Source organism: Kocuria sp. LHG3120, from assembly GCF_049897445.1.
Taxonomy (GTDB): domain Bacteria; phylum Actinomycetota; class Actinomycetes; order Actinomycetales; family Micrococcaceae; genus Kocuria; species Kocuria rosea.
In genome coordinates this window covers 110,691-194,939 of record NZ_JAFCWG010000008.1, presented here as the reverse complement: position 1 = coordinate 194,939, position 84,249 = coordinate 110,691, and the positions used below count along the sequence as shown (strand labels likewise).

The window sequence follows — 84,249 nt, the reverse complement described above, 5'->3', positions numbered from 1 at the left end:
ACCCCGGCTGAAAATGTCGCCACCACCCCACGGAGGCAGGACGGCAACAACCAATCAACCGAATAAAACATCCGGTATCAACAAACATGGCACACTATTGAGTTCTCAAACAACAGACCGATCAGCCGTGTCTCGCTTGACACCTTGCTGCCGGAGTGCTCTGCAACCTTAGCCCTTCCGGTCGACCCCGGTCAATCTCAGGTGAACTCTTGGTTACCCGATCGTGACGGCGCCGCCTTCCGGCGAAGCTCACAATCTCCCACCCTAACACTCTTCCGTTCCCGTGCAACTCGCTGGCTGCTCGGTCGGGACCGTTCGGCGGGGGATGCCGCCCCGTGGATCTCCCGGAGGAGTTCCTCGCCGCGACGACTTGGACGAAGTTACTCGGTTTCCGCGGCCCGTGCAAACCGGCCTCCCGGACCCCCGCCGTCGCCCGCCGGCGGTTTCTCCTAGCGCCCCGCGTTCCGATCCCGGGACGGCGGAAGGGCCCGGATCCGAGGATCCGGGCCCTTCCCGTGACTCCGGCCGGCTCCCGCGGGAACGGCCGGGGCCGGCTCAGTGCTCGGCCGGCTTGAGGTACAGGACGGCGAGCGGCGGAACGGTCAGCTCGACCGAGGCGGGGTTGCCGTTGTGGGCGCCCTCGGTGGCGGTGACCTTGCCGAGGTTGCCCACGCCCGAACCGCCGAAGAGCTCGGAGTCCGTGTTGAGCGCCTCGACCCACTCCCCCGCCCACGGGAGGCCCAGCCGGAAGTTCTCGTGCGGGTTGCCGGCGAAGTTCGCCACGCACACGAGCGGATTGCCCTGCTCGTCCCAGCGCGTGAAGGAGAGCGTGTTGCGCCCGGCGTCGGCCGCGTCGATCCACTCGAAGCCGGCAGGGTTGTTGTCCCGCTCGTACAGCGCGGGGGTCTCCCGGTAGATCCCGTTGAGGGTGCGGACCAGCTCCTGGACGCCCTTGTGCGGCGGGGTCTCCGAGAGCCACCAGTCGAGGCCGTGCTCCTGGGACCACTCGGACTCCTGGGCGTACTCCGTGCCCATGAAGATCAGCTGCTTGCCGGGGTGGGCCCACATGAACGCCAGGTACGCGCGGACGTTGGCGAGCTGCTGCCACCGGTCGCCCGGCATCTTGCGCAGGAGCGAGCCCTTGCCGTAGACGACCTCGTCGTGGGAGATCGGGAGCAGGAAGTTCTCCGAGAACGCGTAGACCAGCGAGAACGTGAGCTTGTTGTGGTGGTAGTACCGGTTGACCGGGTCCTCCGCCATGTACTCGAGGGTGTCGTTCATCCACCCCATGTTCCACTTGAGCCCGAAGCCCAGCCCGTCGGCGTCGGTCGGCCGGGTCACGCCCGGGTAGGACGTCGACTCCTCGGCGATCATGACGATCCCCGGGGTGCGCTTGTACGCGGTGGCGTTGGCCTCCTTGAGGAACGCGATCGCCTCGAGGTTCTCGCGGCCGCCGAAGACGTTGGGCTCCCACTCCCCCTCGTTGCGCGAGTAGTCCAGGTAGAGCATGGACGCGACCGCGTCTACGCGCAGGCCGTCCACGTGGAACTCCTCGAGCCAGTAGGAGGCGTTGGCCACCAGGAAGTTCCGGACCTCGTTGCGGCCGTAGTCGGGGATCAGCGTCCCCCAGTCCTTGTGCTCGCCGCGGCGGGGGTCGGCGTGCTCGTACAGGGGCTCGCCGTCGAAGCGGGCCAGCGCCCACTCGTCCTTCGGGAAGTGGCCCGGGACCCAGTCCACGATCACGCCGATGCCGGCCTGGTGCAGCTTGTCCACGAGGTAGCGGAACTCGTCCGGGCTGCCGAAGCGGGAGGACGGGGCGTAGTAGGACGTCACCTGGTAGCCCCAGGACCCGCCGAACGGGTGCTCGGCCACGGGCATGAACTCCACGTGGGTGAAGCCCTGCCAGGTGAGGTACTCGACGAGCTCCTTCGCGAGGTCCTTGTAGCCGAGCCCCTTGCGCCACGAGCCGATGTGCAGCTCGTAGACGCTCATGGGCGCGTTGTGCGGATCGGTCGCCGCCCGGCGCGCCATCCAGGCGTCGTCCTGGAACTCGTAGTCGGACTCGAAGACGCGGGACGCGGTGGACGGCGGCACCTCGGTGCCGAAGGCCATGGGGTCCGCCTTCTCGCGCCAGCCGCCGTCCCGGCCGAGGATGCGGAACTTGTAGGTGGCGCCGGAACCCAGGCCCGGGACGAAGATCTCCCACACTCCCGAGGAGCCGAGGGAGCGCATGGCGTGCTCGCTGCCGTCCCAGCCGTTGAAGTCGCCGATGACCCGCACCGCCTGGGCGTTGGGCGCCCACACGGCGAAGGCCACGCCGGTGATGTCGCCCATCGCGGAGGGGTAGCGGCGCACGTGCGCGCCGAGGACGGTCCACAGCGTCTCGTGGCGGCCCTCGCCGATGAGGTGGAGGTCCAGCTCGCCGAGGGTCGGCCCGAAGCGGTACGGGTCGTCCAGCCGCTGTGGCTCCAGGTCCCGGTAGGTCACGTCCACGCGGTAGTCGGGGATCCGGCCCGGCTCGTGCGCGGGGACCACGCCCGTGAAGATGCCGCCCCACTCGTGCTCGAGCTCGAAGGTGCCGTCCTGCGTCACGACCGCGACCGCGGACGCGAACCGGCGCAGCGTGCGCACGGTGACGCTGCCGTCCGGGTTCAGGTGGGCGCCCAGGACGCCGTGCGGGTCGTGGTGGCGGCCCTCGGACACGGCGGCCAGCACGTGCTCGGCCACGTGCACCGGTCCCGCAGGGGCCACGTCGTGGCCGGCCGGGACGGCGCGGGACTTCTGGACGGGGTCGGATCGGTCCTGCGGAGTGCTGGCGCTCACTGCGTCCTCGATTTCCGTTCCCGCTGCCGCAGGGATGAGCCGCGCGGAGCGGGAGCTGTCGTCGTCGTGGTCGGTGCCGGGGGCGGGGTCCGCACCGGCGGTATCAGGGTTCACGCTACGCGACCGGAGGCTCTCCAGTGAACGGCGAACCGCCGCTGCCGGGACGTCCACCCAGTCGGGGCGGTTGCGCTGCTCGTAGACGACCTCGTACAGGGCCTTGTCCAGCCACAGCGCCTGGAACAGCGGGGAACCGCGGTCCACCGGGTGCCCGGCGCCCTGCTCGTAGCCCGCCAGGAACGCGTCGCCGGCGCGCCGGCCCCACGCCTCGGCGTCCGCCGCGCCGGCACGGGCGCCGAAGGCGGCGGCGTAGTCGAAGGAGCGCATCATGCCGACCACATCGCGCAGGGCGACGTCCGGCCGGGTGCGCTCCTCGATGGCGCGCAGGGGCTCCCCCTCGAAGTCGAGCACCTTGAACTGCCCGTCCTCGGTCTGCAGGACCTGGCCCAGGTGGTAGTCGCCGTGGATGCGCTGCAGCGGGGGCAGCTCCGGCACGTCACCGAGGGAGGTGATCAGCTGGTCGAGGGCGGCCGAGTGCTCCGAGAACAGGGAGCCGGTCTCCGTGCGGGCCCAGCGCAGGCGTCCGCCGAGATCGTTCAGGAGGCGGGCGCGGGCGGCGTCGTCGGGGACGTCCGCGCCGAACGCGCGGCCCAGGTCGCGGTGCACGCGCGCGGTGGTGCGGCCCAGTTCGCGGGCCTCCTCGGTGAAGTCCGTGCCCTGCTCCGCGGCCTCGACGGCCCGGCCCCACGCGTCGGCGGAGCCGGCGAGGAACTCGGTGGCCACGGCCAGCTGGCCCTGCACGGTGCTCAGCCCGGTGCGCCAGCGGGCGTCGAGCCACCCGAAGGTGCTCGGCACCGCGGGGCAGCCGAGCGCGGTGAGCTCGCGACCCACCTCCACGTCCGGGTTGTCGCCCTCCCCCAGCACGCGGAAGAACTTCACGATCACGGCGTCGGCGTCCGCCCGGCCCGCGGGCGGGGTGAGGATCACCGAGGAGTTCGACTGCTCGCTCGAGATCACGCGGACCTGCGCGGGCGTCTCGACCGCGTAGGGGACGCGCAGCACGTCGGCGTGCGCGCCCGTCACGGTCAGCCCCAGCGGGCCCGAGCTGAGCTGCTCCGCGCGCTGCATGAGCCCCAGGACCGGCCCGACGAACGCCGGGTCGCCGACCCCGTCGTAGACCCAGGGGCCGGCCACGGCGTCCTCCGCACCGGGCAGCGGCAGCCCGGTGCGGTGGGCCACGGCACGGCCGGCGCGGGCGGCCCGGTCCCGGAGGAAGCGCGCGGCCCGGCGCGGGGTGGCGGTCTCCTCCGCCGGGACGCCCGTCCCGGCGTCCTCGGCCGCGGCGGGCGCCAGCTCGCCGACGAGGAAGCGCTCGGCGCCCTCCAGGGGCGCGGCGCGGAAGCTCAGCGGCACCTGGAGCAGCTCGGTGCGCGCCCCCTCGGAGGCCTCGACCAGCAGGAGCCGGGCGCCGGCGCCCTCCTGGTCCGGGAGGGCCAGCTGGGCGACGACCCGCAGCTCCGTGCCCGCACCGCCGTCCGCGAAGGGGAACCACCGCTGCCGCGGCAGCCACCGGCGCAGGAGGTCGAGGAGCTCGTGGGGGTGCTGGTCGGTCATGGGATCGGGTCCTTCCGGGACGGGCGAGGAGGTGGCCGGACGCACGGACGCGCTCAGGACTTAGTGGCGGTGATGATCGGCATGGCCGTGGTCTGGGGGGACGTGCCGTCGTCGCGGGGAGCGGCCCGGAGGCGCAGCCAGAAGAAGTCCTGGCTGCCGAGGGTGATGCGGTACTCCCCGGCCTCGTCCACCTCGCCGAACAGGTCGCCGCCGAAGAGCTCGCGCAGCCCGCGGCCCGCGAACTGGGGGAGCCGGATCCGGGCGCACGCCGGGGTGTGCGCGAGGTTGAACAGGCACAGGACGGTCTCGCCGCGCCCGTCGTCGGCCTCCTCGTCGGGGAGCACGCGCAGGAACGCGAGCACGGAGTCGTGGTCCGTCTCCACGCCGACGTACGAGCCGAGGCCGAACGCCGGGTGCGCCTTGCGCACCGCGAGCATCTGGCGCATCCAGTGCAGCAGGGACGACGACGACGCCAGCTGCGCCTCAACGTTGACCTGGTTGTAGTGGTAGACCAGCGACTGCACCACGGGCAGGTACAGCTTGCCCGGGTCCGCCTTGGAGAACCCGGCGTTGCGGTCCGGGGTCCACTGCATGGGGGTGCGGGACGCGTCGCGGTCGTCGAGCCAGATGTTGTCGCCCATCCCGATCTCGTCCCCGTAGTACAGGAACGGGCTGCCCGGCAGGGACAGGAGCAGGGCGTGGATCAGCTCGATCTCGGCCCGCGAGTTGTCCAGCAGGGGGGCCAGGCGGCGGCGGATGCCCACGTTGGCGCGCATGCGCGAGTCGGGGGCGTACCAGCCGAGCATCGCCTGGCGCTCCTCGGTGGTCACCATCTCGAGGGTCAGCTCGTCGTGGTTGCGCAGGAACGTGCCCCACTGGGTGCCGCGCGGGATGTCCGGCGTCTCCCGCATGGTCTCCACGATCGGGGCGGCCTTCTGGTCCCGCAGCGCGTAGAAGATCCGCGGCATGATCGGGAAGTGGAAGCACATGTGGCACTCGGGGTCCTGCTCGCTCCCGAAGTACTCCACCACCTCGTGCGGCATCTGGTTCGCCTCGGCGATCACCACGCGCCCCGGGTACTGGTCGTCGATCATGCGCCGCAGCTCGACCAGGAAGTCGTGGGTGCCGGGGAGGTTCTCGCAGTTGGTCCCCTCCTCCTCGATCAGGTACGGGATCGCGTCGGCCCGGAAGCCGTCGATGCCCATGTCGAGCCAGAACTTCACCACGTCGTGGACGGCCTCCACCACGGCGGGGTTCTCGAAGTTGAGGTCCGGCTGGTGGGAGAAGAAACGGTGCCAGAAGAACTGCCGGCGGATCGGGTCGAACGTCCAGTTCGACTCCTCGGTGTCCACGAAGATGATCCGGGCGTCCTGGTACAGCTCGTCCGTGTCCGACCAGACGTAGAAGTCGCCGTAGGGCCCCTCGGGGTCCTCGCGGGAGGCCTGGAACCACGGGTGCTGGTCGCTCGTGTGGTTGAGCGGGAGGTCGATGATCACCCGCAGGCCGCGGGCGTGCGCCTCGGCCACGAGGCGCTTGAAGTCGCTGATCGTGCCGAACTCGTCGAGCACCGAGTAGTAGTCCGAGATGTCGTAGCCGCCGTCGCGCAGCGGGGACTCGAAGAACGGCGGCAGCCAGAGGCAGTCGATGCCGAGCCACTGCAGGTAGTCGAGCTTGTCGATCAGGCCGGAGAAGTCGCCGGAGCCGTCACCGTTGGCGTCGGAGAACGCCCGGACGAGCACCTCGTAGAACACCGCTTTGCGGAACCAGTCGGGGTCGTGGGAGATGCCGGGGGCGTTGAGCGAGTACGGCGAGATGCTCATGCGGGGGTGCCGCCTTTCGGACAGGTGGGTCGGAGGCCATCGGAGCTTGCGGAGGGGGCCCTCCCGGGGACGTCGCCCGGGAGGGCCCCGACGGGGTGCGGTCGAGCCCCTACTTGACGTTGCGGCGGACGTGCAGGACGTGCGCGGGGTCGTAGTGCGGGTCCAGGCGCACGTAGTTGTGCGTGCCCCACTTCCAGGAGTTCCCGCTGAGCAGGTCGTCCACCCAGAAGCTGCCGTCCTCGTTGAAGTCCGCGTCGTCCAGGTCCAGGGTCTCCAGGTCCAGCCACACGGTGCCCTCCCGGGTCGCGTGCGGGTCCACGTTCACGACCACGATCACCGTGTCCTTGTAGCTCGAGCCCCCGTGCCGGACGGTCTTCGTCCTCGAGTAGGCGACCAGGGCGTCGTCGGACGTGGACTGCACCGTCAGGTTCTGCAGGTCGCCGAACGCGGCGTGCCGGCGTCGGATCTCGTTGAGCCGCGTGAGGTACGGGGCGAGGGACTCGCCGCGCTCCTCGGCGCCGGCGAAGTCACGGGGCCGGTACTCGTACTTCTCGTTGTCGACGTACTCCTCGGCGCCGGCCCGGGCCACGTGCTCGTAGAGCTCGTAGCCGGCGTAGACGCCCCAGAGGGGCGAGCCGGTGGCGGCCAGGACGGCACGGATCTTGAAGGCCGCGGGCCCGCCGAACTGCAGGTACTCGGTGAGGATGTCGGGGGTGTTGACGAAGAAGTTCGGCCGGTACACCGCCGAGGTCTCGTGGCTGATCTCCTCGAGGTACTCCTCGATCTCCTTCTTGGTGTTGCGCCAGGTGAAGTACGAGTAGGACTGCTGGAAGCCGACCCGGGCGAGGCCCTGCATCATGGCCGGGCGGGTGAACGCCTCGGCCAGGAACACGACGTCGGGGTGCTTGGCGTTGACGGTGCCGATCAGCCACTCCCAGAACCACAGGGGCTTGGTGTGCGGGTTGTCGACCCGGAAGATCTTCACCCCGTGGGAGATCCACAGCTCCACGATCCGCAGCACCTCGAGGGACAGGCCCTCGGGGTCGTTGTCGAAGTTGATCGGGTAGATGTCCTGGTACTTCTTCGGCGGGTTCTCCGCGTACGCGATGGAGCCGTCGGCGCGGGTCGTGAACCACTCCGGGTGCGCGGTGACCCACGGGTGGTCCGGGGAGGCCTGCAGAGCGAGGTCCAGGGCCACCTCGAGGCCCAGGTCCCCGGCGCGGGCCACGAAGCCGTCGAAGTCCTCGAACGAGCCGAGGTCCGGGTGGATCGCGTCGTGCCCGCCTTCGGGGGCGCCGATGGCCCACGGGGACCCCGGGTCCTGCGGACCGGCCACCAGGGTGTTGTTCGGGCCCTTGCGGTGCGCCGTGCCGATCGGGTGGATCGGGGGCAGGTAGATGACGTCGAAGCCCATGGCCGCGACACGGTCGAGGCTCTCGGCGGCGGTCCGGAAGGTGCCGGAGGCCCACGTGCCGGACTCGGCGTCGAAGACGGCGCCCTCGGAGCGGGGGAAGAACTCGTACCAGGACCCGCGGCCGGCGGCGGCGCGCTCGACCTTCAGCGGGTAGCGGCGGCTCTCGGTCACGAGGTCCCGCAGCGGCCGCTCGGCGACCACGGCCAGGACCTCGGCGGAGGTGCCGGCCTCGAGCCGGTGCTCGGCGGGCAGCTCCCCGTTGCCGAGCGTGCGGGAGACCGCGCGGAACAGCTCGGCGTCGGAGTCCGGGCGGCCCGGCTCCGCGGCGGCGCGGTCGAAGAGCACGACGCCCTCGGCCATCATGAGGTCGACGTCCTGGCCGACCCCCACCTTGATCTCCGCGGCGTGGCGCCACGTCTCGAACAGGTCGCCCCAGCCCTCCACGGCGAAGGTCCAGGCGCCCTCGGACGACGGCGTCAGCCACGCCTCGTAGCGATCGGTGCCGGGAGTGGTGAGGCGCATCGGCACGCGCTCGGCCTCCGCGCCCTGCGGGTCGTAGAGCACCGCGGTCACGCCCAGGGCGTCGTGGCCCTCACGGAACACGGTGGCGCCCACGCGGATCGACTCGCCCGGCACGGCCTTCGCCGGGAAGCGGCCGTCCTCGACCACGGGGCTCACGCCGACGACCGGGATCCGGCCGTAGACCAGGTCCTCGCGGGAGAACGCCGAGCCGGCGGCCTTCCGGCGCGTGGTCGTCGACTTCCGCGGCGTGGTGGCCTTCTTGGCGGTGGCCGTCCTCGTGCCGGCGGCCTTGGCCGCGGGCGTCCCTGCGGCCGACTTCGCCGCGGCCGTCCTGGCCGTGGACGTCCGCTTGGCACGCGGCTTGGGCTCCGCCGCGGGGACGACGGCGATGCCGGGCTCGTCGGCCACGGGCGCCGTGACCTCGGGCTCCGGGGCCTTCCGGGCGGTGGACGCTCTGCGCCGCGCCGGCGCCTTCTTCGCGGGCTGCTCGGCCGGCGCCGCGGCGGCACCGGTCCCGGCACCGGGAAGGGCGGGCGTCGTCGTCGTCGAGGGGTCGGGGGCGGGCGCGCCGGCCGGGCTCGAGGCCGGGTCGGACGGGGGCGGCGTGTTGGCTTGGCTCACCTGGACCACGTTAGCGACAAACCCGGCGATCGTTAAGCCCGCTGTCGAACCGTGGGACGGTGTCGCCGTCCCGGTGTCACGGCCCCGGCGCGGCGGTCCGGCGCGCCGGGGGACGGATGGGCGGCGGCACCGCCGTCCGGCGCCGCCGCACCGGTAGTCTGACGGCGTGAAGGCAATCCGTAGATTCACCGTGCGCACCGTGCTGCCGGAGTCCATCGCCCCTCTGAGCCGACTCGCGAGGAACCTCCGCTGGTCCTGGCACCGGCCCACCGAACAGCTGTTCGCCGAGCTGAACCCGCAGGCCTGGGACGCGGTCCACGGGGACCCCGTCAAGCTCCTCGGCTCCCTCACCCGGGAGGAGATCCAGCAGATCGCCCAGGACCCGGCCACGGTGCGCCGGATCGAGGAGCTGGACGCCGATCTCGAGCGCTACCTCACCGACGACCTGTGGTACCAGAAGACGCAGGCGGAGGACGCCCCGCGGTCCATCGCCTACTTCTCCGCCGAGTACGGCGTCACCTCCGTGCTCCCCCAGTACTCGGGCGGGCTGGGGATCCTCGCCGGCGACCACCTCAAGAGCGCCTCGGACCTCGGCGTGCCGGTGGTGGGCGTCGGCCTGTTCTACCAGCACGGCTACTTCAAGCAGTCCCTGTCCCGCGACGCGTGGCAGCAGGAGTCCTACCCCGTCCTCGACCCGGACGGCATGCCCCTGACGCTGCTGCGGGAGGAGGACGGGAGCCCGGTCCGGATCACCCTGCCCCTGCCCAACGGCCGCTCCCTGTCCGCCCACATCTGGCGGGCCGACGTCGGCCGCGTCCCCCTGCTGCTGCTCGACTCCGACATCCCGGACAACGACGACCACGCCCGCAACGTCACGGACCGCCTCTACGGCGGCGGCGGCGACCACCGGCTCCAGCAGGAGCTGCTCCTCGGGATGGGCGGGATCCGGGCGCTGCGGGCCTTCTCCCGGCTGACCGGGGCGCCCGCCCCGGAGGTCTTCCACTGCAACGAGGGCCACGCCGGGTTCCTGGGCGTCGAGCGGATCGCGGAGCTCATGGACCCGGCGGACGGGACCGAGCCGATGACGTGGGACGAGGCCCTGACCGCGGTGCGCTCGGCCACCGTGTTCACGACCCACACCCCGGTGCCCGCGGGCATCGACCGGTTCGAGCAGGCGCAGATCGAGCACTTCCTCAACGCGGGTCTCGCCCCCTCCGTGCCCACGGCCAAGGTCCTGTCCCTGGGCGCCGAGGACTACGACGGCGGCGACCCCGCCAAGTTCAACATGGCGGTCATGGGCCTGCGCCTGGCGCAGCGGGCCAACGGGGTGGCCAAGCTGCACGGCGTGGTCTCCCGGGGCATGTTCCAGGGGCTGTGGCCGGGCTTCGACGTCGACGAGGTGCCGATCGGCTCGATCACCAACGGCGTGCACGTCATGACCTGGATCGACCCCCGCATGGCGGAGCTGGCCCTCGACCCGATGGGCTCGGACCTGAACCGGGCCGCGCGGTGGCGCCGGATCTACGGCGCCGACGACGCCGAGCTGTGGGCCGTCCGCCGGGAGCTGCGCACCCGCCTGGTGGAGGACGTCCGGGCCCGGCTGCGGGCGTCGTGGAAGAAGCGCGGTCTCGCGGACGCCGAGCTGGGCTGGACCGACTCGGTCCTCGACCCGGGCGTGCTCACGATCGGCTTCGCCCGCCGGGTGCCCACCTACAAGCGGCTCACGCTCATGCTGCGGGACCCGCAGCGGCTCAAGCGGATCCTGCTGGACCCGGAGCACCCCGTCCAGCTCGTGGTCGCCGGGAAGTCCCACCCTGCCGACGAGCAGGGCAAGCGCCTGATCCAGGACCTCGTGCGCTTCACGGACGACCCGGAGGTGCGCCACCGGATCGTGTTCCTCCCCAACTACGACATCGCGATGGCCCGGACCCTCTTCCCGGGCTGCGACGTGTGGCTGAACAACCCGCTGCGCCCGCTCGAGGCGTGCGGCACGTCCGGGATGAAGGCCGCCCTCAACGGCGGGCTGAACCTCTCGGTGCTCGACGGCTGGTGGGACGAGATGTACGACGGCCAGAACGGCTGGGCCATCCCGACCGCCGACGAGGGCGCGCACCCGGACGAGCGCGACGACATCGAGGCCGCCGCCCTCTACGAGCTCATCGAGAACCACGTGGCCCCGCGGTTCTACGGCGAGACGGCGGAGGGCTCGGACCCGAACACCGACGGCGTGCCCCACCAGTGGCTGGCCATGGTCAAGCACACCCTGGCGACGCTGGGCCCGCAGGTCTCCGCCAAGCGCATGCTCGAGGACTACGTGCAGCACCTCTACGTGCCGGCCGCCGTCTCGGGCCGCCGGGCGGCGCTGGACGGCCACGCGGCCGCCCGGGCGAAGTCCCGGTGGGTCGGGCGCGTGCGCCAGGCGTGGGGCCAGGTGGCGGTCGAGCACGTGGACGCCGAGGGCGTGGCCCAGGAGCCGCAGATCGGGGACGAGCTCACGGTGTGCGCCTACGTGTCCCTCGGCTCGCTGAGCCCGGAGGACGTGTGCGCGGAGATCGGGTACGGCCGGGTCTCGGAGACGGACCACATCCACGAGCGCAAGTACGCGGGGCTGAGCCCCGTCGGCGACCTCGGCGGGGGGCGGCACAAGTTCTGCGGCACGATCACCGTGGACCGCTCGGGCCCGTTCGGCTACACCGTCCGGGTGCTGCCCGCCCACCCCGAGCTCGCCGACAAGGCCGAGCTGGGACTGGTGACCAACGCCTGAGCCGCCGGCGCCGCGCGGCGCACAGGAGGGGCCGCACCCGTGATCCACGGGTGCGGCCCCTCTTGCGCGCGGGCCGCCGCAGCTCGGCGCACCGGAAAGCTCGGCGCACCGGAAAGCTCAGCGCACCGGGCCCCTCAGCGCACCCGGGTGCTCAGAGCACCCGGAAGAGCGTCACCGAGCCGGCGGGCACGCCCTGCGCCTGGCCCGCCCGGTAGCGCGTCCCGTAGCGTCCGTGCAGCACGGAGGCCGTGCTGTGCACCAGCGAGTAGACGCCGTCGGCCTTCGCGAGGGGGTGCCCCTGCTCGTCCGGCCGCAGGAGCTCCGCGAGGTTCGGGAAGGTGATCGCCATGTCGGCGCTCGCGCCGTTGATCACCATGAGCCCCGCCACCCGGCCGCCGCGGGAGCCGATCAGCACCTGGATGGTCCGGGCCCCGGGGGTCTGCCAGCCGGCGGCGGTCATGGCCGACCCGTCGGGGCCGAACCAGTGCATCATCACCTCGTCGGGGCGCGTCGGGAAGTGCGACGGCTGTCCGGCCAGGAACTCCCCGCGCACGCCGATCAGGGATCGGGTGGCCGCGAGCATGGCGCGGTCCGCCGGCGTGAGCCGCCAGTCCACCCAGGACAGCTCGTTGTCCTGGCAGTAGGCGTTGTTGTTGCCGCGCTGGGTGCGGCCGAACTCGTCCCCGGCCGTGATCATGGGCACGCCCTGGGAGAAGAGCAGGGTGGCCATGACGTTGCGCATGGTCTGGGCCCGGTCGGCCCGGATCCGCACGTCGCGCGCCGGGCCCTCCACCCCGTGGTTCCACGAGTGGTTGTCGTTGGTCCCGTCCCGGTTCTTCTCCAGGTTGTCCTGGTTGTGCTTGTTGTCGTAGGAGACGAGGTCCGCCAGGGTGAAGCCGTCGTGGGCGGTCACGAAGTTCACGGACGCCAGGGCGCTGCGCCCGGACGCGGCGAACATGTCCGAGGAGCCGGCGAGCGCCCCGGCGAGCCGGGCGGCGTTGCCCCCGTCCCCGCCCAGGCTCATGCTGCGCGGGCCGGTGAGCCAGAAGTCGCGGACGGTGTCCCGGAAGCGGTCGTTCCAGTCGGCCCACCCCTCGGGGAAGTGACCGGTCTGCCAGCCGCCCATGCCCACGTCCCAGGGCTCGGCGATGAGCTTCGTCCCGAACAGGGCGGGGTCCGCGCCGACGGCCACGAGGAAGGGGTGGTTGCGGGTGAAGCGGTGGCGCTCGTCCCGGGCCAGCTCGGGGGCGAGGTCGAAGCGGAAGCCGTCCACGTGGCAGCGCTCCACCCAGTAGCGCAGGGAGTCCAGCGCCATCTGCACCACCCGCGGGTTGCCGAAGTTCACGGAGTTGCCGCACCCCGTGACGTCCACGTAGCGGCCGTCCTCGCCGTGGCGGTAGTAGGCCTCGTCGCCGAGTCCCCGCCAGCAGTAGGCGGGCTCCTCCTGGCCGGCCTCCGCCGTGTGGTTGTAGACGACGTCGAGGTAGACCTCGAGCCCCGCGCGGTGCAGCTCCCGGACCATCGCCTTGAACTCGTCCAGCACGCCCTGCGGTCCCCGGGCGCGGGCGGCCTCGGTCGCGTAGCCGGCGTGCGGGGCGAAGAAGCCCAGGGTGTTGTAGCCCCAGTAGTTGCTCAGCCCGAGGGACGTGAGGTGCGGCTCGTCCAGGTGGGCGTGCACCGGCAGGAGCTCGACGGCCGTGACGCCCAGGGACGTGAGGTACCCGGTCATCGCGGGGTGCGCGAGCCCGGCGTACGTGCCCCGCAGCTCCTCCGGGACGTCCGGGTGCAGGGCGGTCAGGCCCTTGACGTGCGCCTCGTAGACGACGGTGTCCCGCCACGGGGTGGCCGGGCGGCGGTCCTCGTCCCAGTCGAAATCCTGCTGGACGACCACGGAGACGTAGCGGCCCCCGTAGGCGTCGGGGCCGGGATCGACGACGCCGGGCGGCGGGGCGACGCGGCGCAGCCCCTTGCCGTAGGGGTCGAGCAGGATCTGCTGGGCGGCCGGGTCCGGGGAGCGGTGGTGGGAGGCGACCGGCGAGTCGGCGGGCACGAACCCGTACTCCGTGCCGGCGGGCAGGGCCGGGGCCTCGTCCCGGTGCCGCAGGTAGTCGAAGCCCGTCTCCGAGAGCCGCTGCTGCTCGGCCGGCGGGATCGTCCCGTGGTGCACGCCGCCGGTGCGGCCGGTGAGCCGCCGCCGCTGCCAGCGGCCGCCGGGCAGCCGGAAGACGATGTCCAGGTCGGGGATCCCCGGGGCGTAGACCGCCACGTTCGCGCTGCCGTCGCGCTCGGGAGAGGGGTGGACCCCGAGGGGGTAGGGGTGGGAGACGTACGGCCGACCGGTGTCCTGCCGCCGGGGCTCAGGAACCAGCACGGCGTCGCGACACCTCGTACAGGGTGATGCCCACGGCCATCGAGGCGTTGAGCGACTCCATCGTGGAGTCGATGGGGATGGAGACGACCTGGTCGCAGTTCTCGGTGACCAGCCGGGACAGGCCCTTGCCCTCCGAGCCGACCACGATGACGAGCGGCTCGGTGGCCAGCTCGAGGCCGGGCAGCTCGACGTCGCCGCCGCCGTCGAGGCCGACCACGAAGTAGCCCATGGCCTTGAGCTCCTCGAGGGTGCGGTTGAGGTTGGCCGCCTTGGTGACGGGCACGCGGGCCGCGGCGCCGGCGCTGGTCTTCCAGGCGGAGGCCGTGACGCCCACGGACCGGCGCTCGGGCACGATCACGGCGTTGCCGGAGAACGCGGAGACGCTGCGGATGATGGCGCCGAGGTTGCGGGGGTCGGTGATCCCGTCGAGGGCGACCATCAGCGGGGGGCGGCGGATGTGCCGCTTCTCCCACTGGGTCATGAACTTCCGGGCCGCCTCCACGGCGTCCTGGTACTCGTAGGCCGGCACCTGCAGGGCCACGCCCTGGTGCACGGCGTCGCTGGTGAGCCGGTCGAGCTCGCCCTTGGAGGCCTCGAGGATCGTGATCCCGCGTTCGGCGCAGAGCTGCAGGATCTCGCGCACGCGGTCGTCGACGTCGATCTTGCTCGCCGCGTACAGGGCCTTGGCGGGGATGTCCGCGCGCAGCGCCTCGACCACGGAGTTCCGCCCGGTGACGAGGTCCTCCTGGACCTTGCCGCGGGTGCGGGCCGGGGAGCGGCCGCCCTGGCCCTGCCGCCGGTCGGCGGCCTTCTTCATCTTGTGCGCCTTGTGGTACGGGCGGTCCTCGGCCTTGGGGGTGGGGCCCCGGCCCTCGAGGGCCTTGCGTCCGTGGCCGCCGGTGCCGACCAGCGGGCCCTTCTTGTTCTTGCGGATCGCGCCGGGACGTTGCTTGGGGGTTGGCATGGGTTCCTCTGTTCGGTCGGTGTGGTGCGGCCCGGTCAGGCCACGGACCAGGTGGATCCGCCGGCGGCGTCGCGCACCGCGACGCCGGCGGCGGCGAGCTCGTCCCGGAGGGCGTCGGCCCGGGCCCAGTCCTTGGCGGCGCGGGCCTGGTCGCGCTGGGCCAGCAGCGAGCGCACGAGGGCGTCGAGGGCCGCGTGCTCGGCGGCGTTCCCGGCGGCGTCCCCGAGGTCCATGAGCGCGGTCAGGCCGAGGACGTCGGTCATGGCGCGCACCGCCCGGGCGGGCGCGGCGGCGTCCAGGCCGTCGGCGAGCGCGGAGTTGCCGGCGCGGACGGTCTCGTGCAGGACGGCGAGGGCCTGTGGCACGTTGAGGTCGTCGTCCATGGCGTCGCCGAAGGCGGGCGGCACGTCCCCGGCCGCCCCGTCGAGGTCGGCGCCGGCGTCCCGGGCCGCGCGCAGGAAGGACTCGACCCGTTCGACCGCGGCCGTGGCCTCGGCGAGGGAGGTGGGCCGGTAGTCCAGCACGGAGCGGTAGTGGGCCTGGCCGAGGTAGTAGCGCACGGCCAGCGGCCGGGCCTCGGCGAGCATCTCCGCCGGGGAGACGGTGTTGCCGATCGACTTGGACATCTTCTCGCCCGCGTAGGTGACCAGCCCGTTGTGCAGCCAGAGCGTCGCGAACCGCTGCCCGGCCGCCGCCGACTGGGCCAGCTCGTTCTCGTGGTGGGGGAAGCGCAGGTCCAGTCCGCCGCCGTGGATGTCGAAGTGCTCGCCGAGGTACTTCGCGGCCATGGCCGAGCACTCGAGGTGCCAGCCGGGCCGGCCGGCGCCCCAGGGCGAGTCCCAGCGGGCGGTCTCGGGCTCGCCCGCCTTGTGCCCCTTCCACAGGGCGAAGTCGCGGGGGTCCCGCTTGCCGCGGGGGTCGGCGTCGGGGGCGTCCTGCATGTCGTCGACCGACTGGTGGGTGAGCTCGCCGTAGCGCTCCCAGGAGCGGACGTCGAAGTAGACGTCCCCGGAGCCGTCCGGCGCCGGGTAGGCGTGCCCGGCGTCGACGAGGGTGCGGATCAGGGCGTGCATCTCGGGGACGTGGCCCGTGGCGCGCGGCTCGTAGGTGGGCCGGCCGACGCCGATGGCGTCGTAGGCGGCGTTGAACGCCTGCTCGAACCGGTAGGCCAGCGCCCACCACGGCTCGCGGGGGTGGTCGCCGGCGTAGTCGGGGGCGAAGGACGCGGCCGAGTTCGCGAGGATCTTGTCGTCGATGTCGGTGACGTTGCGCACGGTGGTGACCCGGTAGCCGCGGTGGGCGAGCCACCGGGCGAGCTGGTCGAAGACCAGGGCCGAGCGGACGTGGCCGATGTGCGGCATGCCCTGGACGGTGGCGCCGCAGTAGTACAGACGGGCCTCGCCGGGGTGGGCGGGCGCGAAGTCCCGCACGGTCGCGGTGGCGGTGTCGTAGAAGCGCAGAGTCACACGGCCCATCATAAGGGCGGGCGGTGGCGCCCCGGTCAGGCCCGGCGCGCGTCCGCGGGCACGACCAGCGCGGTGGCCACGGCCGCGAGGCCCTCGCCGCGGCCCGTGAGCCCGAGCCGGTCGGAGGTCGTGGCGCTGACCGTGACGGGCGCGCCGGCTGCGGCGGTGAGCACGGCCTCGGCCTCGGCCCGTCGCGGCGCGAACCGCGGCCGGTTCCCGATCAGCTGCACGGCCACGTTGCCGATCTCGAAGCCGGCCTCCCGCACGATGCGGGCCGCCTCAGTGAGGATCCGCACCCCGGACGCGCCCTCCAGCTCGGGGCGGTCCACGCCGAAGTTGGCGCCCAGGTCGCCCGTGCCGGAGGCCGAGAACAGGGCGTCGGCGGCGGCGTGGGCCACGACGTCCCCGTCCGAGTGCCCGGCGAGACCGCGCTCCCCCGGCCACTCGAGGCCCGCGACCCACAGCGGGGTGCCCTCGGGCCCGAAGGCGTGGACGTCGACGGCGATGCCGGTGCGGGGCAGGATCACGGGTCAGGGCTCCTCGGGGTCGAGCAGATCGGGGTGAGGGCCGGGGGTAGGAGCGGCGGTGACGGGCACCGCGGCGTCCGTGCCCGGTGCGCGGCCGCGCAGGACGGCCTCGGCCAGCACCAGGTCGAGCGGGCGGGTGATCTTGAAGGCGTGCTCGTGGCCGGGCACCGTCAGCACGGTGGCCCCCGGGGCGTGCGCCTCCACGAGGGAGGCGTCGTCGGTGACGGACCCGGGGTCCGTCCCGGCCTCCGCGGCGGCGCGGTGCACCGACCGGAGCAGGGCGAGGTCGAAGCCCTGCGGGGTCTGGACCGCGCGCAGCACCGTGCGGTCCACGGTGCCGAGCGACCGTCCGGCGTCGTCCACCCGGCGCATCGTGTCCGCCACAGGCAGCACGGGGACCACGGCGCGCTCCCCGGCGCGCAGCCGGTCCACGACGGTGCGGAAGACCTCGGGCGGGGTGAGGCAGCGGGCGGCGTCGTGGACGAGCACCGCGGTGGAGGCGGGCTCGGACCGCGCGAGCTCGGTCAGCGCCTCGCGCACGGACTCCGCGCGGGAGGCGCCGCCGGTCACGGGTCGCGCGCCGTGCGCCCGGGCGGTCGCGGAGAGCTCGACGTCCCCGGCCGGGACGGTCACCAGCACGGGCCCGGTCAGCCCGGCGCACCGGATGCCCCGCAGCGCGTGCTCCAGGAGGGGGCGGCCGTCGAGGGCCACCAGGGCCTTGGGGATGCCGTGCCCGAGTCGTGTGCCGGAGCCCGCCGCCACGACGACGACGGCGAACCCGCCCTCCGGGGAGGGCGGGTTCGCCGTGGTGGACCGTGGTGCGTTCCCGCTCACGGGTCGGTCAGGACGCCAGGATGTCGTCGAGGCGCTTCTCGGCCTCTTCCTCGTCGATCTTCTTGGCGAGCGCCAGCTCGGAGGTGAGGATCTGGCGGGCCTTCGTCAGCATCCGCTTCTCCCCCGCCGAGAGCCCGCGGTCGCGGTCGCGGCGCCAGAGGTCGCGCACGACCTCGGCGACCTTGAGCACGTCGCCGGAGGCGAGCTTCTCGAGGTTGGCCTTGTAGCGCCGGGACCAGTTGCTGGCCTCCTCGGTGTCCTTCGCCTGCAGGACCGAGATGACCTTCTTGAGCCCGTCCTCGTCGACGACGTCGCGCACGCCCACCAGGTCGACGTTCTCCGCGGGTACCTCGATCACCAGATCCCCCTGGGTCACCTTGAGCTTGAGATACATCTTCTCTTCGCCCTTGACGGTGCGGGTCTTGATCTCCTCGATGGTCGCCGCGCCGTGGTGCGGGTAGACAACCGTCTCGCCAACCTCAAAAACCATATGGAAATACCCCTTTCAGAACTTCCATTCTAACACGGTGTAGGATTCGCCGATCCGGGGCGGGCGGGGACCGGGGGCCCGTCGATGCGGACGATCCGTCGGCAAACGGATAAGCTGGTCGGGACATCGTCCTGAGCTCCCGAGGAGTACGCGCCGTGAAGATCGCCGCCCGCCAGAAGCTGCGTCGCGCAGGCCTGAGTGCCGCCGCCGCGGCCGCCCTGCTGACCACCGCCGGATGCGCCTACATCAACCCGCCGGCCACGACCATGGTGTACTCGGCCGCGGACGGCATCGTGGAGCAGGTCGGGGACGTCAAGCTGGCCAACGTGCTGATCGTGGCCACCGGCGCCGACCAGGAGGGTCGCGTGCTGGGCACCCTGGTGAACGACGGCGACCAGGACGTCACGCTGTCGATGGACGTCGACGGCGCCACCGCCGAGGTGCAGATCCCCGCCGGCGGCACCGTGGACCTCGACCAGGACGACCCGGTCGTGACCGTGGACCGTGCCGGCGCCGAGCCGGGTCTCATGGTCGAGACCGAGTTCACCGCCGGCGGCGAGTCCCTCACCGAGCGGGTCCCGGTCCTGGACCACACCTTCTCCCGCTACGCCGAGTTCATCCCCGGCGGCGCGCCGAGCACCCCGGCGAACCCCTCCAACACGCCCGTGCCCGTCGAGGAGATGGTGGGCCAGGAGAGCGGCCACTGACGACTCCCACCGGCGCGCACGAGCGGAAGGGCCCGGAACCCCTCGGGGTTCCGGGCCCTTCCGTCTGCCGGGGCGCCGGCTCAGCCCTCGAACTTGTAGCCGAGGCCCCGCACCGTCACGAGGTGCCGCGGGGCGGAGGGATCGGGCTCGATCTTGGCGCGCAGGCGCTTGACGTGGACGTCGAGGGTCTTGGTGTCCCCCACGTAGTCCGAGCCCCAGACCCGGTCGATGAGCTGCCCGCGGGTCAGCACGCGCCCGGCGTTGCGCAGCAGCATCTCCAGCAGCTCGAACTCCTTGAGCGGCATGGCCACCCGCTCCCCGTGCACGCTGACCACGTGCCGTTCGATGTCCATCCGCACGGGGCCGGCCTGCACGGTCGCCGAGACGAGCTCCTCGGGCTCCCCCTGCCGGCGCAGGACCGCGCGGATCCGGGCCACGAGCTCCCGGGACGAGTAGGGCTTGGTGACGTAGTCGTCGGCGCCGAGCTCGAGCCCGACCACCTTGTCGATCTCGGCGTCCTTGGCCGTGAGCATGATGATCGGCACGGAGGAGCGCTGCCGCACCTGGCGGCACACCTCGGTGCCGGACAGCCCGGGGAGCATGAGGTCCAGCAGCATCAGGTCGGCGCCGGACCGGTCGAACTCGGCCACGGCGTCCACGCCGTTGTCGACGACCGCCACCTCGAACCCCTCCTTCCCCAGCAGGTAGGAGAGCGGGTCGCTGAGGGACTCCTCGTCCTCGACGATCAGGATGCGGGTCACTGTCGGTCCTCCGTGCTCCCGGCGCGCGCCGCGGGGGCGGCGGGCCGTGGGGTCGATGCGTCTGGGCGGGGTGGTGCCTGCTGCGGCACCGGGCGGGCGGTCGCGCCGGGGGCCGGCTGCGCGGTCCCCCCGGGGTCGTCGGCGCCCTCGATCTGGGGGATGCTGAGGGTGAACGTGGAGCCGCGGCCCGGCTGCGACCACAGGGTGGCCTCGCCGCCGTGCTGGGACATGACGTGCTTGACGATGCTCAGTCCGAGCCCGGTGCCGCCCGTCCGGCGGGAGCGGGCCGCGTCCACGCGGTAGAAGCGCTCGAAGATCCGGTCCTGCTCGTCCTCGGGGATGCCCGGGCCCTGGTCGGTCACCGAGATCTGGGCCATCCCGTCCCGCTCCCGGACGCCGACGCCCACGCGGGTGCCCTCCGGGGAGTAGTGCACCGCGTTGTCGATGAGGTTGCGCAGCGCGGTGACGAGCAGGTCGGGGTCGCCGAACACGGGCCGGGTGACGCGCCCGCCCACCGCGATCTCGATGCCCTTGTTCTCGGCCGGGAACCGGTTGCGGTCCACGGCGTCGGCGATCACCTGGTTGAGGTCCACGGGCCGGCCCTCGGTGACCACGTCCGCGCCCTGCAGGCGGGAGAGCTCGATGATGTCCTGGACGAGGGCGGTCAGCCGGGCGGACTCCTTGTGCAGGCGCTGGGCGAAGCGGCGCACGGCCTCCTCGTCCTCGGCCGCGTCCTCGATCGCCTCGGCGAGCAGCCCGATCGCCCCCACGGGGGTCTTCAGCTCGTGCGAGACGTTGGCGACGAAGTCGTTGCGGATCGACTGCGCCCGGACGATCTCCGTCTGGTCGTCGGCGAGCAGCAGGATGTACTCCTCCGCGATGGGTGCCACCCGGACGTCGAGCACCACCGCGCCCGTCTGGAACGGTCCGCGGGACAGCTCGACCCGCCGCTCCTCAATCACGCCGCTGCGCCGGGCCCGGCGGATCATCTCGAGCATCTGCTCGTGCACCACGGTGTGCCCGCGGACCAGTCCGAAGGCGTAGGCGGCCGGGGAGGCGCGCACCACGCCGTCGACCCCGTCCACCACCACGTAGGCGCGGCCGATCACCGCGAGCACGTCCGCGGTGCCGTCGGGCAGCGTGGGCTCCTGGACGTCGGCGCGGGCGCGGCGGCCCCGTCCGCTCACCCGGAGGGCGATCAGTCCGCTCACCCCGAGGGCGAAGCCGAGCAGACCCGCGGCGACGGCGATGGCAGTTGGACTCACGGAACCAGCTTAGGCACTCGGGGGCGCGGGGACCCCGTGCCGGGCGTCACGAGCTACAGGTTCAACCAACGTTCATCCTAAGATGAGCGAAAGTTCACTCCTGGCTGTGACGGTGGCGGCGGGTGTGCTCGCACCCGGCCCCCATGTCATCCGTCCCGCTCCGCGCCGCACCCCGGCCGCGGCTGCCGCGGACGCCGCCGAATCTCGAAAGGACGCATCCGTGCGCAAGGTTTTCCAGGCAGAACTCCACCAGGTCGGCGAGGAGCTCATCCAGATCGCGACCCTGGTGCGCGAGGCCCTCGCCCGCGCCAAGGACGCGCTCCTCGACGCGGACATCCAGCTCGCCGAGGAGGTCATCTCCAACGACGCCCGGATCGACTTCCTGCAGAACGACCTCGACGAGCGCTCGATCGACATCCTCGCGCTGCAGAGCCCCGTGGCCTCGGACCTGCGGATGATCGTGGGCGCGCTGCGGATGAGCGCCTCCCTGGAGCGTGCCGGCGACCTCGCCCGGCACCTGGCCCAGGCGGTGCGCATCCGCTATCCCGAGCCGGTCATCCCCGAGCCGCTCGTGGAGACGTTCACCCGGATGTTCGACCTCGACCTGCAGATCCTGGACCGGGTCATCCAGGTGCTCCAGACCCGGGACCTCTCCCTCGCCGACGACATCTACTCGCTCAAGGGCGAGGTCAACCAGCTGCACCAGTCCGTCTTCGACGCGCTCGCCGCGCCGAGCTGGGACTCGTCGGTGCCCACCGCCGTGGACGTCACCCTGTGCTCCCGGTACCTCGAGCGCATCGGGGACCACGGGGTCTCGGTGACCCGCAAGGTCTCCTACCTGGTGACCGGGGACTGGGTCCCGGCGAGCTCCGACCGCCCCACCGGCCACGGCCACGTGGGCCGCGACGGGGGCGAGTGAGCCCCCGCCCGGGCGCCGGCCGAGCCGCGCCCGGGCACAGGACAGGGGCCGGGTCCACCAGCACGGTGGACCCGGCCCCTGTCCGTGGGCGGGAGCCTTCCGGGACTACTTCTTGCCCTGGTTGGCGACCGCCTGGATCGAGCTCGCGGCGGCCTCGGGGTCGAGGTACTCGCCGCCGGCCACGAGCGGGCGGAGGTTCTCGTCGAGCTCGTAGTAGAGCGGGATGCCCGTGGGGATGTTCAGCGCCGCGATGTCCTCGTCCGAGATGCCGTCGAGGTGCTTCACCAGGGCGCGCAGGGAGTTGCCGTGGGCCGCGACGATGACGGTCCGGCCGGCCTGCAGATCGGGGACGATCTCCTGCTCCCAGTACGGCATGAAGCGGTCCAGGACGTCCTTGAGGCACTCGGTGCGGGGCGCGTCCGGCACGTCCGCGTAGCGGGGGTCGCCGGCCTGCGAGAACTCGGACGAGTCCTCCAGCTCGGGCGGCGGGACGTCGTAGGAGCGGCGCCAGGTCATGAACTGCTCGTCGCCGTACTCGTCGCGGACCTGGGTCTTGTCCTTGCCCTGCAGCGCACCGTAGTGGCGCTCGTTGAGCCGCCACGACCGCTTCACGGGGATCCAGTGCCGGTCCGCCCGGTCCAGCGCGAGGTGGGCGGTGGTGATGGCCCGGCGCAGGAGCGAGGTGTGCAGGACGTCCGGGGCGATCCCCTTCTCGACGAGCAGCTCACCGCCGCGGACGGCCTCCTCCCGCCCCTTCTCGGTCAGGTCCACGTCCACCCACCCGGTGAACAGGTTCTTCTCGTTCCAGTCGGACTGTCCGTGCCGGAGCAGGACGAGCTTGTGCGGTGCTGATTCGGTAGCCATGGGGCCATTCTTCCACCCGGGCGGCGGCGCGGGACAAGCCGGCGTCACGGGCGCCCCGTGTCGCGGGGCCGGGCGCCGCGCGCCCGGCGGTCACCAGTTGTTGGGGCCCTTGGACTCCAGGCCCACGGCCGGGCGGACGTCGGCCAGGTAGACCCCCACGGCCGTGCCCGCGATGAGCAGGACGAACAGGCTGGGCCGCAGCAGCATCAGCGTGAAGACCGTGAACGCGAGGGAGCCGCCCGTGAGCGCGAGCCAGAAGCCCTTCGTGCGCTTGAAGGCGCGCTGGAACTGCACCGGCGCCTTGGTCAGGCAGTCCACGAAGGCCCACACGGCCAGACCGGCGACGACCAGTGCCAGCGCGATGTCGATGAAGCGCACGAGTAAGAAGACCCAGGGAATGTCCACGCCGCCCAGCCTACCGGTCGATCCCGCACAGGACGCGGTCGAGGTCCTCCCAGAGGTCCTCGACGTTCTCGATGCCCACCGACAGGCGCAGCAGCGTCTCCGGGACGCTGGGCGGCTCCTCGTGGTGCCGCCGCCGCCGCTCGATCAGCGACTCCACCCCGCCGAGCGAGGTCGCGGGGGTCCACACGCGCAGGGCGTCCACGGCCGCCTCGACGGCGGCGACGTCCCCCGCGGGCACGATCGCCACGATCGAGCCGAAGCCGTCCATCTGCGCGGCGGCACGCTCGTGCCCGGGGTCTCCGGGCAGGCCCGGGTAGCGGACCTCGCGCACGGCCGGGTGCTGCTGGAGGCGGCGGGCGAGCTCCCCGGCGGTGGCCGCGGAGCGTTCGACCCGCACCGCCAGGGTGCGCATCCCCCGCAGCGCGAGCCACGCCTCGAACGGGCCCGGGACCGCGCCGTGCAGGGAGCGGTGCCCCTTCAGCCGGGTCCGCAGGGCAGGGTCGGAGGTGACGGCGGCCCCCAGGACGACGTCGGAGTGCCCCGCCAGGTACTTGGTCACGGAGTGCACCACGATGTCGGCGCCGTGCTCGAGCGGTCGCTGCAGCAGCGGGGTGGCGAAGGTGTTGTCCACGCACGTGAGCACGCCGCGCTCGCGGGCCGCCGCGAGCAGCGCGGGGAGGTCGGCGACCTCCAGCATGGGGTTGGTGGGGCTCTCGAGCCAGAGCAGGTCGGCGGCGTCGAGCGCGGCCACCACGTCCTCGGTGTCCGTGACGTCCACGGTCCGCACGGTGAGCAGCCCGCGGGACTCGAGGTCCGCGGCCAGGGCCAGGGAGCCCTGGTAGCTGTGCCGGGGCAGCACCAGGCGGCCGCCCGCCGGGACGAGCGAGAGCACCGACGCGACGGCGGCCAGTCCCGAGGCGTAGGCCAGTGCGGGGAGCTCCGCCCGCTCGAGCCGCGCCAGCACGTCCTCGAGGTCCTCCCACGTGGGGTTGCTGAACCGCCCGTAGGTGCGGTCCTCGGCGTCGAGCCCGGCGGAGCCCCGGTAGGTGGAGGTGAGGACGATGGACGGGCCGACCGGCGCGTCGTGCTCCGGTGCGGGCCGCCCGCCCGCGACCAGCACGGTGTCCGGGCGGAGGTCGGTGGAGCCGTGGGCGGGCGGGGTCTCGGGGCGCGCAGTCATGGTTCCAGGCTATCGGCCCGCGGCGTCCCCAGCCGCGCGCGCACCGGCGGCGCTGTCCGCGCGGGTGGATAGGCTGGGACCGTGACCTCCCGACCGGCCCCCGCCCCGCCGCCCGCCTCCGCCGCGGCGCCCTCCCCCGCGCCGTCCGGGCGCGGGCTCTTCGTGGTGTTCGAGGGCGGGGACGGCGCCGGGAAGTCCACCCAGGTCGGCCTGCTCGTGGACGCCCTGCGCGCCGAGGGGCACGACACCCTGCGCACCCGGGAGCCCGGGGGGACCCCGCTGGGCGAGAGGGTGCGCGAGCTCGTGCTGGACCCGGCGCACGGGCCCGTCGACGCCCGCGCCGAGGCCCTGCTCTTCGCCGCGGCCCGCGCCGCCCACGTCGCCCAGCTCATCCGCCCCGCGCTCGCTGCCGGCCGGACCGTGGTCTGCGACCGCTTCGCCGACTCCTCCGCCGCCTACCAGGGCGCCGGGCGCGGCCTCGGCCTGGACCGCGTCGCGGAGCTCAACGCGTGGGCCACGGCCGGGCTCGTCCCGGACCTCACCGTGCTGCTCGACGTCCCGGCCGGCACGGGACGGACCCGCCGGGAGGCCCGGGACGGCACCGCGGGCGACCGCCTGGAGACAGAGCCCGACGCCTTCCACGACGCGAACCGGGCGGCGTTCCTCGAGCTCGCCGGCCGGGCTCCGGAGCGCTACCTGGTGCTCGACGCCACCCGGCCGGCAGGGGAGCTCTCGGCCGCCGTGCGCGAGCGCCTCACCGGGCTCGCCCGCTCCGCCCGGGCCGCGGAGGTGAGCGCGTGAGCGTGTGGGACCAGCTGCTGGGCCAGGACGCCGTGGTGGCGCAGCTGCGGCGCGCCGCCCAGGAGGACCGGCCCACCCACGCCTGGCTGTTCACCGGTCCGCCCGGCTCGGGGCGCTCCAACGCGGCGCTCGCGTTCGCCGCGGCCCTGCTGTGCGAGCAGGAGGAGCCCGTCGAGCGCGGGTGCGGGCAGTGCCACGCGTGCCGCACGGTCCTGGCCAGCTCGCACGCGGACCTCACCCACTTCGTCACGGAGAACCCGCAGATCACCATCGAGGAGGCCCGCGAGCTCGTGGTCCGCGCCCAGGACCGGCCCTCGGTGGGCCGCTGGCGCGTCATGGTGGTCGAGGACGCCGACCGCATGGCGGAGCGCACCTCGAACGTGATGCTCAAGGCCATCGAGGAGCCCCCGCCCAACACCATCTGGCTGCTGTGCGCCCCGAGCCCGATGGACGTGCTCGTGACCATCCGCTCCCGCTGCCGCCCGGCCACGCTGAAGGTGCCCGCCGTGGCGGACGTGGCCGAGCTGCTGATCCGCCGGCACGGGGTGCCCCGGCAGCGCGCGGAGGAGAGCGCCCGGCTGGCGCAGTCCCACGTGGGGATCGCGAAGCGGCTCGCCCTCTACGACGACGCCCGCACCCGGCGGCAGGAGGTCGTGTCCATGCCGCTGAAGCTGTCCGGGGTGCCGGACGCCGTGCGCGCCGCGGACCGGCTGCACAAGATCGCCGTGGAGGAGTCCCAGGCGGACGCCGAGTCCCGCAACGAGGCGGAGCGCAAGCAGCTGCTCGTGGCCCTGGGCGCGCCGGAGTCCGGACGGGTGCCGCCGGCCATCCGCGGAGCCCTCAACCGGCTCGAGGCCGACCAGAAGCGCCGGTCCCGGCGGATCCAGACGGACACCCTCGACCGCTTCCTCATCGACCTCACCACCTTCTACCGCGACGTCCTGACCCTCCAGCTGCGCACGGGCTCCGCCCTGGTCAACGAGCACCTGGCCCAGCAGCTGCAGGACCACGCGTCCAACTCGACCCCCGAGCGGACGCTGCACCGCATCGACGTGATCAGCCGGACCCGGGACCGGATCCGCACCAACGTCAGCGCGCAGCTGGCCTTCGAAGCCATGGCCGTCTCCCTGCTCTGACCCCGCCCCCGACCCCCATCCCCCCACCCCCTCGAGGAGCCCCATGACCCGCCGTGCCGCCCCCTCGCGCCGCGCCCTCCTGCCCGTCACGGCCGCGCTGGCCGCGACCGGCCTGCTCCTGAGCGGCTGCTCGTCCCTGGGGGCCGGCGCCACGGGCGAGCCGACCTCCGGGGGCGCCACCGGCGCCGTCGTCGAGGGCACCCCCGAGGAGCTCCAGCGCTACTACACGCAGACCGTCGCCTGGGAGGACTGCACGTTCGAGGTAAAGACCAACGGCGCGCAGGACGACCTCCAGTGCGCCGACGTCGAGGTGCCCCTCGACTACGCCGACCCCGGCGGGGCGACCACCACCGTGGTGATGTCCCGCCTGCCCGCAGGCGGGGACGCCCGCGGCAGCCTGCTCCTCAACCCCGGCGGGCCCGGCGCCTCCGGGGTGGACGCGATGCTCTACGCGCAGTACACGGTCACCGGCGACGTGCGCGAGGCCTACGACGTGGTGGGCTTCGACCCGCGCGGGGTGAGCCGCTCCGAGGGCATCGAGTGCCTCGACGACGCGGAGCTGGACGCGTGGCGCGCCGAGCCGATGTTCGACCCCGAGGAGCAGCCGGTCGAGCAGATCCAGGAGGAGTACGAACAGCTCGGCGCCGCGTGCGTGCAGGACTCCGGCGAGCTCGTGGCGCAGATGGACACCGTGAGCGCCGCCCGGGACATGGACGTGCTCCGGGCCGTGCTCGGCGACGAGCGGACGACCTACCTGGGCTTCTCCTACGGCACCCACCTCGGCGCGGTGTACGCCGACCTGTTCCCCGACCGGGTCGGCCGGCTCGTGCTCGACGGCGGCGTGGACCCCACCCTGAGCGACATGGAGGCCACCGCCGACCAGGCCGAGGGCTTCGAGGACAACCTGCGCCACTGGGTGCAGCAGTGCCAGTTCGAGATCCGGGACTGCGTGGTGGCCGACGTCTCCACGGACGAGGCGATGACCCGGATCCAGGAGCTCATCGCCTCCGTCGAGGAGGAGACCGTGACCGCCGCCGACGGCCGGCGGGTCACCGCCACCAACGTGGTCGAGGGCATCCTGGGGCCCCTCTACGCGACCACCGGCTACGAGACGCTCAACGAGTCCCTGGGCGCCGCCTTCGACGGCGACTTCTCCGCGCTGCTCGCCCAGTCGGACGCCACGCACGGGCGCGACGCCGAGGGCCGGTACACGAGCAACACCACCATGGCGTTCACGGCCGTGAACTGCCTCGACCGGCCCGACGGGACGGTCACGGCGGAGCAGATGGCTCAGCACCAGGAGGAGCTCGAGCGGGTCGCCCCGACCTTCGGCCCGTACCTGGGCTACGGCGACGCAGCGTGCCAGGGATGGCCGGTCGACCCGGCGGGCCTGCCGGAGCCGCTCGACGCCGCCGGCGCCGATCCCGTCCTCGTGGTGGGCACCACCCACGACCCCGCGACCCCCTACCACTGGTCCGAGGCCCTCGTGGAGCAGCTCGACAGCGCCCGGCTGCTGACCTACGACAGCTACGGCCACACCGCCTACACGGCCGGCAACCGCTGCGTGCAGGACGCCGTGGACGCCTACCTGCTGGAGGGCGAGCTCCCCGCGGAGGGGACGACCTGCTCCTGATCCGCCGCGACCCGGGCGACCGGTGCCGGCACGGTGGGCGTCAGCGCGCGCCGGGCACCGGCGTGCGGACGAGTCCGGGGAGGTCCCGGACCGAGTCGACCACCACGTGGGCGCCGGCCGCGCGCAGGGACGCGGCGTCGTGGGCGCCCGTGCGGACGCCGACGACCGCGGCGGAGCCGGCCCGCAGGCCGGCCTGCACGTCCGCCGCGGTGTCCCCCACCACCATGACCCGGCGGACGTCGCCGAGGTCGAGCGCCAGCACGGCGGTGAGCACCATGTCCGGCCAGGGTCGTCCGCGCCCCGCGTCCGAGGGACACAGGCTGAGATCCGCGAGACCCGTCCAGCCGAGCTGCTCGAGGAGCGTGTTCAGGCTGTGCCGGTTGTAGCCGGTGGCCAGGCAGACCCGCAGGCCCGCCTCGCGCAGCGCCGTGACGGCCTGCTCCGCGCCCTCCACGGGAATGACCCCCTCGGTGGCCAGCAGCTCGTCGAGGTGGCGCTCGAAGTCCCGGACCGCCTGCCGTGCCCGGTGGGGGTCGCTCGCGAACAGCTGCTCGAGCACTCCCGCCTTCGACTGGCCCAGCGTGTCCCGGACGTGGTGGAGCATCTGCCGGAACCGCTCCGAGCCGGGGTCGACGCCGAGACCGGTCACGGTGCGCTCGAAGGCCCGCTCCATGATCCCGTTGTCGTGGAACACGGTCCCGGACATGTCCAGGAAGGCCAGTTCGAGATCCGGCGCGATGCCGCCGTCCGGTGTGCGCACTGGGCTGCTCCTGTTCCGGGCGGACCGCAGCGGCCGGCCCCGTCGTCGTGTCCGTCCATGCTGCGCCCCGGCCCTGCGGGCCGGTAAGGCCGGGGAGCCGAAGAGCCGGTGAACTCCCGGGGAACGCGCGCACCGCGCCCGGCCCCGCCGATTGGGGACGCCCCCGTGCTCTCTGCTACAGTTTCACCTGCACTGAGGCCGTCCCGGACGGCCGCGTGCACGCCTCCTTAGCTCAGTCGGTAGAGCGTTTCACTCGTAATGAAAAGGTCGTCGGTTCGATTCCGACAGGAGGCTCCCACCGGAAGAAGGCTCCGGACCCCCTGGGTCCGGAGCCTTCGTCGTCCCGCCCCGCGCCCGTCCACCGGGCCACCTGCCCCCGCCCCTCGAACCCCGCGACGGGCGGTGCGCACCGGCCGTCACAGTCGCGTCCCCCCTGGTCACAGTGGTGTTCGGCGGGTGGGGTCCGCCGTACGCTGAGGCAACCGGGCGCGATCGGCCGCCACGGACCACTTGGGCGGTGCACCATGCAACTCCGTTCGCGACAGCGCCTCGGCCTGCTCGTCCTCGCCGGAGCGGCCCTGGTGACGTCCGCTTGCGGCCCCTCCCCCGGTCCTCCGCCGGAGACGGCTCCTCCCCCGGACACGGCCTCCCCGGCCTCGCCCGCACCGGGTGAGCCCCGGGTGTCCCGCATCCTGACCTGGCTCCGCATGGGGCCCACCGGGGAGGGCACCCCGCTGTGGTACGACCCCCTGAAGGACGGGGACTGCGGCGACGAGCAGCTGCTCGCGTCCCGGGCCCAGCCCGTCCCGCGCGCCGGCGCCCTCCTGTGCGAGGCCGCCACGACCAACGACCCCGAGCTGTGGCGGCAGGGCGAGGACGCCCTGGCTGCCGTCCCGGCGCCCGCCGGCTGCTGGGAGGAGGAGACCGTGGCGGGCCTGCGGCGGCTGGTCGAGTTCCACCGCCGGGCCCCGGAGGCGGTCCCGGAGCTGCAGGTCCCCGACGGCACGGCCTGCCCCCTCGTGCTGGAGGGCCTCCTCTCGCCGCTGGCCCCCGGTGTCGAGGGCCTGGAGATCCCCGTGTCCACCTGCGGCGGCGCACCGGTCTTCCTGCAGGGCAACCTCGAGTGGGTGCCGCCGGAGGGCATCCGCGCGGTGTCGGTGGGCGCCGCGGTCGTGCCGGTGCAGCAGGGCAATGGAAGCCTGTTCTTCCGCGCCCCGCCGTCGGACGTCGCCGGCCCCGTCCCGGTGACCGTCTCGGACGCGGACTGGCCGGTCGGCGGGCAGGGCTACCTGGTGTACCAGGTGCCGGCCGCCGCCTGTCCCGACCCCCCGCCGGCGCCCGCGCCCACCGCTCCACCCACACTCTAGGAGCCACGGTGGCGGAGCAGGAGCCGGACGGGTCCCCGCTCTGGGGGCGGCTCTTCCAGGCGGTCTCGAAGCTGGGCGTGGGGGTGAGCCTGCTGACGGCCCTGCTGGTCTACTTCGGCTGGGTCCGCGCCGGCGCCCAGGCCCGGGAGATGGGCCTGGACGCGAACCTCTTCGGCTACACCACCCAGGACTACCTGCTCCTGAGCATCGGCTCGCTGTACGTCCAGCTCCTCTGGATCGCCGTGGCCGTGCTCGGCGGGATCTGGCTGGACCGCCGGCTGCGCGAGCGCGTGGAGGCCCGTGCCCGCCGGTCCGGGAGCGCCCCGGTGGCGCGGTGGGCGCGCCGGGGGACGTGGTTCTTCATCGGGCTGGCGGTCGCGGTGCGGCTCCTGGGCGGCGCCGTGCCGGAGGAGGAGGCCTGGGTGATCCCCTTCGCCATGGCGCTGTGCGTCCTCGCCGCCGCCTGGGCCGCCGGTCTGCGGCGGCGCGTCACCGCCCGTGATGAGCGGCCCACCGCGCCCGAGCGGCCGCTCCTGCGGAGCTTCGCGCTGCTGTCCGTGGTCGCGCTCCTGGTGTTCTGGGGCACGTCGTCGGTGGCCGAGGCCATGGGACGGGCCCTGGCCCACGACCTCGAGGAGGAGCTGGAGACGATGCCGCGGACGGTCGTCTACAGCGAGAAGCCCCTGCACATCGGCCTGCCCGGGGTCCGTGCGGAGGAGCTGGGCGGACCCGACGACCCGCTCCACCGCTACGACGAGCTACGGCTCCTGACGCTGCGGGGCGGCCGGTACTTCCTCCTGCCCGAGCAGTGGACGGTCGCCGGCAGCACGGTCCTGGTGCTGCCCGACGACAACTCGGTCCGCCTGGAGTACAGCCGCTGATCCGTCCTGCTCCGCCCGGCCGGGGTCCTCCGCCCCCGCCGGTCCGGCCATGGGGAGGGTCAGGGTGAAGACCGTCCCCTCCCCCGGGGCGCTCTCGCAGCGGATGGTGCCGCCGTGGCGCTCGACGATCTCGTGCACGACCGCCAGGCCCAGGCCCAGGCCCGGGATGGCGCTCATCCGGGCGTTGCTGCTGCGGAAGAACCGGCCGAACACGTGCTCGGCGTCCTCCGGGCGCATCCCCATGCCGCGGTCCGCCACCTGCACCTGCACGGTCGTCCCGGTCCGGACCACCCGGACCGTCACCGGCCCGCCGTCCGGGGAGTACTTGATGGCGTTCGAGAGCAGGTTGTCGAGCACCTGCCCCAGGCGCACGGGGTCGCAGGCCAGCACGAGGCGGGACGGGGCCTCCACCCGCAGGTCCACCCCCGCCTCGACGGCCCGGAGCCCGGCCGCCGCGACGGACTGCTGGACCACCTGGACGAGGTCGGCCTCCGCCGGCTGCAGCGCCAGGACGGGGCCCGCGGTGCGGAGGAGGTCCTCGACCAGCACGAGCAGCTGGTCGGCGTTGCGCTCGACGACCTCCAGCCCGGAGCGGACGTGCCCGGGGAGCCGCTCGTCCATGGCCAGGAGCTCGGTGTAGCCGCGGATGGACGTCAGGGGCGTGCGCAGCTCGTGGGAGACGCCGGCCACGAAGTCGTCCTTGGCCTGCAGCGCCGCCACCAGCTCGGTCACGTCGTTGAACGACAGGACGGAGCCCTCGGTCCCGCCGTCCTCGTCCCGGAGCACGCGGGCGGACACGGAGAGCACCCGCTGCAGGGGCGGCTCCCCCGCCCAGACCAGGGCGTCGGAGAAGGACTCGCCGCGGATCGCGCGGCGGGCGGGACGCCGGTCCACGGGCAGCGGCGTCCCGTCCCCGTCCGCGTAGACCCGCAGGTCCGCCTCGGCGCCGTCCCGCACCCCCTCGGGCAGCGAGAGCTCGTGGATCCGGTGCTGTCGGCGGTTCATGAGGATGTCGTGGCCGTGCTCGTCGATCGCCAGCACGCCCACGTCCACCGTGTCCAGGACGGTGTTCAGCAGCCGTTCCCGCCGCGCGGTCACGCCCAGCAGCCGGCGCAGCTCGGCGTCCTTGGCCTCGAGCTCGGCGTTCTGACGCTCCATGCTGTTCGACAGCACCTGGACGGTGAGGCCGATGCCCAGCAGCATGACCGGGATCAGCAGCGGGGCCGTCAGCAGCTGCGCGCTCACCGTCCGGGGCGGGACCAGGAGCGGGACCCACACCATCGCGAGGGTCAGGACGAACCCCAGCGGGGCGGACGCCCGGGGCAGCCGCCCGGAGCCGGTGAGCCAGATGACGGGGAACGCGGCCATGATGCCCACCCCGGTCACCGTGCTCAGCGTGCCCTCCCGCAGCAGCGTGATGGGGACGAAGTCCAGGACCGGGACGACCAGGAACGCCCCGTAGGGCAGCCGGTGCCACGGCACCAGCACGCACAGGGCCGTCAGCGCGACCGTGAGCGCCAGTGCCAGCTGCACCCGCAGGTCGTCCCGCAGCGGCTCGTGGACCACCCAGATCCCGGCGACGAGGACGACGGTCGTGACGAACAGCGGCATCTGGCTGAGGAGCACGCGCCGGCGCATCGACAGCTCGTGGAAGCTGATCCGGTCGAGGGAGAGGACGGTGAGCAAGCGGTCCACGGGAGAACTCTTCCGACTGGGTGCGTCACCCTCGGGGGGTCGGGATGACAATTGCAAAGAATAGCGGCTTAATGAGTCCATGACCCCCTCCCCCCAGGGTCGCCGTGCCGTCGTGATCGAAGACCACGACGACATCCGCAACCTCCTCGCCCAGACCATCGGCATGCGCGGCTTCACCGTGACGACCGCCGCGACCGGCCTCGAGGGCATCGAGGCCGTGCGCCGCGACGGCGCCGACCTCATCACCCTGGACCTCAGCCTCCCGGACCTCGACGGGCTGGAGGTCTGCCGGCGGGTCCGGCAGTTCTCCGACGCCTACCTGCTCATGGTCACGGCCCGCCCGGGCGAGATCGACCGGCTGGAGGGCCTCGAGCGCGGGGCGGACGACTACATCAGCAAGCCGTTCAGCCCCCGGGAGCTGCAGGCCAGGATCGAGGCGATGTTCCGCCGGCCGCGCGCCCGGGCGGAGCAGGCGGACGCCGAGGAGCTGCGCCGCGCGGCCGAGGTCCAGCGCAGCCTGCTGCCCGCCGCCGCCCCGTCCGTGCCCGGCTACGACGTGGCCGGGGCGTGCCGGCCGTCCCGCAGCGTGGGCGGGGACTTCTTCGACTGGTACACGACCGAGGGCGGGCTCCAGGTCTCCCTGGCCGACGCCATGGGCAAGGGCATGGGGGCCGCGCTCATCGCCGCCACCGTGCGCGCCGTGCTGCGCTCCGCGGCCGGGCAGCCGGACATGGAGCGGGCCTTCCGCGACACCTGCCGGCACCTCGAGCACGACCTCGCCCACTCCGACTCCTTCGTCACGCTCTTCCACGCCCGCCTGGACACGGCCGACGGGGTCGTGGAGTACGTCGACGCGGGCCACGGGCTGGGACTGCACGTGCGCGCGGGCGGGATCGACCGGCTGCGCCCGGGCGGTCCCCCGGTGGGGGCGGTGCCCGGGACACAGTGGGTGCCCGGCCGGATCGTGCTCGCGCCCGGCGACGCCCTCGTCGTCGTCAGCGACGGCCTCCTCGACGCGTACGAGGACGTCGACGACGCCGTGCGCGCGGTCGCGGACGTGGTCGCCCGCCACGAGGACGCCCCGTCCGCCTGCACCGCGGTCCTCGACCTCGCCGGCGAGGAGACCCGCACCGACGACGTCACCGCCGTGGTCGTCCGCCGCCGGTCCGCCCCGTGAACCGCTTCCTCGTCCGGCTCCTGGTCGTCCTGACCCTCCTGCTGGGCGTCAACTACATCGCCTGGCGCTGGCTCGAGTCGCTGAACTGGTCGGCGTGGTGGATCGCCGTTCCCCTGGTGCTCGCCGAGACGTACAGCCTGATCGACGTCTCGCTGTTCGGGCTCACCGTCTGGCGGCTCCGGCGGCGCGGGGAGGCCGGCGCCCCGCCCGCGGGCGCCACCGTGGACGTGTTCATCACGACCTACGACGAGCCCCTCGACCTCGTGATGGGCACCGCCCTGGCGGCGCAGGCCATCCGGCACCCGCACAGCACGTGGATCCTCGACGACGGGGCCCGCCCCGAGCTCGAGGCGCTCGCCGCCGAGCACGGGCTGGGCTACCTGACGCGAAGCGAGGACTGGACCGACCGGCCGCGCCACGCCAAGGCCGGCAACCTCAACAACGCCCTGATGCTCACCCAGGGCGAGTTCCTGCTGATCCTCGACGCCGACCAGGTCCCGGCCCCGGAGATCCTGGACCGGACCCTGGGCTGGTTCAACGACCGCAGGGTGGCGCTCGTGCAGACGCCGCAGTGGTTCGTCAACGTGCCGGACCACGATCCGCTCGGCAGCCAGGCCCCCCTGTTCTACGGCCCCATCCAGCAGGGCAAGGACGGCTGGAACGCCGCCTTCTTCTGCGGCTCCAACGCGATCCTGCGCCGCGAGGCGCTCATGCAGCTCGGCCTCTCCGGCTACGTCCAGGAGGTCGAGCAGGACGTGAAGGAGTCCCTCGCCCGCACCCGGGCCGCCCTGCGCAGGGCGCGACGGTCCCCGGAGGCCGCGAACCCCGTCGTCGCGGGCATGCTCGACGACGTCGAGGCCGCCACCGCGCGGGCCCGCGCCGAGCTGAAGGCCGGCGCCCCCCTGACCGAGCTGACCTACCGCCTGCAGCGCGAGGTGGACGCGGCGGCCCGGCGCACCGTCACGCAGGACTTCTCCCAGATCGAGGCGGACCTCGCCTCGATCGCCGCCCTGGACCTGCCCCCCGAGGACGGCATGGTGTGGCCGGACGAGCTCGCCTCCGCCGTGGACCGGATGTCCCGCCGCGACCTGTCCCCCCTGGCCGCCGTGGAACCGGTCCGGGAGGTGCTCGAGGCGGTCTCCGTGGACCGGCCCGGCGAGGCCCAGCCGGTGATGCCGCTGGCGACGATCTCCGTCACCGAGGACATGGCCACCGCGATGCGCCTGCACGGCCTGGGCTGGCGCAGCGTCTACCACCACGAGGTCCTCGCCCACGGCCTGGCCCCCGAGGACCTGAAGACCATGCTCACCCAGCGCCTGCGCTGGGCGCAGGGCACGGTGCAGGTGCTGCTCCGGGAGAACCCGCTGCTGCAGCGCCGGCTGGGGTGGGGCCAGCGGCTCATGTACTTCGCCACGATGTGGAGCTACCTGTCCGGCTTCGCGGCCGTCGTCTACTTCGCCGCGCCCATCGTGTACCTGGTGCTGGGCATCCTCCCCGTCACGAGCCTCAGCTGGGACTTCTTCGTCCGCTTCATCCCCTTCATGGTGGTGAACCAGCTGCTGTTCCTCGTGGTGGGCCGGGGCATCCCCACCTGGCGCGGCCAGCAGTACAGCCTGGCCCTGTTCCCCATCTGGATCAGGGCGTGCACCACGGCCGCCCGCAACGTCTGGTTCGGCCGCCCCCTCGGCTTCGCCGTCACGCCCAAGGTGCGGCAGGACGCCGGCCCGGCCTGGCACCTCATCCGCCCGCAGCTGGTGGTGATGGGGCTGCTGGCCGCGGCCCTCCTGGTGGGGACCGCCCGGCTGGCGGTGGGGCTGAACGAACCGGTGGGAACCCTGGTCAACGTGGCCTGGGTCGCCTTCGACCTGGTGGTGCTGAGCGTGCTCGTCACCGCCGCGAGATACACGGGCTTCGAGCCCGAGGAGAGGAGTGCCGATGCAGTTCACGATTGAGCAGAAGCCGAGGTTCGCCCACATCACGGGCACCGGACGGCTCAACATGGTGGGGGCGCCCAAGCTCCGGGAGGTCGTGGCGAAGGTCGTCGACGAGGGCAGCAACCACGTGGTGGTCGACCTCGGCGGCACCGAGTTCATGGACTCGTCCGGTCTGGGCGCCCTCATCGGGTGCCTCAAGCTGGCCCGCCAGGCCGGCGGCGACCTGCGGATCGCGAACGTCCGCCCCCAGGTCCGCATGGTCCTCGAGCTCACCAGCATGCACCGCGTCCTGACCCCCTACGACACCGCCGACGCGGCCTTCGCCGATGACTGAGCCCACGGCCCGCCGCTCGCGCCGGGGCCCGGCCACCGCCCTGACGGTGGACACCCTGCACGAGGACCTGGACGCGCTGTGGGGGGAGGCCGCGTTCGTGCCCGAGACCGACCGGATGGCCTTCACGCTCGCGGTCGTGGAGGCGGCCGGCAACGTGGTGGTGCACGCGGTGCCCGCGGCGGAGGACCCGATCGAGCTGTCCGTGGACCTGGTCGCGGACCCCCACCGGCTGGAGGCGAGGATCTACGAGATCGGCGCCGCACCGGCGCAGGTCGACCTCACGGGGGCCATGGCGCAGGAGCACCGCGAGTCCGGCCGCGGGCTCGCCCTGATCCAGGCCCTGGTCAGCCGGGTGGTGTTCGAGCGGCACGGGGACACGAACGTCTGGAAGCTGTGCCGGGAGTGCGGCCGGGACGAGGTGTAGCGCCCCCGGGGAGGCGCTGGACCCGCGTCCGGCCGGGGCGGACGTCCCCTGATTTGCGGATGTAAACTGTCCGCCGTGGTGCCTAGACTTTGGTCCAGGACAACACGTCAGGGGGCTCACGTTGTCACCGAGAACACTCGTTCAGGGGCCGGTCGGGCGCCCCGCCGCAGGGGGACGTCAGCGGCGGGACGCACGCCGGGCACGCCGAGAGAAGTCGTCATGATCGCCGCGATCATTCCCGCCCACGACGAGGCGGCCCGCGTCGAGCACGCGGTCGTCTCCCTCCACCGCCAGACCCGTCCGCCGGAGCGCATCCTCGTCATGTCGGACGACTCCACCGACGCCACCGTCGAGGTCGCCCTGCACGCCGGCGCCGAGGTCCTGCTCACCGTCGACAACCGGCACCACCGTGCCGGGGCGCTCAACCAGGCCCTGGACACCGTCCGGATGGAGCCGGACGACCTGGTGCTGGTCCTCGACCCCGGCGTCCGGTTGCCGCCGGGCTTCCTGGCCCGCGCCCTGGCCGCCCTCCGGGACCGCAACGTGGGCGCCGTCTCCGCCCGGTCCACCGCAGTCGGGGGCCCGGCCGCGCTGATCCGCTGGCAGGCGCTCGAGGACGTCCACCGGTCGTTCGGCCGCTACTGCGACGAGGGCGCCGTGACCGGCCAGACGCGTCTCGCCCTCGACCTGGAGGCCGTCGGCTGGCGCCTCTGCCCGCCGCTGGAGGCCGAGGAGGACGGGACCGTCCCGGTCGAGCACCTCGCGCCCGTCCCGGCGGAGCACGCCGCCCCCGTCCCGGTCGAGCACCTCGCGCCCGTCCCGGTCGAGGTCCTCCGCGCGGAGCCGGCGGCCGCGTGATCCGCCGCCCGGCCCACCGGGACGCTCAGTCGCGGGCGGCGCGGCCCACGAGGACGGCCGCCGCGCCCGCGAGGACCGTGGTGGTCAGGCACCCGATCGGCAGGGGCAGGCAGCAGCCGCCCACCGTGACGTTCGTGCCGCGGCGCGTCCGGGTGGAGTACCCGGGGAAGGGGAGCATCCGGAAGCCGGAGCGGCGCCCGTACCCCCCGCCCCGGCGGCCGGGCAGGTCGTAGCCCGGGCCGAAGCGGCCAGGGCCTCCGCGGTCGGGCCGGCCGAGGGGCGAGCGGGACCAGCGGGCGTCGAACTCGCCGTCGGCCGCGCGGTAGTCGAATCCGGAGGGGTTCATGCCGCCCATCAAACCATCAGCAGGCTGTCGGGTCCACCCCGTCACCGCCGGGAACGGGCTTCAGCCGCGCCGCAGCAGCTCCTCGGCGCGCTCCACGTGCTCCCGCACCGCCTCGGCCCGGCGGACGACCGCGTCCAGCCGGTGGGCCGAGGACTCCTCGTCGGCCCGCACGAACCGGGCCATGGTGAGGGCCTCCGCCGCCTGGGCCATCGCGTTGCCGGCCCGGGAGAGCTCGCGGTGGACGTCGTTGAGGTAGCCGCCCGGGGAGGCCGGGATGTCGTGGCTGCTGCTCGGCGCCGTGCGCTGCGCCGCCGCGCACACGGCCCGCACCTCCGGCAGCAGATCGGCGAGCGCGTTGGCGGTGGGCACCACGGACTGCGCGAGCGTCTTGTCCGGGAGGCTCTCGAGGATCTGGTGGAAGCGGTCCAGACCCCGGCGGAACCGGTCGTGGGCGCGGCGCCACACGCCCAGACCGAGCTCGGCCTCGTCACGGCGAGCGGCGCGGTAGTCGCGCAGGAATGCCACGGGCGGTCCTTTCGAGTGGAGACAGTCCATCCTACGGCGGCCCGGCCCGCCCTCCGTGCGCACGGAGGGCGGGCCGGGGCGGGCCGGCGGCGGGCCGGGACCGGGCCGTCCGCGGCCGCACCGAGGGGTGCGCTCAGGGGACGAGCAGGACCTTGCCGATGTGCGTGCCGGAGTCGAAGTACTCGTGGGCCCGCGCGACCTCGTCCAAGGGGAACGTGCGGTCCACGACCGGGCGGACGGCGCCGGACTCGACGTGGGGCCACACGTGCTCCCGCACGGCGGCCATGATGCGGGTCTTCTCCGCCACGGGCCGCGGGCGCAGCGTGGTGCCGATCACGGCGGCCCGCTTGGCCATGAGCTTCCCGAGGTCCAGCTCCCCCGTGCGCCCGCCCTGGGTGGCGATGACCGCGATCCGGCCGTTGGTGGCCAGCGCGTCCAGGTTGCGCCCCAGATAGGAGCCGCCCACGACGTCGAGCACGATGTCGGCGCCGTGCCCGTCCGTGAGCTCCCGCACGCGCGCCACGAAGTCCTCCTGCCGGTAGTCGATCGCCTCGGCGCCGAGCCGCCGTGCGGCGTCGGCCTTGTCCGGGCTGCCGACCGTGGTGAGCACGCGCAGGCCGAGGGCCCGGCACATCTGGAGGGCGTTGGTGCCGATCCCGCCGGTGCCGCCGTGCACCAGGACCGTCTCGCCCTCGCGGGCGGCGGCGGCCATGAAGACGTTGGAGAACACCGTGGCGCACACCTCCGGCAGGCCGGCGGCGGCGACGAGGTCCACCCCGGCGGGCGCGGGCAGGACCTGGCCGGCCGGGACGACGACCTCCTCGGCGTAGCCCCCGGAGTCCAGGAGGGCGACGACCTCGTCGCCGGGGGCGAACCCGGCGCCGGCGGGCACCTCGGGGCCGAGCTCCTGCACCGTGCCCGAGACCTCGAGGCCGAAGACGGTCGACGCCCCGGGCGGGACCGGGTACCTGCCCAGCCGCTGCATGACGTCCGCCCGGTTGATCCCGGCGGCCCGGACCCGGATCCGCACCCCGTCGGGCGTGAGCTCCGGGGCGGGGATCTCGGCGACGGCGAGGACCTCCGGTCCGCCGGGGGTGGTCTCGAGCACTGCGCGCATGGTGGGGCCTTCCGGTCGGGGGCGACGGTCGCTCCCATTGTGTCGCGGGGCGGGCACCCGGTCACCCGGCGTCGGCCCGTGGCGAACAGGGGGACGCCGGCGCCGCCCTCAGCGGATCGAGGCGTAGGCGTCGAGGGCGCGTCCGCGGCTGGCCGGCAGGTCCACGACCGGCTCGGGGTAGCCCACCGACGGGCCGAGCAGACCGGGCTCGTGCGGGTCCACGCCCTCGTCGCCGGCCAGCTCGGGGATCCAGCGGCGGATGTAGCGGGCCTCGGGGTCGAACTTCCGGCCCTGGGTGAGCGGGTTGAAGATCCGGAAGAACGGGCTCGCGTCCGCGCCGGAGCCCGCGACCCACTGCCAGTTCCCGGGCCCGCTCGCCGGCTCGGCGTCCACGAGCGTCTCCCAGAACCACTGCTCCCCCACCCGCCAGTCGACCAGCAGGTTCTTGGTGAGCAGGGACCCGGCGACCATCCGGACCCGGTTGTGCATCCACCCCGTGGCCCGCAGCTGCCGCATGCCCGCGTCCACGAGCGGGAAGCCGGTGCGCCCCTCCTGCCAGGCCCGGACGTCGCCGGCGGCCTCCGCCGGGTCCCGCCACGGGAACGCGTCGAAGGCCGGGCGGACGTGGCGCACGTGCAGGTCCGGCACCTGGTGGAGCAGGTGCCAGTTGAACTCCCGCCAGCCCAGCTCGGCCAGGAACTTCTCCAGCCCCGGGCTGCTCCCCTGCTCGGACCGGTGCCGGACGGCCGCGTCCCAGACCGCGAACGGGCTGATCTCGCCCCACCGCAGGTGCGGGGAGAGCCGGCTGGTGCCGTCCCGGTCCGGCCGGTCGTGGCCCTCGGCGTAGTCCTCGACGCGGTCCAGGAAGTCGTCCAGCCGCTCCCACGCGGCCGCCTCCCCGGGTGTCCACACCGCGGCCAGCCCGGCCGCGCGCTCCGGGGACGGCACCAGGTCCCAGTCGTCCTGGTCCTCGGTGCCGGCGGCCGCCGCCACCTCCGCGGCGGCCCCCCGGCCCGGCCCGGGCACGGGGAGCGGCTGCCGGATCTCCAGCGCCCGGAGCGCCTTCCAGAAGGGGGTGAACACCTTGTACGGGCCGCCGGCACCGGTGCGCAGGGTCCACGGCTCGTGCAGCAGCGCGGCCTGGAACGAGTGCGCCTCCACCCCGTGCTCGGCGCACCACTGCTTCACCCCGGCGTCCACGGCGAGCTCGGGCCCGCCGTAGCGGCGGTTCCACGTGATGCCGCCCGCCCCCGTGCGCTCGAGGACCTCGGGGAGCACGGCCCCGGCGGGACCGCGGCGCAGCACCAGGGGGATGCCCAGCTCCCGGAGCGACTCCCGCAGGGACCGCAGCGACCCGTCCAGCCACCACTTCGCGGCCGCGCCGAGGGGCCGGACCCCCTCGGACTCCTGGTCCAGGACGCAGAGGGCGACCACCGCGCCGCGCCGGCACGCGGCGTCGAGGGCGGGGTGGTCCGTGACGCGCAGATCGTCCCGGAACCACACGATCGTCGTCGTCCCGCGGTCGGGGCTCTCGGGTGCGTCCACGCGCTCACCCTACCGGTGCTTTGGCGGCGTTCCGGACGCCGTGGAAGAATGGGCTGCGCGCTCCGCCGCCCCCGCCGGGGACCGGACGGGCGCGGGGAAGGTTGTCCGAGCGGCCTAAGGAGCCGGTCTTGAAAACCGGTGTGCGGTGACCCCGTACCAAGGGTTCAAATCCCTTACCTTCCGCCTCCGCACGAGGCCCCCACCGCGAACCGGCCGGTGGGGGCCTCGGCCCGTCCCGGGGCCGGAGAAATGTCGCGGTGTCGTGGTCCGCCGTTCACCTCTGCGTGCTGAAATGGGGACAACGCACCGCCGCATCCCCCGGAGGACCCCCATGGCGCCCCAGAAGCACCGTCCTGCCCTGCTCGCCGCGCTCGCCGCCGGCGCCGTGGTCGCCTCGACCGGTCTGGTCCTCCCCGCGGCGTCCGCCCAGGGGACGGCGCCCCCGCCGGCACCGGGCGCGGGGGCGGCGGCGGCCGGGGAGACGGCCGTCGAGCTGCTCTACTTCAACGACTACCACGGCCGGCTCTCCTCCGACCCCCTCCTTTTCGCGGGCGCGATCGAGCAGCTGCGCGCGGAGAACGAGGACGGCACGCTGCTGCTGTCCGGCGGGGACAACGTGGGCGCCTCCGAGTACGTCTCGGCCGTGCAGCAGGACGACCCCACGCTCGACGTGCTCGACGCGCTCGAGCTCGACGCCTCCGCCGTGGGCAACCACGAGTTCGACCGGGGCGCGGACGACCTGACCGGCCGCATCACCGAGCGCGCCGGCTTCCCCTACCTGGCGGCCAACGTCACCGGCCCGGACGGCGAGCTCGTCACCGAGGCGTCCGCGACGTTCGACGTCGAGGGCGTGCGCGTGGGCGTGGTCGGCGCCGTCACCCAGCAGACCGCCACGCTCGTCTCGCCCGGCGCGATCGAGGGCATCACCTTCGGCGACCCCGTCGAGGCCGTCAACGCCGAGGCCGAGCGGCTCGAGGCGGACGGGGCCGACGTCGTGGTGGCCGTCTACCACGAGGGCGCCGCCGACGCGGCCGACGCCCTCGGCGACCGGCTGGTGACCGGCACCAGCGCGACCGTGGACGTGGTGCTCAACGGGCACACCCACCAGGTCTACGACGAGGGCGTCGACGTGGACGGCGACGGCGACCTCGACCGCGCGGTCCTGCAGGCCGGCTCGTACGGCGGCAGCCTCGGGCGGATCTCCCTGAGCTACGACGAGGCCGCCGACGACGTCGACCTCACCACCGGCGTGCTGGCCGTCGACGAGGTCGTCACCGCGACCGAGGAGGAGCTGGTCGCCCGGTATCCGCGCGTCGCGGAGGTCGCCGGGATCGTCGCGGACGCCGAGGCGGTGGCCCTGGAGCGGGGCAGCACCCCGGTCGGCGAGATCACCGGGGACATCACCACCGCCTACGGTCTGCGGGACGGCGTGCAGGCCCGCGACGACCGCGGCGCCGAGTCGAGCCTCGGCAACCTGGTCGCCGAATCCATCCGCGACAGCCTGGACGAGTCGGACGGCGTGCAGATCGGCCTCATCAACCCCGGCGGCCTGCGCGCCGACCTCCTCTGGGCGGACGACCCCGGCCAGGTCATCGACGGCGAGCGCGACGGCGTGGTGACGGAGTCCGAGGCCAACCAGGTGCTGCCCTTCGCCAACAACCTCACCACCGTGACCCTCACCGGCGAGCAGTTCGAGCGGGTCCTCGAACAGCAGTGGCAGCCCGAGGGATCGTCCCGGCCGTACCTGCAGCTGGGGCTGTCCGAGAACGTGTCCTACACCTTCGACGCCGCCCGCCCGGCCGGGGACCGGATCACCTCGATCACGGTCGACGGGCAGCCCGTCGACCCGGCCGCCGAGTACGTGATCGGCTCGGTGTCCTTCCTGGTGGAGGGCGGCGACAACTTCACCGCCCTGACCGAGGGCACCGACGTCACCGACACCGGCCGGATCGACCGCGACGCCTGGATGGAGTACCTCGCCGCCAACAGCCCGCTGTCCCCCGAGTTCGACCGCCGGTCCGTGGCGCTGACCGGGGCCGCCGCGGACGGCTGCACCGTGACCTTCGACGTCTCTTCCCTGGACATGACCTCCCTGGGCGCACCGGAGAACACCTCGCTGAGCGTGCGCGCGGGCGACCCGGACGGCACTGAACTCGGCACGGCACCGGTCACCGACGGCACGACCTCGGTCAGCCTCGACACGACCGGCCTGGCCGACGACGCCGCCGTGTGGCTGGTCGCCGAGCCGTCCGGCACGCAGGTCCGCGTGCCGGAGGCTGTCCTGGACCTGCTCACCGACTGCGCCACCGAGCCGGAGCCCACCGACAGGCCGACCGAGCCGCAGAAACCCGGCACGGGCCACTCCGGCGAGCACCCCGGCCAGGGCGAGCCCGGCCGCGGCGACTGGAAGCACGGCTCCGAGCGGGCCCACCAGGTCCTCAGCCGTCTCTTCGGCTGAGCCCCGATCGTTCTCTCCCCTTCTCCCCCTGCCCCCACTGAAGGAACTCCCCACCGTGAACATGCTGTTCTCCCTGCCCCTGAGCGGGGCTCTGGCCGCGGCCCTGCTCGCCGCGCCGCTGACCGTGCCCGTGCACGCCGCCCCGGACGGGGCGAACGTGGTCATCAACGAGGCCTACACCAACGGCGGCTCGGCCAACGCCGTCTACACCCACAAGTTCGTCGAGCTCTACAACCCCACGGTCCAGCCGGTGGACCTCACCGGCTGGACCCTGCAGTACCGCTCCGCGTCCGGCACCGGAACCGTCACCAGCACGGTGGCGCTGTCCGGGACCATCGCCCCGGGCGGCTACTTCCTGGTCCAGGGCGGGTCCAACGCGGGCAGCGGTGCCGCGTTGCCCGCCCCCGACCTCGCCACCTCGTTCAACCCGGCGGGCGTCTCCGGGACGATCGTGCTCTCCGACGGCGAGCAGCCCCTGGCCGCCCCCACTGGCTCGGTGACCGGTACCGACGGGCTCGTGGACCTGCTCGGCTACGGCACCTCCAACACCTACGAGACCGCGCCCGCCACGGGCCCGTCGGCGAATGCGGACCCGAAGTCCATGACCCGCGCCGACGGCGTGGACACCGACGACAACTCCGCCGACTTCACCGCCACGACCGCGGTGACCCCGCAGAACTCCGGTGGCAGCGGGGGCGAGCCCGCCCCCGAACCGGTCCCCGAGCCGAGCCCGGAGCCCGCCGCCCCGCCGGTGGAGCTGGCGATCCGGGACATCCAGGGCACCGACGACGTCTCCCCCCGGGCCGGACAGGCCGTGACCACCCGCGGCGTGGTCACCGCCGTCTACGCCACCGGCGGGCTCAACGGCTGGTACCTCCAGACCCCTGGCACCGGTGGCGACCTGGACACCGCCGCCCACGATGCCTCCGACGGCGTCTTCGTGTACTCACCCTCGGCCGTGGCGAACGTGGAGCTCGGCCAGTACGTCGAGGTCACCGGGACGGTCGCCGAGTACCACGGACAGACCCAGATCAGCGTGCACCCGGAGGGGGTCACGGTCCTCGACGAGGCCGCCGAGGCGGTCGAGCCCGCCGCCGTCGGCTGGCCCGCCGGCGAGGCCGAGCGCGAGGACCTTGAGGGCATGCTCCTGGACCCGGCCGGTGAGTTCGTGATCACCGACAACCACGACCTCAACCGCTACGGGGAGATCGGGCTGGCCGCGGACACCACGCCGCTCGTGCAGCCCACCGCCGTGGGCGCGCCCGGCTCGCCGGAGGCCGCCGCCCAGGCCGCGGACAACGAGGCCCGGGGCGTACTGCTCGACGACGGCGCCACGACCAACTACGGCAACTTCGCCAACGCCTCGGTCCCCCTCCCCTACCTCTCTCCCACGACCCCGATGCGGATCGGCGCGCCCGTGGACTTCGTGGCGCCGGTGGTGCTCGGCTACTCGTTCGAGGAGTGGCGCCTCCAGCCCACGACCCGGGTGACCGGGGACAACGCCCAGGGCGCCCCCGTGGTCGCCGAGAACACCCGCACCGCCGCCCCCGAGGACGTCGGCGGGGACGTGCAGCTGGCCACGTTCAACGTGCTGAACTACTTCACCACCACCGGCGACGAGCTGACCGGCTGCACCTACTACACGGACCGCGCCGGGGACCCGGTCTCGGTGCGCGGAGGCTGCGACGCCCGCGGGGCGGCCGAACAGGAGGACCTTCAGCGCCAGCAGGCCAAGATCGTCGCCGCGATCAACGCCCTGGACGCCGAGGTCGTCTCCCTGGAGGAGATCGAGAACTCCGCGAAGTTCGGCAAGGACCGGGACCAGGCCCTGTCCGACCTGGTCGAGGCCCTCAACACCGCCGCCGGTACCGAGCTCTGGGCGTACGTGCCGTCACCGGCCGAGCGTCCGGCCGTCGAGGACGAGGACGTCATCCGCACCGCGTTCATCTACCAGCCGGCCGCGCTCGGGACCGTGGGCGAGTCCGTGATCCTGGGCGACGAGGAGAACTTCGACAACGCCCGCGAGCCGCTGGCCCAGACGTTCCGCCCCGCCGGCGGGGACGCGGGCGAGGACTTCACGGTGGTCGTCAACCACTTCAAGTCCAAGGGCTCCGCCCCCTCCACCGGCCCCAACGCCGACGCCGGGGACGGCGCCGGGGCCTGGAACGCCGACCGCACCGCCCAGGCCCAGGCCCTGGTGGCCTTCGCCGAGGAGCTCAAGACCACCCAGGGCACCGACCGGGTGTTCCTCACCGGTGACTTCAACTCCTACGACCAGGAGGACCCGATGCGGGTCCTGCACGAGGCCGGCTACACGGACCTGGCCCCGGCGGGCGAGCACTCCTACGCCTACGGCGGGATGGTCGGCTCCCTCGACCACGTCCTGGCGTCCCCCGCCGCGGCCGGGACCGTGACGGGCTCGGATATCTGGGAGATCAACGCCCACGAGTCGGTGGGCCTGGAGTACAGCCGGCACAACCACAACGTGGTCGACCTCTACGCGGCCGACCCGTACCGCGCCTCGGACCACAACCCGGAGATCGTCGGCCTGGCCCCCGCCGGCGCCGGGCCCGCCGGCCCGCAGAAGCGTGGCAGGGGCAACTCCGGCGAGCACCCCGGCAAGGGCCTCCGGGAGCACGCCGACGACCGGGCCCGCGAGGTCCTGCACCGCCGCCTCGGCTGACCCGGCCGCGGCGCGCCGGCCGGCCCCGGTGCCCCCGGGGTCAGTCGCGTGCCGGGGCCGGGCCCAGCACCGCCGCGGCGATGCGGTCGGCGTCCGCCAGGGTCCGGGCACCCAGCTCCGCGGACGCCCCGGCCTCCGCGGCGATCGCCACGCCCCACTGGACGGCCGAGAGCTGCAGGCCGAGCACGAGGACGCCGGGCTCCACGCCGCCGTCGACGCGCACGGCCCGGTACGGGGCCCGGGTGACGTCCAGCCCGGTGCCGGGCACGGTCGCGACGCCGTCCCGGGTCTCCATGGCCCGGACCCGCACCAGGCCCTCCCGGTGCATCGCGGACAGCAGCGGGGAGATGTTGCGCCGGACGTCGTTGGGCGGGGACATGGCCTCCACGAGGTGCTCGGCGCGGAAGGGCTCGTCCTTGACCCAGGGGGAGCTCGCCATGAACCGGCCCTCCTCCTCGTCCACGAGGAACTGCGGGTCCGGGCCCAGGAAGCGCACCACGCCGGCGCGGGCCAGCGCCGCCAGCTGCTGGTTCCGCAGCACCGGCGGCCCGGAGGCGAGGCCCTCCACGAAGGGCTCGAACGTGCGCCGCAGCTCGTCGGTCCAGGAGGCGTCGCTGATCCCGAGGTCCGCCAGCACGGCCTTGAGCACGGTGCGCGCGGCGTTGAGCGAGGCGACGGCCATCTGCAGCGGGTCGTCCTCGCCGGCCAGCGCGCCGTGCACGTCCCGGTCCAGGTGGTGGACCAGGGCCGCCGCGTACTCGTCGTGGGAGCCGAAGCTGAGCCCCTCGAAGGGGCGGGCCAGCCGGAGGGCGTTGAGCTGCCGTCCCGGGACCACCGCGGACGCGATGAGCCGCTCGGCCCGGGAGGTCCAGGGCCCCTCGGGATGGTCGTCGCCGGTGCCGAGCACGGCGTCGAAGCGCGCCAGGAACTCCTGCGGATCGGTCTCGAAGGCGTCCGGGGCGGTCCGCGCCAGGACGGAGTAGTAGTTCCACTGGGCGTCCTTGCGGATCAGCGGATAGAGGTTCGTCTCGAAGGACAGCGGACCCTCCGCCCGCGCCGCGAGCGCCCGCACGGCGTCGAGGGTGAAGAACCGGGTGACGAGGGAGCCGGCGTAGTAGCCCTCGAGCACCGCCTTGGAGCGGTACGGGGCGCCGCGGCGGGAGCCGGCCACGATCACGGGCTCCCGCCCCGAGGGGTGGTAGACGTAGCGCTCCCCGTCCTGGGTGTAGATTCCGCCGCGGCCCTCGGTGACCTGGGCCAGGACGTCGCAGAAGTTCAGGCCCATGCCGCGCACCAGCACGGTGCGCCCGGCGGGCAGGTCGTCCCAGTGCACGTCGGCGGGCACGGCGGGCGGCCAGTAGGTCAGCCCGAGCTCGGCGGCGCCGTCCACGAGCTCCCGCTGGTCGGGGCGCAGGTCGGCGTCGAGGTGGCCCAGGGCGAGCACCACGGCGTCCGCCGGGAGGTTCTGCCCGCCGCTGATCTCCACGTCGTAGCGGTGCCGGGCGTGCTCCCGCACGTGCACGCCCACGGCCTCGGCCCGGTGCACGGCGAGCTGCACGGTGGCGGGGAGGGCGTCCTGCAGCGTGCGGAAGATCCAGGAGAGGTAGACCCCGTACATCCGCCGGGACGGATAGGACTGGGGCGTCATCCGGGTCAGGTGCGCGGCGTCGTCGGGGTCCACGGCGATGGTCCCCGCCACGGCGGCGAGCCGCCAGTGCTCGAAGCTCATGTTCCGCAGCGGCTCGAGCGGGTCCACCGGCAGCACGCCGTCGTCGGCGATCACCGTGGGGAACACCGAGGGCGTGTTCATGAGGTACAGCGGGGACTGGTTCGTCCGCCACACGTGCCCCGGACCGGGCGGGAAGGGGTCGACGACGTCGATGCGCACCCGGGCGCCCGAGGCCGCGGCGCGGGCCGCGAGCCGCTCCACGACCGACAGCCCGCGCGGGCCCGCCCCGATCACCGTGACCCGTCGTTCGGAACCTGGCCTGCCCGTTGCGCTCATGGCCCTCAGGATATCGACCCGCCCGCCGGGCCACGGGCACGGGGCTGCGCCTACGATGGCGGACATGACCGAGACCGCGCAGACCGCCGCCCGCCCGACCGCCGAGCAGCCGCACGACGAGAACCTGTGGCTGGAGGAGATCACGGGGGACGCGCCCCTGGAGTGGGTCGCCGGGCAGAACGCCCGCACCCTGGCGGCGCTCGAGAGCCCGCGGCTGCGCCGCCTCGAGGCCGAAGTGCTCGCGGTCATGGACTCGACCGAGCGGATCCCCATGGTCGCCAAGCACGGGCCGCACTACTACAACTTCTGGCGCGACGCCGAGCACCCCCGCGGCGTCTTCCGCCGCACCACGTGGGAGTCCTGGCTCGGCGGGGACACCGAGTGGGAGGTCCTGCTCGACGTCGACGCGCTGGCCGCCGTGGAGGGCGTCGACTGGGTCTGGGGCGGGGCCCGGCTGCTGCGCCCGCAGTACACCGGCGGGCAGCACCGGCTGGCGCTGCTCAGCCTCTCCCCCGACGGCGGCGACGCGAAGCGGGTGCGCGAGTTCGACCTCGACGAGCGCCGGTTCGTGCCCGGCGGCTTCGACGTCCCCACGGCGAAGTCCACCGTGACGTGGGTGGACGCCGACTCCCTGCACGTGGGCACCGACTTCGGCCCCGGCTCGATGACCACCTCCTCCTACCCCCGCACCGTGCGCGTCCTGCGCCGCGGGCAGGACCTCGCCGAGGCCCGGCAAGTGTTCGAGGTGGCCGAGGACCACGTGCAGGCGGTGCTCGTGCGGGACCACACCCCGGGCTTCGTCCGGGACGTGGCCGTGGACGTGGTCGACTTCTTCGCCTCCCGGACCTACCTGGTGCGGGACGAGGAGCTCGTGCACGTCGACGTCCCCGACTCGGTGACGGTGGACCTGCACCGTCAGTGGCTGCTGCTGCGCCCGCAGGAGGAGCTCGAGCTGGACGGGACCGTGCACCCGGCCGGGTCCCTGCTCGTGGCCGAGCTCGAGGCGTTCCTGGCCGGGGACCGCTCCGTGACCGCCGTGTTCGTCCCGGACGCGCGCACGTCGCTGCAGTCCTGGTCCTGGACGGCCGACCGGCTGATCCTCAACCTGCTGCGGGACGTCTCCTCGGTGGTCCGCGTCGCCGAGCCGGGCCCCTGGACCTCGTCCGAGCTGCCCGGGGCGCCGGCCCTGCACAGCGTGGACGCCTACGCCGTCGACGACGAGGACCCGGAGGCGGGCAACGACTACTGGCTCGTGGCGACCGGCTTCCTCACCCCGACCACCGTGTCCCGCGGCACCCTCCCGGCCCGCGGCGGGGTGACGGCCCCGCCGCGGGTGGCGAGGACCGCCCCCGCGTTCTTCGACACGACCGGGCTCTCGGTCGAGCAGCACTTCGCGGTCTCGGCGGACGGCACCCGGGTGCCCTACTTCCAGGTGGGCCCCGCCGACCCGGTCCTCGACGGGCGGAACCCGACGCTGCTCTCCGGCTACGGCGGCTTCGAGGTCTCCCGGACCCCCGCCTACTCCGGGGCCCTCGGGCGGTCCTGGCTGACCCGCACCGACGACGCCGGGCGGTCCGGGGTCTACGTCCTCGCCAACATCCGCGGCGGCGGCGAGTACGGCCCCGCGTGGCACCGGGCCGCCCTGCAGGGGAACCGGCACCGGGCGTACGAGGACTTCGCGGCCGTCGCCGCGGACCTGCAGAACCGCGGGGTGTGCACCCGGGGAACGCTCGCGTGCTCGGGCGGCTCCAACGGCGGGCTGCTCGTGGGCAACATGCTCACCGGGCACCCCGAATTGTTCGGGGCGATCTCCTGCGGGGTGCCGCTGCTGGACATGCGCCGCTACACGAAGCTGTCCGCGGGCTACTCCTGGATCGCGGAGTACGGCGACCCGGACGACCCGGAGCAGTGGGAGTCCGTCCGCACGTTCTCGCCGTACCACCTGCTGGAGGAGGGGCGGGACTACCCGGACGTCCTGTTCTGGACCGCCACGAGCGACGACCGCGTGGGCCCCGTCCAGGCGCGCAAGGCCGCCGCGCGGATGCTCGGCATGGGCTACGAGAACGTGTGGTTCTACGAGGCCACCGAGGGCGGGCACGCGGGCGCGGGCGACAACAAGCAGGCCGCCCGCCTGCACGCGCTGTCCCACGAGTTCCTCTGGACGGCGCTGCACCGGGGCTGAGCCCCGGCGCGGGTCAGCGGCGCTCGCGGTCCGGGACGGCCCAGCCCATCAGGAGGGACACCACCCCGATGATCAGGGTGGCGAGCACCGCCGTCCAGAGGAAGGAGTCGATCTCGAGCCGCAGCGGCGTGAAGGAGCTCAGCCAGGACGTCAGCCACAGCATCGCCGCGTTGACCACGATGGCGAACAGGCCCAGCGTGAGGCAGGTGATCGGCAGGGACAGGATCGTCAGCACGGGCCGCACGACCGCGTTCACGGCGCCGAAGACCAGGCCGACGAACAGGTAGGCCAGGACCGACGCCGTGGTCTCGCCCCCGACGGCCGAGACGACGGACGGGTCCGCCGCGATGCCCATCCCGGGCAGGATCCAGGCGGCCACCCAGATGGCGAGCGCGTTGACGAGGACACGGAGCAGGAAGGACATGGCCCCATCCTGTCAGGAACGGCGGGTGACGGCGGCCCAGCCCACCAGCGCGGCCGCGCCGCACAGCGCCAGGCCCAGGGTGAGGGCGATCCGCCCCGCGTCCACGGCGGGCCGCCACGTGACGCTGTCCCCCCGGACCACGTACACCCCGGCCGGCTCGGCGTGCACGCCGTAGCCCACGCCCGATCCGCTGCCCGAGCTGTCCTTCTCCTCGCCCGAGCCCCCGCCACCGCCGCCCCAGCCCCTGACGCGGGCCACGGGCACGACCGTGGTGCCGTGCACCTCGTACGCCTCGCCGAAGACCCGGCGCACCGTCACGGCGTCGACGGCCTCCTCGAGGACGGAGCGGTCCGTGAGCCCGGCGCGCCAGGCGGGGGCGGGGCGGGGCGCACCGGGTGCGGCGGGCGTGGTCTGCGGACGGTCCTGCTCCGGCATGGTGGCCTCCTGGGCTCGGGCGCCGGCGGCGCGCTGAGCCCCAGTCTAGGAAGCCGCCGGCCCCCGGTCACGGGGCGACCGCAGATGACGGGCCCGGGTGCGGGCCCGGGTGCGGGCCCGGGTGCGGGCCCGGAACGCGAAACACCCCGGACCGCGGGTCCGGGGTGTTTCCGACGTCCTGGGACGTCACGAGCGCGGAGACGGGGGGATTTGAACCCCCGGTCGAGTTTAACCCCGACCCTTCATTAGCAGTGAAGTCCATTCGGCCGCTCTGGCACGTCTCCATCCGTGGCCCACCACGCGGGTGGGCAACACGGGCCAGCTTAAGGGAGGACCGGGCACGGGGTCAAAGCTGGGGTGGCTCAGCCGGCGATCTGCTGGTAGATGCGCCCGAACCGGGTGCCGACGGCACCGCGGGAGAACCGCTCCCGCACGGTCTCCGCGATCCGGGCCGGATCCGCGTCCCGGAAACGGTCCCACCCCCGCAGGACCGCGTCGGCCAGGGCCTCCGGGTCCCAGCTGTCGACGAGCACCGAATTCTCGTCCGTGCAGTAGTCGTCGAAGCCGCCGCTGAGCGGCACGACCGCCGGGCGACCCGCCGCGAGGGACTCGGCGACCGCCGTGAAGAAGTTCTCCTGCGAACTGGGCAGGAAGAACACGTGGGCGCGGGACATCTCCTCGAAGACCCGGGACGGCTCCACCGCTCCGGTGAACTCGACGCGGTCCGCGATGCCCAGCTCCCGGGCCCGGCGCCGGGCGCTGTCGAGGAGTGGGCCCGAGCCGACCATGGTGTAGCGGACGTCCGCGCCCCGCTCGACGATCCGGGCGACCGTCTCCAGCGCGAGCAGGGGCTGTTTGCGCTCGATGAAAGCCCCCACGCCGACGAGCCGGACCGGGGGCGACGGCGGGAACGGGAGCACCGGACGGGGGTTGTCCACTACGCAGGGCACCACGTGCGTGGCTCCCGGGCGGGCGAAGCGGGCCATCTCCTCCGCGAGCTCCCGCGTCACCCCGGTCACGGCATGGGGCAGCCGCAGGGCGTGGCGGGACCACGCGAGGCGCTCCCACAGGGGGCCCACGCTGGCCGGGGCGACGACGCCGTTCCAGTGCTCGGTGTGCACCCAGGGGCGGCGGCGCAGCAACCAGGAGGGGGCGGCGATCAGGACGGCGGAGAAAGCCATGGTGTGGAGGACGTCCGCGCCGCGCAGGCCCCGGCGGATCGTGCGGGCGACCCGGACGTAGCTCAGGGGGTCCGTGAAGTCGAGCCACACCCGGGTGACGGGCACACCCTCGTAGACCTCTCGGACGTCCGTCCGGCGGGTCCGCCCGATGACGACGTGCACAGCCGCGACCTCGTGTCCGGTCTCCTGCAGGGACCAGCAGTGCTCCAGGACGAACGGGGTGCGGCTGGGCACGTCCCGGTCCGGGAACCAGGCGGTGACCACGAGAGAACGCATGAAATGAAGACCTTCCGACGGAGTGGTGCCCGAGTGGGCTCGGCCCAACTCTAACGGCCGGGGCTAGACTCGGCCCCGATGAACTCCCGTGCCCATCGGAGGACCGCATGACGGCCCGCCTCCGCGCCATCCTCTTCCCCCCGCCCAACCACGAGAACACCGACAACCCGCTGGGCTCGGCGTTCGCACTGACCGTCCTGGCGGTCTTCGTGCAGGGGCTCACCCGGCTCGGCTACAGCATCCTGGTGGCCCGGCTGCTCGGTCAGGAGGCCCTGAGCGACGTCAACACGGTGATCTCCCTCGCCTCGCTGCTCGTCCTGCTGTGGCCGCAGGCCGGAGGCACGACGGTCTCCAAGTTCACGGCCATGGCACGGTCGCGGCAGAACCCCGTGGAACAGGCCGCGGTCGGTGCGTTCGCCGCGCGCGGTGTCGCGGCGGCGACGGCCGGACTCGCCGCCGTCGCCGCCGCCTGGGCGGCCTTCAGTCTGCATCTGCCGTGGTACTACGCGCTGTCCGCGGGGATGCTGCTCATCGCGCTGTCCGCGTACAACTTCGTGCGGGGCGTGCGCACCGGCAACAACCAGTTCGTGACGACGACAGCGTGGGACGCCCTCAGCTCGTTCGTCAGCCTGACGTCGTTGACCCTCGTCCTGCTCGCCGGTTGGACCCCGTGGCTGCTCGCGCCCCTGATTCTCGGCTACCTGCTCTACTCCCTGCCGGCGTGGCCGCGGCGTTCCGGCACGGTGCCGCCCCCGGAGCTGCGGCGGGAGATGCTGGTCTTCACCGCCTGGACCTCGGTGCACCTGCTCACCTCCACGGGCCTGCTCCAGCTCTCCGTGATCATCGGCCGCACCATCGACAGCACCGGGGTTCACGGGCTGTACGTCGCCGCCGTGGCCCTGGCGACACCGGCGAGCATGCTCTCCGCGTCCATGCTCACGGCCCTGTCGCCCAGCATCGCCCGGATGTACGGCGCCGGGGACCGCGAGGGTTTCCGGGCCCAGGTGGACCGGATCATGCGGATCATGGTCGCGGTCTTCCTGCCGGTCTTCGCGGTGGGCATCTTCTGGGCCGACGCGCTCATGCTCCTCGTCTACGGAGCCGACTACGCCGCGGGGGGCTCCCTGCTCGTGCTCCTGTTCGCCGCGGTCTCGTGCACGAGCTTCAACGCCGCCACCTCCCGCCTGAGCGGCACGGTCGCCTGGGGCGTGAAGGTGCTGGCCCTCGCCAACGGTGCGGGCCTCACCGTGGGCGTCACCACGATCTACGCGCTGGCCCCGACGCTCGGCGTGACTGCCGCAGCCGTCGGCTATCTGGCCGGCGCCGCGCTCGCCGCCGCCGTGCCGCTCGTGGTCGTCTGGCGCCTGGACGCCATGCCCTGGACGGGACTGGTCGTCCGCATCCTCATCGGTTACGCGCTCGTCCTCGGCGGGCTGGCCATCCTGCCCGAGGAGCCCGTCTGGTGGCAGTCCGCGGCGGTGACGGCAGGGTTCCTCGGCGTCTGGGCGGGACTGTCATGGCGCGATGCCGGCCCGCCCCTGCGGGCTCTCGCCGCGCGCGTGCGACGGGGCTGAACCGGAGGGGCACCGCGCCCGGGCCTGCCGTCGACCGCAGGCCGGCACAGAGCCCGCGCGGCCCTGGGCTCTCAGGCGAGCAGTGAGCCGGCCATGAACCGGAGGGACCCGTCCCGGTGGAGGGTGCGGGAGAGCCTGCGCGGGAACAGCGTGGCCGGGCGTCCGAACCGGCGGCGCGCGGCGGCGGCGCTCCCGACGCGCTCGGCGTCGGTGGTGCCGGTCAGGAGCAGGTCCAGCAGGTCCCGGTCGGCCCGGGCCACCGCCTCTTCGGCGCCGGGGGCGGAGTCCAGCAACGCACGGGCGGCCCGCGCGGCGCCGTCGGCGTCCTCCGTGGTCCAGCGGCCGGCGCGGTCACCCACGTGGCCGAACAGGTGCACGCGCAGCACCTTGACCACGAAGGAGCGGCGCAGCGGAAGGGGCAACCCCCGGAACCACTCCGACGCCGCGAGGTCCACGAAGGCGGCCATTTCGCGCTCGAGCGGCCGCGGTTGAGCCGTCACCCGGTCGCCGGCGTCGCTCCAGACGATGTAGCCCGGGCGTCCGCGCGCGTAGTCGATCCGGCCTCCGTCGACGTAGAGGCGCAGGGCGAACTCCTGGTCCTCCGCGGTGACGTGCTCGCCGTCGAAGGCCAGCCCGAGGGCCCGGGCCGTCTCCGTGCGGACCAGACCGAAAGCGCTCGTGCGGTAGAGCACGCGGTCCCGGAGCACGTCGAGGTCCCTGGTCCGGCGGGGTCGGGTGACGGGGGTCCGGACGTGCCCGCCCCCGCTGCGCGTCAGCCACGGGACCACGGCGGCCGATCCGTGCGCCTCGGCCATCGTCAGCCAGCGGGCGAGCGCCCCCGGGTCGAGGGTGTCGTCGCTGTCGAGGAAGCTGACGTAGCGGGCGTCGGTGGCGGCCAGCGCCAGATTGCGGGGGCCGGCGGCGCTGCTGCGGCCGTCCTCGCACTCCAGCACGGTGACGAGGTCGCGGTGCTCCACGGCGACGTCCGCCAGTACGGCCCCCGGCTCGATGTTGTGGCACACCACCGTGATCCGGACACCGTCCTCGGCCCCGACGGGCAGTCCGCCGGCGACCACGGAGGCGACCGCCCGGCCCACGGGGCGGCGGGTGCTGTGCACGGGGATGATGACGTCGATGAGCGGCACGGGAGCGGAGGACACGCAGGCCAGCGTACAAGACCGCGCCGGGCGGCCCGCCCGGCGCGGTCCGCGCCTCAGCCCTGGGAGGCCAGGACGAACGGCAGCACGGGCCCGGAGCCCGCCCGGCGCAGCGCGCGGGCGGCCACGGCGAGCGTCCAGCGGCTGTCCACGAGGTCGTCGACCAGCAGCACCGGGCGCCCCCCGAGCCGGTCCAGCCCTTCCGCGAGCTCGGGGGGCACCCGGAACTTCTCCCACAGGGCCGCGAGGCGGTACGCGCTGTTGCCGCCGTGCCCGCCGGACGGGAAGCCCTCGGGGACCTCGAGCTCCCCCAGATAGGGCAGGTGCCCGACCTCGGCCATGCCCTCCGCCAGGGAGCGCACGAGCCGGGGGCGCGAGCGGGACGGGATCGAGACGACGGCCGCGGGCCGGTCCGACCAGCGCCACTCGGCGAGCACCTGGACGCACGCCCGGCCGAGGGCGGGGTCCACCGGTCCGTCGACCGGCGCGCCCTCCTCGTCGGTGCGGAACACCTCGCGCAGCCGGTTGCCCCAGCCGAGGTCCGTGAGCCGGGCGAGCGCCCGGCCCTCGGCGCAGCGCTCCTCCTCGGGGATCCGGCCCTTGACCTCCACGCCGAGACGCGGCATCCCGGTGGGCCACTGGGCGCGCGGCTCCACCACGACGCCCACGCGGGTCAGGGCGGCGCCCGCGGAGTCGGTGGCGGACTCGTCGACGGTCGTGGGGTACCAGGGGCCGGCGCAGCTGTCGCAGCGTCCGCAGGGCTCGGCCGTGGCGTCGTCGAGCTGCCGGGCGAGGAACTCCATGCGGCACCCGGTGGTGCGCTCGTACTCGAGCATGGCGTTCTGCTCGGCCACCCGTGCCGCGGCGATCCGGCCGTAGCGCTCGGCGTCGTAGCGCCACGGCACGCCCGTGCTCTGCCAGCCACCTTGCACGCGCTCCACCGCGCCCTCGACGGCGAGCACCTTCAGGAGCAGCTCGAGCGGGCTGCGCCGGACGTCCACGCGGGACTCCAGCACGGCCACGGACAGGGCGCCGCCCGCGGCCCCCAGCTCGTCCAGGACGGCGGCGGCCTTCTGCTCGGTGGGCATCGACGAGGTGGCGAAGTACTCCCAGATCCGGCGGTCCTCGGTGCCCGGCAGCAGCAGGACGTCCGCGTTGTCCGTGGCGCGGCCCGCACGGCCCACCTGCTGGTAGTAGGCCACGGGCGAGGACGGCGCCCCCAGGTGCACCACGAAGCCGAGGTCCGGCTTGTCGAAGCCCATCCCGAGCGCGGAGGTGGCCACGAGGGCCTTGACCCTGTTCTCCTTGAGGGCGGCCTCGAGCTCCTCGCGCTCGCCCTGGTCGGTGCGCCCGGTGTAGGCGCGCACGGGGATCCCGGCGTCGGCGAGCGCCTGGGCGGTGTCCTCGGCGGCCCCCACGGTCAGCGCGTAGATGATCCCGCTGCCCGGGAGGGACCCGACGTGCTCGAGCAGCCAGGCGAGGCGGGCCGTGGCCGAGGGCAGGTCCAGCACGCCGAGGCGCAGGGACGCCCGGGAGAGCGGGCCGCGGAGGGTGAAGACCTCCCCCGTGCTGCTGCCGCCGGGCCGCACGCCCAGCTGCTCCTCGACGTCGGCGACCACGCGCTCGTTCGCGGTGGCGGTCGTGGCCAGGACGGGGACCTGCTCCGGGAGCCGGGCGATGAGGTCGCGGATGCGCCGGTAGTCGGGGCGGAAGTCGTGGCCCCAGTCGGAGATGCAGTGCGCCTCGTCCACCACGAGCAGCCCGAGCCGGGCGACCAGCTGCGGCAGCTGCTGCTCGCGGAACACGGGGTTGTTGAGCCGCTCCGGGGAGACCAGCAGGACGTCGAGCTCGTCGGCCTCCAGCTGCGCGGCGATCTGCCCCCACTCGGTGGCGTTGGCGGAGTTGATGGCCGCCGCCCGGACCCCGGCGCGGGCGGCGGCGGAGACCTGGTCCCGCATGAGGGCCAGCAGCGGGGAGACGATCAGGGTGGGCCCGCGGCCCCGGGCCCGCAGGAGCAGGGCGGAGAGGAAGTAGACCGCGGACTTGCCCCAGCCGGTCCGCTGCACCACCAGGGCCCGCCGGCCGCGCCCCACGAGGGCCTCGACCGCCTCGAACTGCCCGGGGTGGAAGGCGGCGTCCGGCCGGCCGGTGAGCGCGCGCAGCAGGTGGAGCGCGTCCTCGTGCAGGGCCGGGTCCGGCGCGGTGTCGTGGTCGGCGATGTCGTGGGCCGGGGAAGTCGTCATGGCCCCAGTCTTCCAGGGCCCCCCGACGCCGCCCGACCGGAGGGCGGGGCGTGCAGTGGCGACGGGGCCCGGACAGAGCGATGCGCCCGCTGCCCATCCGTCGAACGGATGGCCCCCGCAGCGGGCGCATCGACCGGCCTGGCGGCCGGTGGCGAGCAGAGACTCGCCTGGCGGGAGTACCGCCCCCCAGCGGTGCTCCCATTCGGTTCACCCCCCGATGAACCGGTTGCACCGGCACCCCCCGATGCCTGCGTGCACGCGGCCCATCCCCCGATGAACCGCAGTCGATCCGCCCCCCGGCGGATCGGTTGGTTCCGCCCCATCGGGTGAACCAATTGGCACCATGGTGGCAGGGTTTCTGTGACCTGTCACGGACCGTGAAGTCACATTCGATCCGGGGGACACTCAAGCAGATTCATCTATTTGCACTAGTCAACAGAGGGTTCTGTGGCGGCTTTTCGCTACCGGTGGGTATTCGGGGGGCGGCGGGCGTGGCACGAAGTGGGGACATCCGGGGCCCTCGGCGTCCCCCGTTGGGCGCACGCAGGGCGCCGTGCGCGGCGTCACATTGCGGGCGCTCAGCCGCGCAGCCCTGGGAAGTCGGCCTCCGTGTACTCGACGCCGTACCCGTCGGCCCCGGGCGTCGCGGGGCCGGAGCGGTCCGCGGCCTCCTCCCGCTCGCGCAGCACCACCCGGCGGATCTTGCCGGAGATCGTCTTGGGCAGGTCCGTGAACTCCACCCGGCGCACCCGCTTGTAGGGGGCGAGGTTCTCCCGGGCGAAGCGCAGGATCTCCCCGGCGAGCTCCCGGGTGGGCTCCGCGCCGGCGGCGAGCACCAGGTAGGCCTTCGGCACCGCGTGCCGGACCGGGTCCGGCGCCGGGACCACGGCGGCCTCGGCCACCGCGGGGTGCTCGATGAGCACGGACTCCAGCTCGAACGGGGAGATTCGGTAGTCGGAGGCCTTGAACACGTCGTCGGTGCGGCCCACGTACGTGTAGACGCCGTGCTCGTCGCGGCGGGCGATGTCGCGCGTGTGGTACCAGCCGTCCTTGACGACCTCGGCCGTGCGCTCGGGCTCGTCGATGTAGCCGGCCATGATCCCGGGCGGGTCGTCGTCGACCTTCAGGCAGATCTCCCCCTCCTCGGCGGGTGCGCCCGTCTGCGGGTCGAAGAGGTCGACGACGAAGCCCGGCAGGGGCCGGCCCATGGCCCCCGGCACCACCGGCTGCCCGGGGGTGTTGGCGATCTGCAGCGTGGTCTCCGTCTGCCCGTAGCCGTCCCGGATGGTCACGCCCCAGGCGTCCTGCACCCGGCGGATCACCTCGGGGTTGAGCGGCTCGCCGGCGGAGACGGCGGACGTCGGCGGGTCCTGCACGCGGTGCAGGTCCGCCTGGATGAGCATCCGCCACACCGTGGGCGGCGCGCAGAAGCTCGTCACCCCGGCCCGGCCCATCTGCTCCAGGAGACCCGCCGCGTCGAAGCGGGACTGGTTGTGGATGAAAACGGTGGCCTCCGCGATCCACGGGGCGAAGAAGTTGGACCACGAGTGCTTGCCCCATCCCGGCGAGGCGATGTTCAGGTGGACGTCCCCGGGGCGCAGGCCCATCCAGTAGACCGTGGACAGGTGCCCGAAGGAGTAGGAGGCGTGGGTGTGCTCCACGAGCTTGGCCTGGGACGTGGTGCCGGAGGTGAAGTACAGCAGCAGGGGGTCGCGGGAGCGCGTGACGCCCTCCGGGACGAAGACGGCGTCCGCGTCCGCGGCCTGCTCGTACGGGTGCACGGGACGGCCGGGCAGCTGTGCGCGCGCCGCCTCCACCTCCGCGGCGGCACCGACGACGACGAGCTCGTAGTCGCCGTCGACGCCCGCGAACTTGGGGGCGTTGGCGGCGTCCGTGACGACCCACGAGACCTTGCCGCGCTGCACCCGGTCCAGCAGGTCGGCCGGCGGCATCATCACGGCGGTCGGGATCAGGGGCGCGCCCAGCTTCATGCCGGCGAGCTGGGTCTCCCACAGCTCGAGCTGGTTGCCGAGCATGAGCAGCACGCGGTCGCCGCGCCGCACCCCCAGGCCCCGCAGCCAGTTCGCGGTGCGCGCCGAGGACCCGGCGAGCTCCCGGAAGGTCCGCCGGAGCTCCGTGCCGTCCTCCTCGACGATCCACAGCGCGTCCCGGGCCCCGCGCTCCGGGTCCCGGGCGACGTGGTCGAACCAGTCCAGGGCGTAGTTGAAGTGCTCCATCCGGGGCCAGCGGAACTCCTCGCGGGCCCGGTCGTAGTCCTCGCGCAGCGCCAGGACGCGGTCCCGTGCCGCCTCGTACTGCTCGGAGACGCCGGGGGCGGCGTCGGACGTCGCACTGGTGGGGACCGGCTCGGCCATCGGGGACCTCCATGGTTGTCGCTGCGGGCCGGACGGAACCGTCCGGCGGGCCATCCCGTGCAGTCTAGTGCGGCGCCCCTCCCCCGTCCCGGGGGCGGGCCCGGTGCCGGCTCTGGAAGGATGGGGGCCGCACCCCCGCCCGGAAGGAGCCCGTCCCGCCATGCTGTCCCCGGCACCCGACGTCCCGGTCCGCGCCGGCGTCCGCGAGTGGGCCGCCCTCGTGGTCCTGATGCTGCCGGTGCTGCTGATCTCGGTGGACAACACGGTGCTGAACTTCGCGCTGCCGGAGATCTCCCGCGAGCTGCGCCCCACCGGCACGCAGCTGCTGTGGATGGTGGACGCCTATCCGCTGGTGCTCGCCGGGCTGCTCGTGCCCATGGGCGCCCTCGGGGACCGGGTGGGCCGCCGCCGGCTGCTGCTGGTGGGCAGCACGGGCTTCGCGGCGGTGTCCGCACTCGCCGCGTTCGCCCCGACCGGGGAGGCCCTCGTCGCCGCGCGGGCGCTGCTGGGACTCTTCGGCTCGATGCTGATGCCCGCGACCCTGTCCCTGCTGCGCAACATCTTCCACGACCCGACGCAGCGGCGGGCGGCCATCGCGGTGTGGGCCACGGGCTTCTCGGCGGGCGGGATCCTGGGGCCGGTCGTGGGCGGGTTCCTGCTCCAGCACTTCTGGTGGGGCTCCGTGTTCCTCCTCGCGGTCCCGGTGCTGCTGCCGCTCCTGGTCCTGGCGCCGGTGCTGGTGCCGGAGTCCCGCAACCCGGCCCCGGGCCCGGTGGACGTGCCCAGCGCCGCGCTGATCATGACCGCCATGGTGGCGCTGGTCCACGGCATCAAGGACCTCGGCGGCCACGGCCCGTCCGCCGGCGTGCTGGCCGCCGCGGTGCTGGCCGTGACCGCCGGGACGCTGTTCGTGCGCCGCCAGCTGCGCAGCCCGGTGCCGATGCTGGACCTGCGGCTGTTCCGCCACGCCCCGTTCACCGGCGGGCTGCTCAACAACCTGGTGGCCTCGACCACCTTCATCGGCTTCCTGTTCTTCGTCTCCCAGTACCTGCAGCTGGTGGAGGGCCTGCCGCCCCTGGAGGCGGGCCTCGCACTGCTGCCGGGGGCCGTGGTCACGATCGTCTCGGGGCTGCTGGTGGTGCACGTGGTCGGCGTCGTGCCCCCCGCGCTCGTGCTCGGCGGCGGGCTGCTGGTCATGGCCTCGGGCTTCCTGCTCGTCCTGCTCGGGGACCTCTCCGGCGGGGCCGTGCTCGTGGTGGCCCTCGTGGTCATCGGGCTGGGCTCCGGCGCGGCCCAGACGATCGCGGGGGACCTGATCCTCACCGAGGTGGCCCCCGAGCAGGCCGGCGCCGCCTCCGCGATCTCGGAGACCGCCTACGAGCTGGGGGCCGGGCTGGGCGTGGCCGTCCTGGGCACGGCCGTGACCGCGACCTACGCCGCCCGGGTGGCGGTGCCGCCGGGTCTGGACCCCGGGCAGGCCGCCACCGCGTCCGAGACCCTCGGCGGGGCGGTCGACGTCGCCGCGGCCCTCGGCCCGGACGCGTCCGGGGAGCTGCTGGCCTCGTCCGTGGCGGCCTTCGAGGCCGGTGTGCACCTGTCGGCCGGGATCGGCGCGGCCCTGCTGGCCGGGACCGCCGTGGCCGTGGGCCTGCTGCTGCGCCGGGTCCCTCGGCTCCGGCGCCGGTAGCGGATCCGCTCAGTCGGCCGAGCGCAGCCTGACGTGCTGCTCCACCCGGGCGAGGTCCCGGGGGTGGGGTTCGCTCTCGCGGAAGCGGGCGAGCAGGACGTCGACGTGCTCGCGCGCCTGCCGCCGCACGGACGGGTGGACGCTGGCCGCCTCGATCCGGGCGGCGAGGTCCACGAGGGCCAGCAGGACGCTGACGTGCCCGGTGGCGTGCGGGCCGATCTGGTCGAACGGCATGTCCACGATCTCCTCGACCCCCACCGTCCCGTAGCGCAGCCGGTGCACGCCGTCGACCACCACCGTGTTCCCCGGCAGGGGGCGGGCCACAGCGGCGACGATCCCGGACGCGACCTCCTCGACGGCGTTGACCGCGGTGTAGGGGTCGTTGGTGCTCGGGGAGAGGGCGCGCACGGCGAGCTCCACGACCTGCTGCTCCGCGAAGCGGACGTCCTGGAGCGCCGAGCGCGAGTCGCCCACCCGCACGCAGCGCCGCAGCCGGTCCGCCAGCTCCCCGGCCCGGTGCGCGGGCCACACCCGGACCAGCGGCTCCTCCGCCAGGACGTGGTCGCCCACCCGCGACACGAGCTCGAGGACGACGTCACCGGCCGCGGCGTGGTCCCGGAGCCGCTCGTAGTCGACGCCGACGACGTAGCCCACGCTGCCCGCACGGACCTCTCCCCCGCCGCTGCGGCGCCCCGCGGTCCGGACCAGCTCCTCCGGCGTCTCCTCCGGGTGCCACCGCTCGATCACGTCCAGCAGGCGCCGGCGCGCGCCGTGGACGAGGGTGTCCACCTGCACGGAGTCCGCGATGTGGTGGATGAAGTAGACGATCAGGGCGACGTCCGCGACCGCCAGCAGCACGCCGAGGTTGACCGCCAGGTGCGGGACGAACGGCTGGGCGAGGTCGTCGGAGGCCGAGCGGATCGTGCGCAGGACCAGCAGCGCGTAGATGAAGGTGGACACGAGCACGCCCAGCACCACCTGGTTGCCGCGGTCCGCCATGAAGTTGCGCACCAGCCGGGGCCCGTACGTGGAGCTGGCCGTGGCGATCACCGAGATGGTGATGGAGAAGGCGGTGGCGGCCACGCCCAGCATCGATCCGCCGATCGCGGAGAGCATCGACCGGGACCCGTCGATGCCGACGGCGTAGACCCACGCGATCCACGGGGAGTCCAGGTCCTCGGGCAGCCACCGGTCGACGGCCACCACGGACTGGGCCAGGACGACGGCGGCGAGAACGCACACGGCGGGCACGAACCAGAACCTGTCGAACACCCGGCGCCACGAGCCGGAGAGCTTGTCCATGCGCCCACCCTAGACCTGCCCCTCCCGGCGGTGGCGGTAGGCTGGGCGCCCGGACCCGCGCACCCGCGGACGCGCCACCTCCCTGACGCCCCACCTGACCGCCCTCGAGGAGACCTCCCCATGCTCAACGCTTCGCGACCGCGCCGACGGAACAGGACCGGCCGTGCGCTGCGGGCCGGCGCGGCCCCGGCCCTGGTCCTGGCCCTGGCGGCGCTGACCGGGTGCGGCTCGGACTACCCCCTCGGCGAGGAGCAGCGCCGCGCCGCGGAAGAGGGCGGCTCGGACCTGTCCGGGATCCTCACCGGGGTGGGCTCCTCGGCGCAGAACGCCGCCATGCTGACGTGGCGGAGCGGCTTCGAGTCGATGCACCCGGACGCGCAGGTGCAGTACCTCTCCGCGGGTTCCGGGGCGGGGCGCAGCGCGCTCGTGGGGGGCGGCACCGACTTCGCCGGCTCGGACGCCTACCTGGACGAGGAGGAGCAGGCCGAGGTCCGGGACTTCTGCGGCCCCGGTGGCGCCCTGAACATCCCCGTCTACATCTCCCCGATCAGCGTGGCCTTCAACCTCCCCGGCATCCAGGAGCTCGACCTCGACGCCGCGACCATCGCGGGCATCTTCCGCCACGAGATCACCCGGTGGGACGACCCGGCCATCGCCGCCCAGAACTCCGGCGTGGAGCTGCCCGACCTGCCGATCACGCCCATCGCCCGCGCGGACGACTCGGGGACGACCGAGAACTTCACCGACTACCTGCACTCGGTGGTCCCCGAGGTGTGGACGGACGAGGAGGACGGCGGCTGGCCGGCGGGGCTGCCCACGGAGCGCTCCCAGGGCAACGCCGGGGTGGTGAGCCTCACGGCCGAGACCGAGGGCGCCGTCACCTACGCGGACGACTCCCTCGTGGACGACTCCCTCGGCAAGGCCCGGGTGAAGGTGGGCTCCGAGTACGTGGCCGTGTCCGGCGAGGCGGCCGGCACCGCGGTCGGCGAGGCCTCCCGGGTGGAGGGCACCGGCCGGCACGACATCGCCCTCGAGCTGGACCGCGAGCCGGACGCGCCCGGGGCCTATCCGGTGGTCCTCGTCTCCTACCACATCTACTGCAGCAGCTACGGGGACCCGGAGGTCCTCGAGCTGGCCAAGGAGTTCGGGCACTACGTGGTCAGCGAGGAGGGCCAGCAGGCCTCCTCGGAGGCCGTCAAGAGCGCCCCGCTGCCGGAGAACCTGACCGCCGAGGCGCAGGCCGCCCTCGACTCGATCACCCTCCGCTGACCGGCCGGGACGGGAGCACGGACGTGGGCGAGGTCCTCGACGTCGCCGTGGTGGGCGCCGGGCAGGCCGGACTGGCCGTGGGCTACCACCTCCGGCGCACCGGCCTGTCCTTCGCGCTCCTCGACGAGCAGGAGGCGCCGGGCGGGGCGTGGCGGCACGTCTGGCCGTCGCTGCGGCTGTTCTCCCCCGCCGCGTACTCGTCCCTGCCCGGGCACCCGATGCCGGACACGGCCGGGGCGGCCCCGGACGCCGCGCACGTGGTCGACTACCTGTCCCGGTACGAGGAGCGCTACGGGCTGCCCGTCCGGCGACCGGTCCGGGTGCGGGCCGTGCACCGTGACGGGGCGGGGTTCCGCCTGGCGACGGACGACGGCGAGCTGCGGGCGCGCGCCGTCGTGAGCGCCACCGGCACGTGGTCGCAGCCGTTCCGGCCTGCCCTCCCCGGGCAGCGGGAGTACCGCGGCGAGCAGGTGCACAGCGCCCACTACGAGGGGCCGGCGCGGTACCGCGGCCGCCGCGTGCTCGTGGTCGGCGGGGCGAACTCGGGGGCGCAGATCGCCGCCGAGCTCGCCGAGGTGTGCGAGCTGACGTGGTGCACCAGCGCCCCGCCCCGCTACCTCCCCGACGAGGTCGACGGGCGCGAGCTGTTCCGCGTGGCCACGCTGCGCGCCCAGGCCCTCGCCGCGGGCCGGCCGGATCCCGGCGGGGTGGCGAGCCTCGGCGACGTGGTGGCCGTTCCCTCCGTGCGCCGCGCCCGCGACGCCGGGGTGCTCGACCCCCGGCCGATGTTCACGCGCTTCACCGCGCACGGCGTGGTCATGACGGACGGCCGGGAGCAGCCCGTGGACGCCGTCGTGTGGTGCACCGGGTTCCGCCCGGCCCTCCGGCACCTGCGGCCCCTGCACCTGCGGGAGGACGACGGGCGGATCCGCACCGAGGGAACGGCCTCCACCCGGGTGCCCGGCCTGTACCTCGTGGGGTACGGGGACTGGACGGGCCCGGGATCGGCAACCCTCGTCGGTGTCGGCCGCTCGGCGCGGGACACGGTCGCGGCGGTGCGGAAGCGGCTCGCCGGCGGCCGGGACCAGCGCGCGGCCGCCCCCTAGACCGGGCCGTCGGGTCCAAGGTCCTCCGGTCGCCGGTCGCGCCGGACGAAGCGGACCACCCGGACGGCGATCACCCCGGCCCAGAGCAGCAGCAGCACGAACACGAAGGCGCTGAACACCCCGTCCTCCGAGGACCAGGTGAGCAGCTGGCCCGCGAGCAGCAGCACCGCGGTCGCGGAGAGCAGGATCAGCGCGGTGCGCTCGCTGCTTCGCTCGGACATGGCGGCTCCTGCCGGTCGGCGTCCTGGTCCCCGGATCCTCGCACATCCCGGACGGGTGCGTCCTGCGGGGCTCCGGTCCGGGAACGTCATCCGCCGCCCTTCCCCCGACACGGCGGGCCGTCGGGCTACCGTGGAGAGGTCCCCGACAGAGAGGCTCCCCCGATGCGCCGCACCGTTCCCGCCGTGGCCCTGCTCGCGCTGACGCTGACCGGGTGCGACGACCGGCCGGAGGAGGTGGCGAGCACCCCCGGCGCCTCCCCCACCTCCTTCATTCCTCCTCCCCCGGTCACCGCCACGCCGACCCCGACGCCCGACGGCCTGCCCACGGATCCGGGCACCGGGTCCGCGGCTCCGGCCCCGGACCCGCCCGGCCCCGAGTCGGTCCCCACCCCCTCCGAGCAGCTCGACGGGCCGTAGCACGGCCCGGGCGGGAGGACGCCGGCGTCCGGCCGGACAAAAGTGCAGGGGATGCCGACGGATGTCCACACCTCGATCCCTCGGCGACACGCGCGGGCCACGGGTACCCCCGGGCTCTCACATGCATAAACATGGGCATACCCCCTCTCCCTGGAAGGTTCCCCCATGTACGAGAACACCGCTCTCGTTCCCCGCCCCCGCTGGGCCACCCATCAGGAGCTGACCGACCCCGAGACGGTCACCAACTCGCGGGAGCTGCCCGCCCGGTCCCTCGCCGGCCCGTCGGCGGTCGCGCTCCTGGAGACCTGGGAGGTCATCACCACCGCGGACGGCTCCTACGCCCACCGTGACGGGCTCGTCCTGCACATCGGCCACGAGGCGTGGACCGTGGAGCAGGCCAGGGCCCTGCACGACCGCATCGGCGAGGCCCTCGCCCTGCTCGACCGGTAGCACCACCGGCGCCGCCGGGCGCCCCCCGCGCACCGGGTCGCCCGCCGCGGGGGAGCAGAGAACCCCACCGGCCCCGGGCGCACCGGGAGCGATGGGGTTCTGTCGTGGGTGGGCCCCGTGGGGCTCGAACCCACGACCCATGGATTAAAAGTCCACTGCTCTACCAGCTGAGCTAGAGGCCCGTGCTCCACCGGCGAGCGCGGGGCGGCCGGTCCGGAGCGGGCACCACTCTACCGCACGGTCCCCCCGGGAGCCGGACGCCTAGAGTGGTGGGCAGTCCCGTGCCACCCATGCCGATTCGACCGGAGGACCGACCGTGCCGCACCCGAGCACCGAGGAAGAAGCACGCACGGAGACGGAGCTCTTCGGTCCGTCGGCCGTCACCGAGTACCTCGAGCAGGTGGTGGAGCAGCTGCGGGACGTCCGCGGCGGCGAGCCCAGCTCCTCCATCCCCGCCCTGGCCCAGGCCGACACCGAGCGCTTCGGCGTCGTCATCGCCACCGCGGACGGCCACGTGTACGAGGCCGGCAGCACCCGGGACGAGTTCAGCATCCAGTCGATCTCCAAGGCGTTCACCTACGCGCTCGCCGTGTCCGACCTCGGGGCGGAGGCGGTGCACGCGAAGATGGACGTGGAGCCGAGCGGGGACGCCTACAACGAGATCTCCCTCCAGCCCGGCACGGGGCGCCCCGCCAACCCGATGATCAACGCCGGTGCGATCGCCTCCACGTGGCTCGTCCCCGACAGCGACCGCGACCTGCGCCGGGACCGGATCCGCGAGGCCTACTCGCGGTGCGCGGGCCGGGACCTGGCGATCAGTCCCGAGGTCCTCGCCCAGGAGCACGCCGCCGGGGACCGCAACCGCGCCCTCGGCTACCTCCTGGCCTCCGCCGGGATCATCGAGGGGGACCCGACCCAGGCCCTCGAGGACTACTTCGCCCAGTGCTCGGTGCTGATCACGTGCCGCGACCTCGCCCTGATGGGCGCGACCCTCGCCAACGGCGGCACCAACCCGCTGACCGGGGACGAGGTCTTCGACGTCGACACGGTCTCCCGGGTGCTGTCCGTGATGAGCTCCTGCGGCATGTACGACGACGCCGGCGAGTGGATGGTCCGGGTGGGCCTGCCCGCGAAGTCAGGGGTGGGCGGCGGCATCATCGCCGTCCTGCCCGGGGAGCTGGCCGTGGCGACCTTCTCCCCTGCGCTGGACCGGCACGGCAACAGCGTGCGCGGGGTGCTCGCCTGCGAGCGGCTCTCCCAGGACCTCGACCTGCACTTCACCCACACCGCCCGCGTGGCCCGCTCCACGGTGCGCGCCAGCTACCCGATCGACCAGTCCCCCTCCCTGGTCCGCCGCAACGCCGAGGCCGAGGCGGTGCTGGCCGACCACGGCAAGGACGCCGTCGTCGTGGAGCTCCAGGGCGACCTGCTGTTCACGGGCACGGAGACCGCGATCCGCACCGTCCGTGACGTCGCCTACGAGGCCTCGTACGTGGTGGTGGACATGCGCCGGGTGGACGTGATCGCGGAGTACGCGATGCCGCTCCTGGCCAAGACCCGGGCCGAGCTGCAGGCGGCGGGCCGCACCGTGGTGGCGGTGGCCACGGACCCGGGCTTCGCCGGCTCCTTCGGGGGCGAACCGCCGCTCGAGGTGTTCCCCAGCCGGGCCGCGGCCATCAAGTGGGTCGAGGACCGGCTGCTCGAGGAGCACGGCGGCCCGGAGTGCACCCCGTCCCGGGTGAAGCCCGTGGAGTCCGAGCTGTTCTCCCGGCTGGACCCCGAGGACGCCCGGGACCTCCGCGCCCGGACCGTCGAGCGGACGTGGGCGGCCGGGGAGAACATCCTGCGCACGGGGCAGAACTTCGCCGGCATCCACCTCATCGTCAGCGGCAGCGTGTCGATGTCCCTGCGCACGCCCACCGGCGAGCGGATCGAGCTGCAGGTCCTCGGCCCGGGGATGAGCTTCGGGGAGCTGGCCCTCGGCACCGGGAACAAGCAGCACGCGACCCTGAGCGCCGTCACCGACGTCACCGCGCGGGTGCTGCTCCCGCAGGCTCTCGCGGAGCTCGAGCAGGAGGAGCCCGCCCTGGGGCTGCGGCTGTGGAAGGCGCTGGCCCGGGACGGCTTCGAGCAGACCGACCAGCAGTGGCGGGACGCGGCGGTGCACGCCTCGACCAGCGACTGGTGAGCGCTCCGTGGCCCGCCGCGGGCCACGGCCGTACGCTGGACGCATGAGCGACGCGCCCCGCCACCACAAGCCGGTGAAGTTCTCCCCGGAGCAGTTCGAAGCGCACGAGGGCGGCCCCGACCCGGCCCGCGTGTCCGAGGCGGCCCACCTCGCCGCCCACGCCCTGGTCTCCCGCGGGCGCGCCAGCGACGATCCCGAGATCAGCCGGCGGCTCATCGAGCTGACCGACGAGCAGGGCCTGGAGGGGATCGCCGAGATGTGGGCCGAGGCCCCGGCGGTGTCCCTGCCCGGGGCCCTCTGGCGGCTCTACGCCCTGCGGGCGGGGGTGCGCAAGGACCCGGTGCGGATGGGCCGCTACTTCACGGCGGGACGGGGCACCGCGCAGGTCTCGCACGTGGTGGCCGGCGTCGCGGAGCCCCCCGGGGCGGACGAGATCACCTCGATGGCGGACGCGATCCTCTCCGGCGCGTTCAACGGGGAGTTCGACGTCGCCCTGGACCGGTTCGCGGCCTTCTGCCGCGTGATCGCCCTCGGCCGGATCCGGCTGGCGGACACCGGGCAGATGCCGGTCGTGGACCCGGACGCGGCCCGGGCGCCGAGCACCGTGGCCCTCACCCAGCGGCTCGAGCGGACCGCGGAGGAGCTCGAGGCCGCGGCGCACCAGTGGCGCCGCGGCCACCTCGACTGAGCCCCGCCGTCCGGGCGTGCGGAGGTCCCGCCGTGCGGGAGCCCACAGCCGCAGGACTTGGCCCCACGAGCACGTCGACTACCATGGAACCCAGGTGCCGGGCCGCGGCAGCCCCGGGCTCCATCACATAGCCGCCACGAGCGGCCTTCCGCCGAGAGGCGCTCCCGGTCCGGCACCGCCCCCTCCTCCTTCCGGGACCACGGGCCGCCCGACGGCCCCATGTACAGTGGGATCCGCCGTGCTCCGCGGCGCAGGTCACGACGCCCAGGACGGTCAACACATGGCGCTTCGCATCTTCCCGGAGGACGAGCTGGTCCTGGACCTGCTGGCCGACATGTCGGGACAGGTGACGGAGACCGTGCGGCTCCTGTCCGAGCTGATGGGCTCCCCCGAGACGGACACCGCGACCCTCGACGCGATCCGCGAGTGCGAGGCCCGCTCCACCGACCTGTACTTCTCCGTGATGACCACGGTGCGCTCCACGTTCGTGATCCCCATCCCCCGGCAGGACGTCTACATCCTGGGCCACTGGCTCAACAAGGCCGCGGAGGAGCTGCTGGCGGTCGCGGAGGCGCACGTCGCCTACGCCCTCAGCCGGCCGCCCTCCTACGCCACGGACCAGCTCGGGGTGATCGAGCGGATGTCCGAGCTGACCACCCGGGCGATGCGCGACCTCGGCAGCCTCCAGGGCCTGGACGACTACTGGTACGAGATGCTCCGGTTGGGCAAGCAGTCCGAGCGCATCTACCAGCTGCACATGGGCCACCTGCTCGAGAACCACAAGGCGATCCCCGCGATGCGGCGCGAGCGCGCCGTCCGGCGCTTCGCCGGGGCCGCCCGGGCCCTGGTGCGGGTCTCGACCGAGGTGGGCCGCATCGTCGTGGCGGAGTCCTGAGCCCGTGCTGACGGCCCTGACCGTCCTCGGGATCGCCCTGGCCGTGACCCACACCGTCGTCAACGGTTTCCACGACGCCCCCAACGCCCTCGCCCTGCCGGTGCGCTTCCGCGCGCTCACGCCCCGGGTGGGCCTGGTGTTCACCGCCCTCGTCAACGTCGCCGGCGTGTGGGCCGCCGCGTACCTGCTCGCGGACTGGGTCATCACGGGCGTCCCCGTGCCGCACAGCGTGGTGGGCTCCGCGACGATCGTCTGCGCCCTGGTGACCACGATCGGCTGGAACCTGCTCACGTGGCGGTGGGGCATGCCCAGCTCCTCGACCACGGCACTGGCCGGAGGGCTGCTCGGCGCCCTGCTGGGCGCCCGCGCCGTGGGGCTCCCGGCGGTGGACCCGCTCACGGCCACGGCCTTCTACCAGGTCGTCGTGCCCCTGGTGCTGGCGCCGCTGGTCGCCTACGCCGCGGCCTGGGTGCTCGTGGTCCCCCTGCTGCACCTGCTGCGGCACTCGGAGCCGGACGCCACCACGTTCCGCTCCCGGCTCGTCCTGGCCATCGGGGCGGCGGCCGTCTCCTTCGGGCACGGCATCCACCACGGCCGCCGAGCCGTCTGGGTCCTCGCCACGCTGCTGCTGTGCGCCGGCCTCCAGGACCCGCTGGCGGGCGGGGCCGGCCCCTGGCTGTTCCTGCTCGTGGCGACCGGACTGGCCGTGGGCACCCTGTTCGGGGCCTGGCGGATCGCCTACACCCTGTCCTCCCGGATGATCACGATCGACCCGTTCCGCGGCGCGGTGGCCCAGGGCGTGGCCGGGTCCCTGCTGTTCCTGGGCGGGACGCTGATCCCCGTGCCGATGTCCACGTCCCAGACCACGGCCGCCGCGATCCTGGGCGCGGGACGGCAGCAGCGCTTCCACACGGTCAACGTCCGGGTGGTGCGGCGGGTCCTGCTGGTGTGGGTCCTCACCGTCCCGGCCTGCGGCGTGCTCTCCGGGACGCTCCTGCTCGCCCTCTCACCGCTGCTCTAGACGCCGCAGCGGCGCCGCCGCGGGCCCCGGGCCGCCGGCCCCGGAGCATTGCCTGCCGGGGCGGGCGCACCGACGACGACGGGCGCCGGTCGCCTCCGCAGAGGTGACCGGCGCCCGTCGTCGTCGGTGCCGGGGCGGCTCAGCCGAAGCGGCCGGAGACGTAGTCCTCCGTCTGCTTCTCCCGGGGGTTGCTGAAGATCTCGGAGGTGGGGCCGTACTCGATGAGCTTGCCCGGCTTGCCGGTGCCCTGGATGTTGAAGAACGCGGTCCGGTCCGAGATCCGCGCGGCCTGCTGCATGTTGTGGGTCACGATCACCACGGTGTAGTCCTGCTTGAGCTCGTTGATCAGGTCCTCGATCGCGAGCGTGGAGATCGGGTCCAGGGCGGAGGCCGGCTCGTCCATGAGGATCACGTCCGGCTTGACCGCGATCGCCCGGGCGATGCACAGGCGCTGCTGCTGGCCGCCGGAGAGGCTCGAGCCGGGCTTGTCGAGGCGGTCCTTGACCTCGTTCCACAGGTTGGCGCCCTGCAGGGAGCTCTCCACGAGCGCGTCGGCGTCACCGCGCGAGATCCGCTTGCTGTTGAGCTTCACGCCCGCGAGCACGTTGTCGCGGATGGACATGGTGGGGAACGGGTTGGGGCGCTGGAAGACCATCCCGATCATGGAGCGCACCACCACGGGGTCCACGCCGGGGCCGTAGAGGTCCTCCCCGTCGAGGAGCACCTGGCCCTCGGCGCGGGCGCCGGGAATGACCTCGTGCATGCGGTTGAGGGTGCGCAGGAAGGTCGACTTGCCGCAGCCGGACGGGCCGATGAACGCGGTCACCGACCGGGCGTCGATCCCCATGCCGACGTCCTCGACGGCCAGGAAGTCGCCGTAGTAGACATTGAGGTGGTCGACGTCGATTCGCTTGGACATGTGTGTTCCTTGCTTCTTTCTCGCAGGGGTGCGTGCGGGATCGGGGTGCGGGGCGCGTCAGCGGCCGGCGACCTTGGGGGCGAACGCCCTCGCGACCAGTCGGGCGACGAGGTTGAGCAGCATCACGATCAGGATCAGCAGCAGCGCCGCGGCCCACGCCCGCTGCTGCGAGGGGTCCGGGCTCGTCGGGGACGTGGGCGTCATGATCTGGTAGTAGATGAACGTGGGCAGCGTGGTCATCCACCCGGAGAACGAGTTCCAGTTGATGGCGGTCGCGAACCCGGCGGTGACGAGCAGCGGAGCGGTCTCCCCGATGACCCGGGCGATCGCCAGGGTCACGCCGGAGGCGATCCCGGAGATCGCCGTGGGGATGACCACCTTGAGGATCGTCCGCCACTTGCGCACGCCCAGGGCGTAGGCGGCCTCGCGGAGCTCGTTGGGGACGATCTTCAGCATCTCCTCGGTGTTCTTCACGACCGTGGGGATCATCAGCACGGTCAGCGCGACCGCCGCGACGAAGCCGAAGCGGGTGGACGGGCCGAACAGGAGGCCGAAGAGGGCCGCGGCGAACAGGCCGGCCACGATGGAAGGGATGCCCGTCATGACGTCCACGAAGAACGTGATGCCCCGCCCCAGCCAGCCGCCCCGCGAGTACTCCACGAGGTAGATGGCCGTCAGCAGGCCGATCGGGACCGACAGCAGGGTGGCCCAGAAGGTGATGGACACGGTGCCCACGATCGCGTGGTACGCACCGCCCAGCACCGGGCCGTCCCCGGCGGCCGCGGCGTTGTCCGTGGCGCCGGTGACACCGTTCATGGACGTCAGCAGCAGGTTGGAGGTCAGCCCGGGGAGCCCGTTGGCGAGCACCGTCCAGATCACGGAGATCAGCGGGATCACCGCGAGGACGAAGGCCGTGTAGACGAGGTAGGTCATCAGGGAGTCCGCGCCCTTGCGCCCGCCCTCGATCATCGAGACGACGATCGGCGCGGCGACCAGGAAGACCGCGGCGGCGAGAACGGCCCAGAGGGCCGTGGAGAAGCCCAGGAGCGCCGCGAGGGCGGCGCCCACCACCACGGCGCCGGCACCGATCACGGGCACCAGCCACTTCGGCTTCTGGTTGCGGGTGAGCATCGACCGGCGGGGCGAGGACGGGCGCACGGGCGTGGGACTGCGGAAGGCGGTGGAGGACATCAGTTGGCTCCCGAGAATTCCTTGTAGCGGGCGACGATGGCGCGGGCGATCATGTTCACGACCAGGGTGATCACGAAGAGGATCAGTCCGGCGGCGATGAGCTCGGACAGCCGCAGGCCGTAGGCCTCCGGGAAGTTGAGGGCGATCTCCGCCGCGATGGTCTGGTTGCCGGACTGAACGAGGGACGCGGTGAGCGGTCCGCTCGAGAGCACCAGGGCCACCGCCATGGTCTCACCCAGCGCGCGCCCCAGGGCGAGCATCACCGCGGAGATGATGCCGGGGCGGGCGAAGGGCAGCACCGTCATCCGGATCATCTCCCACCGGGTGGCGCCGAGGGCCAGCGCCGCCTCCTCGTGGAGCTTCGGGGTCTGCACGAACAGCTCCCGGGACATCGCCGTGATGATCGGCAGGATCATGATGGCCAGCACGATCCCGGCCGTGAGCATGGTCTTGCCGGTCTGGGACGCGGGGCCGCCGAAGATCGGGACGAACCCGAGGTTGGTCGAGAGCCAGTCGTAGAAGGGCACCACCGAGGAGGCCAGGACCGTGGTGCCCCAGGCTCCGTAGATCACCGACGGGATCGCCGCCAGCAGGTCGATGACGTAGCCCACGGGCTTGGCGATCCGTGCCGGCGCGTAGTGCGAGATGTACAGGGCCACCAGCACGCCGATCGGGGTGGCGATCACCAGGGCGATCACGGCCGCGATCACCGTGCCGATGACCATCGGCCAGATGTAGGACCAGAAGCCGGCCCCGCCGGAGATCTCCTCGGCCGGGGCCTGGAAGGTGGGCAGCGCCTGCAGGAACAGGAACAGCGCCACGGCCGCCAGGACGGCGAGGATCAGCACGCCGGCCCCGAGGCTGAGCCCGGAGAAGATCGAGTCGCCCGCCTTGCCGCCGGCGGCGGTCTTCCTGGTGGTGACGGTGGTGGACATGTCGGGTGCCCCTTCGATTGCCTGACACGGATGGCGCCGGGACGGGGTGGTGCCCCGGCGCGTGGGTCCGGTGACGCGCCTCACGGGGAAGGCGCCTCACACACGAATGTCCCGTTCGGCGCGGGCACGGGCGGAAGGGCCCGGGCCCGCACCGAACGGGACCAGCAGAACTGGATCAGCCGGCGACCGTGATCTGGTCGATCGCCTCCTGCGCGGCGGTGCGCAGGCTCTCGGACATGGGAGCGGAACCGGCGGCCTCGGACGCCGCCTGCTGCCCCTCCTCGCTGATGACGTACTCGCCGAACGCCTTCGCGAGGTCAGCGGTCTCCTGGGAATCGTACTGCGGGCAGAAGATCTCGTAGGACACGAGCACGATCGGGTAGGTCCCGGACTCGGTGGTGTCGCGCTCCAGGTCCATCGCCATGTCGTACTCGGCGCGGCCCTCGACCGGGGAGGAGTTCTCGACGGCGGCGGAGGCGGCCTCCGGGGAGTAGTTCACATACTCCTCGCCGACGCCCACGGCCACGGTGCCGAGGTCGCCCACGGCGGAGGCGTCCGCGTAGGTGATGGCGCCCTCGGTGGCGGTGGTGGACTGGACCACTCCGGCGGTGCCCTTGTTGTTCTCCGCGGCCCACTGGGACGGCCAGTTGCCGGAGACCTCCTCGGTCCACACCCCGGGGGCGGCCGCGGCCAGGTACTCCTGGAAGTTCTCGGTGGTGCCGGACTCGTCGTTGCGGTGCACCACGGTGATCGGGGTCTCCGGCAGCTCCGCGTCGGGGTTCTGCTCGGCGATCGCGGGGTCGTTCCACTCGGTGATCTCGCCGGTGAAGACCTGGGCGATGGTCTCGCCGTCCATGTTCACGGTGTCGACGCCGGGCAGGTTGAAGGCCACCGCGATCGGGGAGATGTAGGCCGGGACGTGGAAGCCGCCGTCGGGGCCGCAGACCTCCTTCGACGCCTCGTACTCCTCGTCGTCGAGGTAGGCGTCGGAGCCCGCGAAGTCCGCCCCGCCGGCGGTGAAGGCCTCGCGGCCGGCACCCGAGCCGTCCGGGGAGTACTGCACCGTGGCCTCGGGGTTGGCCTCCTGGAAGCCGTTCTGCCACGCGGTCATGGCGGCCTGCTGCGAGGACGCGCCGATACCCGTCAGCGTGCCGGAGACGCCGGCGCCGGCGGCCGAGGTCTCGGTGGAGCCGGAGCCTTCGCCCGTGGCGTTGTCCGAACCGCACGCGGTGAGCGCCAGCGAGCCGATGGCGAGAACGGCTGCGGAACGGCCGAGGTGGGAAACCTTCACTTGAGTAGCCCCTTCAGATCACAGTGGTGCCCCGTCGAGGGGCCGTCGTTCGATGTGGCGCCGGCAGAGTTCCGGGCCGGTGCGAGAGGTGGATCTGCGGGCGGGCCGCGGACCTCTCACCGAGAGACGCTAGGGAGCGCAGGTGGCCAGATTGGCCCGTGAAGGTGAACGGAGGGTGAACACCGCCCCCCGCAGCCGTGCCGTCGTTGCACATCTCACACCGCGCCCGCCCGATCCCGGCCCGGTGCGGGGGCTCCGGCCCCCCGCACCGGCGGTCCCGTGCTGCTCGCCTAGGATGGCCCCATGCAGCCAGGCAACCGTGCGCGAGCCGCGGCCCGCGCGGTGCGCAGCCGCACCCGGATCGGTGTGACGCGGGTCCGGACGGGGCTGCTCCAGAGCTTCCAGATCACGGTCGCCAGCGTCGGCGCCTACGTGATCGCGGAGCAGCTGCTGGGCCACTCCGGGCCCATCTTCGCGGCCACCGCGGCCCTCGTGGCCCTGGGCTTCGCGAAGGACGGGCTGCGCTACCGGCGGGTCCTCGAGGTCTCGATCGGCTGCACCCTCGGCATCGCCGTGGGGGACACGCTGATCCACGTCCTGGGCACGGGCGTCTGGCAGGCCGGCGTGGTCCTGATGACCTCGATCCTGCTCGCCCGCTTCCTGGACAACGGCACGCTGTTCACCACCCAGATGGGGCTGCAGTCGGTGCTCGTGGTCCTGCTGCCGCCGTCCCAGGACGGGGTCTTCGCGCGGTCCACGGACGCGGTCGTGGGCGGGCTGTGCGCCCTGGCCATGGCCTACTTCGTGCCCACGGACCCGCGGAGCCAGCCGCGCCAGGGCCTGCGGGCGCTCGTCGACGAGTTCTCCGGGGTGCTCCGGGAGGCGAGCCGGGCCATGGAGGACTACGACGCCACCGCCGCCTGGCACGCCCTCGTGCGTGCCCGGCAGACCCAGCCGCTGGTGGACTCGGTGACGTCCGGACTGAAGTCGGCCCTCGAGATCGCCACGGCCTCGCCGCTCTACCGCGGCCGCCGCGCGGAGGTCGAGGGGATCGCCCACTCCATCCGCTACCTGGACCTCGCCGTGCGCAACGCCCGGGTGCTCACCCGCCGCCTCGCCTCCGTGCTCAACCACGTGACGCTCTCCGACGAGGCCGTGGCCGCCATGAGCGCCGCCCTCGAGGACCTCGCGGACGCCGTCGTCACCCTGGGCAACGCGCTCGCGGTGGCCTCCCCCGGCTCCCGGGAGAGCTACCTTCGCCAGGCCCGCAACGAGCTGGCGAACGTGGCCGGGCGCCTGCACCCCGGGCAGATGGGGGTGCGCACCATGGAGGGCGAGACCCTGGTGCTGGACATGCGCCCGATGGTCGTGGACCTGCTGGAGGCGGCCGGGATGACGCACGACGAGGCGCGGGACCAGCTCCCCCGGCTCGAGGGCTGGGACCGCGCCTGAGCCGGGACGGTCTCGGCCCCGAGGCCCCTCAGCCGGCGGTCTCGCCGGGCAGGAGCTCCGCGATCAGCTGCTGGATCCGGGCCCTGATCTCGTCCCGGATGGGGCGCACGGACTCCACGCCCTTCCCCGCTGGGTCCGCCAGCGCCCAGTCCTCGTACCGCTTGCCCGGGTAGAACGGGCACGCGTCCCCGCAGCCCATGGTGATGACCACGTCGGAGTCCTGCACGGCCTCGTCGGTGAGGACCTTGGGGGTCTCGGCGCTCATGTCGATGCCCTCCTCGGCCATCGCCGCCACGGCGGCCGGGTTCACGGAGTCCGCCGGCGCGGAGCCGGCCGAGCGCACCTCGATGCGCCCCCGGGAGAGGTGGCTGAGGTAGGCGGCGGCCATCTGCGAGCGCCCGGCGTTGTGCACGCACACGAACAGGACGCTGGGCCGGTCCGTGCGCTCCGCGGTCAGCTCGTCCAGCAGCCGCCGGACCCGGGTGTCGATGTCGTCGCGGACCAGGCGCATCCGCTCCGCGCCCTCGATGCCGCGGACGGAGGGCTCGTCGGTGTGCCAGGTCTCGATCGTTCCGGTCATCCCCTCGACCGGCTCGACCCTCGCCTCATCGCCCAGTACGACCACCCGGTCGACCCGGCGCAGCAGCTCGGGGTCGATGGGCTTCGGCGTTCCGGAGGACATGTCCGCACCGACCTCGGCGACCACCTCGGCGGACAGGGTGTTGATCTTGCTGCCGGGCTTCGTGCCGGCGGAGTGGACCTCTACCGCCCCACGGGCGTGGTGTTCCATGAGGGCGGCGGCCATCTGGGACTTGCCGCCGTTCTTGGCGCACACGAACAGGACGGAAGGCTGGGTGGTCTCGCTCAACGGTTGCTCCTGGATCTGGGGGTCAGCGGGTGGGGACGGTGGCATCGCCGGGGAAGAGCTTCCGGCCCACCCACAGGGACACGTAGACCAGCGCGACGAGCACGGGCACCTCGATGAGGGGGCCGACCACGCCCGCCAGGGCCTGTCCGGAGGTGACTCCGAAGGTGCCGATGGCCACGGCGATGGCGAGCTCGAAGTTGTTGCCGGCGGCGGTGAACGCCACGGTGGTGGACTTCGCGTAGTTCAGTCCCAGCGCCCGGGAGGCCAGCAGGGCCACCCCGAACATGAGGAAGAAGTAGACGACCAGGGGCAGGGCGATCCGGGCCACGTCCCAGGGGTTGGAGGTGATGGCGTCACCCTGCAGGGCGAAGAGCAGCACGATGGTGAACAGCAGCCCGTACAGGGCCCAGGGACCGAGCTTGGGCAGGAACGTGGTCTCGTACCACTCCCGGCCCCTGGCCTTCTCGCCCAGGGTGCGGGTGAGGAACCCGGCGACCAGCGGGATCCCGAGGAACACCAGGACGCTCAGCACGATCGACCACACCGAGAACTCGGCCGAGGTGGTGGCCAGGCCCAGCCAGGCCGGGAGGACCTGGAGGTAGAACCAGCCCAGGGCGCCGAAGGCGATGACCTGGAACACGGAGTTGACCGCCACCAGCACGGCGGCGGCCTCCCGGTCCCCGCAGGCGAGGTCGTTCCAGATCAGCACCATCGCGATGCAGCGGGCCAGGCCCACGATGATCAGCCCCGTGCGGTACTCGGGCAGGTCAGGCAGGAAGATCCAGGCCAGGGCGAACATCAGCGCCGGCCCGACGATCCAGTTCAGCACCAGGGACGCCCCCATCAGGCGCTTGTCGCCGGCCACGCGGTGGGTCTCGTCGTAGCGGACCTTGGCCAGCACCGGGTACATCATCACCAGCAGCCCGATCGCGATGGGCAGCGACACCTCGCCGATCCGCACGGCCTCCAGGGCGGTGTTCAAGCCCGGGACGAAGCGACCGAGCAGCAGGCCGGCGACCATGGCCGCGATGATCCAGGCGGGCAGCCAGCGGTCGAGGAAGGACAGGTCCTTCATCACCCCGTGGGAGGCAGCGGAGGCGGTGGTGGTGCTCATGGGCGGGCGAACCTCTTCACATCGACGGGCATCTATCCCGCACAGTACGGGTCACATCGACGCCCGTCAATGTAGGATGGGGGGATGACTCCCGCTCCGGACCTCGACAGCACGGCCGACGCCGGGACCGCCGACCGGTGCGCCCCCGGCGCGCCGGCCACGGAGTGCTGCTCGCTCTCGGGCGGGCCCATGGGTCACGACGACGCCCGGCGCGTGGCGGGCCTGCTCAAGGCCCTGGCCGACCCCACCCGGCTGCGCCTGCTCTCCCACGTGGCCGCCCAGGGCTGCGACACCGTGTGCGTCTGCAGCCTCACGGACGACCTCGGCATCAGCCAGCCCACGGTCAGCCACCACATGAAGAAGCTGGTCGAGGCCGGCCTGCTCACCCGCGAGCAGCGCGGCAAGTGGGCGCACTACTCCGTGGTGCCCGGGGCGTTCGCGGAGCTGCGCGCCTTCCTCGACCTGCGCTGAGCCGGCCGCGGCGCTTGGGCCGTCCGAGGCGGCGGCTAGCCTGGACGCCATGAGCACCCGCACCCGCCGCAACTCCCCCGCCTACCGCTGCACCGAGTGCGGCTGGAGCACCGCCAAGTGGGTGGGCCGCTGCGGGGAGTGCCAGGCGTGGGGCACGGTCGAGGAGATCGGCGAGCACAAGGCCCGCACCACGGCCGCCCGGTCGATCGCCGAGCCCGCCCGTCCCATCGCCCAGGTGGACGCCACGGTGGCGGCCTCCGCGCCCACCGGGGTGCCCGAGCTGGACCGGGTCCTCGGCGGCGGACTGGTCCCCGGCGCGGTCGTGCTGATGGCGGGCGAGCCCGGGGTCGGGAAGTCGACGCTGCTGCTCGACGTCGCCGCCCGCTTCGCGGAGGGCGCGGGCGAGGGCACCCGCGACGTCCTCTACGTCACCGGCGAGGAGTCCGCGGCGCAGGTGAAGCTGCGCGCGGACCGGATCGACGCCGTGGCGCCCACCCTGTACCTCACCGCCGAGACGGACCTGGCCACGGCGCTGGGCCACATCGAGAAGATCTCCCCCCGCCTGCTCGTGGTCGACTCCGTGCAGACGCTGGCCAGCGCCGAGGTCGAGGGCTCCGCGGGCGGGGTGACGCAGGTCCGGGAGGTCGCCGCCTCCCTGATCGCCGCGGCCAAGAAGCGGAACATGACCACGCTGCTCGTGGGGCACGTGACCAAGGACGGCTCCATCGCCGGGCCGCGGCTGCTCGAGCACCTGGTGGACGTCGTGTGCCAGTTCGAGGGCGAGAAGCACTCCCGGATCCGGCTGCTGCGGGCGGTCAAGAACCGCTACGGCCCCACGGACGAGGTCGGCTGCTTCGACCTCACCGAGACCGGGATCACGAGCGTGGAGGACCCCTCGGGCCTGTTCGTCTCCCGCACGGCCCTGCCCGTCTCCGGCACATGCCTCACGGTGACCCTGGAGGGCCGCCGGCCCCTGCTCGCCGAGGTGCAGGCGCTGCTGGACCGCTCCTCCACCGCCCAGCCCCGGCGGGCCACCGCCGGCCTGGACTCCCAGCGGGTCGCCATGCTGCTCGCCGTGCTGCAGCGGCGGGCCGGCGTGAACCTGGCCGGGCTGGACTGCTACGTCTCCACGGTCGGCGGGGTGAAGCTCACGGAGCCGTCCACCGACCTCGCCGTAGCCATGGCGCTGGCCTCGGCCGCGCAGGACCGGCCCCTGCCGCAGCGCCTGGTGTGCTTCGGGGAGGTGGGCCTGGCCGGCGAGGTGCGGCCCGTCCCGGGCATCGGGCGCCGCATCCAGGAGGTCGCCCGGCTGGGCTTCACCCACGCGGTCGTGCCCGCGAGCCCCACCGGCCCGGGCCCCGTCCCGGCGGGGTTCACCGTCCGGGAGGTGACCACCATCAGCGACGCCATGGAGCTGCTCTTCCCCCGGTCCGCCGCCGCGCCCGCCCGGAACCGGCAGACCGCCGCGGCCGTATGATGTGACCGTGGCGAAGACCCCTGAGAACGCACTGCGCAAGACGCTGGCCCGCATCGCACCCGGCACCGAACTGCGCACCGGTCTCGAGCGGATCCTGCGCGGGCGCACAGGCGGGCTGCTCGTGCTCGGCTTCGACCGCTCCGTCGAGGCCATCTGCTCCGGCGGCTTCGACATCGACACCGACTTCACCGCGCCCAGGCTGCGGGAGCTGGCCAAGATGGACGGCGCCATCATCTGCGACCGGGACGCCACCCGCATCCTGAAGGCCGGGGTGCAGCTGGTCCCCGACGCCTCGATCGGCACCACGGAGTCCGGCACCCGGCACCGCTCCGCGGAGCGCACCGCCAAGGAGACCGGGGTGCCGGTGATCTCCGTGAGCCAGTCCATGAGCGTCATCACGATCTACGTGGGCGAGACCCGGTACGCCATCGAGGGCTCCCAGTCGATCATGGCCCGCGCCAACCAGGCCCTGCAGACCCTCGAGCACTACAGCCACCGGATGGAGCAGGTGCTCGGCAACCTCTCCTCGCTCGAGATCGAGGCGTCCGTGACGGTGCGGGACGTGGCCCTGACGCTCCAACGCATGGAGATGGTCCGGCGGATCTCCTCCGAGATCGGCTGGTACGTGCTCGAGCTCGGCGTGGACGGGCGGCTCATCGCGCTGCAGCTCGAGGAGCTCACCGCGGGCACCGGCCCGGGGCCGGACGTGGTGCTGCGCGACTACCTGCCCGACGGCACCCCCGCGGAGGGCATCGAGGAGGGACTGGGGCGGCTCGCCGAGCTCACGCCCACGGAGCTCATCGACCTGCAGCGGATCGCGGTGTCGGTGGGTCTCGTCGAGCCGCAGGGCAGCCTCGAGACCGACCTGCACCCGCACGGCTACCGGCTGCTGGAGGGCATCAAGTCGATGCCCCGGGCGGTCGCCAACCGGCTGGTGCGCCAGTTCGACGGCCTGCAGTCCCTGATGGCCGCCAACCTGGAGGACCTCAAGGCGGTCGAGGGCATCGGCGAGCAGCGGGCCCGCACGGTGCGCGAGTCCCTCTCCCGGATGGCCGAGACCAGCCTGCTCGAACGCTTCATGTGAGCCGCGCGCGGCGCGCTCACTCCAGGACGAACGGCACCGGCTCCGCGGTGCGCTCCCCGAGGGACGTCACGAGACGGTAGTACCCGGCCTGGGCCTCGCCCCCCGCCTCCGCGCAGCCCTCGGCGGTGCGCAGGCGGTTCCACGTCAGCCGGGCAACCTTCTCCTGTCCGGGCTCGACCGTCACCTCCGCGTCCTCGGAGCCGGCCTGGCAGTGCCTGCTGTCGAAGACGGTGTCCGCCCCCGAGGTCACCTCGTAGACCATCCGGGACGTGCCCGCGTTGACGCGGCAGGGGTCCTCCCCGGTGTTCTCCAGGGTCAGCTCGAGGACCGGCTCGACGTCCTCCGGGTAGCTCTCCCGGTCCGTCGACGCCCGCACGGCGAGGTCGGGGCCGCACTCCTCGACCGGACCCTCCGTGGCGGGCGCGGACGCGGACCCGGACGCGGACCCGGACGCCGACGCGCTCTCGTCCGGCCGCGGCGTGAAGTCCGCGAAGGGCTCCTCCGAGGCCGCGGCGGCCGAGGCGGTGGCGGCCTCCGGCGCCGGGACGTCCTCCGTCTCCCCGGAGCCGAGCATGCCCGCGACCGCGGAGACCAGTCCCACCGCCACGAGCACCAGCAGCACGCCCGCCGCGAGGGCCGCCACGAGCCGGCGGCGCCGGTACACCTCGGGGCTCAAGCGCCGGGATCCGGGGTCGCGGGGAGCTCGTCCGTCGTCGTCGTGACCGTTCCCCGACCGTCCGTGGGGGGTGCTCCCGGAACCCTTCTGCGCCATGCTCCCAGGCTACAGTGGACTGCGATGAGCTCCCCGCACACTGCCCCGACCGCCGCCGCGGAGCCCGCTCCGCCGGGCCTGCACCGGGCCGTGACCGACTGGTTCGACGACGCCGCCCGGGACCTGCCGTGGCGGGACCCGTCCTGCTCCCCGTGGGGGGTCATGGTCAGCGAGTTCATGCTCCAGCAGACGCCCGTGGTGCGCGTGCTGCCCGTGTGGCGGGCGTGGATGCAGCGCTGGCCGCGGCCCGCGGACCTCGCGGCGGAGAGCACCGGGGAGGCCGTGCGCGCCTGGGGCCGGCTCGGCTATCCGCGGCGGGCCCTGCGGCTGCACGCGGCCGCCGTCGAGATCACCGAGCACCACGGGGGCCGGGTGCCGGCCGCGCACGAGCTGCTGCTGGCCCTGCCCGGAGTGGGCGCCTACACGGCCGCCGCGATCGCGGTCTTCGCCTTCGGCGACCGGCAGACCGTGGTGGACACGAACATCCGCCGCGTGCACGCCCGGGTGGTCACGGGGCGGGCCCTGCCCTCGCGGTCGCTGACCGCCGCCGAGCTCCGGCTCGCGGAGGAGCTGATGCCCGCCGACGACGCCCTGGCCGTGCGCTGGAACCAGGCCGTGATGGAGCTCGGCGCCCTCGTCTGCACGGCCCGCTCCCCCCGCTGCGAGCAGTGCCCGGTGCGGGACGCGTGCGCGTGGGTCGCCGCGGGCCGGCCCGAGCCCGTCGAGGCGCCCCGCGGCCAGGCCTGGCACGGCACGGACCGCCAGGTCCGCGGGGCGATCATGGCCGTGCTGCGGGCCGGGTCCGCGCCGGTGCCGGCAGTCTCCCTCACGGGTCCCGTGGACGTCGCCACGGGCGCGGGACTGGCGCCGGAGGCCCTGCGGGCCCTGGACGCCCTGCACGGGCTGGGCGCCCCGGAGGAGCAGCGCCGGCGCGCCCTGGACGGGCTGCTGCGGGACGGGCTGGCCGCCGCGGGACCGTCCGGGGTCAGTCTTCCGGGCTGAGCTGGAGCAGCATCCGGGTGTTGCCGAGGGTATTGGGCTTCACCCGGGCGAGGTCCAGGTACTCGGCGACGCCCTCGTCGTGCGAGCGCAGCAGCTCGGCGAACACGTCGGGGTGCACCTGGTTCTGGTTGGGCATGACCGCGAAGCCGTGCCGGCTGAAGAAGTCGACCTCGAAGGTCAGGCAGAACACGCGCGAGACCCCCACGGCGCGGGCCCGCTCGATCAGCCCGGCCAGCAGGGTGCGTCCCACCCCGCGGCCCCGCCACTCGTCGGAGGTCGCCAGGGTGCGGACCTCGCCCAGGTCCTCCCACATCACGTGCAGGGCGCCGCAGCCGACGAGACCGGCCTGCTCGTCCCCGACCGCCTCCACCACCAGGAACTCCTGGATGCCCTCGTAGTAGGCGACCGTGTCCTTGTTGATCAGCACCCCGGCGCGCGCCAGGGGGGCCACGAGGTCCTTGATGGCGGGGACGTCGGAGGTGCGGGCGGGTCGCAGGCGCAGGTCGGTCACGACC

The 84,249-nt window shown here is 73.6% G+C and carries 67 protein-coding genes, 4 tRNA genes and 1 pseudogene; 32 read left to right on the top strand and 40 right to left on the bottom strand.

The annotated features are described in order from the left end of the window. Positions 1 to 555: 555 nt before the first annotated feature. The 3 genes from glgB to ACP7CD_RS15960 form a co-directional block, all read right to left on the bottom strand. Positions 556 to 4,494: a 1,4-alpha-glucan branching protein GlgB gene (gene glgB / locus ACP7CD_RS15970; protein ID WP_426120612.1), complete on the bottom strand. Its 3,939-nt coding sequence runs from the start codon at positions 4,492 to 4,494 to the stop codon at positions 556 to 558. 53 nt (positions 4,495 to 4,547) lie between these two features. Then, positions 4,548 to 6,314 (bottom strand): maltose alpha-D-glucosyltransferase, encoded by a 1,767-nt coding sequence (treS, locus tag ACP7CD_RS15965; protein ID WP_017831955.1) that lies wholly within the window; start codon positions 6,312 to 6,314, stop codon positions 4,548 to 4,550. Between the two features lie 109 nt (positions 6,315 to 6,423). Next, positions 6,424 to 8,880: an alpha-1,4-glucan--maltose-1-phosphate maltosyltransferase gene (locus tag ACP7CD_RS15960; protein ID WP_426120611.1), complete on the bottom strand. Its 2,457-nt coding sequence runs from the start codon at positions 8,878 to 8,880 to the stop codon at positions 6,424 to 6,426. Between the two features lie 157 nt (positions 8,881 to 9,037). Here ACP7CD_RS15960 and glgP point away from each other — a divergent pair, with 157 nt between their 5' ends. Then, a complete protein-coding gene (gene glgP / locus ACP7CD_RS15955) occupies positions 9,038 to 11,635 on the top strand; it encodes an alpha-glucan family phosphorylase (RefSeq protein ID WP_426120610.1) in 2,598 nt (865 codons plus the stop codon). Between the two features lie 151 nt (positions 11,636 to 11,786). Here the strand turns inward: glgP and glgX are convergent, their stop codons facing one another. Genes glgX through ACP7CD_RS15925 form a run of 6 tightly spaced genes read right to left on the bottom strand, consistent with a single transcriptional unit; the run spans position 11,787 to position 18,287 of the window. Then, entirely contained in the window at positions 11,787 to 14,006 is a 2,220-nt protein-coding gene (gene glgX, locus ACP7CD_RS15950) for a glycogen debranching protein GlgX (RefSeq protein ID WP_035926171.1), read from the bottom strand. After that, a complete protein-coding gene (rlmB, locus tag ACP7CD_RS15945) occupies positions 13,993 to 14,970 on the bottom strand; it encodes a 23S rRNA (guanosine(2251)-2'-O)-methyltransferase RlmB (protein ID WP_095650907.1) in 978 nt (325 codons plus the stop codon). The genes glgX and rlmB overlap by 14 nt, the downstream gene beginning before the upstream one ends. 35 nt (positions 14,971 to 15,005) lie before the next feature. Then, positions 15,006 to 16,436, bottom strand: a complete 1,431-nt coding sequence (gene cysS, locus ACP7CD_RS15940; RefSeq protein ID WP_017831960.1) for a cysteine--tRNA ligase — start codon at positions 16,434 to 16,436, stop codon at positions 15,006 to 15,008. 35 nt (positions 16,437 to 16,471) lie between these two features. Continuing rightward, positions 16,472 to 16,963, bottom strand: a complete 492-nt coding sequence (gene ispF, locus ACP7CD_RS15935) for a 2-C-methyl-D-erythritol 2,4-cyclodiphosphate synthase (protein ID WP_017831961.1) — start codon at positions 16,961 to 16,963, stop codon at positions 16,472 to 16,474. Between the two features lie 3 nt (positions 16,964 to 16,966). Continuing rightward, positions 16,967 to 17,797, bottom strand: a complete 831-nt coding sequence (gene ispD, locus ACP7CD_RS15930; protein WP_426120609.1) for a 2-C-methyl-D-erythritol 4-phosphate cytidylyltransferase — start codon at positions 17,795 to 17,797, stop codon at positions 16,967 to 16,969. Positions 17,798 to 17,804: 7 nt separating this feature from the next. Further along, positions 17,805 to 18,287 (bottom strand): CarD family transcriptional regulator, encoded by a 483-nt coding sequence (locus ACP7CD_RS15925; RefSeq protein ID WP_017831963.1) that lies wholly within the window; start codon positions 18,285 to 18,287, stop codon positions 17,805 to 17,807. 155 nt (positions 18,288 to 18,442) lie between these two features. On the opposite strand from ACP7CD_RS15925, the gene ACP7CD_RS15920 reads away from it, so the two are divergent. Beyond that, positions 18,443 to 18,994, top strand: a complete 552-nt coding sequence (locus ACP7CD_RS15920) for a hypothetical protein (protein WP_017831964.1) — start codon at positions 18,443 to 18,445, stop codon at positions 18,992 to 18,994. Between the two features lie 80 nt (positions 18,995 to 19,074). Here ACP7CD_RS15920 and ACP7CD_RS15915 read toward each other — a convergent pair whose 3' ends face one another. Further along, the gene (locus ACP7CD_RS15915; RefSeq protein WP_017831965.1) at positions 19,075 to 19,755 is read right to left on the bottom strand and encodes a response regulator transcription factor; all 681 of its coding nucleotides are present in this window, start codon (positions 19,753 to 19,755) and stop codon (positions 19,075 to 19,077) included. Next, the gene (locus ACP7CD_RS15910) at positions 19,752 to 21,020 is read right to left on the bottom strand and encodes a sensor histidine kinase (RefSeq protein ID WP_035926156.1); all 1,269 of its coding nucleotides are present in this window, start codon (positions 21,018 to 21,020) and stop codon (positions 19,752 to 19,754) included. Before ACP7CD_RS15910 ends, ACP7CD_RS15915 begins: the two co-directional genes overlap by 4 nt. A gap of 220 nt (positions 21,021 to 21,240) precedes the next feature. Here ACP7CD_RS15910 and phoU point away from each other — a divergent pair, with 220 nt between their 5' ends. After that, entirely contained in the window at positions 21,241 to 21,939 is a 699-nt protein-coding gene (gene phoU / locus ACP7CD_RS15905) for a phosphate signaling complex protein PhoU (RefSeq protein WP_017831967.1), read from the top strand. Between the two features lie 105 nt (positions 21,940 to 22,044). Here the strand turns inward: phoU and ACP7CD_RS15900 are convergent, their stop codons facing one another. From ACP7CD_RS15900 to ACP7CD_RS15890, 3 genes are all read right to left on the bottom strand, one after another. Then, positions 22,045 to 22,803: a phosphoglyceromutase gene (locus ACP7CD_RS15900; protein ID WP_017831968.1), complete on the bottom strand. Its 759-nt coding sequence runs from the start codon at positions 22,801 to 22,803 to the stop codon at positions 22,045 to 22,047. Between the two features lie 90 nt (positions 22,804 to 22,893). Further along, on the bottom strand, positions 22,894 to 23,208 hold the full coding sequence (locus ACP7CD_RS15895; RefSeq protein WP_229587767.1) for a DUF2516 family protein: 315 nt from the start codon (positions 23,206 to 23,208) through the stop codon (positions 22,894 to 22,896). Positions 23,209 to 23,218: 10 nt separating this feature from the next. Then, on the bottom strand, positions 23,219 to 24,388 hold the full coding sequence (locus ACP7CD_RS15890) for a trans-sulfuration enzyme family protein (RefSeq protein WP_426120608.1): 1,170 nt from the start codon (positions 24,386 to 24,388) through the stop codon (positions 23,219 to 23,221). Between the two features lie 81 nt (positions 24,389 to 24,469). Here ACP7CD_RS15890 and tmk point away from each other — a divergent pair, with 81 nt between their 5' ends. Genes tmk through ACP7CD_RS15875 form a run of 3 tightly spaced genes read left to right on the top strand, consistent with a single transcriptional unit; the run spans position 24,470 to position 27,958 of the window. Then, entirely contained in the window at positions 24,470 to 25,189 is a 720-nt protein-coding gene (gene tmk / locus ACP7CD_RS15885; protein ID WP_426120607.1) for a dTMP kinase, read from the top strand. Next, positions 25,186 to 26,325, top strand: coding sequence for a DNA polymerase III subunit delta' (locus ACP7CD_RS15880; protein WP_426120606.1), 1,140 nt, complete (start codon positions 25,186 to 25,188; stop codon positions 26,323 to 26,325). Before tmk ends, ACP7CD_RS15880 begins: the two co-directional genes overlap by 4 nt. A 43-nt stretch (positions 26,326 to 26,368) precedes the next feature. Next, positions 26,369 to 27,958: an alpha/beta hydrolase gene (locus tag ACP7CD_RS15875; protein ID WP_109243831.1), complete on the top strand. Its 1,590-nt coding sequence runs from the start codon at positions 26,369 to 26,371 to the stop codon at positions 27,956 to 27,958. A 40-nt stretch (positions 27,959 to 27,998) separates the two neighbouring features. Here ACP7CD_RS15875 and ACP7CD_RS15870 read toward each other — a convergent pair whose 3' ends face one another. Then, a complete protein-coding gene (locus ACP7CD_RS15870) occupies positions 27,999 to 28,718 on the bottom strand; it encodes an HAD-IA family hydrolase (RefSeq protein ID WP_017831974.1) in 720 nt (239 codons plus the stop codon). A gap of 221 nt (positions 28,719 to 28,939) precedes the next feature. Here ACP7CD_RS15870 and ACP7CD_RS15865 point away from each other — a divergent pair. Then, positions 28,940 to 29,012: transfer RNA gene (locus ACP7CD_RS15865), tRNA-Thr, on the top strand. Positions 29,013 to 29,398: 386 nt separating this feature from the next. Further along, the gene (locus ACP7CD_RS15860; protein ID WP_426120605.1) at positions 29,399 to 30,085 is read left to right on the top strand and encodes a hypothetical protein; all 687 of its coding nucleotides are present in this window, start codon (positions 29,399 to 29,401) and stop codon (positions 30,083 to 30,085) included. A gap of 758 nt (positions 30,086 to 30,843) precedes the next feature. Here ACP7CD_RS15860 and ACP7CD_RS15855 read toward each other — a convergent pair. Next, the gene (locus tag ACP7CD_RS15855) at positions 30,844 to 32,661 is read right to left on the bottom strand and encodes a sensor histidine kinase (protein WP_426120604.1); all 1,818 of its coding nucleotides are present in this window, start codon (positions 32,659 to 32,661) and stop codon (positions 30,844 to 30,846) included. A 79-nt stretch (positions 32,662 to 32,740) separates the two neighbouring features. Between ACP7CD_RS15855 and ACP7CD_RS15850 the strand changes: the two genes are divergently transcribed. The 5 genes from ACP7CD_RS15850 (at position 32,741) to ACP7CD_RS15830 (ending at position 37,388) form a co-directional block, all read left to right on the top strand. After that, positions 32,741 to 33,838 (top strand): PP2C family protein-serine/threonine phosphatase, encoded by a 1,098-nt coding sequence (locus tag ACP7CD_RS15850; RefSeq protein WP_426120603.1) that lies wholly within the window; start codon positions 32,741 to 32,743, stop codon positions 33,836 to 33,838. Beyond that, positions 33,835 to 35,790 (top strand): glycosyltransferase family 2 protein, encoded by a 1,956-nt coding sequence (locus ACP7CD_RS15845; protein WP_017831979.1) that lies wholly within the window; start codon positions 33,835 to 33,837, stop codon positions 35,788 to 35,790. Before ACP7CD_RS15850 ends, ACP7CD_RS15845 begins: the two co-directional genes overlap by 4 nt. After that, positions 35,774 to 36,106, top strand: coding sequence for an STAS domain-containing protein (locus ACP7CD_RS15840; protein WP_017831980.1), 333 nt, complete (start codon positions 35,774 to 35,776; stop codon positions 36,104 to 36,106). Before ACP7CD_RS15845 ends, ACP7CD_RS15840 begins: the two co-directional genes overlap by 17 nt. Next, positions 36,099 to 36,530 (top strand): ATP-binding protein, encoded by a 432-nt coding sequence (locus tag ACP7CD_RS15835; RefSeq protein WP_426120602.1) that lies wholly within the window; start codon positions 36,099 to 36,101, stop codon positions 36,528 to 36,530. Before ACP7CD_RS15840 ends, ACP7CD_RS15835 begins: the two co-directional genes overlap by 8 nt. Before the next feature lie 219 nt (positions 36,531 to 36,749). Further along, the gene (locus tag ACP7CD_RS15830; protein ID WP_368827778.1) at positions 36,750 to 37,388 is read left to right on the top strand and encodes a glycosyltransferase family 2 protein; all 639 of its coding nucleotides are present in this window, start codon (positions 36,750 to 36,752) and stop codon (positions 37,386 to 37,388) included. A gap of 25 nt (positions 37,389 to 37,413) precedes the next feature. Here the strand turns inward: ACP7CD_RS15830 and ACP7CD_RS15825 are convergent, their stop codons facing one another. The 4 genes from ACP7CD_RS15825 to ACP7CD_RS15810 form a co-directional block, all read right to left on the bottom strand. Further along, on the bottom strand, positions 37,414 to 37,734 hold the full coding sequence (locus ACP7CD_RS15825) for a hypothetical protein (RefSeq protein ID WP_426120601.1): 321 nt from the start codon (positions 37,732 to 37,734) through the stop codon (positions 37,414 to 37,416). 60 nt (positions 37,735 to 37,794) lie between these two features. After that, positions 37,795 to 38,259: a hypothetical protein gene (locus ACP7CD_RS15820; RefSeq protein WP_017831984.1), complete on the bottom strand. Its 465-nt coding sequence runs from the start codon at positions 38,257 to 38,259 to the stop codon at positions 37,795 to 37,797. Between the two features lie 133 nt (positions 38,260 to 38,392). Further along, positions 38,393 to 39,376, bottom strand: a complete 984-nt coding sequence (locus tag ACP7CD_RS15815) for an NAD(P)H-quinone oxidoreductase (RefSeq protein ID WP_426120600.1) — start codon at positions 39,374 to 39,376, stop codon at positions 38,393 to 38,395. 108 nt (positions 39,377 to 39,484) lie between these two features. Next, entirely contained in the window at positions 39,485 to 40,921 is a 1,437-nt protein-coding gene (locus ACP7CD_RS15810) for a cryptochrome/photolyase family protein (protein WP_426120599.1), read from the bottom strand. A 95-nt stretch (positions 40,922 to 41,016) separates the two neighbouring features. Here ACP7CD_RS15810 and ACP7CD_RS15805 point away from each other — a divergent pair. The 3 genes from ACP7CD_RS15805 (at position 41,017) to ACP7CD_RS15795 (ending at position 46,062) form a co-directional block, all read left to right on the top strand. After that, a tRNA-Ser gene (locus ACP7CD_RS15805) sits at positions 41,017 to 41,104 on the top strand. Positions 41,105 to 41,252: 148 nt separating this feature from the next. Continuing rightward, a complete protein-coding gene (locus ACP7CD_RS15800) occupies positions 41,253 to 43,379 on the top strand; it encodes a bifunctional metallophosphatase/5'-nucleotidase (RefSeq protein WP_426120598.1) in 2,127 nt (708 codons plus the stop codon). Positions 43,380 to 43,440: 61 nt separating this feature from the next. Further along, positions 43,441 to 46,062 (top strand): ExeM/NucH family extracellular endonuclease, encoded by a 2,622-nt coding sequence (locus ACP7CD_RS15795; RefSeq protein ID WP_426120613.1) that lies wholly within the window; start codon positions 43,441 to 43,443, stop codon positions 46,060 to 46,062. A gap of 40 nt (positions 46,063 to 46,102) precedes the next feature. Here ACP7CD_RS15795 and ACP7CD_RS15790 read toward each other — a convergent pair whose 3' ends face one another. Further along, entirely contained in the window at positions 46,103 to 48,025 is a 1,923-nt protein-coding gene (locus tag ACP7CD_RS15790) for an FAD/NAD(P)-binding protein (protein ID WP_426120597.1), read from the bottom strand. A 106-nt stretch (positions 48,026 to 48,131) separates the two neighbouring features. Between ACP7CD_RS15790 and ACP7CD_RS15785 the strand changes: the two genes are divergently transcribed. After that, on the top strand, positions 48,132 to 50,249 hold the full coding sequence (locus ACP7CD_RS15785) for a prolyl oligopeptidase family serine peptidase (RefSeq protein WP_426120596.1): 2,118 nt from the start codon (positions 48,132 to 48,134) through the stop codon (positions 50,247 to 50,249). A 13-nt stretch (positions 50,250 to 50,262) separates the two neighbouring features. On the opposite strand, the gene ACP7CD_RS15780 is transcribed toward ACP7CD_RS15785, so the two are convergent. From ACP7CD_RS15780 to ACP7CD_RS15765, 4 genes are all read right to left on the bottom strand, one after another. Beyond that, positions 50,263 to 50,673 carry a phage holin family protein gene (locus ACP7CD_RS15780; protein ID WP_017831991.1) on the bottom strand — a complete coding sequence of 137 codons (411 nt, stop codon included), beginning with the start codon at positions 50,671 to 50,673 and terminating at the stop codon, positions 50,263 to 50,265. A gap of 12 nt (positions 50,674 to 50,685) precedes the next feature. Further along, positions 50,686 to 51,108 carry a spore germination protein GerW family protein gene (locus ACP7CD_RS15775; RefSeq protein ID WP_426120595.1) on the bottom strand — a complete coding sequence of 141 codons (423 nt, stop codon included), beginning with the start codon at positions 51,106 to 51,108 and terminating at the stop codon, positions 50,686 to 50,688. Positions 51,109 to 51,303: 195 nt separating this feature from the next. Then, positions 51,304 to 51,392: transfer RNA gene (locus tag ACP7CD_RS15770), tRNA-Ser, on the bottom strand. A 78-nt stretch (positions 51,393 to 51,470) separates the two neighbouring features. Next, positions 51,471 to 52,565, bottom strand: a complete 1,095-nt coding sequence (locus ACP7CD_RS15765; RefSeq protein ID WP_426120594.1) for a glycosyltransferase — start codon at positions 52,563 to 52,565, stop codon at positions 51,471 to 51,473. A 107-nt stretch (positions 52,566 to 52,672) separates the two neighbouring features. Between ACP7CD_RS15765 and ACP7CD_RS15760 the strand changes: the two genes are divergently transcribed. Continuing rightward, entirely contained in the window at positions 52,673 to 54,139 is a 1,467-nt protein-coding gene (locus ACP7CD_RS15760; RefSeq protein WP_336649938.1) for a lipopolysaccharide biosynthesis protein, read from the top strand. 71 nt (positions 54,140 to 54,210) lie between these two features. Here ACP7CD_RS15760 and ACP7CD_RS15755 read toward each other — a convergent pair whose 3' ends face one another. The 3 genes from ACP7CD_RS15755 to ACP7CD_RS15745 all read right to left on the bottom strand — a co-directional run bounded on the left by ACP7CD_RS15755 (position 54,211) and on the right by ACP7CD_RS15745 (position 59,914). After that, positions 54,211 to 55,299 (bottom strand): glycosyltransferase family 2 protein, encoded by a 1,089-nt coding sequence (locus tag ACP7CD_RS15755; protein ID WP_426120593.1) that lies wholly within the window; start codon positions 55,297 to 55,299, stop codon positions 54,211 to 54,213. A gap of 53 nt (positions 55,300 to 55,352) precedes the next feature. Next, a complete protein-coding gene (locus ACP7CD_RS15750) occupies positions 55,353 to 57,539 on the bottom strand; it encodes a RecQ family ATP-dependent DNA helicase (protein WP_426120592.1) in 2,187 nt (728 codons plus the stop codon). A 578-nt stretch (positions 57,540 to 58,117) separates the two neighbouring features. Further along, the gene (locus tag ACP7CD_RS15745; protein WP_095650884.1) at positions 58,118 to 59,914 is read right to left on the bottom strand and encodes an AMP-binding protein; all 1,797 of its coding nucleotides are present in this window, start codon (positions 59,912 to 59,914) and stop codon (positions 58,118 to 58,120) included. 160 nt (positions 59,915 to 60,074) lie between these two features. Between ACP7CD_RS15745 and ACP7CD_RS15740 the strand changes: the two genes are divergently transcribed. Then, a complete protein-coding gene (locus tag ACP7CD_RS15740; RefSeq protein ID WP_368827764.1) occupies positions 60,075 to 61,601 on the top strand; it encodes an MFS transporter in 1,527 nt (508 codons plus the stop codon). A gap of 9 nt (positions 61,602 to 61,610) precedes the next feature. Here ACP7CD_RS15740 and ACP7CD_RS15735 read toward each other — a convergent pair whose 3' ends face one another. After that, positions 61,611 to 62,903 carry a DUF2254 domain-containing protein gene (locus ACP7CD_RS15735; protein ID WP_426120591.1) on the bottom strand — a complete coding sequence of 431 codons (1,293 nt, stop codon included), beginning with the start codon at positions 62,901 to 62,903 and terminating at the stop codon, positions 61,611 to 61,613. Positions 62,904 to 63,023: 120 nt separating this feature from the next. On the opposite strand from ACP7CD_RS15735, the gene pstS (ACP7CD_RS15730) reads away from it, so the two are divergent. Then, on the top strand, positions 63,024 to 64,172 hold the full coding sequence (gene pstS, locus ACP7CD_RS15730) for a phosphate ABC transporter substrate-binding protein PstS (protein WP_052132873.1): 1,149 nt from the start codon (positions 63,024 to 63,026) through the stop codon (positions 64,170 to 64,172). A gap of 23 nt (positions 64,173 to 64,195) precedes the next feature. Next, on the top strand, positions 64,196 to 65,278 hold the full coding sequence (locus ACP7CD_RS15725; protein WP_336649941.1) for an ArsO family NAD(P)H-dependent flavin-containing monooxygenase: 1,083 nt from the start codon (positions 64,196 to 64,198) through the stop codon (positions 65,276 to 65,278). On the opposite strand, the gene ACP7CD_RS15720 is transcribed toward ACP7CD_RS15725, so the two are convergent. Continuing rightward, positions 65,275 to 65,499 carry a hypothetical protein gene (locus tag ACP7CD_RS15720; protein ID WP_136341797.1) on the bottom strand — a complete coding sequence of 75 codons (225 nt, stop codon included), beginning with the start codon at positions 65,497 to 65,499 and terminating at the stop codon, positions 65,275 to 65,277. The two genes, ACP7CD_RS15725 and ACP7CD_RS15720, sit on opposite strands and share 4 nt — an antisense overlap. Before the next feature lie 162 nt (positions 65,500 to 65,661). Here ACP7CD_RS15720 and ACP7CD_RS15715 point away from each other — a divergent pair, with 162 nt between their 5' ends. Together ACP7CD_RS15715 and ACP7CD_RS15710 are read left to right on the top strand one after the other, a co-directional pair. After that, positions 65,662 to 65,916 carry a hypothetical protein gene (locus tag ACP7CD_RS15715; protein ID WP_426120590.1) on the top strand — a complete coding sequence of 85 codons (255 nt, stop codon included), beginning with the start codon at positions 65,662 to 65,664 and terminating at the stop codon, positions 65,914 to 65,916. A 165-nt stretch (positions 65,917 to 66,081) separates the two neighbouring features. Further along, positions 66,082 to 66,366 carry a hypothetical protein gene (locus tag ACP7CD_RS15710; protein ID WP_035926082.1) on the top strand — a complete coding sequence of 95 codons (285 nt, stop codon included), beginning with the start codon at positions 66,082 to 66,084 and terminating at the stop codon, positions 66,364 to 66,366. A gap of 109 nt (positions 66,367 to 66,475) precedes the next feature. Here the strand turns inward: ACP7CD_RS15710 and ACP7CD_RS15705 are convergent. Then, positions 66,476 to 66,548 (bottom strand) — tRNA-Lys (locus ACP7CD_RS15705). Between the two features lie 134 nt (positions 66,549 to 66,682). Here ACP7CD_RS15705 and glsA point away from each other — a divergent pair. From glsA to ACP7CD_RS15685, 4 genes are all read left to right on the top strand, one after another. Continuing rightward, positions 66,683 to 68,554, top strand: coding sequence for a glutaminase A (gene glsA, locus ACP7CD_RS15700; RefSeq protein WP_017832007.1), 1,872 nt, complete (start codon positions 66,683 to 66,685; stop codon positions 68,552 to 68,554). Positions 68,555 to 68,597: 43 nt separating this feature from the next. Next, positions 68,598 to 69,242 (top strand): hypothetical protein, encoded by a 645-nt coding sequence (locus tag ACP7CD_RS15695; protein ID WP_017832008.1) that lies wholly within the window; start codon positions 68,598 to 68,600, stop codon positions 69,240 to 69,242. A 280-nt stretch (positions 69,243 to 69,522) separates the two neighbouring features. Beyond that, the gene (locus tag ACP7CD_RS15690; RefSeq protein ID WP_095650880.1) at positions 69,523 to 70,137 is read left to right on the top strand and encodes a DUF47 domain-containing protein; all 615 of its coding nucleotides are present in this window, start codon (positions 69,523 to 69,525) and stop codon (positions 70,135 to 70,137) included. A gap of 4 nt (positions 70,138 to 70,141) precedes the next feature. Continuing rightward, positions 70,142 to 71,158 carry an inorganic phosphate transporter gene (locus ACP7CD_RS15685; RefSeq protein WP_035926070.1) on the top strand — a complete coding sequence of 339 codons (1,017 nt, stop codon included), beginning with the start codon at positions 70,142 to 70,144 and terminating at the stop codon, positions 71,156 to 71,158. 139 nt (positions 71,159 to 71,297) lie between these two features. On the opposite strand, the gene pstB is transcribed toward ACP7CD_RS15685, so the two are convergent. The 4 genes from pstB to pstS (ACP7CD_RS15665) all read right to left on the bottom strand — a co-directional run bounded on the left by pstB (position 71,298) and on the right by pstS (ACP7CD_RS15665) (position 75,494). Next, positions 71,298 to 72,077, bottom strand: a complete 780-nt coding sequence (pstB, locus tag ACP7CD_RS15680; protein ID WP_095650878.1) for a phosphate ABC transporter ATP-binding protein PstB — start codon at positions 72,075 to 72,077, stop codon at positions 71,298 to 71,300. Between the two features lie 57 nt (positions 72,078 to 72,134). Next, positions 72,135 to 73,268: a phosphate ABC transporter permease PstA gene (pstA, locus tag ACP7CD_RS15675; RefSeq protein WP_017832012.1), complete on the bottom strand. Its 1,134-nt coding sequence runs from the start codon at positions 73,266 to 73,268 to the stop codon at positions 72,135 to 72,137. Continuing rightward, the gene (pstC, locus tag ACP7CD_RS15670; RefSeq protein ID WP_017832013.1) at positions 73,268 to 74,203 is read right to left on the bottom strand and encodes a phosphate ABC transporter permease subunit PstC; all 936 of its coding nucleotides are present in this window, start codon (positions 74,201 to 74,203) and stop codon (positions 73,268 to 73,270) included. The genes pstA and pstC overlap by 1 nt, the downstream gene beginning before the upstream one ends. Before the next feature lie 175 nt (positions 74,204 to 74,378). Continuing rightward, positions 74,379 to 75,494 (bottom strand): phosphate ABC transporter substrate-binding protein PstS, encoded by a 1,116-nt coding sequence (pstS, locus tag ACP7CD_RS15665; protein WP_035926066.1) that lies wholly within the window; start codon positions 75,492 to 75,494, stop codon positions 74,379 to 74,381. Positions 75,495 to 75,797: 303 nt separating this feature from the next. Here pstS (ACP7CD_RS15665) and ACP7CD_RS15660 point away from each other — a divergent pair, with 303 nt between their 5' ends. Continuing rightward, positions 75,798 to 76,946 (top strand): FUSC family protein, encoded by a 1,149-nt coding sequence (locus tag ACP7CD_RS15660; protein WP_017832015.1) that lies wholly within the window; start codon positions 75,798 to 75,800, stop codon positions 76,944 to 76,946. Between the two features lie 28 nt (positions 76,947 to 76,974). Here ACP7CD_RS15660 and ACP7CD_RS15655 read toward each other — a convergent pair whose 3' ends face one another. The 3 genes and pseudogenes from ACP7CD_RS15655 to arsB form a co-directional block, all read right to left on the bottom strand. Beyond that, a complete protein-coding gene (locus ACP7CD_RS15655; protein ID WP_051063706.1) occupies positions 76,975 to 77,403 on the bottom strand; it encodes an arsenate reductase ArsC in 429 nt (142 codons plus the stop codon). A gap of 18 nt (positions 77,404 to 77,421) precedes the next feature. Beyond that, positions 77,422 to 77,859: pseudogene (locus ACP7CD_RS15650) on the bottom strand (low molecular weight phosphatase family protein); the annotation flags it as partial. Further along, positions 77,837 to 78,928, bottom strand: a complete 1,092-nt coding sequence (arsB, locus tag ACP7CD_RS15645) for an ACR3 family arsenite efflux transporter (protein WP_109222215.1) — start codon at positions 78,926 to 78,928, stop codon at positions 77,837 to 77,839. The pseudogene ACP7CD_RS15650 and the gene arsB, both read right to left, overlap by 23 nt. Before the next feature lie 84 nt (positions 78,929 to 79,012). Here arsB and ACP7CD_RS15640 point away from each other — a divergent pair, with 84 nt between their 5' ends. Genes ACP7CD_RS15640 through disA form a run of 3 tightly spaced genes read left to right on the top strand, consistent with a single transcriptional unit; the run spans position 79,013 to position 81,960 of the window. Then, the gene (locus ACP7CD_RS15640) at positions 79,013 to 79,399 is read left to right on the top strand and encodes an ArsR/SmtB family transcription factor (RefSeq protein WP_017832018.1); all 387 of its coding nucleotides are present in this window, start codon (positions 79,013 to 79,015) and stop codon (positions 79,397 to 79,399) included. Positions 79,400 to 79,448: 49 nt separating this feature from the next. Beyond that, the gene (gene radA / locus ACP7CD_RS15635; protein ID WP_095650876.1) at positions 79,449 to 80,876 is read left to right on the top strand and encodes a DNA repair protein RadA; all 1,428 of its coding nucleotides are present in this window, start codon (positions 79,449 to 79,451) and stop codon (positions 80,874 to 80,876) included. Between the two features lie 7 nt (positions 80,877 to 80,883). Continuing rightward, complete coding sequence (gene disA, locus ACP7CD_RS15630) at positions 80,884 to 81,960, top strand: DNA integrity scanning diadenylate cyclase DisA (RefSeq protein ID WP_031282255.1); 1,077 nt, start codon at positions 80,884 to 80,886, stop codon at positions 81,958 to 81,960. Between the two features lie 16 nt (positions 81,961 to 81,976). Here the strand turns inward: disA and ACP7CD_RS15625 are convergent, their stop codons facing one another. Then, positions 81,977 to 82,636: a hypothetical protein gene (locus ACP7CD_RS15625; protein WP_249033770.1), complete on the bottom strand. Its 660-nt coding sequence runs from the start codon at positions 82,634 to 82,636 to the stop codon at positions 81,977 to 81,979. A 120-nt stretch (positions 82,637 to 82,756) separates the two neighbouring features. Between ACP7CD_RS15625 and ACP7CD_RS15620 the strand changes: the two genes are divergently transcribed. Continuing rightward, positions 82,757 to 83,734, top strand: coding sequence for an A/G-specific adenine glycosylase (locus ACP7CD_RS15620; RefSeq protein ID WP_109222217.1), 978 nt, complete (start codon positions 82,757 to 82,759; stop codon positions 83,732 to 83,734). Here the strand turns inward: ACP7CD_RS15620 and ACP7CD_RS15615 are convergent. After that, positions 83,718 to 84,245 carry an amino-acid N-acetyltransferase gene (locus ACP7CD_RS15615; RefSeq protein WP_035926048.1) on the bottom strand — a complete coding sequence of 176 codons (528 nt, stop codon included), beginning with the start codon at positions 84,243 to 84,245 and terminating at the stop codon, positions 83,718 to 83,720. The two genes, ACP7CD_RS15620 and ACP7CD_RS15615, sit on opposite strands and share 17 nt — an antisense overlap. Positions 84,246 to 84,249: the final 4 nt, after the last annotated feature.

What these genes read in the sequence shown, in the direction of transcription:
- glgB (WP_426120612.1), bottom strand. Translation starts at nt 4,494, where the DNA reads ATGACCGACCAGCACCCCCACGAGCTCCTCGACCTCCTGCGCCGGTGG.
- treS (WP_017831955.1), bottom strand. Translation starts at nt 6,314, where the DNA reads ATGAGCATCTCGCCGTACTCGCTCAACGCCCCCGGCATCTCCCACGAC.
- rlmB (WP_095650907.1), bottom strand. Translation starts at nt 14,970, where the DNA reads ATGCCAACCCCCAAGCAACGTCCCGGCGCGATCCGCAAGAACAAGAAG.
- ACP7CD_RS15925 (WP_017831963.1), bottom strand. Translation starts at nt 18,287, where the DNA reads ATGGTTTTTGAGGTTGGCGAGACGGTTGTCTACCCGCACCACGGCGCG.
- ACP7CD_RS15900 (WP_017831968.1), bottom strand. Translation starts at nt 22,803, where the DNA reads ATGGCTACCGAATCAGCACCGCACAAGCTCGTCCTGCTCCGGCACGGA.
- ACP7CD_RS15890 (WP_426120608.1), bottom strand. Translation starts at nt 24,388, where the DNA reads ATGACTGCGCGCCCCGAGACCCCGCCCGCCCACGGCTCCACCGACCTC.
- ACP7CD_RS15875 (WP_109243831.1), top strand. Translation starts at nt 26,369, where the DNA reads ATGACCCGCCGTGCCGCCCCCTCGCGCCGCGCCCTCCTGCCCGTCACG.
- ACP7CD_RS15850 (WP_426120603.1), top strand. Translation starts at nt 32,741, where the DNA reads ATGACCCCCTCCCCCCAGGGTCGCCGTGCCGTCGTGATCGAAGACCAC.
- ACP7CD_RS15840 (WP_017831980.1), top strand. Translation starts at nt 35,774, where the DNA reads ATGCAGTTCACGATTGAGCAGAAGCCGAGGTTCGCCCACATCACGGGC.
- ACP7CD_RS15835 (WP_426120602.1), top strand. Translation starts at nt 36,099, where the DNA reads ATGACTGAGCCCACGGCCCGCCGCTCGCGCCGGGGCCCGGCCACCGCC.
- ACP7CD_RS15830 (WP_368827778.1), top strand. Translation starts at nt 36,750, where the DNA reads ATGATCGCCGCGATCATTCCCGCCCACGACGAGGCGGCCCGCGTCGAG.
- ACP7CD_RS15825 (WP_426120601.1), bottom strand. Translation starts at nt 37,734, where the DNA reads ATGAACCCCTCCGGATTCGACTACCGCGCGGCCGACGGCGAGTTCGAC.
- ACP7CD_RS15815 (WP_426120600.1), bottom strand. Translation starts at nt 39,376, where the DNA reads ATGCGCGCAGTGCTCGAGACCACCCCCGGCGGACCGGAGGTCCTCGCC.
- ACP7CD_RS15800 (WP_426120598.1), top strand. Translation starts at nt 41,253, where the DNA reads ATGGCGCCCCAGAAGCACCGTCCTGCCCTGCTCGCCGCGCTCGCCGCC.
- ACP7CD_RS15795 (WP_426120613.1), top strand. Translation starts at nt 43,441, where the DNA reads ATGCTGTTCTCCCTGCCCCTGAGCGGGGCTCTGGCCGCGGCCCTGCTC.
- ACP7CD_RS15785 (WP_426120596.1), top strand. Translation starts at nt 48,132, where the DNA reads ATGACCGAGACCGCGCAGACCGCCGCCCGCCCGACCGCCGAGCAGCCG.
- ACP7CD_RS15780 (WP_017831991.1), bottom strand. Translation starts at nt 50,673, where the DNA reads ATGTCCTTCCTGCTCCGTGTCCTCGTCAACGCGCTCGCCATCTGGGTG.
- ACP7CD_RS15775 (WP_426120595.1), bottom strand. Translation starts at nt 51,108, where the DNA reads ATGCCGGAGCAGGACCGTCCGCAGACCACGCCCGCCGCACCCGGTGCG.
- ACP7CD_RS15765 (WP_426120594.1), bottom strand. Translation starts at nt 52,565, where the DNA reads ATGCGTTCTCTCGTGGTCACCGCCTGGTTCCCGGACCGGGACGTGCCC.
- ACP7CD_RS15760 (WP_336649938.1), top strand. Translation starts at nt 52,673, where the DNA reads ATGACGGCCCGCCTCCGCGCCATCCTCTTCCCCCCGCCCAACCACGAG.
- ACP7CD_RS15750 (WP_426120592.1), bottom strand. Translation starts at nt 57,539, where the DNA reads ATGACGACTTCCCCGGCCCACGACATCGCCGACCACGACACCGCGCCG.
- ACP7CD_RS15745 (WP_095650884.1), bottom strand. Translation starts at nt 59,914, where the DNA reads ATGGCCGAGCCGGTCCCCACCAGTGCGACGTCCGACGCCGCCCCCGGC.
- ACP7CD_RS15740 (WP_368827764.1), top strand. Translation starts at nt 60,075, where the DNA reads ATGCTGTCCCCGGCACCCGACGTCCCGGTCCGCGCCGGCGTCCGCGAG.
- ACP7CD_RS15735 (WP_426120591.1), bottom strand. Translation starts at nt 62,903, where the DNA reads ATGGACAAGCTCTCCGGCTCGTGGCGCCGGGTGTTCGACAGGTTCTGG.
- pstS (WP_052132873.1), top strand. Translation starts at nt 63,024, where the DNA reads ATGCTCAACGCTTCGCGACCGCGCCGACGGAACAGGACCGGCCGTGCG.
- ACP7CD_RS15720 (WP_136341797.1), bottom strand. Translation starts at nt 65,499, where the DNA reads ATGTCCGAGCGAAGCAGCGAGCGCACCGCGCTGATCCTGCTCTCCGCG.
- ACP7CD_RS15715 (WP_426120590.1), top strand. Translation starts at nt 65,662, where the DNA reads ATGCGCCGCACCGTTCCCGCCGTGGCCCTGCTCGCGCTGACGCTGACC.
- ACP7CD_RS15710 (WP_035926082.1), top strand. Translation starts at nt 66,082, where the DNA reads ATGTACGAGAACACCGCTCTCGTTCCCCGCCCCCGCTGGGCCACCCAT.
- ACP7CD_RS15695 (WP_017832008.1), top strand. Translation starts at nt 68,598, where the DNA reads ATGAGCGACGCGCCCCGCCACCACAAGCCGGTGAAGTTCTCCCCGGAG.
- ACP7CD_RS15690 (WP_095650880.1), top strand. Translation starts at nt 69,523, where the DNA reads ATGGCGCTTCGCATCTTCCCGGAGGACGAGCTGGTCCTGGACCTGCTG.
- pstB (WP_095650878.1), bottom strand. Translation starts at nt 72,077, where the DNA reads ATGTCCAAGCGAATCGACGTCGACCACCTCAATGTCTACTACGGCGAC.
- pstA (WP_017832012.1), bottom strand. Translation starts at nt 73,268, where the DNA reads ATGTCCTCCACCGCCTTCCGCAGTCCCACGCCCGTGCGCCCGTCCTCG.
- pstC (WP_017832013.1), bottom strand. Translation starts at nt 74,203, where the DNA reads ATGTCCACCACCGTCACCACCAGGAAGACCGCCGCCGGCGGCAAGGCG.
- ACP7CD_RS15660 (WP_017832015.1), top strand. Translation starts at nt 75,798, where the DNA reads ATGCAGCCAGGCAACCGTGCGCGAGCCGCGGCCCGCGCGGTGCGCAGC.
- arsB (WP_109222215.1), bottom strand. Translation starts at nt 78,928, where the DNA reads ATGAGCACCACCACCGCCTCCGCTGCCTCCCACGGGGTGATGAAGGAC.
- ACP7CD_RS15640 (WP_017832018.1), top strand. Translation starts at nt 79,013, where the DNA reads ATGACTCCCGCTCCGGACCTCGACAGCACGGCCGACGCCGGGACCGCC.
- radA (WP_095650876.1), top strand. Translation starts at nt 79,449, where the DNA reads ATGAGCACCCGCACCCGCCGCAACTCCCCCGCCTACCGCTGCACCGAG.
- ACP7CD_RS15620 (WP_109222217.1), top strand. Translation starts at nt 82,757, where the DNA reads ATGAGCTCCCCGCACACTGCCCCGACCGCCGCCGCGGAGCCCGCTCCG.